98 protein-coding genes and 2 pseudogenes are annotated in these 108,143 nt (G+C 72.3%); 42 read left to right on the forward strand and 58 right to left on the reverse strand.

The genetic code is table 11. From position 1 onward, the window contains the following. The first annotated feature begins 222 nt into the window (after window positions 1–222). On the forward strand, window positions 223–642 hold the full coding sequence (locus tag IG78_RS0123770) for an HNH endonuclease family protein (RefSeq protein WP_030566496.1): 420 nt from the start codon (window positions 223–225) through the stop codon (window positions 640–642). Window positions 643–715: 73 nt separating this feature from the next. Here the strand turns inward: IG78_RS0123770 and IG78_RS42600 are convergent, their stop codons facing one another. Next, a complete protein-coding gene (locus IG78_RS42600) occupies window positions 716–1,297 on the reverse strand; it encodes a DUF6262 family protein (protein ID WP_030566498.1) in 582 nt (193 codons plus the stop codon). Continuing rightward, a complete protein-coding gene (locus IG78_RS0123780) occupies window positions 1,294–1,500 on the reverse strand; it encodes a hypothetical protein (RefSeq protein ID WP_030566500.1) in 207 nt (68 codons plus the stop codon). The genes IG78_RS42600 and IG78_RS0123780 overlap by 4 nt, the downstream gene beginning before the upstream one ends. 1,229 nt (window positions 1,501–2,729) lie before the next feature. On the opposite strand from IG78_RS0123780, the gene IG78_RS50620 reads away from it, so the two are divergent. From IG78_RS50620 to IG78_RS0123805, 4 genes are all read left to right on the forward strand, one after another. After that, the gene (locus IG78_RS50620) at window positions 2,730–2,891 is read left to right on the forward strand and encodes a hypothetical protein (protein WP_159398263.1); all 162 of its coding nucleotides are present in this window, start codon (window positions 2,730–2,732) and stop codon (window positions 2,889–2,891) included. Window positions 2,892–3,331: 440 nt separating this feature from the next. After that, the gene (locus IG78_RS0123790) at window positions 3,332–3,616 is read left to right on the forward strand and encodes a DNA-binding protein (protein WP_157855863.1); all 285 of its coding nucleotides are present in this window, start codon (window positions 3,332–3,334) and stop codon (window positions 3,614–3,616) included. A gap of 88 nt (window positions 3,617–3,704) precedes the next feature. Next, window positions 3,705–3,866, forward strand: coding sequence for a hypothetical protein (locus tag IG78_RS49395; RefSeq protein WP_157855864.1), 162 nt, complete (start codon window positions 3,705–3,707; stop codon window positions 3,864–3,866). Between the two features lie 1,174 nt (window positions 3,867–5,040). After that, window positions 5,041–5,373: an anti-sigma factor antagonist gene (locus tag IG78_RS0123805; RefSeq protein WP_249926135.1), complete on the forward strand. Its 333-nt coding sequence runs from the start codon at window positions 5,041–5,043 to the stop codon at window positions 5,371–5,373. 17 nt (window positions 5,374–5,390) lie between these two features. On the opposite strand, the gene IG78_RS44260 is transcribed toward IG78_RS0123805, so the two are convergent. The 5 genes from IG78_RS44260 to IG78_RS0123830 all read right to left on the reverse strand — a co-directional run bounded on the left by IG78_RS44260 (window position 5,391) and on the right by IG78_RS0123830 (window position 10,611). Further along, window positions 5,391–6,203 carry a hypothetical protein gene (locus IG78_RS44260; RefSeq protein ID WP_051852901.1) on the reverse strand — a complete coding sequence of 271 codons (813 nt, stop codon included), beginning with the start codon at window positions 6,201–6,203 and terminating at the stop codon, window positions 5,391–5,393. A 112-nt stretch (window positions 6,204–6,315) separates the two neighbouring features. Next, window positions 6,316–7,245: a carbohydrate ABC transporter permease gene (locus IG78_RS0123815; protein WP_051852902.1), complete on the reverse strand. Its 930-nt coding sequence runs from the start codon at window positions 7,243–7,245 to the stop codon at window positions 6,316–6,318. Beyond that, on the reverse strand, window positions 7,242–8,156 hold the full coding sequence (locus IG78_RS0123820) for a carbohydrate ABC transporter permease (protein ID WP_030566512.1): 915 nt from the start codon (window positions 8,154–8,156) through the stop codon (window positions 7,242–7,244). Before IG78_RS0123820 ends, IG78_RS0123815 begins: the two co-directional genes overlap by 4 nt. An 18-nt stretch (window positions 8,157–8,174) precedes the next feature. Beyond that, the gene (locus IG78_RS0123825) at window positions 8,175–9,440 is read right to left on the reverse strand and encodes an ABC transporter substrate-binding protein (RefSeq protein ID WP_030566514.1); all 1,266 of its coding nucleotides are present in this window, start codon (window positions 9,438–9,440) and stop codon (window positions 8,175–8,177) included. 199 nt (window positions 9,441–9,639) lie between these two features. Further along, window positions 9,640–10,611 (reverse strand): ROK family protein, encoded by a 972-nt coding sequence (locus tag IG78_RS0123830; RefSeq protein ID WP_030566515.1) that lies wholly within the window; start codon window positions 10,609–10,611, stop codon window positions 9,640–9,642. A 555-nt stretch (window positions 10,612–11,166) separates the two neighbouring features. Here IG78_RS0123830 and IG78_RS0123835 point away from each other — a divergent pair. Then, the gene (locus IG78_RS0123835; RefSeq protein ID WP_225882203.1) at window positions 11,167–12,153 is read left to right on the forward strand and encodes a LacI family DNA-binding transcriptional regulator; all 987 of its coding nucleotides are present in this window, start codon (window positions 11,167–11,169) and stop codon (window positions 12,151–12,153) included. A gap of 90 nt (window positions 12,154–12,243) precedes the next feature. Here the strand turns inward: IG78_RS0123835 and IG78_RS52750 are convergent, their stop codons facing one another. The 3 genes from IG78_RS52750 to IG78_RS0123850 all read right to left on the reverse strand — a co-directional run bounded on the left by IG78_RS52750 (window position 12,244) and on the right by IG78_RS0123850 (window position 17,282). Continuing rightward, a complete protein-coding gene (locus IG78_RS52750; RefSeq protein WP_430739059.1) occupies window positions 12,244–13,854 on the reverse strand; it encodes a GNAT family N-acetyltransferase in 1,611 nt (536 codons plus the stop codon). 111 nt (window positions 13,855–13,965) lie between these two features. Then, window positions 13,966–15,876 carry a serine/threonine-protein kinase gene (locus IG78_RS0123845; RefSeq protein WP_030566522.1) on the reverse strand — a complete coding sequence of 637 codons (1,911 nt, stop codon included), beginning with the start codon at window positions 15,874–15,876 and terminating at the stop codon, window positions 13,966–13,968. A 107-nt stretch (window positions 15,877–15,983) separates the two neighbouring features. Further along, entirely contained in the window at window positions 15,984–17,282 is a 1,299-nt protein-coding gene (locus IG78_RS0123850) for a DUF6986 family protein (protein ID WP_030566524.1), read from the reverse strand. A gap of 285 nt (window positions 17,283–17,567) precedes the next feature. On the opposite strand from IG78_RS0123850, the gene IG78_RS0123855 reads away from it, so the two are divergent. Then, a complete protein-coding gene (locus IG78_RS0123855) occupies window positions 17,568–18,473 on the forward strand; it encodes an endonuclease/exonuclease/phosphatase family protein (protein WP_030566525.1) in 906 nt (301 codons plus the stop codon). 129 nt (window positions 18,474–18,602) lie between these two features. On the opposite strand, the gene IG78_RS0123860 is transcribed toward IG78_RS0123855, so the two are convergent. The 4 genes from IG78_RS0123860 to IG78_RS0123875 all read right to left on the reverse strand — a co-directional run bounded on the left by IG78_RS0123860 (window position 18,603) and on the right by IG78_RS0123875 (window position 21,899). After that, a complete protein-coding gene (locus tag IG78_RS0123860; RefSeq protein WP_030566527.1) occupies window positions 18,603–19,565 on the reverse strand; it encodes an electron transfer flavoprotein subunit alpha/FixB family protein in 963 nt (320 codons plus the stop codon). Window positions 19,566–19,666: 101 nt separating this feature from the next. Continuing rightward, window positions 19,667–20,455, reverse strand: coding sequence for an electron transfer flavoprotein subunit beta/FixA family protein (locus tag IG78_RS0123865; protein ID WP_078965466.1), 789 nt, complete (start codon window positions 20,453–20,455; stop codon window positions 19,667–19,669). Between the two features lie 230 nt (window positions 20,456–20,685). Then, window positions 20,686–21,192 carry a flavin reductase family protein gene (locus IG78_RS0123870; RefSeq protein WP_030566531.1) on the reverse strand — a complete coding sequence of 169 codons (507 nt, stop codon included), beginning with the start codon at window positions 21,190–21,192 and terminating at the stop codon, window positions 20,686–20,688. A gap of 317 nt (window positions 21,193–21,509) precedes the next feature. Continuing rightward, complete coding sequence (locus IG78_RS0123875; protein WP_078965468.1) at window positions 21,510–21,899, reverse strand: TlpA family protein disulfide reductase; 390 nt, start codon at window positions 21,897–21,899, stop codon at window positions 21,510–21,512. A gap of 193 nt (window positions 21,900–22,092) precedes the next feature. On the opposite strand from IG78_RS0123875, the gene IG78_RS0123880 reads away from it, so the two are divergent. Continuing rightward, window positions 22,093–22,821, forward strand: coding sequence for a lysophospholipid acyltransferase family protein (locus IG78_RS0123880; RefSeq protein ID WP_030566535.1), 729 nt, complete (start codon window positions 22,093–22,095; stop codon window positions 22,819–22,821). Window positions 22,822–22,951: 130 nt separating this feature from the next. Here the strand turns inward: IG78_RS0123880 and IG78_RS0123885 are convergent, their stop codons facing one another. The 6 genes from IG78_RS0123885 to IG78_RS0123910 all read right to left on the reverse strand — a co-directional run bounded on the left by IG78_RS0123885 (window position 22,952) and on the right by IG78_RS0123910 (window position 28,906). After that, window positions 22,952–23,641 (reverse strand): B3/B4 domain-containing protein, encoded by a 690-nt coding sequence (locus IG78_RS0123885; RefSeq protein ID WP_030566537.1) that lies wholly within the window; start codon window positions 23,639–23,641, stop codon window positions 22,952–22,954. A gap of 68 nt (window positions 23,642–23,709) precedes the next feature. Further along, a complete protein-coding gene (locus tag IG78_RS0123890) occupies window positions 23,710–24,315 on the reverse strand; it encodes a transglutaminase domain-containing protein (RefSeq protein WP_030566538.1) in 606 nt (201 codons plus the stop codon). 126 nt (window positions 24,316–24,441) lie between these two features. After that, a complete protein-coding gene (locus IG78_RS0123895) occupies window positions 24,442–25,512 on the reverse strand; it encodes a threonine aldolase family protein (RefSeq protein WP_030566540.1) in 1,071 nt (356 codons plus the stop codon). Beyond that, entirely contained in the window at window positions 25,509–26,249 is a 741-nt protein-coding gene (locus tag IG78_RS0123900) for an SDR family NAD(P)-dependent oxidoreductase (protein ID WP_030566542.1), read from the reverse strand. Before IG78_RS0123900 ends, IG78_RS0123895 begins: the two co-directional genes overlap by 4 nt. A gap of 26 nt (window positions 26,250–26,275) precedes the next feature. After that, a complete protein-coding gene (locus tag IG78_RS0123905; RefSeq protein WP_030566544.1) occupies window positions 26,276–27,679 on the reverse strand; it encodes a DUF6421 family protein in 1,404 nt (467 codons plus the stop codon). Window positions 27,680–27,760: 81 nt separating this feature from the next. After that, window positions 27,761–28,906 (reverse strand): alpha/beta hydrolase, encoded by a 1,146-nt coding sequence (locus IG78_RS0123910; RefSeq protein WP_078965470.1) that lies wholly within the window; start codon window positions 28,904–28,906, stop codon window positions 27,761–27,763. 418 nt (window positions 28,907–29,324) lie between these two features. Here IG78_RS0123910 and IG78_RS0123915 point away from each other — a divergent pair, with 418 nt between their 5' ends. From IG78_RS0123915 to IG78_RS0123925, 3 genes are all read left to right on the forward strand, one after another. Then, window positions 29,325–30,089, forward strand: coding sequence for a lysophospholipid acyltransferase family protein (locus IG78_RS0123915; protein WP_051852904.1), 765 nt, complete (start codon window positions 29,325–29,327; stop codon window positions 30,087–30,089). A gap of 134 nt (window positions 30,090–30,223) precedes the next feature. Next, complete coding sequence (locus IG78_RS52210) at window positions 30,224–30,349, forward strand: hypothetical protein (protein ID WP_263972731.1); 126 nt, start codon at window positions 30,224–30,226, stop codon at window positions 30,347–30,349. 76 nt (window positions 30,350–30,425) lie between these two features. Then, on the forward strand, window positions 30,426–31,109 hold the full coding sequence (locus IG78_RS0123925; protein ID WP_030566549.1) for a glycerophosphodiester phosphodiesterase: 684 nt from the start codon (window positions 30,426–30,428) through the stop codon (window positions 31,107–31,109). Window positions 31,110–31,161: 52 nt separating this feature from the next. Here IG78_RS0123925 and IG78_RS0123930 read toward each other — a convergent pair whose 3' ends face one another. Continuing rightward, window positions 31,162–31,716: a GNAT family N-acetyltransferase gene (locus IG78_RS0123930; protein ID WP_030566551.1), complete on the reverse strand. Its 555-nt coding sequence runs from the start codon at window positions 31,714–31,716 to the stop codon at window positions 31,162–31,164. Between the two features lie 233 nt (window positions 31,717–31,949). Between IG78_RS0123930 and IG78_RS0123935 the strand changes: the two genes are divergently transcribed. The 5 genes from IG78_RS0123935 (at window position 31,950) to IG78_RS0123955 (ending at window position 35,836) form a co-directional block, all read left to right on the forward strand. Further along, window positions 31,950–32,336 (forward strand): VOC family protein, encoded by a 387-nt coding sequence (locus IG78_RS0123935; RefSeq protein ID WP_030566553.1) that lies wholly within the window; start codon window positions 31,950–31,952, stop codon window positions 32,334–32,336. Between the two features lie 224 nt (window positions 32,337–32,560). Then, the gene (locus IG78_RS0123940) at window positions 32,561–33,136 is read left to right on the forward strand and encodes a DUF5134 domain-containing protein (protein ID WP_030566555.1); all 576 of its coding nucleotides are present in this window, start codon (window positions 32,561–32,563) and stop codon (window positions 33,134–33,136) included. Between the two features lie 180 nt (window positions 33,137–33,316). After that, the gene (locus IG78_RS0123945) at window positions 33,317–34,252 is read left to right on the forward strand and encodes a M56 family metallopeptidase (RefSeq protein WP_030566557.1); all 936 of its coding nucleotides are present in this window, start codon (window positions 33,317–33,319) and stop codon (window positions 34,250–34,252) included. 62 nt (window positions 34,253–34,314) lie between these two features. Further along, window positions 34,315–35,010 carry a phosphatase PAP2 family protein gene (locus IG78_RS0123950; RefSeq protein WP_051852905.1) on the forward strand — a complete coding sequence of 232 codons (696 nt, stop codon included), beginning with the start codon at window positions 34,315–34,317 and terminating at the stop codon, window positions 35,008–35,010. Between the two features lie 106 nt (window positions 35,011–35,116). Next, window positions 35,117–35,836, forward strand: coding sequence for an HAD family hydrolase (locus IG78_RS0123955; protein WP_030566559.1), 720 nt, complete (start codon window positions 35,117–35,119; stop codon window positions 35,834–35,836). A 183-nt stretch (window positions 35,837–36,019) separates the two neighbouring features. Here IG78_RS0123955 and IG78_RS0123960 read toward each other — a convergent pair whose 3' ends face one another. Further along, window positions 36,020–36,265: a DUF2630 family protein gene (locus IG78_RS0123960; RefSeq protein ID WP_030566560.1), complete on the reverse strand. Its 246-nt coding sequence runs from the start codon at window positions 36,263–36,265 to the stop codon at window positions 36,020–36,022. 209 nt (window positions 36,266–36,474) lie between these two features. Here IG78_RS0123960 and IG78_RS0123965 point away from each other — a divergent pair, with 209 nt between their 5' ends. Then, the gene (locus IG78_RS0123965) at window positions 36,475–37,092 is read left to right on the forward strand and encodes a TetR/AcrR family transcriptional regulator (RefSeq protein WP_030566561.1); all 618 of its coding nucleotides are present in this window, start codon (window positions 36,475–36,477) and stop codon (window positions 37,090–37,092) included. 13 nt (window positions 37,093–37,105) lie between these two features. Continuing rightward, window positions 37,106–37,807, forward strand: coding sequence for a histone deacetylase (locus IG78_RS0123970; protein WP_404827727.1), 702 nt, complete (start codon window positions 37,106–37,108; stop codon window positions 37,805–37,807). Window positions 37,808–37,835: 28 nt separating this feature from the next. Here IG78_RS0123970 and IG78_RS0123975 read toward each other — a convergent pair whose 3' ends face one another. The 3 genes from IG78_RS0123975 to IG78_RS48310 form a co-directional block, all read right to left on the reverse strand. Further along, window positions 37,836–38,804, reverse strand: coding sequence for a threo-3-hydroxy-L-aspartate ammonia-lyase (locus tag IG78_RS0123975; protein WP_030566563.1), 969 nt, complete (start codon window positions 38,802–38,804; stop codon window positions 37,836–37,838). After that, window positions 38,801–39,532, reverse strand: coding sequence for a helix-turn-helix transcriptional regulator (locus IG78_RS0123980; protein WP_030566564.1), 732 nt, complete (start codon window positions 39,530–39,532; stop codon window positions 38,801–38,803). Before IG78_RS0123980 ends, IG78_RS0123975 begins: the two co-directional genes overlap by 4 nt. Before the next feature lie 211 nt (window positions 39,533–39,743). After that, entirely contained in the window at window positions 39,744–40,403 is a 660-nt protein-coding gene (locus IG78_RS48310) for a hypothetical protein (protein WP_107054992.1), read from the reverse strand. Between the two features lie 234 nt (window positions 40,404–40,637). Here IG78_RS48310 and IG78_RS0123990 point away from each other — a divergent pair, with 234 nt between their 5' ends. After that, the gene (locus IG78_RS0123990; protein WP_030566566.1) at window positions 40,638–41,339 is read left to right on the forward strand and encodes a FadR/GntR family transcriptional regulator; all 702 of its coding nucleotides are present in this window, start codon (window positions 40,638–40,640) and stop codon (window positions 41,337–41,339) included. Window positions 41,340–41,398: 59 nt separating this feature from the next. Further along, a complete protein-coding gene (locus IG78_RS0123995; RefSeq protein WP_051852906.1) occupies window positions 41,399–42,682 on the forward strand; it encodes a CynX/NimT family MFS transporter in 1,284 nt (427 codons plus the stop codon). Window positions 42,683–42,773: 91 nt separating this feature from the next. Here IG78_RS0123995 and prcB read toward each other — a convergent pair whose 3' ends face one another. Beyond that, the gene (gene prcB, locus IG78_RS0124000) at window positions 42,774–43,619 is read right to left on the reverse strand and encodes a proteasome subunit beta (protein WP_030566568.1); all 846 of its coding nucleotides are present in this window, start codon (window positions 43,617–43,619) and stop codon (window positions 42,774–42,776) included. Between the two features lie 237 nt (window positions 43,620–43,856). On the opposite strand from prcB, the gene IG78_RS0124005 reads away from it, so the two are divergent. Both IG78_RS0124005 and IG78_RS0124010 read left to right on the forward strand, forming a co-directional pair. After that, window positions 43,857–45,332: an FG-GAP repeat protein gene (locus IG78_RS0124005; RefSeq protein WP_030566569.1), complete on the forward strand. Its 1,476-nt coding sequence runs from the start codon at window positions 43,857–43,859 to the stop codon at window positions 45,330–45,332. A gap of 164 nt (window positions 45,333–45,496) precedes the next feature. Next, on the forward strand, window positions 45,497–46,168 hold the full coding sequence (locus IG78_RS0124010; protein ID WP_030566571.1) for an AIM24 family protein: 672 nt from the start codon (window positions 45,497–45,499) through the stop codon (window positions 46,166–46,168). 59 nt (window positions 46,169–46,227) lie between these two features. Here IG78_RS0124010 and IG78_RS0124015 read toward each other — a convergent pair whose 3' ends face one another. Further along, the gene (locus IG78_RS0124015; RefSeq protein ID WP_030566573.1) at window positions 46,228–47,502 is read right to left on the reverse strand and encodes an MFS transporter; all 1,275 of its coding nucleotides are present in this window, start codon (window positions 47,500–47,502) and stop codon (window positions 46,228–46,230) included. A gap of 208 nt (window positions 47,503–47,710) precedes the next feature. On the opposite strand from IG78_RS0124015, the gene IG78_RS0124020 reads away from it, so the two are divergent. Then, complete coding sequence (locus tag IG78_RS0124020; RefSeq protein ID WP_078965473.1) at window positions 47,711–48,373, forward strand: TetR/AcrR family transcriptional regulator; 663 nt, start codon at window positions 47,711–47,713, stop codon at window positions 48,371–48,373. Between the two features lie 47 nt (window positions 48,374–48,420). Here IG78_RS0124020 and IG78_RS0124025 read toward each other — a convergent pair whose 3' ends face one another. Continuing rightward, entirely contained in the window at window positions 48,421–49,140 is a 720-nt protein-coding gene (locus IG78_RS0124025) for an SDR family NAD(P)-dependent oxidoreductase (RefSeq protein WP_030566577.1), read from the reverse strand. 70 nt (window positions 49,141–49,210) lie between these two features. Between IG78_RS0124025 and IG78_RS0124030 the strand changes: the two genes are divergently transcribed. Continuing rightward, window positions 49,211–49,819, forward strand: a complete 609-nt coding sequence (locus IG78_RS0124030) for a MarR family winged helix-turn-helix transcriptional regulator (protein ID WP_078965474.1) — start codon at window positions 49,211–49,213, stop codon at window positions 49,817–49,819. Window positions 49,820–49,858: 39 nt separating this feature from the next. Here IG78_RS0124030 and IG78_RS0124035 read toward each other — a convergent pair whose 3' ends face one another. Next, entirely contained in the window at window positions 49,859–52,780 is a 2,922-nt protein-coding gene (locus IG78_RS0124035; protein ID WP_030566581.1) for an FAD-binding and (Fe-S)-binding domain-containing protein, read from the reverse strand. 87 nt (window positions 52,781–52,867) lie between these two features. Then, complete coding sequence (locus IG78_RS0124040; RefSeq protein WP_030566583.1) at window positions 52,868–54,034, reverse strand: pyridoxal-phosphate-dependent aminotransferase family protein; 1,167 nt, start codon at window positions 54,032–54,034, stop codon at window positions 52,868–52,870. Window positions 54,035–54,132: 98 nt separating this feature from the next. Here IG78_RS0124040 and IG78_RS0124045 point away from each other — a divergent pair, with 98 nt between their 5' ends. Further along, window positions 54,133–54,909: an IclR family transcriptional regulator gene (locus tag IG78_RS0124045; RefSeq protein ID WP_037686096.1), complete on the forward strand. Its 777-nt coding sequence runs from the start codon at window positions 54,133–54,135 to the stop codon at window positions 54,907–54,909. 398 nt (window positions 54,910–55,307) lie between these two features. Beyond that, window positions 55,308–56,771, forward strand: coding sequence for an SLC13 family permease (locus IG78_RS0124050; protein ID WP_030566588.1), 1,464 nt, complete (start codon window positions 55,308–55,310; stop codon window positions 56,769–56,771). Between the two features lie 36 nt (window positions 56,772–56,807). On the opposite strand, the gene ulaA is transcribed toward IG78_RS0124050, so the two are convergent. From ulaA to IG78_RS0124080, 6 genes are all read right to left on the reverse strand, one after another. Next, the gene (gene ulaA, locus IG78_RS0124055; RefSeq protein ID WP_030566590.1) at window positions 56,808–58,394 is read right to left on the reverse strand and encodes a PTS ascorbate transporter subunit IIC; all 1,587 of its coding nucleotides are present in this window, start codon (window positions 58,392–58,394) and stop codon (window positions 56,808–56,810) included. Between the two features lie 26 nt (window positions 58,395–58,420). Then, on the reverse strand, window positions 58,421–59,254 hold the full coding sequence (locus IG78_RS0124060; RefSeq protein ID WP_030566592.1) for a PTS sugar transporter subunit IIAB: 834 nt from the start codon (window positions 59,252–59,254) through the stop codon (window positions 58,421–58,423). A gap of 36 nt (window positions 59,255–59,290) precedes the next feature. Further along, window positions 59,291–60,268: a hypothetical protein gene (locus IG78_RS0124065; protein ID WP_051852920.1), complete on the reverse strand. Its 978-nt coding sequence runs from the start codon at window positions 60,266–60,268 to the stop codon at window positions 59,291–59,293. 326 nt (window positions 60,269–60,594) lie between these two features. After that, window positions 60,595–61,749: an epoxide hydrolase family protein gene (locus IG78_RS0124070; protein ID WP_030566602.1), complete on the reverse strand. Its 1,155-nt coding sequence runs from the start codon at window positions 61,747–61,749 to the stop codon at window positions 60,595–60,597. A gap of 212 nt (window positions 61,750–61,961) precedes the next feature. Further along, complete coding sequence (locus tag IG78_RS0124075) at window positions 61,962–63,434, reverse strand: carboxylesterase/lipase family protein (protein ID WP_051852921.1); 1,473 nt, start codon at window positions 63,432–63,434, stop codon at window positions 61,962–61,964. A 59-nt stretch (window positions 63,435–63,493) separates the two neighbouring features. After that, window positions 63,494–64,543 carry an MBL fold metallo-hydrolase gene (locus IG78_RS0124080; RefSeq protein WP_078965481.1) on the reverse strand — a complete coding sequence of 350 codons (1,050 nt, stop codon included), beginning with the start codon at window positions 64,541–64,543 and terminating at the stop codon, window positions 63,494–63,496. Between the two features lie 102 nt (window positions 64,544–64,645). On the opposite strand from IG78_RS0124080, the gene IG78_RS0124085 reads away from it, so the two are divergent. From IG78_RS0124085 to IG78_RS0124095, 3 genes are all read left to right on the forward strand, one after another. Continuing rightward, complete coding sequence (locus IG78_RS0124085; RefSeq protein WP_051852907.1) at window positions 64,646–65,590, forward strand: helix-turn-helix transcriptional regulator; 945 nt, start codon at window positions 64,646–64,648, stop codon at window positions 65,588–65,590. A 71-nt stretch (window positions 65,591–65,661) separates the two neighbouring features. Beyond that, on the forward strand, window positions 65,662–66,459 hold the full coding sequence (locus tag IG78_RS0124090) for an arylamine N-acetyltransferase family protein (RefSeq protein ID WP_030566611.1): 798 nt from the start codon (window positions 65,662–65,664) through the stop codon (window positions 66,457–66,459). A 169-nt stretch (window positions 66,460–66,628) separates the two neighbouring features. Beyond that, window positions 66,629–67,768 (forward strand): tyrosine-protein phosphatase, encoded by a 1,140-nt coding sequence (locus IG78_RS0124095; protein WP_107054995.1) that lies wholly within the window; start codon window positions 66,629–66,631, stop codon window positions 67,766–67,768. Between the two features lie 51 nt (window positions 67,769–67,819). Here IG78_RS0124095 and IG78_RS0124100 read toward each other — a convergent pair whose 3' ends face one another. The 4 genes from IG78_RS0124100 to IG78_RS0124115 form a co-directional block, all read right to left on the reverse strand. Beyond that, window positions 67,820–68,569 carry a fused DSP-PTPase phosphatase/NAD kinase-like protein gene (locus IG78_RS0124100; RefSeq protein WP_030566615.1) on the reverse strand — a complete coding sequence of 250 codons (750 nt, stop codon included), beginning with the start codon at window positions 68,567–68,569 and terminating at the stop codon, window positions 67,820–67,822. Window positions 68,570–68,802: 233 nt separating this feature from the next. Next, window positions 68,803–69,750: a hypothetical protein gene (locus tag IG78_RS0124105; RefSeq protein WP_051852909.1), complete on the reverse strand. Its 948-nt coding sequence runs from the start codon at window positions 69,748–69,750 to the stop codon at window positions 68,803–68,805. Next, entirely contained in the window at window positions 69,747–72,044 is a 2,298-nt protein-coding gene (locus IG78_RS0124110; RefSeq protein ID WP_051852910.1) for a PEP/pyruvate-binding domain-containing protein, read from the reverse strand. The genes IG78_RS0124105 and IG78_RS0124110 overlap by 4 nt, the downstream gene beginning before the upstream one ends. 230 nt (window positions 72,045–72,274) lie before the next feature. Then, complete coding sequence (locus IG78_RS0124115) at window positions 72,275–74,503, reverse strand: MMPL family transporter (RefSeq protein ID WP_037686102.1); 2,229 nt, start codon at window positions 74,501–74,503, stop codon at window positions 72,275–72,277. A gap of 642 nt (window positions 74,504–75,145) precedes the next feature. On the opposite strand from IG78_RS0124115, the gene IG78_RS0124120 reads away from it, so the two are divergent. Continuing rightward, on the forward strand, window positions 75,146–75,778 hold the full coding sequence (locus tag IG78_RS0124120) for an RDD family protein (RefSeq protein WP_051852911.1): 633 nt from the start codon (window positions 75,146–75,148) through the stop codon (window positions 75,776–75,778). Between the two features lie 67 nt (window positions 75,779–75,845). Here IG78_RS0124120 and IG78_RS0124125 read toward each other — a convergent pair whose 3' ends face one another. Further along, window positions 75,846–76,733: an NAD(P)-dependent oxidoreductase gene (locus IG78_RS0124125; RefSeq protein WP_030566627.1), complete on the reverse strand. Its 888-nt coding sequence runs from the start codon at window positions 76,731–76,733 to the stop codon at window positions 75,846–75,848. Between the two features lie 210 nt (window positions 76,734–76,943). On the opposite strand from IG78_RS0124125, the gene IG78_RS0124130 reads away from it, so the two are divergent. The 3 genes from IG78_RS0124130 to IG78_RS0124140 all read left to right on the forward strand — a co-directional run bounded on the left by IG78_RS0124130 (window position 76,944) and on the right by IG78_RS0124140 (window position 79,478). Beyond that, complete coding sequence (locus IG78_RS0124130; RefSeq protein ID WP_037686105.1) at window positions 76,944–77,990, forward strand: helix-turn-helix domain-containing protein; 1,047 nt, start codon at window positions 76,944–76,946, stop codon at window positions 77,988–77,990. 256 nt (window positions 77,991–78,246) lie between these two features. Next, the gene (locus IG78_RS0124135; protein ID WP_030566630.1) at window positions 78,247–78,975 is read left to right on the forward strand and encodes a class I SAM-dependent methyltransferase; all 729 of its coding nucleotides are present in this window, start codon (window positions 78,247–78,249) and stop codon (window positions 78,973–78,975) included. 122 nt (window positions 78,976–79,097) lie between these two features. Continuing rightward, the gene (locus IG78_RS0124140) at window positions 79,098–79,478 is read left to right on the forward strand and encodes a tautomerase family protein (RefSeq protein ID WP_030566632.1); all 381 of its coding nucleotides are present in this window, start codon (window positions 79,098–79,100) and stop codon (window positions 79,476–79,478) included. Between the two features lie 14 nt (window positions 79,479–79,492). Here the strand turns inward: IG78_RS0124140 and cpt are convergent, their stop codons facing one another. Next, window positions 79,493–80,026 carry a chloramphenicol phosphotransferase CPT gene (cpt, locus tag IG78_RS0124145; RefSeq protein WP_030566634.1) on the reverse strand — a complete coding sequence of 178 codons (534 nt, stop codon included), beginning with the start codon at window positions 80,024–80,026 and terminating at the stop codon, window positions 79,493–79,495. A gap of 135 nt (window positions 80,027–80,161) precedes the next feature. On the opposite strand from cpt, the gene IG78_RS0124150 reads away from it, so the two are divergent. Further along, window positions 80,162–81,178 (forward strand): DUF5954 family protein, encoded by a 1,017-nt coding sequence (locus tag IG78_RS0124150; protein ID WP_030566636.1) that lies wholly within the window; start codon window positions 80,162–80,164, stop codon window positions 81,176–81,178. 283 nt (window positions 81,179–81,461) lie between these two features. After that, window positions 81,462–82,256, forward strand: coding sequence for a thioesterase II family protein (locus tag IG78_RS0124155; RefSeq protein WP_051852914.1), 795 nt, complete (start codon window positions 81,462–81,464; stop codon window positions 82,254–82,256). A 94-nt stretch (window positions 82,257–82,350) separates the two neighbouring features. Here IG78_RS0124155 and IG78_RS0124160 read toward each other — a convergent pair whose 3' ends face one another. Next, window positions 82,351–83,208 (reverse strand): SMP-30/gluconolactonase/LRE family protein, encoded by an 858-nt coding sequence (locus IG78_RS0124160; protein ID WP_030566639.1) that lies wholly within the window; start codon window positions 83,206–83,208, stop codon window positions 82,351–82,353. Between the two features lie 152 nt (window positions 83,209–83,360). Between IG78_RS0124160 and IG78_RS49400 the strand changes: the two genes are divergently transcribed. Together IG78_RS49400 and IG78_RS0124165 are read left to right on the forward strand one after the other, a co-directional pair. Continuing rightward, complete coding sequence (locus tag IG78_RS49400; RefSeq protein WP_157855865.1) at window positions 83,361–83,603, forward strand: hypothetical protein; 243 nt, start codon at window positions 83,361–83,363, stop codon at window positions 83,601–83,603. A gap of 285 nt (window positions 83,604–83,888) precedes the next feature. After that, window positions 83,889–84,335: a protein-tyrosine phosphatase family protein gene (locus tag IG78_RS0124165; protein WP_030566641.1), complete on the forward strand. Its 447-nt coding sequence runs from the start codon at window positions 83,889–83,891 to the stop codon at window positions 84,333–84,335. A gap of 38 nt (window positions 84,336–84,373) precedes the next feature. On the opposite strand, the gene IG78_RS0124170 is transcribed toward IG78_RS0124165, so the two are convergent. Next, window positions 84,374–84,940 carry a rhodanese-like domain-containing protein gene (locus tag IG78_RS0124170; protein WP_030566643.1) on the reverse strand — a complete coding sequence of 189 codons (567 nt, stop codon included), beginning with the start codon at window positions 84,938–84,940 and terminating at the stop codon, window positions 84,374–84,376. A gap of 88 nt (window positions 84,941–85,028) precedes the next feature. On the opposite strand from IG78_RS0124170, the gene IG78_RS0124175 reads away from it, so the two are divergent. After that, the gene (locus tag IG78_RS0124175) at window positions 85,029–85,310 is read left to right on the forward strand and encodes a metal-sensitive transcriptional regulator (RefSeq protein ID WP_030566645.1); all 282 of its coding nucleotides are present in this window, start codon (window positions 85,029–85,031) and stop codon (window positions 85,308–85,310) included. An 88-nt stretch (window positions 85,311–85,398) separates the two neighbouring features. Here IG78_RS0124175 and IG78_RS0124180 read toward each other — a convergent pair whose 3' ends face one another. The 8 genes and pseudogenes from IG78_RS0124180 to IG78_RS0124215 form a co-directional block, all read right to left on the reverse strand. Continuing rightward, entirely contained in the window at window positions 85,399–86,814 is a 1,416-nt protein-coding gene (locus IG78_RS0124180) for an MBL fold metallo-hydrolase (protein WP_030566654.1), read from the reverse strand. Window positions 86,815–86,989: 175 nt separating this feature from the next. Then, entirely contained in the window at window positions 86,990–89,746 is a 2,757-nt protein-coding gene (gene pulA, locus IG78_RS0124185; protein WP_078965478.1) for a pullulanase-type alpha-1,6-glucosidase, read from the reverse strand. A gap of 8 nt (window positions 89,747–89,754) precedes the next feature. Beyond that, window positions 89,755–91,125, reverse strand: a pseudogene (locus IG78_RS0124190) (alpha-amylase); the annotation flags it as partial. Window positions 91,126–91,226: 101 nt separating this feature from the next. Next, a complete protein-coding gene (locus IG78_RS0124195) occupies window positions 91,227–92,336 on the reverse strand; it encodes a LacI family DNA-binding transcriptional regulator (protein WP_030566660.1) in 1,110 nt (369 codons plus the stop codon). After that, window positions 92,324–93,988 carry a glycoside hydrolase family 13 protein gene (locus tag IG78_RS0124200; RefSeq protein ID WP_030566662.1) on the reverse strand — a complete coding sequence of 555 codons (1,665 nt, stop codon included), beginning with the start codon at window positions 93,986–93,988 and terminating at the stop codon, window positions 92,324–92,326. The genes IG78_RS0124195 and IG78_RS0124200 overlap by 13 nt, the downstream gene beginning before the upstream one ends. Before the next feature lie 59 nt (window positions 93,989–94,047). Further along, window positions 94,048–94,923, reverse strand: a complete 876-nt coding sequence (locus tag IG78_RS0124205) for a sugar ABC transporter permease (protein ID WP_404827728.1) — start codon at window positions 94,921–94,923, stop codon at window positions 94,048–94,050. 5 nt (window positions 94,924–94,928) lie between these two features. Next, the gene (locus IG78_RS0124210) at window positions 94,929–95,948 is read right to left on the reverse strand and encodes a carbohydrate ABC transporter permease (RefSeq protein WP_030566666.1); all 1,020 of its coding nucleotides are present in this window, start codon (window positions 95,946–95,948) and stop codon (window positions 94,929–94,931) included. A 2-nt stretch (window positions 95,949–95,950) separates the two neighbouring features. Next, window positions 95,951–97,219, reverse strand: coding sequence for an extracellular solute-binding protein (locus IG78_RS0124215; RefSeq protein ID WP_030566667.1), 1,269 nt, complete (start codon window positions 97,217–97,219; stop codon window positions 95,951–95,953). 453 nt (window positions 97,220–97,672) lie between these two features. Between IG78_RS0124215 and IG78_RS0124220 the strand changes: the two genes are divergently transcribed. Further along, window positions 97,673–98,179, forward strand: a complete 507-nt coding sequence (locus tag IG78_RS0124220) for a GNAT family N-acetyltransferase (RefSeq protein ID WP_030566669.1) — start codon at window positions 97,673–97,675, stop codon at window positions 98,177–98,179. A gap of 56 nt (window positions 98,180–98,235) precedes the next feature. On the opposite strand, the gene IG78_RS0124225 is transcribed toward IG78_RS0124220, so the two are convergent. Then, window positions 98,236–99,165: an N-acetyltransferase gene (locus IG78_RS0124225; RefSeq protein ID WP_199813296.1), complete on the reverse strand. Its 930-nt coding sequence runs from the start codon at window positions 99,163–99,165 to the stop codon at window positions 98,236–98,238. A gap of 119 nt (window positions 99,166–99,284) precedes the next feature. After that, entirely contained in the window at window positions 99,285–100,004 is a 720-nt protein-coding gene (locus IG78_RS42610; protein ID WP_157855867.1) for a DUF4232 domain-containing protein, read from the reverse strand. 843 nt (window positions 100,005–100,847) lie between these two features. Between IG78_RS42610 and IG78_RS0124240 the strand changes: the two genes are divergently transcribed. Continuing rightward, window positions 100,848–101,876, forward strand: a complete 1,029-nt coding sequence (locus IG78_RS0124240) for a hydroxyacid dehydrogenase (RefSeq protein ID WP_030566676.1) — start codon at window positions 100,848–100,850, stop codon at window positions 101,874–101,876. Between the two features lie 18 nt (window positions 101,877–101,894). Here the strand turns inward: IG78_RS0124240 and IG78_RS0124245 are convergent, their stop codons facing one another. Both IG78_RS0124245 and IG78_RS0124250 read right to left on the reverse strand, forming a co-directional pair. Then, window positions 101,895–102,482, reverse strand: a complete 588-nt coding sequence (locus tag IG78_RS0124245) for a membrane protein (RefSeq protein ID WP_030566684.1) — start codon at window positions 102,480–102,482, stop codon at window positions 101,895–101,897. Window positions 102,483–102,726: 244 nt separating this feature from the next. Next, window positions 102,727–103,380, reverse strand: coding sequence for a DJ-1/PfpI family protein (locus tag IG78_RS0124250; protein WP_030566686.1), 654 nt, complete (start codon window positions 103,378–103,380; stop codon window positions 102,727–102,729). 251 nt (window positions 103,381–103,631) lie between these two features. Here IG78_RS0124250 and IG78_RS0124260 point away from each other — a divergent pair, with 251 nt between their 5' ends. Beyond that, a complete protein-coding gene (locus IG78_RS0124260; protein ID WP_030566688.1) occupies window positions 103,632–104,582 on the forward strand; it encodes a GlxA family transcriptional regulator in 951 nt (316 codons plus the stop codon). A gap of 24 nt (window positions 104,583–104,606) precedes the next feature. On the opposite strand, the gene IG78_RS0124265 is transcribed toward IG78_RS0124260, so the two are convergent. Next, window positions 104,607–105,347, reverse strand: a complete 741-nt coding sequence (locus tag IG78_RS0124265) for a class I SAM-dependent methyltransferase (protein ID WP_030566689.1) — start codon at window positions 105,345–105,347, stop codon at window positions 104,607–104,609. A gap of 94 nt (window positions 105,348–105,441) precedes the next feature. Here IG78_RS0124265 and IG78_RS46220 point away from each other — a divergent pair. Beyond that, window positions 105,442–106,193, forward strand: a pseudogene (locus tag IG78_RS46220) (polysaccharide lyase family 8 super-sandwich domain-containing protein); the annotation flags it as partial. Window positions 106,194–106,220: 27 nt separating this feature from the next. Here the strand turns inward: IG78_RS46220 and IG78_RS0124275 are convergent. Further along, a partial coding sequence (locus IG78_RS0124275; protein ID WP_037686135.1) for an ATP-binding protein occupies window positions 106,221–108,143 on the reverse strand: 1,923 nt, incomplete at its 5' end.

The raw sequence follows: 108,143 nt of genomic DNA on the forward strand, positions 1-108,143 counted from the left end.
CCATCGCGCACCTCACCTATGACGGTCCAGAGCCCGTGATCGACGAACTACTCGCCCTGTCTCGTTGATCCCACGCGAGTATCAGTTCACGACTATGAATGCAGGGGGCGTACCATTCCGTTCCTCTTGTTCCTGAGACACTCACGACGGCAACATAAGATGACGATCAGTGAGACACAGGAAAGTGCAGCCATAAGCAGGGAAGTCATCCTGGAGGAGGCCGTGACCGCTCCGGAGGTGGGTCCCGGATGCTCCCTCGCCGGCGGAAGTTGGTTCTCGTTCTATGACTACGTGACGACGCAGGACTCCGCTGGTCTGGACGTCGACCACATGGTTCCGCTGGCCGAGGCCTGGGACAGCGGGGCCTCGGCCTGGACGGCGGCAGAGCGTCAGGCGTATGCGAACGATCTGGACGACCCGCGAAGCCTGATCGCGGTCACCGCGAGGTCGAACCGGCAGAAGGCGGACAAGGACCCCGCGGACTGGCTGCCCGTCGCGGGCTATGTCTGCGCCTATGTCACCGATTGGGCGACGGTGAAGACCCGCTGGGGCCTGACGTCCGACGCCCGGGAGAAGGGTGTCCTGGCCGAGCCCGTCTCCTCCTGCGCCGACGAGCCGATCACGGTCACGCTCGCCCGCTGATCAGAACGGATCCATCGGCTCTGGGGGTGTTCCCCGATATGGGAACGCCCCCAGAGCAAGAAGGATCAGCAGGTCAGGGGACTGCGCGTATCGCCTTCCGGAGCGCGAGCCGGAGCGAGGCGACGTTCCCCTCCGCCTCCCGGTGTTGCTCGGCGAGCCTGTCGGCCCGGGTTCTCGCTTCGGTGAGGTCGGTGGCGAGGGCCCGGTTGTCGTGTTCCAGATCCCGGATCCGGCTGACCAGATCGGCTCGGGCCGCGTAGTCGATTTCCGCGCCGAGGGCGAGCTGGACCCGGCGCTTGAGCGCGTCACGCTCCCGCTTGAGATCCTGGATCTCCTCGCGGGCAAGCGCGAGGTCGGTGTGGAGACTGGCCGGGGTCGTCCGCTCGGGACGGGGTGCTGACGCCGCTTCCGTTCCGTGATGGGCCTGGTCGTTCATCGCGCGGCGGATCACCGCTTCGACCGCGGGCTTGTTGTAGACGAACCAGGTGGACACGCCCGCTTCCCGGGCGACCCGGGCGAAGGAGACTCGCCGTCCGGTTCGGAGCAGGTCCCGGACAACGGTCTGTGTCCGGGTGGTCTTGGCCGCACTGTCCGCTTGCCGGGCCTGGCGCAATCGGGCCACACGTGCGTCGCGGGACGATGCGGTTGCGCTCATACCCCGCTCCTGATCTTCAGGCTCTCCAGCGAGACGAACGCGGCAACCGACCTGGCCTTGCGCAGTTCCCGGGCCGCTTCCTCGACAGCTGTCCTCTCGTGTTCGGGCAGATGGTCCAGTGTGTTCCGCATCTGGCCCAGTGACTTGTCGTAGCCGGCGATCTGGTCGTCGAAGTTGCGGATGACCCAGTCGGCGGCGCCCATCGCCAGTCTGGGTCGGAGACTGTCGCGGCACGGGCCATCGAGCAGAGCGGCGCCTTGAAACATTCGACGATCGAGTGGGGCAGAGGCGTCATAGGCATGTCGCACACGATGACGACAGTCCAGCCACGATTGACCCGGGCCCGAGTGGCGACCGCCCACCAGGCAAGTAGCAGCGCGCATTGGACAGCGATAGACCTGATTGACTAGTTGATACACGAGTAGATAAGCTTTTCAGGTAAGCCCTGATAGATGAACCAGGGAGCCGCTACTCGCGAGAACTTGACATGCATCGGGAACCGACTCGACATCATCGCCATGACAGAGCGTCAGCAGTGCAACGCCAAGACCATCACGCCAGCCCGCGCGAGACGCAGGATCTCCGGATACCCAAACTGGCGATCCTGCAGATCACGGATACACCACTGCCGCGTTCAGCCAGCAGCCACGACCTGACAGCCGCACACGCTCATAGCCAGACCCGCTGGACCCTGACGCGAAATAATCTGGAGTATCCAATTGCGCAAAGAAACTACCGATTTACCGGAATCGCAGTACAGTGCCGCACGCATCGAGCTACGTGGGGCGGAACGGGGAGCATCACAGACGCATCGAAGGCATTGGGCTTCTCACGGGCGACGGGCTATGCACTGGTTCGGCGGGGCGAGTTCCCGTGCCGGGTACTCAGGGTTGGCCGCTCGACTCGCGTCGTCACCGCGTTCTTGCTACGCGTGCTTGATAGTAGAGAGCCGGAGTACAACCCTGCCCGCACCGAATGCCACACGACGTCGTAGCCGTTGCTCGACGAAGCCTCGCCGCCGCGTACTAACGGGGCCTTCGTTGTCTCGCTCTCTCACTGATCTATGACGGGAGCAAGCCGTGTGTGCCTGACCAGGCGGAAGGCCTCCAGAGCAGTAGGAATCGCGGCTTATCGTAGGCGCTTCAAGAGGCCTGCTGAAATAGGCCAGTCAAGGGGGCGCATGCCGCAAAAAACACCGTCGCAGCGCGGTCACAAGGCAGCGATGGCCCGGCATCACGGGGCGCGCTCCTTGACCCCGATCCGCCAGATGTGGCCCTCGCGGGAAGGGGACGCATCGTGAGCCGTCCGCGGCGCCAGCCTGTCCGCGAGGAGATCCCGCCATACATCCGGACGATGACCCCGGACCGGTACCGGGATGCGGCGGCCAGCTACCTTGAGCGGCACTCAGGCGACTCTTTCTGGGCCGGCCGCTATGGCCGTATGGCGGGCGTTCCTGGTCGAGCGGCAAGCATGGCTGCGGGAGCACGGCGTACCGCGGCGCGTCGACGGCCGCGACCGGTTCGGCACGCCATGGCCGCCGGTGGCGTGGGTGCGATCGACGTTCGGCACGTCCGAGCCGCGGTGGCCGTCGTGAGCCGCCGCCGTCGCCGGTCGGCCGCCTCTCTGCCCGTGCGTCTGGTCCGGATCGACTGGCGGGAGTGGCGTCCGCCGACCCCCGCCAGTCGATCCGGATCCGTCCTTCGTCGAGTGGTACCTCGGCTTGCTCGACTACCAGGGCGCCAAGGATGCGTGGCTGGCGGGCCGCCCGGTACTGCTCCCCCGGAGCGTCCGTTGCCGGACCCGCTTTCGTAGACGGGAGTGCTCCCGCCGATCGACGGGACGGATATCCCCACGGTGACTTGCGGCCGGGCCTATCCGGCCTGCAGCGAACCCTCTTAATGCCATCTGACCTGGTGCTTCCTGATGACCACTAGGAGGTGCCCCCGTCCACGCCCTCCGCACTGCCCTCGGCGCTACCGACGAACGCCTCGCCCCTCGCCCCACCGAGGCCGGCCCCCACGAAGGGACATGATGATGGCCACCAGGGCCTACGACAATTACGGGATCCCCATCGCCCCCTCCGACCCCGACCAGGAGTACATGACGGTCCAGGAGACCGCCTACGTCCTGAAGTGCAGCGTCTCGTGGCTGCGTCGCCTGTTGGTGAAGCAGCCGGACCTGTGCGGTCGGAACGGCTCCCGCGGGCGGATTATCACCGACCGCAAGCAGCGCACCGCGATTCACGCCGTCCGCTCTGCGGGTGACCCGCGCACGGGCAAGTCCCGGCCGTCGTCCCGCCGACGCCCCGCGACGACCTGATCCATCCCTGAGCGGGCCGAGGGGCCGCCCGACTTTGCCCGTCTGGCGACCCCTGGCTTAGGCACCTCACCAATCCGAGAGGTCACCGATGACCCACCACGCTACCGTCCCGCCGCCCGTGGAGCGGCCCCCGACGATCCCGCTACTGCTGGCCGCGGTCTACCGCAGCGCGGCGCGGCTGCTCACGCAGGCCGGCCACCGCCAGACCTTCATGGACACCGCGTGCGCCCGCCCGCGCCGGGGGCGCTGACGATCGTGGACGCCCTGCGCGCCGCCGCGGCCGCCATCCTCGCCGCCGGGCCCCAGCCCCACGAGGACCGGACCATGCCCCAGCTCGGCGACTACGCGATCTACCGGTTCGCCCAGCGCCTGCAGACCCAGGGCAGGACGGTCCGTTCTGGATCGACTCCGCTTCCCTCGAGGAGCACATCACCGCCTGGGGCGACCTGTCGTGCCGGACGGCCGAGTCGGTCGTCGCGCAGCTCGAGGCCGCCACCGACGCCAGTGAGAGGTCAGTATGAGCACCCACACGAGCGAGACCGACAAGGCCCGGGGGCCCGGGAGTTGGCGGCGGCGGCCGAGTACGGGGCGCTGCCGCTGCCCGTGGGCCACCCGCCGCAGCCCAGCACGGAGCAGCCCGTACCGGACCCGTCGACGATGGCCGCGCACCGGCCCGCGGTGGACGCGCTGGTGGACCTGGTTGGCATGTTCGGCCACCTCCCCATCGCTTACGTGGCCATGCACACCCTGGCGGACCGACCACCTGTCGCGCGACACATCCGCGCCATGCGACAGGTCGGCGCGTTACACATGGCGACCAGGGCGGGGGGCATGTCCGCCTCCCCGAATGGAGCCCCCGTCCTGGTTCGCACGGAACAGCCTCCACGTGGAGCATTCAGTGGGGGCTGTCGTCGTCCCATGGGGAACGAATGGGGAATCGATCTTGCCAAGCGAGGCTAACTCAAGCCAATCAAGGCTAAGTCAGGCTAGCCGCACCGATCGCTATCCCCTGATAGCGCCTTGACCTGCATCAACGCGGAGCAGAGCGGTGATCCAGACGATCACGGTTCCCCCTCTTCTGTTGGCCCCCAGTGGCTTGCCCGCAACACACTGCCACGGAAACCAGCCGCTGATGAGAGCGACAATCCGCGCAGCGAACGGCCGATCCCCCTGTCAAGGGCCTACCGTCAACTTCCGCCTATCGAGTGTCATCCTCCCTCGTGAATCGTTCCCGCACTCCGCGCCCCCTCGGCGCCCGATACGGTGATCCGCCAGGCACCCCGGCCCCTGGTGACCTCCTCGTTCCGGTTGCTTCACGGCACCCGCCCCCGGCCGCGCTCGGGCTGGGACTTGCTCTGGGGGGATTAGTGCATCAGGACGAACTGAGCTATTTCACACCCGACACCCCGGAATTCCCACCTCGCGTGTACGAGGTCGGGGACGCCACCGTCATCGAGCTGCGCGGCGAGATCGACCTCGTGGCGTCCCAGCAGACGACGCCGCTCATCGACGCGGTGACCGCGGGACCCACCCGGACCCTCGTGCTCGATCTGTCCCGCACGACGTTCATCGACTGCTCGGGCCTCGCCCTGCTCATGCGGGCCAGGCGCCGCCTCGACGCCAGAGACGCCCGCCTGGGCGTGGTGTGCACGGACCGGATGTCCCTGCGCGTGATGGGCATCACCGGCCTGAAGGCGACGCTGTCACCGGTGGCGTCGGTACGCGAGGCCCTGACCGGCGCGGAACCCGACCCCTGACGCTCCGCCCCGCTGTGTCAGTCGCCGTCACTCTGCCGGTCGCCGTCGTCGTGCCGGGTGGTCGGTTGTTCCGGTGGCTTGTTGTGGTCGTCCGCGGGCGCCGCGCGGTCGTCGACGGTGATGTGTACGGGCCTGCTGTCGGGGTGGAATGTGGTGGTGAGGGAGCGCACGGTGGTGGCGATGCGCTCATGCAAGTGGTGGGCGATGGCCGCGGTGCCGGGGTCGACGGTTGGGGCGTACTGGACGCCGTGGAGGCTGGTGAGGGCGGCGACGAGGCTGCGGCCTGACACGTCGACGGTGACGATGCCGCCGGTTTCCCCGACGGCGCCGGGGATGTGGAAGTGCTTGTCCTGGCCTGCGTGCTCCACCAGGAAGGCCCAGGTGTCCCGGTGGACCCGGAGCGTGGCGGCCGAGATGCCCGCGGCTCTGCGGAGCAGGTCCTGGTGCTCGGTCTCGTCCATCTCGCGGGCGGGCGGCGTGGTGGCGAGTGGCTCCTCCGGCTTCGGCTCCGGCTTGGGTTCGCCGGGCGTGGCCAGCGGGTCCGCGGCGGGCCGGCTGCGGTGCAGGCCGTTGATCGAGGCGCGCAGGCCCACCAGCTCGGTGCTGACGTGGACCAACGGGTCGCGAAGGCTGTCGGCGCTGCGGTTGAGGCCATCGCGGACGACGGAGCGGATCTCGGCGAGGCCGGAGTTGATGGCGGCGTTGGCGTCCTGCCGGGCCTGGTCGACGGCGTACTGCTGGTGGTCGACCTGCTGGCGCAGCTCGCCCAGCTCTTGCAGGATCTGACGGAGCAGGTCCTCATGGCCTGACCCTTTGCTAAAAATCGGCACATAGCCCCCTACGACCGTTAGTGGGGCAAGCGTGACGAGACGGCGACCGCCTCGGCAAGCATGCGATCCGGCCAGGGCCCCCAAGCCTCGCCTGCCACCACCGGCGGGGCCCTCACCCCTTGTTGGACCCCAGGGTCAGCCCCGCGACGAAGTGCCGTTGCAGCAGCAGGAAGACCAGGATCGTGGGCAGGGCCACCAGGACCGAGCCTGCGGCAAGCAAGTTGTAGTCGGTGAGGAATTGACCGCGGAGGTTGTTGAGGGACGAGGTGATGGGAAGTTTGTCGGGGCTGGAGATGAAGATCAGGGCCCAGAGGAAGTCGTTGTAGATCCAGGTGAATTCGAGGGTGGCGAGGGCCGCGATCGCGGGACGGCACAGCGGCAGCGTGATGCGCCAGAACCGGGTCCAGACGCCCGCCCCGTCGACGATCGCCGCCTCCAGGATCTCCTTCGGCAGGGTGCGCATGAAGTTCGCCAGGACGAAGACGCAGAAGCCCACCTGGAAGCCGATGTTGACGAGGATCAACGCCCAGTACGAGTCGTAGAGAGACATCGAGTCGGACATCCACCACGGCAGGTCGACGTTCAGGAACAGGACGTACAGCGGGGTGACGAGGGTCTGCGGCGGCAGGAGGTTGCCCGCGGTGAAGAACACAAGGAGAGCCAAGCCGCCGCGGATGTCGACGCGGGCGACGGCGAACGCGACGAAGGCCGCGAGGAACAGGGTGACGAGCACCGCGGGCACGGCGATGATCAGCGTGTTCGCGAAGTACTTGCCCATATCGGATGCGGTGTAGGCCTCGCGGTAGTAGTCGAACGACAGCTTCTTCGGGAACGAGAAGTAGCCGTGCTCAGCCGTCTCCTCGTACGGGCGCAGGCTGGCGTAGACGGCGAGCAGCAGCGGTGCGAGGAACGCCAGGGACACCGCGGACAGGAAGATGTGCACGCCGTAGCGGCCGCGGCGGGAGGCACGGGCGGAGCCGGATCTCCGTGCCGAGGGGGCGGGTTCGCCGGTGCGGGCGGGGACGCGGATGGCTGCGCTCATTTCCCGCGTGCTCCTCTCAGCTCCTGGACCAGGAACGTCACGACGAAGACCAGGGAGACACCGAGCAGTACGACGGCGATGGCCGAGCCGAACCCGATCCGGCCGGCCTCGCCGACGATGTTGTCGGTGATGAGCACGGAGAGCAGTTCCAGGCCGTTGCGGCCCTTGTTCACCGCGTACACGATGTCGAAGGCCCGCAGCGCCTCGATCACGGTGATGACACCGACGATGACGTTCACGGGCCGCAGGGTGGGAAACGTGACGCGGAAGAACGTCTGGCGTTCGTTGGCGCCGTCGATGGCCGCGGCCTCCTTCAGGGCGGGGTCCACGGCCTTGAGTCCTGCCAGGTAGAGGATCATGACGTAGCCGGTGTGCCGCCAGCTCGCGGCCAGCATCATCATCCACAGGTTGATGTCGGAGTCCCCGAGCCAGTCGACGGGATCGTTCCGGTTGTCCAGGATCGTGTTGACGACGCCCTGGTCGGTGCCGAGGAGCAACTGCGCCATGAAGCCGACGATGGCGAGGGAAAGCACCACCGGCAGGTACAGAACGGACTGGTAGAAGCGGCTGAAGCGGACGCCACGGTCGATGAGGACGGCCAGGAAGAGACCGAACGGCGTGGCGGCCAGGCCGAGGAAGGCGACCCACAGCAGGTTGTGGCGGACGGCAGGCCAGAACGCGGGATAGTCCTCGACCAGGTGCTCGTAGTTGTCGCCGCCCGCCCAGTGGATGTCGCCGATGCCGTCCCAGGACGTGAAGGAGAGCCCGACGGAGGCCAGGGCGGGACCCCAGACGATGACGACGTCCAGCAGGACGGGGATGCCGAGGAGCACGCCGAGCACGACGACGTCGCGGCGGGTGAAGCGCCGCGTCCCCCGCCCTCCGGCGCGCCGGGCGGTTCGCTGCGGCACGGGTGCGGTCCTTCCGGCTCAGCTCGCGGACTCGAAGATGTTCTTCTTCTGGCGTTCGATCCTGTTGACGAGCCCGTCGACGTCGTTCGGGTCGTCGATGAAGTCCTGGAGGGCCTTGATCATGACGGTCTGCGCGAAGTCAGGCCGGGTGTCGCGGTCGAGGAACTGCGAGATCTGCTCGGCACCGGAAACCAGTGCGGCGGACTTCTTCTGGAGCGGGCTGTACGCGGTGGTGTCGGCGCCCTCGTTGACCGCGACGTTGTTCGGGTCGCCCTTGAGGTAGACGTCCTCGGCCCGCGCGGTGCCGAGCCAGGCGAGGAGGTCCTTGGCGCCTTCCACGTTCCTGGACTTCTTGGCGACGAGGAATCCGTCGACAGGGGCTTCGACGGCGTCCTGCCCGAACTCCGGGGCGATTTCCGGGAACGCGAAGAAGTCGATGTCGTCACGCTCGTTCTCGGGGAACTGGCTGCCGGGGTGCGGCATACCGAGCACGGCCATGCCGGTCCTGCGCCGCTGGAGACCCTGCCCGGCTTCTTCCCAGGTCCGGCCGAGGGCGCCCTTCTGGTAGTACGGCATGAGTTCACGCCACAGGTCGAAGACCTTCTTGACCTTCCGGTCGGTCCACGCCTCCTCGCCCGCCATCAGGCTCTGGTGGAAGTCGTATCCGTTGAGGCGCAGATCGATGTAGTCGAAGGTGCCCATCGCGGGCCAGCCGTCCTTGTCGCAGAAGGCGACCGGCGTGCCGTCCTTCTTCATCCTCCTGGCAAGGGCGATGAACTGGTCCCAGGTCCTTGCCGGTTCATACCCCCGCTTCTCGAAGAGGCTCTTCCTGTGGAACACCGCCCACGGATAGTAGTAGTACGGCACGAAGTACTGCTTGCCGTCGTGCGTCGACTGGTCCTTGAGCGCCTTGGAGAATCCCTTGAAATCCCGCCAGACATCGCTGATCTCGGTCAGCAGTCCCTTTTCGGCGAAGTACCGCATGCGATATCCGGCGAACCACATGAAGACGTTGTCCGGCGAGCCCTGGAGATAGCGTGTGATGTTCTGCTGGAATTCGTTGTGCTCGGTGGTGTTGACCTTGACGCGTTTTCCGCTCTGCTTCTCGTACGCGTCGAAGGCCGCCGCGAACGCCTTCTTCGGTACGGCGTCCGACGCGTTGGAGCCCACGGTGACTTCGCCCTTGTCACCGCCGGGCCCGTCGCCGCAGGCGGTGAGCAGCGCGGGGAGGGTGACCGCTCCGGCGCCGAGGGCCGTACCGCGAAGGAGTTCGCGCCGGGACATCGGATGTCCGATGCGCACAGGCGGGGACGCCGGGCCGCCGCACGATGACTGCGCCATGTCCCCCCTCCGTATTCTGCGAGTACGGAGGAGCGTAACGACGCGTCACCTTCGCACCCGTACAACCCGCCGGAGAGTGGTCGGGTCGCTCGCTGCGGCCCTGCTCCGCTGATGGGCTTCAACGCCCGGCGCAGCCGAACCCTCAGCGGTTCACAGCCGGCCGCAGCCGCTCCACCGACGCCTCGGGCCATGCCCGCAGCGCTGCCGCCGCCGCACCCACAAGGCCCGCGTCGGTGCCCGTCAGGGCGGGGGCCACCGTCAGGTCGCGGACGAAGGAGAGCGTCGCGTAGTCCCGCAGGGCGCGGCGCAGTGGTGCGAACAGGGTCTCGCCGGCCCGGGCCACTCCCCCGCCGATCACCGCGATGTCGATCTCTACGAGCGTCGCCGTGGCGGCGATCCCCGCGGCGAGGGCCTGCGCCGCCCGCTCGAAGGAGGCGACGGCGACCGGATCTCCCGCGTGGGCCGCGCGCGCGACGGCGGCCGCGGACGTGTCGCCGTCGGGGCCGGGGCGCCAGCCCGCCTCGACGGCGCGCCGGGCGATGTTCGGGCCGCTCGCGATCCGCTCGACGCAACCCCGCGCCCCGCACGGGCACGGGTCACCGTCGAGGTCCACGCTGATGTGACCGATGTGGCCCGCGTTACCGGTGGGGCCGGGATGCAGCGAGCCGCCGAGGATCAGGCCGCCGCCGACACCGGTGGACACCACCATGCACAGCGCGTTGTCGTGACCGCGTGCGGCACCCTGCCAGTGCTCGGCCGCCGTCATCGCGACCCCGTCGCCGACCAGCTCGACAGGCCGCCCACCGGCCACCGCGCGCACCCGCTCGACCAGCGGATAGCCGCGCCAGCCAGGGACGTTGACGGGACTGACCGTGCCCGCGCCCGCGTCCACAGGACCCGCGCTGCCGATGCCGACGGCGCGGACGTGTCCCCACGGCTCGCCGGCCGTCAGCTCCCCGAGCACCTCTTCCACCGCGCGCATCACGGTGTCGCCGTCCTCACGCGCGGGCGTCGGCCGCTGGGCACGCAGCAGGATCCGGCCCTGGCCGTCCACCAGGGCTCCGGCGATCTTGGTGCCGCCGATGTCGAGTGCGGCGACGAGGTCCGTGGGCATCAGTGTCTGATCTCCTGGTGAAAGGGCAGGCCGGAGAGTGCGGTGCACAGTCTGGCGCACAGGCTCATGCGCACTCCGGTGTGCAGTCTCCCCCAGTCTCTCGCTTCTGACAACGTTGTCCAGACTCTATGCTCGACGACACATGCCCCGCACACGCAAGAACCCCCGTACAGAGGGCGCCGCGTACCGGTCGCCCGCGCGCGCCGCCCGCACAGCGCGCGCAACCGACCCCCGTACGCGGTCGCGCACCGGCTCCGAGCCATAGTGGACATCATCTGTGCGCCGTACACAGTGGAATCCGGAACTTCCTCGCGGGAACCGCACTTCGTTGCGCAGACTGAGACCCGCACGGGACCGGGACCCACCCCCTTCGCTGCGCACCCGGGCACCGGCATCAATGGACGACAGACCAGTGGACGACAGACAGGACAGCGCACCGTGGCAGAGACCGCCCGCACCCCCGTCTCCCGCCTCCGCACCGACGGGAGCCGCACGGACGGGAGCCGCACGGACGGCACCGCGGACTCCAAGAGCCGTTACGGCAACCGGCCGACCATGAAGGACGTCGCCGCCCGCGCGGGTGTGGGGCTCAAGACGGTCTCCCGCGTCGTGAACGGCGAAGCCGGTGTCACGCCCGACACCGAGCGCCGCGTCCAGGAGGCCATCGAGGCCCTCGGCTTCCGGCGGAACGACAGCGCGCGGGTGCTGCGCAAGGGCCGCACGGCGAGCATCGGTCTCGTACTCGAAGACCTGGCCGACCCGTTCTACGGGCCGCTGAGCCGGGCCGTCGAGGAGGTCGCCCGCGCGCACGGGGCGCTGCTCATCAACGGATCGAGCGCCGAGGACCCGGACCGGGAGCAGGAGTTGGTGCTCGCGCTGTGCGCGCGCCGCGTCGACGGGCTCGTGATCATCCCCGCCGCCGACGACCACCGCTATCTGGAGCCGGAGATCGCCGCCGGGGTCGCCACCGTGTTCGTCGACCGGCCGCCGGGGCGTATCGACGCCGATGTGGTCCTCTCCGACAGCTTCGGCGGCGCGAGGGGCGGTGTCGCGCACCTCATCGCGCACGGCCACCGCCGCATCGGCTTCATCGGCGACCAACCGCGCATCCACACCGCGATAGAGCGGCTGCGCGGCTATCGTGCGGCCATGGCGGACGCGGGGATCGAGGTCGACGAGTCCTGGGTGTCGCTCGGACCCACGGACCCCGAGCGGGTCCGGCGTGCCGCCGAGGCGATGCTGACCGGGGTCGCCCCCGTGACCGCTGTCTTCGCGGGCAACAACCGTGTGACGGTGACGGTGGTGCGTGTCATCGCCGCCCGCACCCGCCCCGTTGCCCTCGTCGGCTTCGACGACATCGAGCTTGCCGACCTGCTCAGCCCCGGCGTGACGGTGGTCGCGCAGGACGCGGCGCGACTGGGCCGTACCGCGGCGGAGCGGCTGTTCCGTCAGCTCGACGGCGCCTCGGGCGCCCCGGAGCTGATCGAGCTGCCCACGCGCCTGATCACGCGGGGGTCGGGGGAGCTGCCGCCCGCGGGGTGAGCGCCGACTGGGTCACCGCCCGGGTGTCCGCGGCTGCGTCACCTTCCGGGCGTCCGCGGCTGCGTCACCTCCCGGGCGTCCGCGGCAGCGTCACCTCCCGGGCGTCCGCGGCAGCGTCACCTCCCAGGTGTCCGCGGCAGCGTCACCTCCCGGGCGCAGCGTCACCTCCCAGGTGTCCGCGGCATAGTGCAGACCGAAGCCGTGGGAGGTGTACAGGCCCAGGGCGCCCGTCGCGTTCTCCGTGTCGACGCCGAGGCCGACGGTGTCGCGGCCCCGCGCCGCGTACACCGCGCAGGCGTGCCGCAGCAGATGTCCCGCGATGCCCCTGCCGCGGGCGGGCGCGCGGACGCCGAGGTTGCGGATCCAGGCCATGGTCGCGCGGTCGTCGCGGGTCAGGACGACGGCCACGTCACCCGCCCCCTCCAGTGCGGCGATCCAGACCAGTGACCAGTCCATCCCCGGGCCCAGGTCGTCGAGCCACTGCCGGTAACCGCGCGGCTGGTGGTCGTGGTGGGTGGCGAAGGTCTCCTCGACCAGGGCGTGCGCGCGGCGCCGGTCCGTCTCCGCCTCGCAGCTCCGCAGGGTCAGTCCGGGCGGCGGGACAGGCGCGGGGGCGGTTTCGGGCGCGAGTGGCCTGGTCAGTACGTGGTAGCGGCGGACGGTGTGCCAGCCGCGGGCGGTGAGCCTCGTCCGGTCGAGGGTGGGGCGGCTGTTGAGGGTGAGGTGGACGACGGCGCGGGCGGCACCGTTCTCACCCGCGCGTTCGGCTGCGCGCCTCTCGATGGCGGCGAGCAGCCGCTCCCCCGCGTCCTGGTGGCCGGGCAGGACGTAGTGGTCGGCGTCGATGCGCTCGGCGCCCGAGTCGTCCCACAGCAGCCCGTACGCGACGATCCTGCCGCCGTGGAACGCGAGCCAGGAGTTGCGGGCGAGGTCCGCCTCGGGGTGCACGAGGTCGGCCTGGACACTGCCCAGATCGGTCTCGGCACGCCCTATCTCCACCAGGTCGACGGCGTTGAGCAGGGCACAGATCGCGGCGGCGTCCTCCGGGCACGCGGCCCGCACGGTCAGTTCGTCGGTCGCGCCCGGCTCGCTCATCGCGCCCGGCTCGCTCATCGCGCCCGGCTTGCTCAGCGCGCCCGCGCAGTCCCTCGCGTCGGCGTCGCTCAGCACCTCCGGGGAGTCCCTGGCGACCGCATTGTGCGTCGCGTCGGCGTTGCTCAGCGCGCCCGCGCAGTTCCCCGCATCCGCGTCGCTCAGCGCCTCCCCGGAGTTCGTCGCGACCGCGCAGTTCCTCGCGTCCACGTCGTCCGTCGCATCGGCGTCGCTCAGCGCCTCCGCGTTGTCCGTCGCAGCGGCGTTGCTCGGCACGCCCGCGCAGTTCCTCGCGACCGTGTCGCTCAGCGCCTCCGCGGAGTTCGTCGCGACCGCGCAGTTCCTCGCATCCACGTTACCCAGCGCCCCCGCGAAGTTCCCCACGTCCGCGACGCCCGCCGCATCCGCGTCGCTCAACGCACCCGCGGAGCTCGTCGCAACCGCGACGCCGGTCGCACCCGCGTTGCTCAACGCCCCCGCGAAGTTCCCCACGTCCGCGACGCCCGCCGCATCCGCGTCGCTCAACGCACCCACCTTGCCCACCGCAACCGCGGAGTTCCGCGCGCCCGCCCTGTCCACCGCGGCCGCGGGATTCGTCGCGTCGTCCATCGCGTCAGGGTCCGCGCCCGGCGGTGGCCGTCGCAAGTGGATTTCGGCGGTGCGGGGGGGGGCGCGGCGTGCCGTGGCGTTGGGGCGCCGCGTGCGTGGAGACGGTGGTTCTCAGCAGACCGGCAGGCCCGGTAGCGGTTTGTCGTTGTCGCCGCCCTGGATGTAGACGTCGCTCACGAACACGTTCGTGTTGCCGCTGTCGTCGTCCGTCTTGGCCCACCAGACGTTCGTCCACTGGCCGTGGGTCTCGCGGCGGCCGAGATTCTGTTGGCAGTAGAAGTAGTTGGTGCCCGCCTGGAGGGTGCCCGCCTCCGTGCCCGATGCCGTGTACGACTTCGCGGTCTGCCACACCGAGCAGTTGTACTTGCCGCCGCCCGCCGGATGGCAGACGGGCTCCTGGCTGTCGCCCCCGGAACCGCCCTTGGCGGGGTCCCGGTCCTTGGGGCGGGTGGCGGGCTTGTCGGAGGAGTCCTTGCCGGACCCGTCGCGGCCGTCCGTCGATCCGTCGCCGCCGTCCTTCCCGCCCTTGCCCCGCTCGTCGTCCTTGCCGCCCTCGCCGCCCTTGTCCGGACGCGCGGAGTCCTTGGCGTCCTTGCCTGGCTTCGGCTTCTTGTCACCCAGGCCGGAGGGCTTGGAGTCGTCCGCCGGGCCCATCGCACCCCGGCTCGCGTCGGAGCCGGGCTCGGCCGGGCTCCCGGCCTCCTGTGCGTCCTGCGCCCGGTCCTTCTTGTCGTCCCCACCGGACAGTGCCGCCACCGTCACGCCCGTCGCGGCCAGGACCACGGCCACGGCCGCCGCGGCGAGCAGCGCCTTGCCCCTGCGCGGCCGGGCCGTACGCGCGGCACGCCGCCCCGAGGGTTCCGGAGCGGGCACCGGTATGGCCCCGCCGGGCGGCGGCCCGAACCCGGGCGGCGGCGCGGACGGCACATGCCGCACCGTGGGCTCGCGCTCCCCGGCCCGGACCCCGTCAGCCCCGTCAGCCCCGTCAGCCCCGTCAGCCCCGTCAGTCCCGTCAGTCCCGTCAGTCCCGTCCGCTCCGGCATCCACCGCCGCCGCTGCCACCGCAGAAACCGGCACCACCGCAAAATCCGGTGCCAGGACAGAATCCGGCGGCACCGCCGAAACCGCCCCCACCGCGGAAACCACCGCCTCCGCGGAACCCCCCACCCCCGAAGCCACCTGCTCAAGGAGCCGCCGCGCCCCCGCCGCGTCCGGCCGGGACAGCGGGTCCTTGTCCATGAGCATGCGAAGGACGGGCATGAGCGGCCCCGCGCGGAGCGGTACGGGCAGCGGCTCGACCACGATCGCGGTGAGCGTGGACCACGTCGACGTGCGGCGGAACGGCGAGGCGCCCTCCACGGCCGCGTACAGCGTCGCGCCGAGCGCCCAGACGTCCGAGGCGGGCCCGGGCTCCTGGCCCTGGGCGCGCTCGGGCGCCAGGTAGTCCAGGGAGCCGACGAGTTCACCGCTGCGCGTGAGGTGCGTGGCCGAGCCGTCGCCGGGGTCCTCCATGGTGGCGATGCCGAAGTCGGTGAGGACGACTCGGCCACCGGTCTCCAGGAGGATGTTGCCGGGCTTCACGTCACGGTGCAGGACACCGACGCGGTGGGCTGCGGCAAGGGCCTCCATGACCTGGGCGCCGACGGCCGCGGCCGCGCACGGGTCCAGTGTGCCGCGTTCGCGCAGCACGTCGTCCAGGGACGGCCCTTCGACCAGCTCCATCACGATCAGCGGCCGTCCTTCGACCTCCGCCACGTCGTGCACGGCGACGACTCCGGGGTGGCGCACGCGGGCCGCCGCACGGGCCTCGCGCCGCATCCGCAGGCGCAGATCGGCCAGCTCGGGACCTTCGGCGTCCGTGTAGGTGCGCAGTTCCTTGACCGCGACCTCACGGTGCAGCACCTCGTCGACGGCGCGCCACACCACGCCCATGCCGCCGCGCCCTAGTTGCGCGACGACGCGATAGCGCCCGGCGAGGAGCCGGCCGACCCCGTCCCTGTGTTCCTGTTCCCCCGAAGACACCGCTGCCCCGTCCCTGTGATGCCGTCACTCTCGTGTTGTGGCGTACAGGGTACGGGGCAGCCGTGACAGCGGAAGCCCGAGGTGCGGGCGCCCTGGTTACGGCCGGGTCACTTCCCGCCGGGGGTCAGGTCGCCCCGGCGCGGGCCCGCGTACACCTGGAGACCGGCGAGGGTGAGACCGGTCAGGCGGGTGACCTCGGCGGTGTCGAGGGCGCCGCAGTCCAGGCCGCGCAGCAGATACCCGGCGAGGGCCTTAGCGGTGGCGGGCTCGTCCGCGATGTCGCCGCCGGTCCGGTTGGCGTAGGCGGCGAGACGGGCCGCGGCCTGGGCGAAGCCCTCGCGGTAGAAGGCGAAGACGGCGGCGTAGCGGGTCGGGATGTGCCCGGGGTGCATGTCCCAGCCCTGGTAGTAGGCGCGGGCGAGGGCGCGTCGGGTCAGGCCGTAGTGCAGCCGCCAGGCGTCGTGGACCTTCGCGGTGGGCCCGACGGGCAGCACGTTCGTGGAGCCGTCGGACACGCGCACGCCGGTGCCCGCGGCGGCGACCTGCATGACCGCCTTGGCGTGGTCGGCGGCGGGGTGGTCGCTGGCCTGGTACGCGGCGGAGACGCCGAGGCAGGCGCTGTAGTCGAAGGTGCCGTAGTGCAGGCCGGTCGCGCGGCCCTCGGCGGCGTCGATCATGCGGGCCACGGCCGCGGTGCCGTCGGCGGCGAGGATGGCCTGACTGGTCTCGATCTGGATCTCGAAGCCGATCCGCCCCGCGGTGAGCCCGCGCGCCTTCTCGAACTCCTCCAGGAGCCGGGCCATGGCGGTGACCTGCTCGGCGTACGTCACCTTGGGGAGCGTGAGGACGAGCCCGTCGGGCAGGCCGCCCGCGTCCATCAGGCCGGACAGGAAGACGTCGAGGGTGCGGATGCCTCGGTCGCGTACCGCCGCCTCCATGCACTTCATGCGGATGCCCATGTACGGGGCGGCCGTGCCGTTCGCGTACGCCGCGGAGATCAGGCGCGCCGCGCGGGCGGCGTGGGCGTCCTCGTCGGCGTCGGTGCGCCCGCCGTAGCCGTCCTCGAAGTCGACGCGCAGGTCCTCCACGGGCTCGCGCTCCAGCTTGGCGCGCACGCGCGCGTACACGGGCTCGGCGAGTTCGTCGGCGAGGCCGAGCACGGCGGCGAAGGACGCGGCGTCCGGGGCGTGCTCGTCGAGCGCGGCGAGCGCCTGGTCGCCCCAGTCGCGGAGGGTGTCGGCGGCGAACTGCTCGCCGGGCACGTACACGGTGTGCACGGGCTGGCGGGTGCCGGGGTCTCCGGGGTAGCGGCGTTCGAGCTGCGCGTCGACCGGTGCGAGCGAGGCGCTGATGCCTTCGCTGACCGCACCCACGAGGCTCGTGGACACCTTCTCCTGCTGACCCATCCGTGCACCCTCCACCGTCGTTTCCGCTTTCCGGAATCATGAATCCGTATGGTGAAGTTATCCGTGCGCCTTCCCACTGGTCAACACCTTCTCGCGTGCCGGACCCCGCGTGTTCACGCGTGTCTCAGCTACCGCCTCCACACTCCGGTGGGCACACTCCACAGCGAGCGGGGTCCCACCGGGCCACGGACCGGATCCCGCACGGACCCCGCCCGGCTCCGCCCGAGAGACGATCCTGGCCACACCGCGATCCTGGCCACACCGCGACCGACCGAAGGAGACCGCGTGCCGACCGACACCCGAGTGACCCGCCGCTCCGGCCTGCAGACCGCGGCGGCCGCGGCGGCCGCCGTCACGGTCCCGCTGCTCGCCACCGCCCTCGCGGCCACGCCCGCCCACGCGTCCCAGCGTCCTGGCCGTCGCCTCGAGGTGATGTCCTTCAACCTCCGCTACGCCGGCGCGACGCCGCCCAACACCTGGGCCGACCGCAGGCCCGTGACGCGGGAACTCCTTCGGCGGGCACGGCCGCACGTGGTGGGCTCCCAGGAGGGCCTGTACGGGCAGGTCCTCGACATCGCCGAGGACCTGGGCAAGGACTACGACTGGGTCGGCACGGGCCGCGCGGGCGGCAGCCGCGACGAGTTCATGACGGTGTTCTACGACCGGCGCAGGCTGACGCCCGTCGCCTACGACCACTTCTGGCTCTCGGACACGCCGGACGTGATCGGCTCCAACACCTGGGGCGGCGGCTCGATCCGCATGGTGACCTGGGTCCGCTTCCTCGACCGGCGCACGGACGACGAGTTCTACTTCCTCAACACCCATCTGGACAACCACAGCCAGTACGCACGCACGCGTGCCGCGCATCTGATCGCCGACCGCGTCACGGTCCTCGACCGGTCCCTTCCGCTGATCGTCACGGGGGACTTCAACGTCGCGGCCCACCGGAATCCGGTGTACGACACGATGCTGGGCGCCGGCCTCGTCGACACCTGGGACGCCGCGGACGAGCGCAGCAAGCAGTACGCGACGTTCCACGGCTACAAACCGCTGGTGCCCGACGGCGACCGCATCGACTGGATCCTCGTGACCCCCGAGGCACGGGTGCACGCCGCGGCGATCAACACGTTCTCGCTCGGCGGCCAGTTCCCGAGCGACCATCTGCCGGTGCAGGCCAGCCTCACGCTGTGAACGTACAGCCGCACGCTGTGAACGCACCGGGCCCCCGCCTCCGCACACGGCGGGAACGGGGGCCTTGACCGGCCGGGGCCGCGGGCGCCGGGAGAGCCGGAGAACCGGCACTGCCGCAGCCCGACGGGCTCAGCCCTTACGGGTCTTGACCTCTTCGGTGAGCTGCGGGACGACCTCGAAGAGGTCGCCGACCACGCCGTAGTCGACCAGGTCGAAGATCGGGGCCTCGGCGTCCTTGTTGACGGCCACGATGGTCTTCGAGGTCTGCATGCCGGCGCGGTGCTGGATCGCGCCGGAGATGCCGGAGGCGATGTAGAGCTGCGGCGACACGGACTTACCGGTCTGGCCGACCTGGTTGGAGTGCGGGTACCAGCCCGCGTCGACGGCGGCGCGGGAGGCGCCGACGGCGGCACCGAGCGAGTCGGCGAGGGCCTCGATGATCGCGAAGTTCTCGGCGCCGTTGACACCGCGGCCGCCGGAGACCACGATCGCGGCCTCGGTCAGCTCGGGGCGCCCGGTCGACTCGCGCGGGGTGCGCGAGGTGACCTTGGTGCCGGTGGCCTGCGCCGAGAAGGACACGGACAGGGCCTCGACCGCACCCGCGGCCGGGGCGGCCTCGACCGGGGCCGAGTTGGGCTTCACGGTGATGACCGGGGTGCCCTTGCTGATCCGGGACTTGGTGGTGAACGCGGCCGCGAACACGGACTGCGTCGCCACCGGGCCCTCGGCACCGGCCTCCAGGTCGATGGCGTCGGTGATGATGCCGGACTCGATGCGGACCGCGAGGCGCGCCGCGATCTCCTTGCCCTCGGCGGACGACGGCACGAGCACCGCGGCCGGGGACACGGCGGCGTGCGCGGCCTGCAGCGCGTCCACCTTCGGTACGACCAGGTAGTCGGCGAACTCGGGGGCGTCGGCGGTGAGGACCTTGACCGCGCCGTGCTCGGCGAGCGTGGCGGCGGTGGCCTCGGCACCGGCGCCGAGGGCGACGGCTACGGGCTCGCCGATACGGCGGGCCAGCGTGAGCAGCTCCAGGGTGGGCTTGCGGACGGCGCCGTCGACGTGGTCGACGTAGACGAGAACTTCAGCCATGGGACTTCAATCTCCTGCGGGTACGAAAGATCGCCAATGAAGGACGTGCGGTGGGCGGGGTGCTCGAAGCCCGGAAGGGCTTCTGGCCCGCGCGGCAGCGGCTAGATGAACTTCTGCTCCGCGAGGTAGGCCGCGAGCTGCTTGCCGCCCTCGCCCTCGTCCTTGACGATCGTGCCCGCGGTGCGCGCGGGACGCTCGGATGCGGACTCGACCTTGGTCCAGGCGCCTTCGAGGCCGACGGTCTCTGCGTCGATGTCCAGGTCGTCCAGGTCGAGCGACTTCACCGGCTTCTTCTTGGCGGCCATGATGCCCTTGAAGGACGGGTAACGGGCCTCGCCCGACTGGTCCGTCACGGACACGACGGCGGGCAGGGACGCCTCCAACTGCTCCGACGCGCTGTCGCCGTCGCGGCGGCCCTTGACGACACCGCCGGCCACGGAGACCTCGGAGAGCAGCGTGACCTGCGGAACGCCCAGGCGCTCGGCGAGGATCGCGGGCAGCACGCCCATGACGCCGTCCGTCGAGGCCATACCGGCGATGACCAGGTCGTACCCGGTCTCCTCGACGGCCTTGGCGAGAACCAGCGAGGTGCCCATGACGTCCGTGCCGTGCAGGTCGTCGTCCTCGACGTGGACGGCCTTGTCGGCGCCCATCGAAAGGGCCTTGCGCAGCGCGTCCTTGGCGTCCTCGGGGCCGACGGTGAGGACCGTGATCTCGGCGTCGTCGTCCGCCGCTTCCTTGATCTGCAGGGCCTGCTCGACCGCGTACTCGTCGAGCTCCGAGAGCAGACCGTCCACGTCGTCGCGGTCGACGGTCAGGTCCTCGGCGAAGTGCCGGTCGCCGGTGGCGTCGGGCACGTACTTCACACAGACAACGATCCTCAAGCTCACGCCGGCTCTCCTACTGCATCGTCATTACTGGGCTGCTGCCTTGGCAACGGCTACTGCCTTCCTGCAGGCAGCATATGCGCCTCAAGCGGCGGATCCCGGTCGGGGCGACCGCCGCTCCCACCGGAATATTACTCATGAGTACACCCAGTACTTTCCCGCTGAGCAAGCGCTTTGAACTGTGACCTTCGCAACGCTCCGTAACCGTGCGCACCCGCCGTCACCGACGTGGTTCAGTCGCGCAGCGCGTTGAAACGCCCCTGGTGGTAGAGGAGCGGGCGGCCCGCCCCCGCGGGGTCACCGACGACGGCCTCGGCGAGCACCACCCGGTGGTCACCGGCGGGCACCCGCGCCACGGTCCGGCACACCAGCCACGCGAGCACACCGTGCAGCACGGGCACTCCGTGCGGTCCTTCGAACCAGCGCGTGGGGGCGCCGAAGCGGTCGGCGCCGCTGCGCGCGAAGGTGGCGGCGAGGCCCTCCTGGTGTTCGCCGAGGATGTGCACGCCGACGTGTTCCGCGCGGGAGACCACGGGCCAGCTCGAGGCGCCGGTGCCGATGCCGAACGAGATCATCGGCGGCTCCGCGGAGACCGACGCGAGCGAGGTGGCGGTGAAGCCGACGGGGTCCTGGCCCCGGGCGGTGATCACGGCGACTCCGGCCGCGTGCTGCCGGAAGACGGAGCGCAGCAGGTCCGGTCCTGCGAGCTGAGGGGTGGAGAGATCGGGCGTGGCCGTCATGGAGTTGTGTCCTTCTGCGGGAGGTACGAGCGGGTACGTGGCTGCTCAGCGCCGACAACAGCGCGCGCTGGCATGGCGCGCGAGGTCCACGTGGACACGCTCGTGGAGAAGGAGCTCCGGGGGCATGTCAGCAGGCTGACGACAGGTGCCATGTGCAGTCAAGTGCGTACCGGGATGTGAAAGATCCATCACGCACGCGGGGGCGCCGTGCGGCATCGCTGCGCCGTACGGCATCGAGGCGCGGTTCGGCACCGGGGCGCGGGGCGCCGCGGAGGCGAAAGTGAGCACACGGGCACGTGTCACCGCCGGTACGCGGTTCAAACCGCCGCCCCCAGTGCCGCGATCACATCGGCCTTGCGGGGCTGTCCCGCCGCGCGCCGCACGACACGCCCGGCGGCGTCGAGCACGAGGACCGTCGGCGTGCTGTCGACGCGCAGCGCGCGGACGAGGTCGAGGGCGCCCTCCGCGTCGATCTCCACGTGCGCTACGCCGGGGACCATGGCGGCGACGTCCGCGAGGACCCGCCGCGTGGCCCGGCAGGGCTGACAGAACGCGCTGGAGAACTGCACGAGGGTGGCCTTCGCGCCAAGCTCCGCCCCGAGTTCACTCGCTCCGAGCCGTTCCCCGCTCACTCCTGACACGCCCCTCCCACCTTTCACCGCTCCCCGCGGGAGCGTCGAGCCGCCCCTGGCCCCGGGGCACCGCATACGTCTTTACTTGGAGCACCCGCACCGGCGGAAAGATTCCGACGTGACGAGAATCTCCTGAGATACGGGCACCACCGCTGGTTCGCCGCTCGTTCTTGGGGCACGATCTGGCGAAGCCGTAGACCTTACGGCTCCGTAACTTAGCTTTGTGCCAGGCCGCTCCTCTGGCAGAGACGAAGGGCCCTCCCCACCCATGGCAGAACTCGTCTACCGTCCGGTCATCGGCGCCGCCAAGACCCTCTTCAAGGCTCTGGACCTGAAGATCGACTGCAAGGGTTCCGAGAACATTCCGCGTTCGGGCGGGGCAGTCCTGGTCAGTAATCACATCAGCTACCTGGACTTCGTCTTCGACGGCCTCGCGGCACTGCCCCAGAAGCGCCTGGTGCGTTTCATGGCCAAGGAGTCGGTGTTCCGCCACAAGATCTCGGGCCCCCTGATGCGGGGCATGAAGCACATCCCGGTGGACCGCGAGCAGGGCGAGAAGGCCTACGCCCACGCCCTTGAGTCGCTGCGCTCCGGCGAGATCATCGGCGTCTTCCCCGAAGCGACGATCTCGCAGTCGTTCACGCTGAAGTCCTTCAAGTCGGGCGCCGCGCGCCTCGCCCAGGAAGCCGGTGTCCCGCTGATCCCGATGGCGCTGTGGGGCACCCAGCGGCTGTGGACCAAGGGACACCCGCGCAACTTCAGGCGGCAGCACATCCCGGTCACGATCCGCGTCGGCGAGGGCATCGAGGCGCCGAAGGACCAGTACGCGGGCGCGATCACCCGCCGGCTGCGCGAGCGCTGCCAGGAGCTCCTGGAGGCCGCCCAGCGCGCCTACCCCGTACGCCCCAAGGGCACGGAGGACACCTGGTGGATGCCCGCGCACCTCGGCGGCACGGCACCGACTCCGGCCGAGGTCCGCGCGATCGAGGCGGGCTGAGCCGCCCGGCCCTGACCGGCTCGGCGGGCCGGGGCTCGGGTCCGGGCCAGGTTCGGCCCGCCCGGGGCCCGGGCCGCGCTCGACCATCCGCGGCTCGGCCCCCGCTCGACCACCCGCGGCTCGGACCGGCTCACCCGACGGGCGGGTGCACGGTGATCCGCGCCCCGGGGCTGACCTTCGCGAGCAGTTCGGCGAGTTCGGCGCCCGCCGCTTCCAGGCCCGCCTCCGGGCCCATGCCCTCCAGGAGGAAGATCGCGTTCACGCTCTCCTCGGTGAGCCGGGTGCGGGGCCCCTGCCGCCAGTTCCAGCGGCGGCACGTCACGCCCTGCTCGTCGCACCAGACGACCTCACCGGGCTCGGGGTGCTCGACGGTCCGCTCCCCGGCCGCGGCGGTCACGAAGTCCTCGTCGCCGCTCGCGCGCACGAGCCGCATGCCGCCCTCGACGAGGTCCAGGTCCTCGCCGCCGACGGGTACGAGGCGGGCCACGCTGATCGCGTTGTAGACATCGACGAGCGCGTTGATCCGCGGCAGGCCCCCGTCCGTGAGCGCCCGCCTGGCCAGCGCCTCCGCGGAGTTGCGCGTGCGCGAGGGCTTGGCGCCGAAGGCCGTGTACGCGGCGCGCCAGGCGACCATGTGCGGGTCCTCGTGCGGGGCGCGCCCGTCGAGGCGGGCGGCGAGGCGGCGGGCTGCGTCGTCGAGCAGCGCCGAGGTGCCGTCCGTGCTGGGGCCGTTGACGAGGTCGTACGCCTCGATCGCGACATGGGAGAAGCCGGGCGCGAGCGTACGCACCTCGTCGGACACGGTGAGGGTGAGCGTCATGGCCTGCCTTGGTTCGCGGAATTCGACGGAAGTGCAGTATAGAGGACTAGTCAGTGCACTTCACTGAACTATACGGACGTGGGCAGGTCCTCGGGCAGTGTCTTCCACAGGTACGACCGGTCCGGGGCGCGCATGAGCGCGTCGAGGACCGCGGGGTGCGGTGCGGCGAACAGCGTCGCGTGGTCGGCCTCTCCGGCCGCGGTGTCCACGGGGAACGCGAGCCGCTCACCGGCCAGGGAGAACCGCGCGTCCACACCCGCCCTGTTGCCGCGGCAGTCCTGCCGGTGCCAGGCGCCGTCGAGACGCACGGCGACCAGGCCGTGCAGGACGAAGCCGCTGCCGTCGTCGTGCGTCAGGCGCTGATAGCACAGCGCCGTGGGGATGCCCTCGGCGCGAAGCAGCGCGGCGAGCGCGTGCGCCTTGGCGTGACAGATGCCGGTGCGCTGCGCGAGGACATCGGAGGCGCGCCAGGTGACCCGCATGTCACCGGCGTCCGCGGAGTGCGGGATGGTGTCGCGCACGAACTCGAAGGCGGCACGGGCGTATACGTATGTGTCGGCGGAGTCCGCGGCCAGTTGGGCCGCCGTGTCCCGTACCAGGGGATGTGTGTGGTCGATGACGTCGTCCGTGGCGAGATACGCCGAGAGGTCCGGGGTGTTCTGGATCAGCTCCATGGACGGCGAGCATAGGAATGCGGCCGATCGCCAGTCAATGACTTTTCGATCGGCCGCATACTCATGCAGCATGCCGGATACCGCGGTGCGGACGGTGGGGCGGCGCGGACGGTTCGGGCGGCGCGGCTAGCGCGCCATCTCTTCCTTCAGCGCCACCACGAAGGCGTCCACGTCGTCCTCGGTGGTGTCGAACGAGCACATCCAGCGGACGTCCCCGGCCGCCTCGTCCCAGAAGTAGAACCGGAAGCGCTTCTGCAGCCGCTCGCTGACGTCGTGCGGCAGGCGTGCGAAGACGGCGTTGGCCTGAACCGGGTAGAGGATCTCCACGCCGTGCACCGCGCGCACGCCCTCGGCGAGGCGCTGGGCCATCTCGTTGGCGTGCCGGGCGTTGCGCAGCCACAGGTCCTTGGCGAGCAGCGCCTCGAACTGCACGGAGACGAAGCGCATCTTGGAGGCGAGCTGCATGGACAGCTTGCGCAGGTGCTTCATGTGGCGCACCGCGTCGTGGTTCAGGACGATCACGGCCTCGCCGAACAGCGCGCCGTTCTTCGTCCCGCCGAGCGAGAGGATGTCGACGCCGACCGCGTTCGTGAACGTCCGCATGGGAACGTCCAGGGACGCGGCGGCGTTGGCTATCCGCGCGCCGTCGAGGTGCACCAGCATGCCGAGGCCGTGGGCGTGCTCGACGATGGCGCGAATCTCGTCCGGGGTGTAGAGCGTGCCGAGTTCGGTGTTCTGGGCGAGCGAGACGACCTGCGGCATCGCGCGGTGCTCGTCCTCCCAGCCGAACGCCTGCCGGTCGATCAGCTCGGGGGTGAGCTTGCCGTCGGGCGTCGGTACGGTGAGCAGCTTGATGCCCGCGACCTTCTCGGGTGCGCCGCCCTCGTCGACGTTGATGTGCGCGCTCTCCGCACAGATCACCGCGCCCCAGCGGTCGGTGACCGACTGCAGGGCGACGATGTTGGCGCCGGTGCCGTTGAAGACCGGGAAGGCCTCCGCGCCCGCGCCGAAGTGCCCGCGGATCACCTGCTGGAGGTGTGCGGTGTAGTCGTCCTCGCCGTAGGCGATCTGGTGGCCGCCGTTGGCGACGGCGAGCGCGGCGAGGACCTCCGGGTGCGCGCCGGCGTAGTTGTCGCTCGCGAAGCCGCGGGTCTGCGGGTCGTGGTGCCTGCGCGCGTCGGTCTTGGGCGGGTTCACGGCTTCTCGGTCAGCCACAGACGGTTTCCGTTCACTTCCTTGGCGGGCCGCTCCCAGACTCCGGCGATGGCCTCGGCCAGCTCCTTGACGTCGGTGAAGCCCGCGAACTTCGCGCTCGGCCGCTCCGCCCGCATCGCGTCGTGCACCAGCGCCTTCACCACCAGGATGGCAGCCGCAGCGCGCGGCCCCTCCTCGCCCCCGGCCTTGCGGAAGGCGTCGCCGAGCGCGAGCGTCCAGGCCTCCGCTGCCGCCTTGGCCGCCGCGTACGCCGCGTTGCCCGCGGTCGGCTTCGACGCGCCCGCGGCGCTGATCAGCAGGTACCGGCCGCGGTCGCTGCGCTGGAGGCCGTCCTGGAAGGCGAGCGAGGTGTGCTGGACGGTGCGGATCAGCAGGTTTTCCAGGACGTCCCAGTCGCCGAGGTCGGTCTTGGCGAAGGACGCGCTGCCGCGCCAGCCGCCCACGAGGTGCACCAGGCCGTCGATCCGGCCGAACTCCTTCTCCGTGCGGTCGGCCCAGGCGCGGGCCGCGTCCAGGTCGAGCAGGTCGACGGTGTCACCGGTGACGGTGGCGCCGCCGTGCGCGTACCGGGCGGCGTCCACGGCCTCCGCGAGGCGGGCGGCGTCGGCGTCGGACGCCACGACGGTCGCACCGGCCTCCGCCAGCCTGAGCAGCGTCGCACGGCCCGCGGGACCTGCGGCGCCGGCGACCGCGACTACGGCTCCGTCGAGTGCGGACATGGTCCTCGCCTCCTTGGTGCGGCCGCTCACGCGGCGACCTTCTCGGCTCCCGAGCCCGCGGTGATCCCCTTGGTGGAGGCGATCACGGCCTTCAGCTTCTTGGAGAGCGCCTCATAGAACATGCTGAGCGGAAACTCGTCAGGAAGCACCTCGTCGACCAGTTTCCTCGGCGGCAGCGAGGTGTCCAGGGCGTCGGGGCCCTTGGCCCAGCGGGAACCCGGGTGCGGGGAGAGGTAGGTCGAGACCAGCTCGTACCCGGCGAGCCAGTGGACCAGCTTCGGGCGGTCGATGCCGTCGCGGTAGAGCTTCTCTATCTCGGCGCAGAGCTGGTTGGTGACCTGGGGCGCACGCTCCCAGTCGATCTTCAGCTTGTTGTCGGTCCAGCGGACGACGTCGTGCTTGTGCAGGTAGGCGAAGAGCAACTGGCCGCCGAGACCGTCGTAGTTGCGTACGCGTTCACCGGTGACGGGGAAGCGGAACATCCGGTCGAAGAGCACCGCGTACTGCACGTCGCGGGCTTGGGACACACCGTCGGCCTCCAGCTTCACGGCCTCCTTGAACGCCGTGAGGTCACAGCGCAGCTCTTCGAGGCCGTACATCCAGAACGGCTGCCGCTGCTTGATCATGAAGGGGTCGAAGGGCAGGTCGCCGTGGCTGTGGGTGCGGTCGTGGACCATGTCCCACAGGACGAAGGCCTCCTGGCAGCGGTCCTGGTCGTCGAGCAGCGCGCGGACGTCGTCGGGCAGCGTGATGCCCAGGATGTCCACGGCGGCCTCGGTGACACGGCGGAAGCGGGCCGCCTCGCGGTCGCAGAAGATGCCGCCCCAGGTGAAGCGCTCGGGGGCCTCGCGCACCGCGATCGTCTCGGGGAAGAGGACGGCCGAGTTCGTGTCGTACCCGGCGGTGAAGTCCTCGAAGGTGATGCCGCAGAACAGCGGGTTGTCGTAGCGCGTGCGCTCCAGCTCTGCGAGCCACTCGGGCCACACCATGCGCAGCACGACCGCCTCGAAGTTGCGGTCGGGGTTGCCGTTCTGCGTGTACATCGGGAAGAGCACGAGGTGCTGCAGGCCGTCCTCGCGGCGGGCCGCGGGCTGGAAGGCGAGCAGCGAGTCAAGGAAGTCCGGCACCTGGAAGCCTTCGTCCGCCCAGCGGCGCAGGTCGGCCGTCAGGGCCTTGTGGTACGCCTCGTCGTGCGGGAGCAGCGGGGCGAGCAGCTCCACGGCGGAGATGGCACGGCCGACCGCGCGCTCGGCCGCGGTGCGCGACGGGGCGCCCTCGCGCTCGAAGTCGATCGACCCGTCCTTGGACTGCCAGGGCCTGATTTCTTCCACGGCACTCTTGAGTTCCGGCCAGGCCGGGTGGTCCACCACTCGTCCGTCGGCGTGGACACCCACGCCCTCTGTCACCGTCTGCACAAGAATTTCCGTCATTACCCACCCTCCACAGGAGAACCTCGCGTATGGACACCGTATGGGTGCGAGCTTCTCGGCCACAAGAGGGGATCCGGGAAATTATCCTGCCTCACCCCCTGCCCCGCCGCTGTTTTTCCTTTCCCCTACGGTCGCAGCGATCGCTTCCGCCACTGTTTCCTGGGCGGTACGGGCGTCCGCGAGGAGCTCGGGGAAGGCGAAGAACCCATGGAACATGGCCGGGAAGTGGCTCTCCAACACGGGGACTCCGGCGTTCTTCAGCCGCACCGCGTAGGCCCTGCCCTCCGTGCGCAGCGGGTCGTGCCCCGCGGTGACGACATGGGCGGGCGGCAGTCCGGCGAGGTCCGCGAGGAGCGGCGAGACGCGCGGGTCCTCCGGGTCTCCCCCGGCGCGCAGATGGGCGCCCAGGTACTGGTCGCGGAACCAGCGGCAGTGGGCCTGGGTGAGGAACGAGGACTCGACGGCCCGGTCTCCGCCCTCGCGCCCGCCCCCGCCGACGTCCCTGACGGTGCGCTCACGTGCGTCGAGCGCGGCGTAGAGGAGCACCTGGAGGGCGATGGCCGGGCCTGCGCGGTCGCGCGCCCACAGGGCGGACACGGCCGCGAGGTTGCCGCCCGAACTGTCGCCCGCGACCACCAGCGGCCCGTGCTCGCCGCCCAGCTCACCGCGGTGCGCGGCGGCCCATTCGACGGCGGCGCACGCGTCTTCGACGGCCGCGGGGAAGGGGTGCTCCGGGGCCAGGCGGTAGTCGACGGAGACGACGGCGGCCCGCGCCCCGCGGCACAGCCCCCGCGCGGTCGCGTCATGGGTGTCCAGGTCGCAGATCGTCCAGCCGCCGCCATGGAAGAAGACGACGGTGGGCCGGGGCTCCGGTTCGGCCGAAGCCTCCGGGAGATAGATCCGCACGGGCAGTTCCGGCGCCCCCTCGGGCCCCGGAACGGTCCGGTCCGCCGCCGAGCCGACCCGGGGCGCCGGGAACGGCCTCGCGGGTGCGGCGGCAAGGACCCGGCGCGCCTCGGCGGCATCGGTGACGGCTCCCCCGAGATCGGGGAAGAACGCGGCGAGCGCGGCCAGGAGGGGACGGGCTTCGGGGGCGAGGTCCACCACATCGGCTCGATCGCCGTGCGCGGGCTCTGCCCCCTGCGGGGAGCCGGGGTCGACGGGGAACCGCACGTTTCCTCCAGGGAGTCGGGTTTCCAGGGCGTGCCAGTCGTTGCGGTCAGTCATACGGCCGGTCACCGGAACTCGAAAGGGAATCGCCACCTCAGATTTTCGACACCCTGACGGATTACGCCGTAAGCCGACTCCTGCGTATACGAATTCGACGGGGCGGGCCCGGAAACCAGCCCCCGCAAAAGGAGTTCATCACCCCGCGACGCCCGCCGAACACCTCGCCCACCGTCGGCGTCCCGGCAGCTCAGCACGGTCGCGCCGATCCCGACCCGCACCCGCCGAAGAACGCTCCGCGTTCCAACATTTCACCGGCGCGATGGTTGGCGAGGCCACAACTCCGCCGCATTCCGGCCCCTTCGCGGCAGGTGCCGGGACTGGCCGATTACGCGTTCTCCCTGCCTCCCCACAAGGCCACTAGCGTTCCCCGACACGGGGGCAGTCACGGGGGCAGTCATGGAGGGGGCTCACAGGCATGTTCTACCGCTTGTTCAAGTGCGTGGTCCTGGTCCCGCTGTTGCGGTGGCTCTTCCGGCCGCGGATCGAGGGCCTCGAAAACGTGCCCCGCGGCGGCGCGGCGATCATCGCGGGCAACCACCAGTCGTTCTGCGACCAGTTCCTGCTGGGCGTGACGCTGCGGCGGCGCATCAGCTTCCTCGCGAAGATGGAGTACTTCACGGGTAAGGGGCTCAGGGGCCGCCTTTCCGCGGCGTTCTTCCGGGGCATCGGGGCGATCCCCGTGGACCGTTCGGGTAACGGGGCCGGGCAGGCGGCGGTCGAGTCGGGCCTCGGGGTCCTGCTGGACGGCGGACTTCTGGGGATCTTCCCGGAGGGGACGCGCTCGCACGACGGCCGTCTGTACAAGGGCAGGGTGGGGGTGGCGGCCATGGCCCTCCGCTCGGGTGCGCCGGTGGTCCCGTGCGCGGTGATCGGCACGTTCGAGGCGCAGCCCGCGGGCCGCAGGGTGCCGCGCGTCGTGCCGATCACGCTCCGCTTCGGCACGCCCCTCGACTTCTCCCGGTACGCGAACCTGCCGGACCGGCACGCCGCGCTGCGGGCGGCCACGGACGAGATCATGTACGCGATCCTGGTCCTTTCCGGCCAGGAGTACGTCGACCGGTACGCGACGGACGCGAAGGCGGAAGCGCAGGCCGATGCGACGGCGCGGGCGCGGGCGGGAGCGCTGACGCAGCCGCCGGTCGCCGAGCGGGCGGCGACCCCGCAGGCCCCGGCCGCCTGAAACCGGCCCGCGGGAGGGCCCGGGTCAACTCCGTGACGACGCGCCCACCCACGGGTGAGGCCGCTCGCGATCACAGGGGCCACGGCGGTAGGACGGGCCGGGCAAGCCCGCTCCGTCCGAGAGGCCGCGAACCCTTGAGCACCCGTGCCGTCCTTGTCGCCGCACTCATCACCGGGCTCGTCCTCGGCATCGTCGGCACCAGACCGGACGACTCCACTCCGTCGCGCGGGTACGGTCCCGTCGCCGAGGCGGGCGATTAGGCTGCGGGCTTGCCGCGTGGTCGTGAGCCGCCGCACCACGGGCATCCGAGCCGCCGTCGACGGAAGCGAGTGAACCTTGAACTTCGTCACCATCGGTCATCGCGGTGTCATGGGTGTCGAACCCGAGAACACCCTGCGTTCGTTCGTCGCCGCGCAAGCCGCGGGTCTCGACATCATCGAACTCGACCTGCATCTGAGCAAGGACGGCGCCCTCGTCGTCATGCACGACGCCGATGTGGGGCGCACCACCGACGGCGAAGGCGCCATCGCCGACAAGACGCTGGCCGAGCTGCGCGATCTCGATGCCGGCGACGGCGAGCGCGTCCCCGTCTTCGAAGAGGTACTCGACGCCGTCACGGCGCCGTTGCAGGCCGAGATCAAGGATGTGGCGGCCGCCCGCGCGCTCGCCGGGATCATGAACGGGCGCGATCTGACCGGCCGGGTCGAGGTGCTCTCCTTCCACGACGAGGCGCTCGCCGAGATCACCCGGCTCGTCCCCGGCGTACGGACCGCGCTCGTCGCCAGTCGGTACGGCACGGACGTCGTGGAGCGCGCCACGGCGGTCGGCGCAGGCGCGCTCGTACTGAACATCCGGCGCCTGACCCTTGAGATCGTGGAGCGTGCGCGCCAGGCCGAGCTGCGGATCATCGGCTGGGTCGTGAACACCCAGGACGATCTGCGGCTCGTGCGCGCCCTCCAGTTGGACGGCGCGACGACCGACTACCCGGAGATCAAGCGCACGGGCCGCTTCACCGCCTGAGAACCGGGTGCGGCCTCGGACCGGCGTGCGGCCGGGGATCCGTGTGCGGCGGTCAGCCGATCTCCTTGACCAGGAGCTCGAACTGGAGGTCGTCGCGCTGCGGGATGCCGAAGCGCTCGTCGCCGTACGGGAAGGGGGTCATCTTTCCCGTACGGCGGTAGCCGCGCCGCTCGTACCAGGCGATGAGTTCCTCGCGTACGGAGATCACGGTCATGTGCATCTCGCGCACGCCCCACGCCTCGTGCGCCGTCCGCTCCGCCTCCGCCATGATGACCTTGCCGAGACCCGCGCCCTGGAGCGCCGGGCTGACGGCGAACATCCCGAAGTAGGCGTGCTCACCTCGGTGTTCCAACTGGCAGCAGGCGACTATGTGGCCCGCCCGCTGTACGGCGAGCAGCTTGCTGTCCGGTGCCGCGATGACGGCGGCGACGCCCTCGGGGTCGGTGCGCCGGCCCTCCAGGATGTCCGCCTCGGTCGTCCATCCGGTCCGGCTGTCGTCCCCGCGGTACGCCGACTCGACGAGCGCGACGAGGGCGTCGACGTCGGCCTCGGTGGCGTCCCGGAAGCTCAGGTCGCCGTGGGTGCTCGGGCGCGGGGCGGTGTGCATGGCGGCGTGTCTCCGATCTCCGGTGCCGCGGCGGCTGCCGGGGCCCGGCTGCGGCGGGTGTCCGTGCGGTGGGCGGTGCCCGTGTGGTGGGCGGTTCCCGTGTGGTGGGCGGTGCCCTGCGGTGGGCGGTGGCGGTGGGCGGGTGCCCGTGCGGCGGCCGCGCGACTCGCGCACCACCGCGCGCGCTCCGCCACGCGCATGCTGAGGGTAACGCGGCGCTAGGGTGCGGCCGCATGGTGCACGTACTCAGCAGCAGGGTCCTGCTCCGCCCCACCAACCCCGAGCGGTCCCGCGTGTTCTACGGCGGTGATCTGGGCCTGGCCGTGTACCGCGAGTTCGGCACGGGCCCCGAACGCGGCACGGTCTACTTCCTCGGCGGCGGCTTCCTGGAGGTCTCCGGCCGCGCCGAGGAGCCCGCGTCGCCCGCGGTGCGCCTATGGCTCCAGGTGGCCGACGTGACGGCCACGCACGAGGAACTGGCGACGCGGGGCGTGCGTATCCTGCGCCCGCCGGTCAGGGAGCCGTGGGGCCTGATCGAGATGTGGATCGCGGACCCGGACGGCACCCGGATCGCGGTGGTGGAGATCCCGGAGGACCATCCACTGCGGTACCGGCCCTGATCCCGGGCCCGGGAGACCGGGACCAGCAGGGCGGGTCCCGAGGCTGACCCCGGCGGACCGGGACCAGCGGACCGGAACCGGAGTGAGCCCGGGGTCGGGGCCCCGGTGGAGCGTCGAGTGGTGCCCTTTCGCGCTCCCGCCGTACCTCCGTGCGCTCCCGTACGCCGCCCCGCGGCCGGGCATCGACCCTCACGACGGCATGCCCGCGATCGGGGAGGTGCTCCATGCACGGACCGGGGTCGGCGAGCTGGCTGCTCGTGGTGCTCTGCGCGGGGAGCGGTGCCTACTGCCTGCTGCGCATGCGCAGCGGTGTCGAGGAGCAGCGGCGCACCGCGGGGGGCGAGGCGCTGATGGGGTTCGGCATGGCGGTGATGGCGGTGCCCGCGGCCGTGCTCGACCCGCCGCGGGAGGTGTGGCTCGGGTACGCGGCGGTGTTCGCGGCGGCCGGGCTGCGCATGGCGTGGCCGCCCGGACGCGGGCCGCGCCACCTGCACCACGCCGTGGGCGCGCTCGCGATGGTGTACATGTCGGCGGCCATGGTCACGGCCCCGGCCGGGCACGCGGCCGGGCACGGCGGCGCGGGGGTACCCGCGGTGACAGGTGCGCTGCTGGTGTACTTCGCCGGGCACGTACTCCTCTCCGGCGCGCGGCTCGCGCCGGTGGGCGGGGCCGTGACCGCGGGCGAGCGGGGCCACCCACCGCTGGAGGCGGTCGTCGGCTGGGCCGACCGGCCGGAGCTCGTCCTGGTGTGCCGCCTGGCGATGAGCATGGGGATGCTGGCGATGCTCCTGGCGCTCTGAGAGGTGCCAGGGGGTTCAAGAGGGCTCAAGGGGTGCGAGGGGTTCAAGAGGGCTCAAGGGGTGCGAGGGGTTCAAGGGGGGAGCGACGGGGTGTACAGCGGGGCCGGGGCCGTCGTGGCGTACGTCACTTGCGGTGGCTGACCGTACCGCCGCGTGCCGCGCCCCTCATAGGGTTGACCCATGATGGTCCCCGTCGCGCTGATGCTGCTTGGCGCGCTGACCGCCGTCCTCGCCCCCAGATTGCTCGCGCGGGCGGAGTGGGTCGAGCGCGAACCCGTGGTCGCGCTGTGGGTGTGGCAGTGCGTGGTGGCCGCCGTCCTGCTGTGCTGCGCCCTGTCGATGACGTTCAGCGCGGCCGCCGCCTGGCAGGCGGTCCGCGGCCATCTCTTCGCCCCCGCGCCCAGCGGTGTGGTCGAGGCGTACGCGCTCGGACCGACCCCGTGGGCGACGGTGACGGCCGTGGTGCTCGCCTGCGGCGGCGTGTGGACCGGCGCGATGCTCACCCGCGAGATCGCCCGCGCGAAGGCCCGCCGCGCCCGGCGCCGCGCCGAACTCGTGGTGCGGGCCCCGCTGTTGCCAGGCGAGGAGCCCGGCGCCGACCGGCTCGTGGTCCTGGAGGGCAAACGGCCCGACGCCTGGTGGCTGCCCGGCGCCGCGCCCCAACTGGTCATCACCACCGCCGCGTTGCGCCGCCTGAAGGGCCGTCAGCTCGATGCGGTGCTCGCCCACGAGCAGGGGCACGCGCAGGCCAGGCACGACTGGCTCCTGCACTGCTCGGGCGCGCTCGCGGTGGGCTTCCCGCAGGTCCCGGTGTTCGCCGCGTTCCGGGACGAGATGCACCGCCTGGTCGAACTGGCCGCCGACGACGTGGCTTCGCGCCGCTTCGGCCGCCTCACCATCGCTCTCGCCCTCGTGGAGCTGAACGAGCACCGGGGTGTGTTCGGGCCCTGCCCGAGCACCCACCACGCCCATGTGCCGCAGCGCGTCCACCGCCTGCTCTCGGCCCGTCCGCGGCTCACGGCGGGACGGCGCCTCCGGCTGACGGCGGCCGCGGCGCTCGTGCCCGTGGTTCCGCTCCTCGTGGCCTTCGTCCCCGCGCTTCGCGCACTCGGCTGAGTTTCGCGCCCTCCATCGGCCCCGGACAGGTTTCACCGCCCACCATCGGCAAGGATCACGGCATGCGTTCCGCACTCTCGCCGACGACCGCGCGCGCCTCCGCCGCCCCCCGCGCCGCCCTGTTCCTCGCCGTACCGACCGTGCTGCTACTCGTCCTGGTGGCCGCCGAGTGGGGGCCGCTGCTCGGCCTCGACGGCGACATCGCCCGGACCACGCACCGCTGGGCGGTGGCGCACGACGGGTCGACCAGGACGGCCCGCATCCTGACGGACTGGGTGTGGGACCCGTGGACGATGCGCGCGCTGTGCGCGGCCGTCGTGCTCTGGCTGGTCGCGCGGCACCGTGCGTGGCTGCTCGCGGGCTGGCTCGCGGCCACCTGTCTGCTCGGCACGCTGGTGCAGCAGGGCCTGAAGGCGGCCGTCGGGCGGGACCGGCCGACGTGGCCGGACCCGGTGGACTCCGCGCACTTCGCGGCGTTCCCCTCGGGGCACGCGATGACGGCGACCGTGGTGTGCGGGCTGCTGCTGTGGCTGATGCGGCTGTACGGGGCGGGGGCCCTGGTGTGGCGTGCGGGACTCGCCGTGGCGGCGCTTTCCGTGGTCGGCGTGGGACTCACCCGGGTGTGGCTCGGGGTGCACTGGATGTCGGACGTCGTCGAGGGCTGGCTGCTCGGGGCGCTGACGGTGGCGCTCGCCGTGGCGGCGTACGAGCGCCATGTGCCCGAGGCGCAGCGCCCGGGACGCGGCGGACCCGCCTGACGCCCCGGCGGACCCGCCTGACACCCCCGCGGCGACGGGTGCCCCCGCTACTCGGCCCGCGCGGTGTCCTTGACCCCTGTGCGGCCGGTCCCGGAGGATCTTCGGCATGGCGTTCAAGGGCGTGCTCTTCGACTTCTCGGGGACTTTGTTCCGCATCGAGTCCGCCGCGTCCTGGCTGCGCGGCACGCTCGCCGGGCGCGGCCTGACGCTGCCGGAGGCCGAGGTGGCGCGGCTCGCGGTGGCGCTCGACCGCGCGGGCGCGCTGCCCGGGGGCTCGCCGACGGTCGGCGCAGTCGGCGTACCTGACCACCTCGTGGAGCTGTGGGGGCGGCGGGACGAGAGCGCTGAGCTGCACCGGGCGGCGTACACGGGCCTCGCCCGGACGGTGGCACTGCCGGATCCCGCGCTGGTCGACGCCCTGTACGAGCGCCATCGGACACCGGAGGCCTGGCGTCCCTACGCCGACGCGCGCGAGGTCCTGCGCGGACTGCGGGCTCGCGGCGTGCGCGTGGGCGTCGTCAGCAATATCGGGTGGGATCTTCGGCCCGTCTTCGAGGCCCATGGCCTGGCGCCGTACGTCGACGCGTACGCCCTTTCGTACGAGCACGCCGTGCAGAAGCCGGACACGCGGCTGTTCGCCTTCGCCTGCGACGGCCTCGGTGTCGCGCCGCAGGACACGCTGATGGTGGGCGACGACCGGGGTGCGGACGGCGGCGCGGCCGCGCTGGGCTGTGCGGTGCACTTCGTGGACCATCTGCCGGTGGAACAGCGGCCGGACGCGCTGCGGGCCGTGCTCGGGCTCGCCGGAGGCACGGGGGCGCCCTGAGCACACCTCCCTGAGCGTCGGGCGCCCTGAACCCGGGGGTGGGCACGGAGGTGCCCCGCGCACGGCGGGTGCCCTGCCCACGGCGGGTGCCCTGCCCACGGCGGGTGCCTCGCGCACGGCGGGTTGCTGTACACCGCACGCCTGCACCGTACCGCCGCACCGGCGTGCGGTGCCCGGCGCCGCCTACGACTGATAGTTCTCGACCTGTGCCGCCGGCCGCGCCCGCACGGCGCCCGGGTCGCCGCCGAACTCGGCCGCGGCCCGCCGCCTGCGCAGCAGGTCCCAGCACTGGTCGAGATCGCGTTCCAGGGCGCCGAGGCGGGCCCGTTCCGTCGCCTCGTCGATCGCTCCGGACGCGAGCGACTCCCGCAGGGTCTTCTCGGCGTCGACCATCTCCGCGATCCGCGCCAGAATCTGCTGTTGATCCATGTCCAAGCGCCTCCTCGGCCTCCTGAGCAACTCTAAGGAGGCCGAGACGGATCCGCGAGGAGAGCACGACGGCTCCCGTCCACGCCGACCCGAGGGCAGGCAACACTCCCCCGCGGTGTTGCCTGCCCCAGGCGGCACCGGCCCATGACGGCGGGGCCGGGGCTCCCTGAGTATATTGGCTCTGAGCCAGTCAACGCAGGAGTTACAGGATGTCCCCGCGTAGCCCATCGGTCAATGAAGAGTTGCGCCGACGTTCCAGAGAGCGGCTCCTGCAGGCGACGGTCGAGCTGGTCGGCGAGCGGGGTTACGAGGCCACGACCCTCGCGGACATCGCCGACAGGGCGGGTTCGGCCCGCGGCCTGGTGTCGTACTACTTCCCGGGAAAACGGCAGCTCCTGCAGTCGGCCGTACACCGCCTCATGCATCTGACGCTGCAGGCCGCCCTGGAGCGGGAGCCCCGCACGGAGAACGGGGACGAACTGCTCGCCCGCGCCATCGACGCGATCCTCGGTCTCGCCAGGGACCGGCCGGTGCTGATGCGCACCCACATGGCGGGCATCCTTCAGGCCGAGGGCTTCGTGCAGTGCCCGGAGCAGCAGCGGCTCGCCTTCCTGCTGCGCGAGGCGGTGTCCCGGCACGGCTCCGCGGAGTCGGAGACGGACTACCGCATGCTGCGGGCGCTGCTGATGGGTGCCGTCTTCGCCCTGCTCATCCCCGGCGCGCCGATGCCCTTCGACGTCCTGCGCGCCGAACTCTTCCAGCGGTACGACCTGGAGTGGCAGTGTGGCGCCCCGCCGAGCGCGGTGCCGCCCGAGGGCCGGTTCTAGGCAGGGGGTACGGATGAACCGCGTACGGACGATCCAGGAACGACGGCAGGGGACGCCGTCGGAGGCCGAGGCGCCTGAGGTGCCTGAAGCTCCCGAGGTGCCCGAGCTCGTCTGGTACGCGGCCTACGGCTCCAACACGCGCCTGGGTCGTCTCATGCACTACCTGGTGGGCGGGCGGCCCGCCGGGACGGCCCTCGACTGCCCCGGCTGCCGGGACCCGCGCCCGCCGCGGAGGTCCGTGCCCGTGGAGCTCCGGGGGGCGGTGTATTTCGCGACGGAGTCGGCGCTCTGGTCGGGCGGCAGGGCCTTCTACGACCCGGGCGCGCGGGGACGGGTGTACGCGCGCGCCCATCTGCTGACGGCGGAGCAGTTCCGTGACATCGCCGCCCAGGAGATGTACCGGGCGCCCGGCACAGGACCCGATCTGGCGCAGGCGCTGCGGCACGGCCGGGCACGGCTCGGTCCCGGCAGGTACGAGACGCTGGTGTGCCCCGGGACCCTGGACGGTTTCCCGGTGCTCACCTTCACCGCGCCGTGGTCGTCGGGGGACGTCCCCCTCAACGCCCCGGCGGGCGGCTACCTCCGCCAGTTGGCCGAGGGCCTCCTTGAGGCCGCCGCGTGGGACCGGGACGCGGTGACCGCGTACCTCGCGGGGTGCCCGGGAGCCGCGGGCCGGTGGACGCCCCGGCAGGTGGCGGAACTGCTGCCGGGCTGAGCGGCCGGGGCGCACGGCGGCCCGGGCGTCAGCCGCCGCAGAGTTCGGCGAAGCGCCGGGCGTCGATGTTGCCGCCGGACAGGATGATGCCGATGCGGGGCGGGACTTCGTCGAGCCGTCCGGCGAGGGCTGCGGCCAGGGCGGTGGCGCCGCTGGGCTCGACGACGGTCTTCAGGCGTTCGAAGGCGAACCGCATCGCCTTGCGGATGTCGTCCTCCGAGACCAGGGCGATGTCGTCGACGAGTCGCCGGTTGACGGAGAAGGTCAGTTCGCCCGGGATCTCGGCGGCCTGGCCGTCGGCGATGGTGCGCGGAACGGGGATCGTGACCCGGTGCCCGGCCGCGAGCGAGCGCTTGGTGTCGTCGCCCGCCTCCGGTTCGACGCCGACCACACGGATGCCCTCGCTCAGGCCCTTCACCGCGGTGGCGCTGCCCGCGATGAGCCCGCCGCCGCCCACCGGCGCGAGCAGCAGGTCCAACTCGCCCACTTCCTCCATGAGTTCGAGGGCCGCGGTGCCCTGGCCCGCGATGACGTGCGGGTGCTCGTACGGCGGGATCAGGGCGAGGCCGCGCTCGGCGGCCAGGGCCTGACCGATGGCGACACGGTCGCCGGTGTAGCGGTCGTACGTGACGATCTCGGCGCCGTAGCCCTCGGCGGCCTCGCGCTTGGAGCGCGGGGTGTCCTCGGGCATGACGATCACGGCGCTGCTGCCGAGTTCGCGGGCGGCGAGGGCGACTGCCTGGGCGTGGTTGCCGGAGGAGAACGACGCGATGCCCTTGGCCAGTTGCTCCGGCGCGAGACGGGAGACGGCGTTGTAGGCGCCGCGGAACTTGAAGGCACCGACGCGCTGGAGGTTCTCGCACTTGAGGAAGACCTCCGCGCCGACGCGGGCGTCCAGGGTGCGGGAGCGGAGTACGGGCGTGCGGTGGGCGACGCCCTTGAGCCGGGCCGCGGCGTCGCGGACGTCGTCGAGGGTGACCGGAGGTGTACTCGTCATGCGGATGCTCCCTGGGAGGTGGCGGGCCCGGCCGCTTCGGGGCCCTGGGCGCGGGCTTTGGCGAGGTAGCTGTACGCGGACGCGCGGGAGATGCCGAGGCGGGCGGCGACCTGGGGGACCGCCCGCCGGACGGTGAAGACACCGCGCTCGTCGAGCCCGCGGAACAGGGCGACGCGCGCGGCGCGGTCGAGCTCGCTCCACGGGCGGCTGTGTTCGAGCTGGTGGGCGTCGACGACGGAACTCACCACGGCGTCGACGACATCGGCGGCGGCGCCGAAGGTGGTGGTCGGCACCTCGGCCGGGACCGACACGCCCGCGAGTTCCCCGATCAGGGTGCCGACCTGCTGGACGGCGGTGATGTCGAGGTTCACGCACACCGCGCCGAACACCGCGCCCGCGCTGTCGCGGAGCAGCATCGTGGACGACTTGACCAGCTTGCCGGTCTGGGTGCGGGTCAGATAGTTCAGCTCGTCGTCGGCGGCGTCGCCGCGCGCGAGCATCCCCATCCCGATCTCGCTCATCGCGCCGCCGACGTCGCGCCCGGTGACCGATCCCGCGACAGCCACGACGGACTGCTCAGGACGCCGGTAGTCGTGCACGACCACCTCGCACAGGGAGCCGAAGGTGGCGGCGATGCCGTCGGCCACGGGGGTCACGGCGGCGAGGATCGCGTCCCGCTCGGCGTCCCCCGCCCTCGGGTCGGCACTCGTACTGCCCTCGTCGCTCATCCCGGCCCCCGCGCTCCCTCTCGCACCCACACGACGCGCACGTACATACGTACAGCCGTCTTGGACACAATGTACACACGCTGGACGAAATATCCAGACCAGTGTCCAGACCCTTATGCGTCCGGGCATGCGGCGGGCCCCCGGGCCGCCGCCCGCGGAGTCGTTCCGTGGGCGGGGGCCCGGGGGCCCGGGTTCGCGAGGGGGCGCGGGGTCAGCGCACGGTCACCGTGAAGACCGGGGACAGGGTCGTCCCGCTCTTCATCCGCAGTTCTTCCTTGCCCTTGAGGCCGAGCTTCGCGCGCAGCGAGTACGTGCCGGACTTGTTGACGGTGGTCGTCACGGGCAGCGTCTTCCAGGCGCCGTGCTGCTTCTGCTGGAGGGACACCTTGCTGCCGGCCTTGACGCCGGTGGCCTTGCCGGAGATGCGGACCTCCTGCCAGGCGCGCACGGAGGTCGCCGACGGCTTGGCGGTCAGCGCGGCCTTCGGGGCGGTGGGGCTGGTCTTCTGCGTGCCGAGGCTCCTGCCGGTCCTGACGTCCCAGATCGAGTACGGCGTGCCGCCGCCCTGCGTCTTGGAGTACAGGCGCTTGCCGTCGGGGCTGAGGTGCAGGTAGATGCCGTCCTTGACGGTCTGGCCGGGCTTCAGCGCCTTGCCGTTGTAGTACGGCTTGCCGCCCTTGACGGGGATGGTGACACCGGCACCGATGTCGATCTTGACGGGCTTGGGGGCGGCGGTCTGCACGGCGGCGGCGCGCTGCGGGGCCGGGGTGCTCGCGAGGGCGGCCGCGGCCGGGGCCAGCAGCGCCGCACCCGCGGCAAGGGAGATGGTGGCGGTACGCAGGGCGCTGCGGCGGTGATTGGTGTGGCGCATGGTGGCGATTTTCCCCTTCACGGTACGGAACTCGCGGTATGCCCTCTGCCTTCCGGCGAGTGCTGTATGAACCTATTGGTCCGGCATTACGGATTTCCCGAGATCATGTAACGGTGCCCCATAGATCACTTCACTGGCGGGGCACGACACGGCTTCGCCCCCGGTTTCCGCCGATTGACAGCATGAAACATGGGATGTTCCCATGTCTGCATCCCAGAGGAAGGCAGCACACCGATGCCGCTGCGCAGCACCGCACGCACCAACCTGGTCGACCTCGTCATCGCCCAGATGGAGAGCCTGATCTCCGACGGCGAGTGGGAGGTCGGCACGAAGATCCCCGCGGAGCCGCTGCTCGTGGAGCAGCTCGCCGTGGGCCGCAACACCGTGCGGGAGGCGGTCCGCGCCCTGGTGCACACCGGCATGCTGGAGCCGCGTCAGGGCGACGGCACCTATGTGCGGGCCGACAGCGACTTCGGCGCGGCCGTGCAGCGGCGGCTGCGCCGGGCGAGCGTCCTGGACGCGTACGAGGTGCGCGCCTCCCTGGAGCGCGACGCGGCCCGGTACGCCGCAGAGCGCCGCACACCGGAGGACCTGGCCGCCCTGCGCACCGCGCTCGCCGAACGCCGCACGGCCTGGGAGAGCGGTGACACGGACGCCTTCATCGACGCCGACATGACCTTCCACCGCACCGTCGCGGCGGCGGCCCACAACCCCGTACTCGCCGAGCTGTACGGGCACCTGAGCGACGCCATGCGCGCCACCCTGCAGTCCGTGATCGGCGCGGCCGTGCCCGACTCCGTGCGGCACCAGATCGACGCCCACGACGCGATCGTGGACGCCATCGAGGCGCGGGACGCCGGGGCCGCCGAGGCCGCGGTGCTCGCCCATCTCGCCGAGGGCATGGCCGCGCTGCGCGAGCAGTCCCCGGCCGACTGAAACCCCATCGGCCCAGGCCTCGGCCCCCGTACCACCCACGCGATTCCCAGGAGAACGACATGCGCAGCCAAGGGCCCGCCACCACGCCCACCGCGGCGGCGGCGGACACCGGCCCCACGGCGACCGACCGCCCGCCGGTGGCCCCGCCGGGCGTCACCGGCCGGGGCGCCCTGTGGCTCGGGCTCGGGGTCGTCCTGCTCGCCCTCAATCTGCGTCCCGCCCTGGTCGCGGTCTCACCGCTCGCGGACACCATCCGCGACGAGAGCGGCATGTCGGCCGCGGCCATCAGCCTCCTCACCGCGCTGCCGCTGCTCTGCTTCGGTCTGCTCGCGCCCGTCGCGCCGCGCCTCGGCCGGCGCTTCGGCACCGAGCGCGCACTGCTCGCCACCATGGTGCTCATCGGCGCGGGCACGGCGTTGCGCATGCTGGACTCGGTCGTCGCGCTGTTCGCGGGCACCGTCGTCATCGGCGCGGGTATCGCCGTGGCCAATGTGCTGCTTCCGGGGCTGATCAAGCGGGACTTTCCCGCGCGGGCCGGGCTGATGACGGGTCTCTACTCGATGTCGCTGTTCGGCGGCGCCGCGCTCGCGGCCGGTGTCACGCTGCCGGTGCAGCAGGCGTCCGGCATGAACTGGCGGACGACGCTGGCCTGTTGGGGCGCGCTCGCCCTGGTGGCCCTGGTGGTGTGGCTGCCGCAGCTCCGTACGAGGACGCGGGTCGCGGCGGCCGTGGTCCGGCAGGCGGCACACCCGGTCCGCGGCCTGTGGCGCTCGCCGCTCGCCTGGCAGGTGACCGCGTACATGGGCCTGCAGTCGCTCAACTACTACGCGGCGGCGGCCTGGTTGCCGACGCTGCTCCAGGACGCCGGGATGAGCGCGGGCGACGCGGGCTGGATGCTGTCCTTCTCGTCGCTGCTCGGCATCGTCGGCTCGTTCGTGGCGCCCGTCATCGTCGGCAGGCGGTTGGGGGCCGGGACCCTCGCGGCCGTCGGCGCGCTGCTGTGCGCGGTCGCGTACGCCGGGCTCCTGATCGCCCCGGTCGGCGGCGCCTATCCGTGGATGAGTCTGCTCGGGCTCGGCCAGGGCGCGGCGATCAGCCTCGCGCTGCTCTTCATCGTGCAGCGGGCGCCGGACGCGCGGCACGTCGCCCAGTTGTCCAGCATGGCGCAGTGCTTCGGCTACATCCTCGCCGCCACCGGCCCCACCGTCCTCGGCGCCGTGCACGACGCCTCCCACAACTGGACGGTGCCGGTCGTGGTCCTGCTCGTCCTGCTCGTACCGCAGATCGTGGTCGGCTTCGGAGCCGCGCGCGACCGGCAGGTGGCGGGCAGCCCGCAGGCCTGAGTCATCACGCCGGCACCGGCGCGCGAGGCCGGGGCGGTCCGCCGGTCACTGACCCTGCGGGCCCGGCGCTGGGGCAACGGGCCACGCGGTCCTACAACACCGGCGCCCGCGGCCCGTCCGGCGCCTCCAGGCGGCTCTCCACCACCGAGCGGGCCACCTCGGCGACCTCGTCCTGCGGGAGCTGTCGGTAGCCCTCCTCCGTGACCAGGGACACCCGTGGGAAGAGGCGGCGGGTCAGGTCGGGTCCGCCGGTGGCCGAGTCGTCGTCCGCGGCGTCGTACAGCGCCTGGACGGCGGCGAGGACGACGTCCTGCTCCGACATGCCCCGGTGGTAGAGCTTCTTCAGGCAGCCGCGGGCGTAGACCGAGCCGGAGCCGGTGGCGGCGATGCCGCGCTCCTCGCTGCGGCCGCCCGTGACGTCGTACGAGAAGACCCGCCCCACGCCCTTGTCCAGGTCGTACCCGGCGAACAGCGGGACGACGGCCAGGCCCCGCATCGCCATGGCGAGGTTGCCGCGGACCATGGTGGTGAGGCGGTTCGCCTTGCCGACCAGGGACAGGGCGGTGCCCTCGATCTTCTCGTGGTGCGCCAACTCCAGTTGGAAGAGCTTGACCAGTTCCACGGCGAGACCGGCGGTGCCCGCGATGGCTATCGCGGAGTGCCCGTCGGCGGGGAACACCTTGTCGTACTCGCGGTGGGCGATGACGTTGCCCAACGTGACCCGGCGGTCGCCTGCCACCAGGACGCCGTCCGCGTACGTCGCCGCGACGATGGTGGTGCCGTGCGGCGCGTCGAAGCCGTCGTGCGCGACCGGCAGGGACCGCCGGGCGGGCAGCAGGTCGGGCGCCTGCGCGGCGAGGAAGTCGAGGAAGGACGAGGACTCGGGTGCCGTGAACGCGGGCGGAAGGCCGCCCGCTGCACGCGGTTCGGTGTTCATGCGCCCCTCCCGGGCATGCCGCCGGATCTTGAGGCGCACCCTACCCCGGGCCCTCAAGTCCTGAACCTCCGCCGGAAGTCGCGCACGCGACGTCGCGTACGCGGCGGAGAGCCGGTGGGAAAGTCCCGTACAACCCTTCCGCACGAGCCGCGGTCGAACTGGGCACCGGACGAGGAACGGGCCCTCTCCGGACTCACCCCCGCGCTGCCCGGTCACCTTCCTGCACAGGAGTCGCTCGTGCGCAAGAACCATTCGGCCGCCGTCGCCGCGGCCTCATTCCTTCTGATCGCGGGAGCGGGCATCGTCACCGCACCGGCCGCCTCCGCCGGCACCCCCGGAGGTACGCGCGCCGACGACCGCAACAGCGACTTCAACGGCGACGGCCACGAGGACGTCCTGGTCGGCGCGCCCGGTGCGACGGTGAGCGGCAAGAAGGGCGCGGGCCTCGTCACCGTGCAGTACGGCTCGAACAGAGGCATCGGTACGAGCGACGTGGCCCGGTTCAGCCAGTCCACGGCCGGGGTTTCGGGCGCCGCCGAGACCGGTGACGGCTTCGGCACGGCCGTCGCCACCGGTGACCTGGACGCCGACGGTTACGACGACGCGATCGTCGGCATCCCCGGCGAGGACCTCGGCGACACTGCGGACGCAGGCGGTGTCGCGATCCTCTGGGGTTCCGAGCAGGGCCTGAAGGGCACCGCGAGTGACTGGCTCCAGACCCAGGAGCCCGTCCGGGGCGAGAAGTTCGGCTCCGCGGTGACCGCCGCCCGCCTCACCAGTGAGACCCCCGGCGACGTGCTCGCCGTCCTCAACTCGGGCGGCCTCGAACTCTTCGTGTACGACGCGGCGCCGCAGGCGCGCGCCGCCACCCCGCTGAAGCGACTGGCCGTCAAGGGGCCGACCGCACGGGCCGATCAGCGGCACATCGAGCCGAAGTCCCTGACCACCGGCGACTACGACGACGACGGCTTCGCCGACCTGGTGGTCTCCGGGGTGACCGCCGACGAAGAGTCGGGGCACGGCTGGTCGTCGTACTACAAGGGCGGTGAGGCCCTCATGTACGTACACGACCTGCGCGGCGGTCCCGCCGCCGCGTCGGGCGACATCAACGGCGACGGCTTCGACGACCTGGTCACGGGTGAGCCGCACTCCCCCGACGACGGCGGCGAGACGCTCACCGGCGGCCTGGTGGGCGTGCGCTACGGCTCCGCCGATGGCATCTCGCAGGACGTGAAGTGGTGGACCCAGGACTCCGCGGGCGTGCCCGGCACCGCCGAGCGCGGGGACAACTGGGGCGCCGACCTCTCGGTGGCCGACACGAACAAGGACGGCTACGCGGACGTGGCGGTCGGGGCGCCGGGCGAGGACATCGGCACGGTCGCCGACGCGGGCGCGGTGTGGGTGCTGCGCGGTTCGGCCGCCGGTGTGACCGCGACCGGCGCCAAGTCCTGGGACCAGAACTCGGCCGACGTCCCCGGTACCGCGGAGAAGGGCGACAAGTGGGGCGCCCAGGTACGCCTGACCGACCCCGACCGCGACGGGCGCTTCGGGCTGCTCGCCTCGGCACCCGGCGAGAACGCGGGTGACGGTGTGGTGTGGGTGCTCCCGGCCGGGTCCGGCGGGGTCACGGCCGCGGGATCGTGGACGTACGGGGCCGGTTCGCTGGGCGCGCCCGCGCGGGGCGCGGCGTTCGGGGCGGCCGTCGACGAGTGACGGGTCCTGGGCCTTGGGCCTTGGGCTGTGAGCCGCCCCCTGCCGAAGTCGCGGCCGCCATGGCCGAAGGTCGCTCCCCGCCGCTCGTGGGCGCGACCTCGGTCCGGTGGCCGTACACCGCCGAAGACTTGGCGAGCCGCCCCCCTGCGGTGCACGATGCCCGCATGAAGAGCGACCTTTTCTCCACGGAGTACGTGGCGCAGCCCGCGGCGGCCCCCGGCATGAGCCTGCACAACTCCAAGTCCATCCGTTACGCCGTGAACGGCGAGATGCTGGCACGGCAGGGCGCGATGGTCGCCTACCGCGGGAACCTGCAGTTCGAGCGCAAGGGCCAGGGCGTCGGCGGGATGCTCAAGCGTGCCGTCACCGGCGAGGGTCTCGCGCTGATGGCGGTGCGCGGCCAGGGTGAGGCGTGGTTCGCGCACGAGGCGCAGAGCTGCTTCGTCGTCGACATCGAGCCGGGCGACTCCCTCACCGTCAACGGCCGCAACGTGCTGTGCTTCGACGCCACCCTCGCGTACGAGATCAAGACGGTGAAGGGTTCGGGCATCACCGGTGGCGGGCTCTTCAACAGCGTCTTCACCGGCAGCGGCAGGCTGGGGCTGATCTGTGAGGGGGAGCCGCTGGTGATCCCCGTGTCGCCGCAGGCCCCGGTGTTCGTGGACACCGACGCGATCGTCGGCTGGACCACCAGTCTCCAGACCTCGCTGCACCGCTCCCAGTCCATCGGCTCGATGATCCGCGGCGGTTCCGGGGAGGCGGTGCAGTTGAAGCTGGAGGGTGAGGGCATGGTGGTGGTCCGACCGACGGAGGCGACGCCGCACAAGCCCCAGTAGCGCCAGCCGTCACCCGGCGGTCGTCACCCGCCACGCGGTGCCCGGTGCCCGTCGGCAGATCAGCAGCCGACGGGCGCCGTCGTCTCCTCCCCCGGCGCGGCGGCGCCCGCCCGGGGCGCGTGCTCGGCGCCCGTCGCTTGCTCGGACGACGTCAGCCGGGTCCGCAGCATCGGCAGGGCGCACAGCACGATCAGCAGGGCGACGGCTCCGGCGACCAGGGCCACCGAGACCCCCGCGGTGGCGCCGAACCGGTCGTAGAGGACCCCGGAGACGGCCGCCCCGATCGCGATGCCGCTCTGCAGACCGGCGATCATCCACGTCATCGCCTCGGTGAGCTGGTGCTCCGGCGTCACACGCTCCACGATCCCCATGATCACGACCATGGTGGGGGCGAAGAAGACACCGGCGAGGAACACCACCGCGACCATCCCGGCGACGCCGTCGACGAACAGGAACGGCAGCGTGGTCAGCGCGGTGCCGCCGACACCGAAGAGCAGCAGCCGGGGCAGCGGCACGTCCGGCTGCCTGGCACCGAAGAGCAGCCCGGAGAGACCCGAGCCGATGGCGTAGACCGCGAACACCAGTCCCGCGAGGGACTTGTCGCCCTGCTCCTCGGCGAAGGCGAGACCCATGGTGTCGACCATGCCGGGCACGGCCCCGCCGCAGAGCAGCACGAGCGCGAGCAGCAGCACGGGCGCCGAACGGATCGCGGAGGCACCGCCCGCGTTGTCGGCCCGTGCCTTCACGGGCGGTTCGGTGCGCTTCTGCGGTACGAACAGAGCGACGCCCACGAGCAGCAGCAGACCCGCGAACAGGGGCGCGGCCTGCGGGAACAGTGCCGTGGAGAGCACCACGGCGAGCGCGGGACCGATGACATAGGTCAACTCGTCGACCACCGACTCCATGGAGTATGCGGTGGTCAGCCGCGGTGTGCCCCGGTAGATCTCCGTCCAGCGCGCGCGGACCATGGCGCTCATGCTCGGCATGAGCCCGGACACCAGGGCGCAGAGGAACAGGGTCCAGCTCGGCGCGCCGGTGGTGGCGCAGATCAGCAGGGCGCCGAGCCCGAGCACGCTGACACCGGTGGCGAGCGGCAGGACGCGGCTCTGTCCACGCCGGTCCACGGCCTTGGACACCTGGGGGCCGAGGAAGGCCATGGAGAAGGTGAAGGCGCCTGCGACCAGGCCCGACAGGGCGTACTCACCGGTCGTCTCGGACAGCATCGTCAGGATGCCCATATGGGTCAGGGGCAGCGGAAGCCGGGCCAGGAGGCCCGCGGAACTGAACGCTTTGGCGCCGGGAGCGGCGAATATCTCGCGGTACGCGTTGGTCATCGGTCGTCCTGTCGCTGGGAGCGGAGTCGGCCCGGCCCGGGGCCGTGCGGATGCGGGCGGGCGCGGATGCGGGCAGGCGCGTCCGGCCGGTCCGGATACCCGCACGGGCAACTATCGGGACTATCGTTCCACTTTCTATCACGTCCGACCCCGGGCCGGACGGGCGAGCGACTGTGTGCCCACCCGGTAACGTCGGCGGAAACAGGTCATGACCACGGCCGACGGGCATCGAGCAGCAGGGGGAGTCGCCCTGAACGAGGCGAGCAGCGACACGAAGAACGCGCCCGCCGTCACCGACGGCAGGCGCGTCAAGGGCGAACGGCGGCGCCGGGCACTGATCGAGGCGACGGTGCGTGTCATCGCGCGGGACGGCGCCGCGGGCGTCACGCATCGCACGGTGGCCCGCGAGGCGGAGTTGCCGACGACCGCGACGACGTACTACTTCAGCAGCATCGACGCCCTCCTGACGGCGGCGCTGACCCAGTGCATGGAGGAGGACTCCGCGCGCGTCGAGGCGCTGGCCGCCGGGCCGGGCGACGCCACCGGCAAGCGCCGGGCCCTCGCGCTGCTGATGGCGGAGATCCTGACCTCGCCCGGGCACCTCCTCGCGGAGTTCGAGCTGTACCTGCTGGCGGCGCGCCGTCCGGAACAGCGCGCCGCGACCCGCCGCTGGAAGGAGGCACTGGCCGCCTTCGCCCGTGAGCTCACCGACGACCCGGTGCGCGTCAAGCTCTTCACGCGGGCCTACGACGGGCTGCTCCTCCAGGCCCTCCTTGACGACGAGCCGCCGACCGCCGACGAGTTCGAGGACCTTCTGAGAGAGCTGCTGCCGGACGCGGAGGCGGACGCGGACGGGAAGAGTCCGGGCTAGGGCCTGTCCGGCAATTCCCGTCGCCGCCCGGAGGGCGGCCGCCGCTCTCACCGTGTGGCGCGCGCACCGCCGTTGACGTGCAGCACCTGGCCGGTGACGTGGCGGGCCGCCGGGGAGGCGAGGAAGACGACGGTGCCCGCGATGTCGGAGGGTGTCCCCGCGCGGCCGGTCGCCGTGGCCGCCACCAGTTGCTCCCGGCGTTCGCCGGACAGCTTGTCCCGGAAGAACTCGGTGTCGGCGATATAGCCGGGCGCGACGACGTTGGCAGTGATGCCGCGGCTGCCGAGCCGGCCCGCGAGGTCGATGTTCCAGTTGGCGAGGCCCGCCTTCGCGGCGCCGTAGGAACCGGCCGCCTGTTCCGCGGCGATCGAGCCGATGTGGACGACGGCACCGCCGGGGGCGAGCCGGTCCTCCAGGGCCTTGGTGGTGAGCGCGGCGCTGACCAGGTTGGCGTCGAGGTTGGCGCGGAAGTCCCGGGCATAGGCGGCCAGGTCCTGCTCGCCGTCGGCGTCCAGGTCCGTGTTGCCGCCCGCGTTGTTGACCAGGACGTCGATCCGCTCGGGCAACTGCGCGCGGAGGCGGGTGAGCGCGGCGGGGTCGGTGTGGTCGCAGACCGCGGTGCCGACTCCGGCCTCCGCGGCCAGCTCCGCCAGCGGTTCAGGACGGCGTCCGGTGACGACGACGCTGTCCCCCGCCGCGGCGAAGTGCCGTGCGATCGCACGGCCGATGCCCGTGCCGCCACCGGTGACCAGGATCGTGCGTGCCATATGCTGAGCTCCGAATCATTTTCGTTTAGGCCTATATTTAGAGCTCAACGTAACACTTGGGAGGCATGCGATGGCAGGGGGCGCCGACGTCGGGCCGGAGAGCGGCGGAGGGGGCGGTGGGGGCGGTGGGGGCCCGTACCCGCGTGCGGCCGAGGCGCACTCCGCGCAGGGGATCGCCGCCGCCTGGGAGCGCGAGCGGCCCGGAACGCCGGTCTCCTCGATCGGGATCATGACCCCGGTGTGGCAGTTGGCCAAGCTGTTCGGCGACGACAGGCGGCGGGTCCTGGCCCGCGCGGGGGTGGACGCCGCCACCCTCGACCTGCTCAGCGTGCTGCGCCGGAGCGGCCCGCCGTACGCGCTCAGCACCCGCGAGATCGGCCACCGTTCGCTGGTCACGGCGGGCGCCGTCTCGCAGCGCGTGGCGCGGGCCGAGCAGGAGGGCCTGGTGACCCGGGAACCGGCCCGCGGCCGCCCCCGCACGGTCCTTGTGACCCTGACTCCCACCGGCCACGACCTGGTCGAAGCCACCGTCGACCAGGTCCTGCACCGCGACGCCGACCTGCTCGCGGGCCTGACCCCCGATCAGCAGGCCACCCTCACCGAACTGCTCCAGACCCTGCTCGCGGACGTACAGCACCGCCTCGGCGACGACTGGATCGGGCACGTCGGTCAGGAGTGAGGCGGCGCTCCCCAAAGGGACGGCAGGGGCCCGCGTCGCTCAGAGCGCTTCGCGCAGCAACTGCGCCGGATGCCAGGCGGTGCGTTCCGTGCCGTGGAAGATCTGCTGGCGGCAGGAGGAGCCGGTGGCGACGACGACGGTGTCTTCGGGCGCGGCACGTACCGCGGGGAACAGGCGGTCCTCGCCCACGGTCATCGACATGTCGTAGTGCTCGGACTCGAAGCCGAAGGAACCCGCCATGCCGCAGCAGCCCGCGTCGAGTTCGCTCACCTCGACGCCGGGGATGCGCCGCAGCAGCGCCACCGTCGCGGCGGTGCCGACCTCGGCCTTCTGATGGCAGTGGCCGTGGAGGAGCAGGGTGCGGCCGTTGAGCCAGGAGTCCGTGCGCAGGGTGAGGGCGCCGTCGTCGATGGCCTCGGTGAGCAGTTCCTCCAGTTGGCGTACGCGTTCGGTGACGGCCTCGCGCGCGGAGTCGCGGGGCAGCAGCGCGCGGTGCTCGTCGCGCAGCGTCATCAGGCAGGAGGGTTCGCAGCCGGTGACGGGTGCCTCGGCGGGGGTGCTCTCCGTGAGGTGGTGGACCAGTTGGAAGGCCTTGTCGCCCGCGTCGTCGAGCAGGCCCTTGGAGAGGGAGGAACGTCCACAGCAGCCCCCGCTCTCCAACCGCACGTCCCAGCCCGCGCGTTCCAGCAACTCGACGGCTGCCCGGCCTATCTCCGGTTCGGTGTACGTGGTGAAGGAGTCGGCCAACAGGACCACCGGGCCCCGGGGGGCCGGGGACCGCGCGCCGGGACGGCGGGCGAACCAGCGCACCAGGTTGCGGCGGGTGTAGCGCGGCAGCGGGCGGTGCGGGGTGATGCCCACCGTACGGTCCAGGAGGCGGCGGACGAGCGGGATGCGGCCGGGCAGGTTGGACAGCGGGGCGGTCGCCGAGCCGAGGCGGTTGAGGGTGCGGACGGCCCCGAAGATCCGGGAGCGCAGCGGGGTGCCGTGCTCGTCGTGGTGGTGGGCGAGGGCTTCGGCCTTCAGGGACGCCATGTCGACGCCGAGCGGGCACTCGCTCTTGCACGCCTTGCACATCAGACACAGGTCGAGGACCTCGTGCAGCCGCTCGTCACCGAGCGCCGTGTGCGGGTCGGGCGCGGAGAGCGCCTTGACCAGGGCGCCCGCGCGCCCACGCGTCGAGTCCTGTTCGTCGCGCGTGGCCATGTAGGAGGGGCACATCGCACCGACGTCGCTCTTGCGGCACAGGCCGATGTTCATACAGCGGTCCGCCGCGGCCCGCATACCGCCCGCGACCTCGAAGTCGAGCCGGGTGCGCAGGCCGGGGGCGGGCGGCAGCGCCGGGTCGCGCAGGTGGTCCGTCATCGCGGGGGCGTCGACGATCTTGCCGGGGTTCAGCCGGTTCTCCGGGTCGAAGAGCCCCTTCACGCGCCGCATGGCCTCGTACAGCTCGTCCCCGAAGATCTCCCGGTTGAACTCGCTGCGCGCGAGACCGTCGCCGTGCTCGCTGGAGTTGACCCCGCCGTACTCGGTGACCAGGTCCTTGATCTCCTCGGCGACCGCACGCATGGTGTCCCGCTGCGCCGGGTCGGTCACGTCGAGGAACGGACGGATGTGCAGACAGCCCACCGAGCAGTGGCCGTAGAAGCCCGCCGTGAGGTCGTGCCGGTCGAGTACCTGCTTCAACCTGGCCGTGTACGCGGGCAGATGGACCGGGTCCACGGCGGTGTCCTCGATGAACGCCAGCGGCCTGCGGGTGCCCTCGCTCGCCGCCATCAGGAGGCCGAGGCTTGCCTTGCGCACCTTGAGCAGGGCGGCCCGGTCCGCCGGGGTGGTCGCGGCGAGGGTGTGGTAGCCGTGGCCGTGGCGCCGCCACAGGGACGTCAGGCGTTCGACGCCGCCGCTGAGTTCGCGTTCGTCGTCGCCGGTGAAGGACACGAAGAGCAGCGCGTCCGGGTCGCCTTCCAGGACGGTGGACAGGGACGCGTACTCGATCTTCTGGCGGGACAGGTCGAGGATCGTGCGGTCCATCAGCTCGACGGCGGCCGGGTCGCAGGCGAGGGCGTCCTGGGTGGCCTCGATGGCCCCGGCCACCGAGGTGAAATGGCCGACGGCGAACACGGTGTGCGCGGGCTTGGGGACGAGGTCCACCAGGGCGCGGGTGGTGAGGGCGAGCGTGCCCTCCGAGCCGACCACGAACTTGGCCAGGTCGAAGGGGGTGTCCTCGCGGGCGAGCCGGTCGAGCCGGTAGCCGCCCGCACGACGCCAGTGCCCCGGGAACCCGGTGGCTATGGCATCCCTGTGCGCGGCGACGAGCGCGGGCAGTTCGCGGTGGACGCGGCCGTCCAGGGTGGCGGCCCCGGCCCGGCCCGCGTGCTCCCCCGCGGTGAGGGGCGCGAAGTGGGCGGTGGTCGCGTCGGCGAGGACCACGTCGAGGGCGCGGACGTGGTCGATGGTCATGCCGTACCGCAGGGAGCCGCTGCCCGCCGAGTTGTTGCCGATCATGCCGCCGATGGTGGCGCGGTTGCTGGTGGAGGTGTCGGGGCCGAACATCAGGCCGTGCGGGGCCGCGGCACGGTTCAACTGGTCCTGGACCACGCCCGGTTCGACGAGCGCGGTGCGGCCCTCCGGTTCGAGGGCGACGATGCGCCGCATGTGGCGGGACAGGTCGAGGACGATGCCCGGGCCCGTGGTCTGGCCCGCGAGGCTGGTCCCGGCGCCACGCGGCACCACGGAGACCCCGTGCTCGGCCGCCGCGGCCACCGCCGCCCGCACGTCGTCGGCGTGCCGCGGGAAGACGACGCCGAGGGGCGTGATGGCGTACATGCTGGCGTCGCGGGCGAAGAGGTGGCGGCTGTAGTCGTCGAAGCGGACCTCGCCGTCGAGGTCGGCGCGCAACCGCCGGGCGAGGTCGCCGCTGTCGTCCCTGCCGACTTCCGTGGACTCGGTGCTCATGGTCATACGACACGCTCCCTTGGTCTCACCGGCACGTCTCCGGCCACGCCCACGCAGGGGGAACGGGACGGGCCGGTCGGGGGTACGGAGGGGTCAGTTCGTGCGGAGGTGGTCCAGGGCCTGGGCCAGGCCTTCCGGGCCCACCGGTATCCCCGCCAGCTCCAGACCCATCTGCACGCCTGCCAGGGTCCCGGCGAGGGTGAGGTCGTTGAAGTGCCCGAGGTGCCCGATGCGGAACACCTTGCCGGTGAGGCGGCCGAGCCCGGTGCCCAGGGACATGTCGTACCGCTCCAGGACGATCTTCCGTACGGCGTCGGCGTCGCGGCCGTCCGGCAGCAGCACGGCGGTGAGCGAACCGGAGTGCTCGCGCTCGTCCGCGCACAGCACCTCAAGGCCCCAGCCGCGCACGGCGGCACGGGTGGCGGCGGCGTGCCGCGCGTGCCGTCGCCAGACCTGTTCGAGCCCTTCCTCGGCGAGCATGCGCAGGGCCTCTTCGAGTCCGTACAGCAGGTTGGTGGCCGGGGTGTAGGGGAAGAAACCGGCTTCGTTGGCCTCGATGACCGGTGTCCAGTCCCAGAAGGACTTGGGCAGCCGTGAGGTGTGGGCGGCAGCCAGCGCCTTGTCGCTGACGGCGTTGAAGCCGAGGCCCGGCGGCAGCATCAGGCCCTTCTGGGATCCGGTGACGGTCACGTCGACGCCCCAGTCGTCGTGCCGGTACTCGATGGAGCCGAGCGAGGACACCGTGTCGACCAGGAGCAGGGCGGGGTGCCCCGCGGCGTCGATGGCCGCGCGGATCTCGGGGACGCGGCTGGTGACGCCGGTGGACGTCTCGTTGTGCACCACACAGACGGCCTTGATCCGGTGGGCGGGGTCGGCGTCGAGCACCTGGGCCGCCGCCTCGGGGGAGGCACCGTGGCGCCAGTCGCCGGGCACGCACTCCACTTCGAGGCCGAGGGAGCGGGCCATGTCCCGCCACAGCGAGGCGAAGTGCCCGGTCTCGAAGCACAGCACGCGATCGCCCGGGCTGAGCGTGTTCACCAGGGCGGCCTCCCAGGCGCCGGTGCCCGACGACGGATAGACGACGACCGGGCCCGATGTGGCGAACACCGGCTTCAGCCCACCGAGCACGCGCCGGGTGAGGCTCGCGAACTCGGGCCCGCGGTGGTCGAGGGTCGGGGCGGACATGGCGCGAAGTACCCGGTCGGGAACGTTGGTCGGCCCGGGGATCTGGAGGAAGTGGCGTCCGGTCCTGGCAGTCATCGCGCGGATCTCCTCTCCACGCTTGTGCCGTGAGACGGCACAGCGTATCGTGATGCGGCACGGCGGAGCATAGGCTCCCTCACCGGAAGGGGTCAACGGTGCAGAACGTCCTCAACACCCTGCGGGCGCTCGAAGAGGTGGCGACGCGTCAGCCCGTCGGCGTCGCCGACCTGGCGCGGGCCATGGAGCTTCCGAAGAGCACCGTCCAGCGCGCGCTCGGCACCCTGCACACGGCCGGCTGGATCAAGCAGTCCGGCGCCACGCCCACCCGCTGGTCCCTCACCACGAAGGCACTCCTGGTGGGACGGCAGGCCACGGGCGAGCTCGACCTGCGGGACGTCGCCGTGCCGGTGATGGACGAACTGCGCCGCAGCGTGGACGAGACCGTGCACCTCGCGATGCCGGAGGGCGACCGGGTGGTGCTCGTCGAGCGCCTGGAGACGACCCAGCCGGTACGGATCGTGCTGCCGCTCGGCCAGCACCTGTCGGGGCACGCGTCCGCCAACGGCAAGGCGATCCTCGCCGCCCGCTCCCCCGGGGACGTCGAGCGGTATCTCGCCGCGGGCCTGACCCGCTACACGGACCTGACCATCCACGATCCGGCCGCGCTGCGCGCCGAGCTCGACGCGGTCCGCGGCCGCGGCTACGCCGTCAACCTGGGCGAATGGCGGGAGGACGTGTCCGCGGTAGCGGCACCCGTGCTCGGCCCCGACGGCACCCCGGTCGGCAGCGTGAGCATCAACATGCCCACCAGCCGGTGCGACCGCGAGCGGCTCGACACGCTGGGCGGGCATGTACGCGCGGCGGCACGGAAGATCAGCGCGAGCCTCGGCCACGAGGCGCCTGGCGCGGCGGGCGCGGCGGGCGCGAGCTGACCCCGACGCCGGTCACGCCCACGCCGCCCCCGCCCGGACACCGGCCGCCCCCGCACCGCCCGGCCCGGACGCCAGTCGCCCACGCGCCGCCCTGATCCGGACACCGGCCACCCCGGCGCACCCCACAACACGGCGGTACACGCACCCCCTTGACGGGGCGTGACCGTCGTCACATACTCGCCACCATTGCGCAGGAGTTCCACATGACGGAACTCCATGTCCACCCTGCGGACAGCCCGGGTCGGCGCGGCTGCCCGCTCATGGCAGGGTGCGACGGGCCCCGCCTCGGGGGCTCCGCTGTGCCCCTCTGCCCCCGGACGCCGCCACGGGTCCCTCCCGCATGCCCGCACTCGGCCACCGTCCGCGATGTGGCCGAAGTCCCAAGGCGAGGACGTGTCATGGCAGACCATCTCATCGCGATCGGCGCACTGGTACTCGTATTCACCCTGTCCACCTTCACCTCGGTCCACATGGGCGCCCTCGCCCTCGTCGCGGCCTTCGCCGTCGGCTCCACCGTCGCGGGCGAGAACGCCGACGACGTGTTCGGCGGCTTCCCCGGCGACCTCTTCGTCGTCCTCGTGGGCGTCACCTTCCTCTTCGCCATCGCGAAGAACAACGGCACCATCGAATGGCTCGTGCACGCCGCGACGCGTGCCGTGGGCGGCCGCATCGCCCTCATTCCCTGGGTCATGTTCCTCATCACCGCGGTGCTCACCGCGGTCGGCGCGGTGGTGCCCGCGGCGGTCGGCGTCATCGCCCCCATAGGCATGAGCTTCTGCGTCCGCTACCGCATCGACCCGCTCCTGATGGGCCTGCTCGTCATCAACGGAGCGAGCGCGGGCGGCTTCTCGCCCGCCAGCGTCTTCGGCAGCATCACCAACGGCGTCGTCGAACGCAACGACCTGCCGGGCGACCCGGGTCTGCTGTTCGTCGCGTCCTTCCTCTTCAACGCGGCGCTCAGCGTGGTCGCGTACTTCCTGTTCGGCGGCCGGCACCTGCTCGGCAGGCGCGCCGAGGACATCACCCCGGCGCAGCACACCCCCGGCGCACCGGGAACACTCGGCGGCACGGAGAGCACTGGCGGCGGTACCAAAGACGTCGGCGGCACACACGGCGCCGACGACACTAAGGGCACCGGCGGCACGAGGGGCACCGGCGACACCTGGGACACCGGCGGTACGAGGGGCACTGGCGGTACGAGGGGAATCGGTGGTGCCGCCACCGCGACCCTCGCGCCCGCCCACACGGAGACCTCCGCACTCCGGCTCGACCGGCCCCGCGTCCTCACCCTCCTCGGGCTGCTCGGCATGGTCGCCGGCGCGCTGTTCCTCGACTACAACGTCGGCCTGATGGCCCTGACGGTCGTCGTCGTCCTCACCCTCGCCGACCCCGAATCGGCCAAGGGCGCCGTGGAACGCTGCGCCTGGTCCACCGTGCTCCTCGTCTGCGGTGTGGTCACCTTCGTGGGTGTGATGGAGCGCATGGGCACCATCGACTGGCTCGGCGACAGCGTCGCGAAGATCGACTCACCGCTCCTCGGCGCCCTGTTGATCTGTCTGATCGGTGCCGTGGTCTCCGCGTTCGCGTCCACCACCGGCATCCTGGGCGCCCTGATCCCGCTCGCCGTACCCTTCCTGATGGCCGGTCAGGTCAGCACCGTCGGCCTGATCATCGCCCTCGCCGTCTCCTCGTCGGTCGTGGACTCCTCGCCGCTGTCCACCAGCGGCGCGCTGGTCACCGCGAACGCCCCCGAGGAAGTGCGCCCGCAGGTGTTCGGCGCCCTCATGAAGTGGGGCCTGTCGATGGCCCTGTTGGTGCCGCTCACCACCTGGGCGCTGTTCGTGGTGCCGGGTCAGGGATAGAGCCAGGGACAGCGTCAGGGATGGAGCTGCGCGGCGTCAGCCGGTCTCCCCGGGCGGCGGCGGGGGCTTCGGAGCACCCGGCGGCGGCGCGATCTTCGCGTACGCCGGGCGCCCCGGAGCCCCGGCCTCACCGGTCGGCGCCGGTGTTTCGGCGGCCGTACCGCCAGCGCGGCCGAGGAGCGCGTCACGCCGTGCGCCCGGGTCCCAGCCGGTCTCCACGACCCGCTTCTGCACGACGATCGCGGCGGCCAGGATCACCGCGCCGACCAGGAGCATCAGGACCGCGCCCGCCACGGTCCCGGCCTTCGCCGCGTTCCCCACGAGTGCGCCGAACCAGCCGAAGTCCGCGTCGCCGAAGGTGGTGTTCTCCTTGCCGAAGGCGCCGAGGACCTTCAGGAGCAGCGCGGGCAGGAAGGTGATGAGGACACCGTTGAGGAACGCGCCCACGACGGCGCCGCGCCTGCCGCCCGTCGCGTTGCCGTAGACCCCGGCCGCGCCGCCCGTGAAGAAGTGCGGCACGAGTCCGGGCAGGACCAGTGCGAGCCCGAAGGCCGGTTCGAAGATCCAGGTGAGCAGGCCGAGGCTGACGAGGCCGCCGATGAAGCTGGAGATGAACCCGATGAGGACGGCGTTCTGCGCGTACGGGAAGACGATCGGCGCGTCCAGGGACGGCACCGCACCAGGGACGACGCGGTTGGCGATGCCCTGGAAGGCGGGCACCAGCTCACCGAGGATCGTCCGGACGCCGAACAGGATGACCGCGACGGCGATGCCGAACTGCAGTCCCTGCATGACCGACTGCATGACGTACGCGCCCACGTCGGCGGCTGCCTCGCCGCCGTCGGTCGCGAACGCCTTGAAGGCGCTCTCCTTGCCGACCTTGGCGAGGAGGACGAGCGACATGATCAGGTAGATGAGGACCATGGACAGGGCCGTGGCCACCATCGAGTCACGCAGGAAGCGCAGGCCGTCGGGCAGTTTCATGTCCTCCGTGGACCGGCTGCGCCGCCCGACGAGTTGCCCGGTCGCTCCGGCGACGACGTACCCGGCCGTCCCGAAGTGCCCGATCGCCACGGTGTTGTTGCCGGTGACGCGCTTGGTCCAGGGGTGTGCGAAGGCGGGCATCGCGACCAGCATGATGCCGAGCAGCACACCGCCGACGGCGACCACGACCCAGGACCGCTGCCCGGCCGTCGCGAGCACCATCGTCAGCAGCGTGGCCATGAACAGCATGTGGTGGCCGGTCAGGAAGACATAGCGCAGCGGCGTGCAGCGGGCGAGGACCAGGCTCACGGCGAAGCCGAGGATCATCAGCCAGGCGACCCGGGAACCGTACTCGGCCTGGGCGATGCCGACGATGGCCTCGTTCGTCGGGATCACTCCGTGCGCGCCCGTCGCGCCCTGGATCATCTCACCGAGCGGGGCGAGCGCGGCCACCACGAGTCCGGCGCCCGCGCCGATGAGCAGAAAGCCGAGCGTCGCCTTGATCGCGCCGCCGACGACCTGGCCCGCCGATCTGCGCAGCGCGAGGAGGCCCGCGGCGGTGATGAGCCCGATCAGGTAGGCGGGCTGGCTGAGGATTTCGTTGACCAGGAACTTCGCGACGGATACCAGCCAGTCCACGGCTCGCCCCTCTTTCTGGCTTCTTCCTAGACGTCGTACGTGTCCCGCAGGACACGGTCGGCCTCGGTGGTGGAGGTGAAGTCGTCGACGACCTTGACGGGGACGCCGATGTCGCCGAGCGCCTTGGCGATCTCCCGGGACGTGAGCACGGCCACTGCCTCGGCGGCCTTGCCCTTGGCGGAGATGGTGTCGGTGGCCTCGACGGTGACGTGGCGGCCCCAGCCCCAGCGGTCGAGGACCTGCTCCAGAGTGTTCTTGAGGAACAGACTGGTACCGAGGCCGTTGCCGCACACCGTGAGGATCTTGTGCACGGCGGGCCCGGCGGCGACAGGGGCCTCGGGCGCGGCGGGCGCGGGCTCAGGCCCGGCGGCGGGCCCCGGCTCGGCGGCGGGCCCGGGCCCGGCAGCCGTGCGCCCGCCGGACAGCAGAGCGTGCACCGCGGCGGGCGTGGCGGCGTCCCGCAGGGCCCGTCCCGTGTCCGGGTCCGCGAGCAGTCGGGCGAGGGAGGCCATCGCCTCGGTGTGCGCGGAGGCGTCCGCTGCGGCGAGCGCCACGACGAGGTCGACGGGGTCGTTCGTCTCGTGCCCGAACTCCACGGGGCGCGCGAGCCGCACCCAGGACATGCCGGTGTGCAGCACCGCGGGCGAGGGCCGCGCGTGCGCGAACGCGAAGCCGGGGGCCACGACGATGTACGGCCCGGCGTCCACCACGGTACTGATCATCTCCGTGGTGTACGCGTCCGTGCTGCTGCCCGTCGCCACGAGCAGCTCACCCGCGGCACCGATCGCCGCGCGCCAGTCATCGGCCGCGACGTCGAGCCGGATCGCCTCGACGGGCAGGAGATCGCTCACAGACACCATGCGAGTGATCGTTCCACAACACACGGGGCCGCGCGGTCAGTGCGTGGCCGAAGCCTTCCGCAGGGCCGTGATGCAGGTGTGGATGGCCTGCTGGAGCTCTTCGAGGCGTTGCACCATGTCGTCCTCGTAGATGTCGTCGAAGTCGGCGGCGTCGTCGAGCGTCAGCTCCTCGAAGACCTTGGTGGCCTTCTGCAGGCTGCTGTAGAACTTCGTGCGCCGCTCCTGGACGCGGAGTTCGGGGTCGGACTCGACGGTCTCGGCGACGAGGTTCTTCACCGTGTCGTACGCCTCCGTCGCCCACTCGCCGGCCTCTTCGGAGTCGTCGAGCTCGTCGAGCAGCGTCAGGTGGCGCTCGGCCTCGGCGCGCAGCTCGGCCGGTGCGTCGAGGGTCTGTCCGGCGGGGGTGCGGATCTGGCCCTCCTCGGCGACCTTGCGGACGTACTCGATGCGGTCCGCGGCCCTTGCCTCACCGGCCACGGCCTTCTTCAGCTCGTCGGTGCGGGCGATGTCGCGCGCCAGCTCCGTCTGGAGCGCCGGGTCCTCCTTGAGGCGGTCGAGAAGCGCGTGCCGGGCGGCCTGGGCGGTGCCGGGGTCGGCCAGGATGGCTGCGCGCAGCGCGGTGGGGTTCTCGGCGACCTCCAGGGCCTTGGTCGGGCGGATGCCCTCCGCCTCGGCGGCGGCGGTGATGGCGGTGCCACGCGCGGAGGTGGCGCTGGAGCGCGGCACGTAGTACGCCAGCCACACGTCGGCGTCGGGGAGTTCGACGTCCTGGCCGGGGGCGAGGGCCTCGAAGTGCGGCACGAGACCGTCGTCGGCCGCCTTGTCCCACGCCTTGTAGAAGCGCATGACGCGGTCGGCGGAGCAGCCCGCGAGCTCGGCGAACTCCTTCGCGGACAGCTTCGGTGTGCCCTCGGCGTGCTGTCCGCCGGGCCGGACGCTGCGGGCCACCTTCAGGCCGAAGGTCCAGCCGCCGGTGCGCGCGTAGGCGCCGAACTCGCGGGCGTCGCGCTCCACGAGCGCCGCGGCGGCCTCGCCTTCGGCGGTGTGCGCGGCCTCCCCCTCGGCCGTGTACGCGGCCTCGCCCTCGGCCGTGTACGCGGCCTCGGGCGCGGCGGCAGGCGGCGGTACCTCGGCGTCGGCCGGTTCGGCGGCTTCGGGCGCGGCGGTCGCTACGGTCACTGAGTACTCTCCGGGTGGCTCACAAGCTGACGAGAAGCAGAACGTACAGCCTATATCGCCGTGTTGCTCCTGCTTTCCACCCCCTCACGCCGGGCGGCGCCGCTCCTGGCGGCGCCGCCCGTCTGACGTCCGCCTGACGTCCGCCCGGCCGCGCCGGACCGCTACTCCGTGTGCCGCAGCGGGCGGAAGAACGCGCGCAGTTCGGCGGCCACCTGGTCCGGCTCCTCGTGTGCCATGAAGTGGCCGCCGCGGCGGGGTGTGCTCCAGTGGCGCAGATCGGTGAGGACGCGCTCGGCCAGGCTCCTCGGGTAGTCCGCGTACGCCGGTTCATGGCTGAGGGTGACGGCTGCGGGCACGGTGACGGGCGGCACCGGCTTGTTGTGGTGGTAGTCGTAGTACTGCCGGAAGGAGGAGCCGATGCTGCCGGTCGCCCAGTAGAGCGTGGCCACCGTGAGCAGCGTGTCCCGGTCCCAGCGGCGGCCGATGTCGCCGTCGCAGTCGCTCCAGTCCCGGTACTTGTCGACGATCCACGCGAGCAGCCCGGCGGGCGAGTCCATCAGGGCGGCGGCGACCGTGTCGGGGCGGGTGCACATGATCTCGCTGTAGCCCTGGTCCCCGATGTCGTACGCGGCGAGGGCGTCCAGGTACGTCTGCTCCGCGGGCGTCGGCGGCTCCTTCTCGAAGTCCGCGCTCACGACGGCGGACGTGATGTGCACCCCGGCGACCCGGTCCGGGTACAGCGCCCCGAGCCACTGCGTCACCCCGCCGCCGATGTCACCGCCGAACGCTCCGTAGCGCTCGTACCCGAGGGTCCGGGTCATCAGGGAGTGCCAGATCCCGGCCACTCCGCGGCGGGTGAACGGGCCCCGCGGCAGGCCGGAGTAGAGGAATCCGGGCAGGGACGGCACGACCACGTCGAAGGCGTCGGCGGGGTCCCCGCCGTGAGCGGCCGGGTCGGCGAGACGGCGGGCCGCGCGCAGCATCTCGACGAAGCTGCTCGGCCAGCCGTGGGTGAGCACCAGCGGCAGTGGCGCGGGGGCGCCCTCCGGGCGGCGGCCACGCAGATGCACGAAGTGCACCCGGGTGCCCGCCACGTCGGCGACGTGGTGCGGAAAGAGGTTGAGTCCGGCTTCGGCGGCGCGCCAGTCGAAGCCGTCGGCCCAGTACGCGACGAGGTCACGCAGGTGGTCCGGGTCGGTGCCCGCGGCCCAGTGGGCGGAGTCGGAGGCGCTGGTGAAGCGGGTGCGGGTCAGTCGTTCCCGGAGGTCGGTGAGGACATCGTCGGACACGGCGACGCGGAAAGGCGAAACGGTCATGGTTCCTTCGCTCAGGAGTACTTCGGTGCTCGGACGAGCGGGCGCTCCTGCGCGGCGGCCGTGCGGTTCAGACGCGAGCGGCGGCGGGGAGGGCCCGGACGATGCGGTCGGTCGTGTGCGTACGCAACGGGCTCACCTCCTCTTCAAGGGCGCGCGGACGTGGGGCCGCGCGACGTACGGCGATCATACCCGGCCCCGCCACCGGCTCACGTTCAGGCCGTGTCGATGCGCTGGATCGTCCCGCCCTCACCGTCGTAGGCCGCCCAGCCGGGGTCGCCGGTCGCGGCGAACCGGACCCAGGCCGCGCGCATCCACGACGACAGCTCCGCCAGAGCGGCCAGGGCGGCAGGCCCCGGGTCCGGGCCGAGCACACCCGCGTCACCGTACAGGCCGGGCAGGTCCGTCCGGCCGAAGACGAAGGGCAGCTCGACGGTGTGGGCGGCGCCGAGCAGCCCGCCGACCGCGGGCGAGCGCCAGGCGAATTCGTAACGGTGGGTACGGGACGGGGACCTGGCCGCGTGGGCGGCGGCCAGCGCCCTGCTGCCCGCCCCGAACAGCGCCTCGGACAGGACGGCGGACCGCAGCTCGGCCGAGGTCGCGCCAGGGTGGGCCGCGCGCACGGCGGCGAGGAGTTCCGCGGGGCGCGGATGCGCTCGGGCGGCGGTCGCCTCGACGTCGGCCGCGGTCGACGCCGCGTACGCGCTCTGGGGCACGAGGTAGAGATTGCCCTCCTGCGCGGTGGTGCCGATGAGGAGGTCCACGTCGAGCGGTGCGGTGCGGGCGGCGAGCGTGTGCGCGGGCTGCTCGGTGAGCACGAGGCCGAGCGGACTGAGGCCGGCGAGCGGGTCGGGGTGGGTGGCCGTGCGCAGGTCGATGCCCGCGAGGTCGGGGAGGACCCCGACGAGGCGTTCGTCGGGAAGGGCGGCGAAGGCGTCGGCGCGCGGTGCGACCCCGAGCGCCCGCGCCGCGGCCCGCGTGACCCGGGCGGCCTGTTCCGGAAGGAACGCGCCGAGGCCGCTGCCGCTCTGCACCACGGCCCGCCGGAAGAGCCCATCGGCCGCGGGGTCCGCGAGCAGGGCGGCGACGAGCGTGGCGCCCGCGGACTGCCCGAACACGGTCACGGCGCCCGGGTCGCCGCCGAACGCGGCGATCTCGTCCCGTACCCAGCGCAGCGCGGCGAGCACGTCGAGGAGGCCGCGGTTCGCGGGCGCCCCCGGCAGGTCCAGGAACCCCTGGACGCCCAGACGGTAGTTGAGGGTCACAAGGACCGCCCCGTCCCGGGCGAGCGCCGAGCCGTCGTACAGCGGCGCCCGGCTGGATCCGGCGACGAAGCCGCCGCCGTGGACGAAGACGAGGACCGGCAGCGGTCGTGCGCCCGGCGCCGCCGGGGTGCGCACGTCGACGGTGAGGTAGTCGTCCCCGCGCACCCAGCCGGGACCGAAGTAGTGCGACATGTCGACTGCGCCGAGGCGGCGTTCGCTCTGCGGGGCGGTGGGCCCCGGCACGGTCGCGTCCCTGGTGCCGCGCCACGCCTCGGGCGGCGCCGGCGCGGCGAAGCGAGCGGCTCCGCGCGGGGGCGCGGCGTAGGGAATGCCGAGGAAGCCGGCCACGCCGTCCCGTACGAAGCCGCGTACCCGGCCCTTGCTGGTGTCCACCGTGTCGGCCACGACTGTGGTGTCCGCCATGTCGGCCACGTCCGTGCTGTCCGCCATGTCGGCCACGTCGGCCGTGGGCTGCGTCGTCATCACCGTCCCTCCCCCGTCATGTCCTGGTGGGTGGCGCGGCTCAAGGGGGCCCAGCCCTTGACGGCGAACGCGCTCGCCGTGCGGGTGACTTCGAGGGCGCCCGGCCCGCCGAAGTGCGCGGGGAAGAGCAGGGCGCGGTGGTCGGCGGCCCAGCCGAGGAGCCGCCTGCGAGTGGCGCGGGCGGCCGCAGGGTCCTCGCAGAAGCAACTGTTGCAGTCCGGCATGAGCACCTGCGCCGGGCTGTGCATCAGGTCGCCCACGAACACCGCCCGGTCCGTGCCCGACTCCAGGGTCACGACGGAGGAGCCCGGGGTGTGGCCGGGGGCGAGGTCGAGCCGCAGGTGGGCGTCGATGCGGTGGCTGCCCTCCCACAGCAGTGCCTGGCCCGCCCGGTGGACGGGGGCGACGCTGTCCTCGAAGACGTTCTGGTTGCCGCGGCCGAGCACGCTCCGGCGTTCGTTGGCCGGGTTCCAGAAGTCGAAGTCGTCCCTGGCCATCAGGTAGACGGCGTTCGGGAACGTCGGGACCCAGTCGCGGCCCTCCAGGCGGGTGTTCCAGCCCACGTGGTCCACGTGGAGGTGGGTGTTGACGACGACGTCCACGTCCTGCGGGGTGACGCCCGCGGCGGCGAGACGGTCCAGGTAGCCGGTGTTCCGCCGGCTCCACACCGGGCTGTAGGGCCGCTCCTTGTGGTTGCCGACACCGGTGTCGATCAGGATGGTCCTGCCCTCGCTGCGCAGCAGCCAGGTCTGGACGGCGGACCGGACGACGCCGGTGGCGCCGTCCAGGAAGTCCGGGCGCAGCCAGGACGCCTCCTCCCCCTGCCAGGTGTGGGCGGGAATGCCGGGGAAGAAGTCCGCGGGCGTCAGGTCGGCGGGTCCGTAGTACTCCAGGACGCGGGTCACGGAGACGTCGCCCACTTGGAGGTGATCGACGGTCCGCGCCGGCTCCCGCGAGGCGGCCGCCGACCCGCTCGCTTCGGGTGCCGCGTCCGGCGGCCCGCTCGTTCCGGGTGCCGCCGCCGTCAGTCGGTTCGCTGTTCGAGTCATGGGCCAAGGCTGTGCGCGGCCCGGCAGGCGCAGCCACACCCGCCGCTGCCTACCCCTCGCAGGGTCAGGCTCCCCGGCCGCCCCCGGCGGATACTGGACCGCGTGGACGGACAGAGCCAACTGGGCGCCTTCCTGCAAGCCCGCAGGTCACGGCTGCGCCCCGACGACATCGGCCTGAAGACCTACGGCGACCGGCGCCGCGTACCCGGCCTGCGCCGGGAGGAGCTCGCCCTGCTCGCGGGCGTCAGCGCCTCGTACTACACCCGGCTCGAACAGGGGCAGTCCCACAACGCCTCACCCGCGGTCCTGGACGCCCTCGCCCGCGCGCTCGGCCTGGACGAGTCGGAGCGCAGGCACCTGCACGACCTGGGCATCGGGGCCGCTTCGGGGCGGAAGGGCCTGCGCCGCCCGCCCCCGGAACACCTCGGGACCGCCACCCGCCACCTCCTCGACGCCCTCGCCGGTGTCCCCGCGGTCGTCCTCGGCCGCCGCACCGACGTCCTTGCCTGGAACGCCCTGGGCCACGCCCTCTTCGCCGCCCACCTCCCGGCCGACGGGCCCGACCAGGTGTCGACACGGCCCAACATGGCCGCGCTCGTCTTCCTCGACCCCGACATGCGGGCGCTGTACGCGGACTGGGAGTCGAAGGCGCGGTCCGTGGTCGCCAACCTGCGCGAGGTGGCAGGGCGCCATCCCGAGGACGCCCGGCTCGCCTCCCTCATCGGTGAACTATCGATGAAGAGCCCCGAGTTCAGCGCGATGTGGGCGGCCCACCAGGTGCGGGCCTGCGACGCGGCTCCGCACACCATGCACCACCCGCTGATCGGCGCCCTCACGGTCACGCAGCAGGCCCTGCGCACCGGGGACGACCAGAGCGTGGTGGTCGCGCACACCGCCCCGGGGTCCCCCTCCCGGGCGGCCCTCGCGCTGCTCGCCGACCGCGGTGCCCCCGTGTCCCCGCGTCCCCCGCAAGATCAGCGGACCGGGCCCGAAGATCAGCGGACGGGGCCCGGCAGGTCGGCGGCAGGCCTGTACGACGGGTCCTAGGACCGCCGAAGGGCAGGGAGCCCGTCCGAGGTCGCTGGCCCCTCGCGGCGCCGGCCGGGAGACTTGGTCCCATGGATACCGTACGGACAGCCGCCTACCTGCGGCGCATCGGCGTCGAGCGACCGGCCGCCCCCACCGCGCAGGCCCTGCGCGCACTGCACCTCGCGCATCTGCGCAGCGTCCCCTTCGAGAACCTCTCCATCCATCTGGGCGAGGAGGTCGACCTCACGGAGAAGGACCTCCTTGCGAAGGTCGTCGACGGGCACAGGGGCGGCTTCTGCTATGAACTCAACGGCGCCTTCGCCACGCTCCTCGCCGCCCTCGGGTTCGAGGTCACGCTCCTCCAGGCCCGGGTGTACGGCGACGACGGCCGGCCGGGCATCCCCTACGACCACCTCACCCTGCGGGTCCGCACCGATGACGGCGGCGACTGGCTCGCCGACGTCGGCTTCGGCACCCACACCCACCTCCCGCTGGACTTCACCGGACGCGGCGAGCAGTCCGACCCCGGCGGCACGTTCCGCATCGCCCCGGCCCCGGGCGGCGACCTGGACGTCATCAAGGACGGCAAGCCGCAGTACGTCATCGACCAGCGGCCGCGCGCACTCGCGGACTTCGGCGTGGGCGCCTGGTACCACCGCACGTCACCGAAGTCACACTTCACGCGGTCCCTGGTGTGCTCCCTGGTCACCCCGGCGGGCCGCGTCACCCTGAGCGGCAACAGGCTCACCGTCACCACCGGCGGCGAGCGCGAGGTCACGGAGCTGGCCACGGACGCCGAGGTCCTCGCGGCGTACGAGAAGCACTTCGGCGTCGTGCTCGACCGGGTGCCGAAGGTGGCCGAGCCGGTGCGGATCGGCGGGCGGTAGCGCCGTCTCCGCCCGTCCCCCGACCCTCCGTTCCGTCCTTGCGACATGACACGCGCGGAGCACGGAGTGCCCCGCTCTGTCCAGTCCTTTTGCCGCAAAGCGCACGCGCGCGGGGGCGGTGATGTTCATCGCGGCGGGCACCCGCTCCGCGGACGTAGGCTGCCGCACTGTGAAGACACACATATCATTCGAGCGGCTGCACAACTTCCGTGACGTGGGCGGCCATGTCACCGAGGACGGCCGTACGGTGCGCTGGGGGCAGGTGTACCGGTCCGGCGCGTTGAGCAGACTGCGGGACGCCGACTGGGACCGCTTCCTCGCCCTGGGTGTCCGCACCGTCATCGATCTGCGCCACGGCCGGGAGATCGACGCGCAGGGCCGCGTCCCCGAGCATCCGTCGTTCGCCTACCACCACCTGGGCGTCGAGCGCCGCCCCGACGAGGACGGCGTGCGGGAGCTGCGCCGTGCGCTCGAACTGATCGCCGCCGAGGAGTCGGGCCCTGTGGTGTTCCACTGCACCACCGGGGAGAACCGCACGGAGCTCCTCGCCGCGCTCGTGCTGGCCCTCATCGGCGTCGCCGAGGCCGACATCGCCAGGGCCGAGATCGCCGAGGACTTCGCCATCGCCGGGACGGCCGAGCGGTACGGGTCGCTGCGCGCGTACGCCACCCACGTGCTCGGCGCCGACGACGCGCTGGTCGCCGCGCTGCGCCGCAGACTGCTCGAACCCGTCGCGGGGGCGGAGCTGACGTTCCGGCGCGGTGTCGAAGCCGACATTCCGGTGCTCGTCCGACTGCGGGACGAGGCGGCGCGCTGGCAGATCGCGCACGGCATCGCCCAGTGGAAGCCGGGCGAGCTAGGCGTGGAGCACTTCAGGGCGCGGCTCGCGGACAGCGAGCTCTGGATCGCCACGCTCGGCCCGGACGGTCCCGTCGCGGGCGCCTGGGAGCTGTGGTGGGACGACCCGGCGGCCTGGGGCCCGCAACCGCCCGTCGCCGGGTACGTCCACCGCCTGATGACGGACCGCGCCACCGCCCCCGCGGGTACCGGGCGCCGCATGCTCGCCCACGCCGAACGCCGCGTCCGCGCCGCGGGGCGCGGCCTGTGCCGCCTCGACTGCCGTGCCAACAACCCGCGGTTGCGCGCGTACTACGCGTCCGCCGGGTACGAGGTCGTCGGCGAACAGCCGTCGAAGGACGGGGGTGTGGGCGGACGCTTCGCCGCCACCCTGCTGCAGAAGCCCGTACGCGACGACGCGGAAGCCCCGCGGTGCGGTGTCGGCGAGCGGCGGCTCAGGGCGAGGCTGTGAGCCCGGGGGGCCGACGCGCCGTCGGGAGACGCGCCGTCGGGAGACGCGCCGTCAAAGAGAGGCCTTGATGCGGCGCGGTGCGTCGGCCAGGCGGCTGATCAGCGTGACGACGTCCGGTGGCTGTCGGCTCGCGTGGCGGTCGGCGCTGAGCACGTAGTAGATCTGCTCCAGGGACGGCGGGCCCACGGCCACCGTGCGCAGCGCCGCCTGGCCCGGCGTCGCCTGACCGGTGCGTACCAGGTAGGCGGCGCTCATCGCCCCGGTGCGGCCGACGCCCGCGCCGCAGTGCACGAAGACCGGGCCGCCCGCGTCGGCGACGACGCGCAGGAAGTTCTCGACCTGGCGGCCGTCGGGGGTCTGTCCGTCGCGGATCGGCATGCGGACGACGTGCAGCCCGGCGTGCCGGGGCTGGGCGAGTGCGGTGGCGCTCAGCTTCTCCGCGCGCAGGTCCACGACGGTGTGGATGCCGTGCGCGGCCAGGGCGCGATAGCCCTTCTCGGAGGGCGCGGAGCCGCGCCACAGCCGGTCGTCGACCTGCTGGAAGTGGCGGACGCCCGCCAGTTCGCGGTCGCCGGGGGCGTGTTCACCGGCCCACACCGACACGGCGAGGACACCGAGCGCCGAGGTGAGCCAGAACACCGTGTAGCCGAGGACGCACAGGCCCAGGGTCCTCAGGACCCGGCGCGGCAGCGGACGCCGGGGCTTCAGGCGGCCGCGGGCCCGGGTGCCGAGGGCACGCGTGGAGGCGGGCGGGGCGGCGCACGCGGCGACCGCCCGAGCGGGTGTGGCAGCGGACGGCAAGCGGTCACCACCTGAGGGCGCGCGTACGGGAGCACGCCGGGACGGGGAGGGGGCGGAGCCGCACCATGGCGCGGCGCGGAGACGGCGACGGCGCGGCAACGCGTACACACAGACGCGCGGCCACAGACGCGCGGACGCCTTCCAGAGTACCGGCGCCGGAGGGTCCCTGCGACCGGGTACGAGCGCCTCACCAGGCACTTCCGCCTCGCCAACACGGCCTGGAACAAGGGTGGTTACCCAGCCTGGCGCGGCGCGTGCCGTTCCTGGCCCCGGCCGCCCCGGCCGCCCTCGCCGCCCCCGCCGAGAACCTTCGCGCGGGTGCGGTGTGCCGTCGTGTCGACAAGACAGCCGCGGAGCCGCATCACGTCGTGGCCGGAGAGCGCGGGACGTATCACTCCGGCCCAGACGTCCGCGCCCAGTTGGGTCAGCGGGGCGCGGACGTTGAGGGCGGCCGTGGACCGGCGGCACCGCTCCCACAGCTCGCGTGCCGCGAGTGCGCGGGCGCCCGCGTCGGCGGTGCCGTGCACCTCGACCTGGTAGACGACGGTGGTCGCCGCGGCGGCGGACCGCTCCCCCGGCCGGGTCTGGGTGGCGTCGGACAGGGTATCCACGAGGAGGGCGAGCAGCAGCCCGCAGGCCGCGACCACGGCGGTCACGGCGAGCGCCCGCAGGGTGTGGGGCGGCGGCACCGGCGGGGTGTCCTCCAGCTCCGGCACCCGTCCCCGGAGGTCGTGCGGCGGGGCGGTGAGCCGGGTGAGCCGTCCGGCGAGCCTGCGCTCGGCGCCGGGCCGCGCGGTGGCCGCCGAGATCTTCTGCACGACCCATGCGACGCCGGAGAGGAGCACTCCGGCCGCCATCAGGACCGGTACGAACACATACGTGCGGTGGGCCCCGTCCGGGCCGCGCGACTCCAGCCAGCGGAACCGTACGCCCTGCTCCGCGCGCGACTCCGCGAGCCGCCGCCGGACCTCCTCGGTGCGCTCGTCGGCGTCCGCGATCCGGCGCTCCAGGCGGCCGATGCGGTTCAGGAGCACCGCGCACACCAGCAGACCCTCGACCACCAGGAGCAGCACCCCGCAGATGAGGGCGCGCTGCCACTCCCAGCGGGTGAGGTAGACCACGCCGTACCCGGCGGCCGCGGCGGCGGTGAGGCCGCCCAGGAGATAGCTGACGTACTTCATGAGGCCATCCCCTCCCGGCAGTCGGGGCGGTCGGGCGGCAGGGCGGCTTCGCGACGTTCGCCGGGCGACACGGCCGGGGCGTCCGGGAGTTCCGGGACTTCCGGGACTTCCAGGACTTCCGGGACTTCCGGGGTGTCCGGGGTGTCCGACCCGCGGTCCTCGCCGTCCGCCGGCTCCGCGACGGCGCTCACCCGTTCCACGACAGCGGTCACCCGCACCTCCTCCACCGCCCCCGTGCCCCCGTCCACGGACAACCGGGTGCCTTCGGGGAAGCGGTCGAGGGCATCGGGTACGCCCACAACCGTGGGTACTTGGTACTCGCGGGCGAGCACGGCCAGATGGGAGAGCACGCTGCCGGTCTCGGCGACCAGGCCGGTGAGGCCGGGCAACCGCGGCGCGAGGGCGGGGTCGAGGGTGCGGACGACCAGGACCGCGTACCGGGGCCGGCCGCCCGCGCCGTGCCAGGCGGTGCCCGAGCCGAAGCCGCCACCCGCGCCCTGCCCGGTGCCCGTCGTGCCGCGCCGGTCCGGCTCGGGGACCGGGCGGCCCGCGGCGAGGCGGAACGCGGCGGGCAGTGCGGGGCGCTGTGGCCGGGGCAGCCGTTCGGGCAGGTCGGCGGGCAGGGGCGCGCCGTCGCTCGCCGCCGTCAGCTCGTGCCAGCGCAGGCGGGCGACGCGGGCCGGATCGTCGACGAGCCCGGCCGCCGTGAGCCGGGCCGCGATCTCGTGGACCATGCCCGCCTGCATCTCCTGCACCCAGCGGACCCGCAGCCGCAGCCCCTCGCGGGCCGGGAGCGCCCCCGTGCCGCGCGGCACCCCGGCCCAGGCCGTGCGGCACGGGGGCAGCGGTGCGCGCGGGCCGAGCGTCGGTGGCAGCAGGGAGAGGAGTACCGGGTGCCGGGCGATCAGGTGCGCGTCGTCCGGCGTGCCGGCGCGCGTCTCGCACAGCACGGCAAGGGCCTCACCGACGGCGGTGGCCCCGGAGTCCTGGGGCAGCAGGGCCCCTGCCAGTGACTCCTGTGCGTGCAGGGCGCCGAGGACCGTACGCCCCCAGGAGAGTGCGGCGAACAGCCTGCCGCTCAGCATCTCCTCGGGGCGCGGCAGTTCGCCCAGGTACCGGTCCACGTCGGCCATCAGGTCGACGGCGAGCAGGGGCAGGGCCGAACGCAGTCTGCCGGTGCGCCAGGCGGCCGCGGCGCGACGCCCGCCCGGGGCCGGGTTGAGGGCGGCGAGCAGGGCGCGGGCCCGCCGTGGCGGCGGTGCGGCGCCGAGGAGCCGCAGGTCGGCGGCCGCGCGCCCGTCGACGGTCGTGACGACGGGCAGCCGCCGCAGGGCGGCGCGCGAGGCCGAGCCCGTGATGTCGAGGGCGACCGTCAGACCGTACGCCATGGGGGCGAGCCACAAGTCCTCCTCCAGCGGCTGCAGGACGCCGGGGAAGGTCTCGGCGACCGGGCCCGGGCCGAGCAGGCGGGCGCGGCGGGGCGGTGCGACGGGCATGGCGGTGATGGGGCGGGTCTGGAACAGCCACAGTCGGTCGTCGGCGTCGAAGCCGAACTCGATGTCCTGCGGGCCGCCGAACTCCCGCTCCGCCAGGCGCGCGAGGCGCGCGAGGCCCCGTAACCGCCGGTGGTCGAGGAGGCGGGCGGTGCGCGGCTCGGCGGGTTCGGTGTGCAGGAGGCGGGCCTGCCGCGTGAGCTGGTAGCGGACGCCCTGGACGCTGCCGTCGACGAGTTGGTCGGGGCCGCCGGGGACGGCGCTGACGAGGAGCCGGTCGCGGCGTCCCGCGAGCGGGTCCGCGCCGAACACCACCCCGCCCGCGGTGGCGTGCACCATGGGCTGCACGAGGACGGCCATGTCCCCGGGCACGGCCGGGGTGTCCGCGTCCGGCTGCTTCGGTGGGCCCGGCACCTGCCGTACGGTGGCGCGGCGCGCGGAGTGCAACACCCGCTGCACGGCGTCGGTGAACGCGTTCCAGCCGCGCACGTCGAGCACCGTCTCGAAGAGACCCGCGAGCGACGACTCCGCGCCGTCCTCGTGCACGGAGGAGGACCGCACGACGACCGGCCGTGCGCCCTGGCCGCTCAGCTCGCTCCAGGCGTGCCGCAGCGCGTCCTCTCCGCGGGGTGCTCCGGTTGCCGTCTCGGCGGCCACGACGACGAAACCGGGCAGGACGGGCAGCCCCGCGACCGCTGCCCGTGCCAGGTGGGCGGCCTTCGCGCCGGCGATCCGTACGTCCCTGGCCTGCCGGGTTTCCAGGGCGACCACCGCGAGCCGGTCCGCGTCGACGTCGGCCATGGCAACCTCCTCCGCGAGGGCTTGCGGCCGGGACCTGAGAACCGTCCAGCCCTTAGCACTGACGCCCGACGTCACGGCGAAGTTGACTGCACGAACGTGCGAATTGAGCCGGAATCAGGAGGGTCGGCCGCGAAGTCCCCCGCCGCCGCACGGCACGACGGCCCGGTGACCGAGGGGGTCACCGGGCCGTCGTCATGGCTGCGGATCAGCGGGGGCCGTCCGCCGCGGGGTCAGCGCGTGCGCTGCAGTTCCCGCTCCGGGTCGGAGTACGGCGCCGCTCCGCCGTTCACGTCACCGAGCTGCTTGTGCAGCTTCTCGCCCTCCACGTCCACGTTGGGAAGCAGCGCGTTGAGCCAGCGCGGCAGCCACCAGGCGGACTTGCCGAGGAGCGCGAGCACCGCGGGCACGATCGCCATGCGGACGACGAAGGCGTCGAAGAGGACGGCGGCCGCGAGACCGAAGCCCATCATCTTGATCATGTCGTCGTCCTCCATGATGAAGCCGGAGAAGACGCTGATCATGATGACCGCGGCGGCGGCGACCACGCGTCCGCCGTGGGTGAAGCCGGTGACGATGGCCTCGCCCGGGCGCTCGCCGTGGACGTACGCCTCACGCATACGCGTCACGAGGAACACCTCGTAGTCCATGGCGAGACCGAAGACCACACCGATCATGAAGATCGGCATCATGCTCATGATCGGGCCGGGCTGGTCGACGCCGAACAGATCGGCGAGGTGGCCCTGCTGGAAGACCGCCACCACTGCGCCGAGCGCCGCGAGCACCGACAGCAGGAAGCCGAGGGCCGCCTTCAGCGGGACGAGGATGGAGCGGAACACCAGCATCAGGAGCAGGAAGGCCAGGCCGACGACGAGAGCCAGGTACGGGACGAGGGCGTCGTCGAGCGTCTGCGAGAAGTCGATGGTCATGGCCGTCTGGCCGGTGATCAGGACCTCGGATCCGGTCTTGCTCTCGACATCGCCGAGACCCGAGCGGATCTTCTTGACCAGCTTCTCCGTCTCGGCGGCGCTCGGTCCCGTCGACGGCACGGCCGTCATGATCGCCGCGTTGTCGGCCTTGTTCGGGGCGGCCGGGGCGACATTGACGATGCCGTCGAAGTCCTTGAGCGTCTTGGAGACGTCCTTCGCGGCGGCGGCCGCGCCCTTGTCCTTGTCGACGACGATCGTCAGCGGACCGTTGAAGCCCTTGCCGAAGGAGTCCGACAGCATGTCGTACGCCTTGCGCTGCGTGGTGTCCACCGCGTACGTGCCCTCGTCGGGCAGGCCGAGCTCCAGCTTGGCGGCCGGGGCGGCCATGACGCCGAGGCCGACGACGGCGAAGACCAGGACGATCAGCGGACGGCGAAGGACGAAGCGGGCCCAGCGGGTGCCGAGCTTGGGCTTGGCGTGGGGGTCGTGGAAGGGGACGCCGACGGGCTTCTTGCGGTCCTTGCGGCGCAGCGTCCTGCGGGGCGCGAAGCCGAGCAGGGCGGGGATGAGGGTCAGCGCGATGAAGACGGCGATCACGACCGTGCCGGCCGCGGCGAGACCCATCTTGGTGAGGATCGGGATGTTCACGACGGCGAGGCCGGAGAGGGCGACGACGACGGTGAGTCCGGCGAAGACCACGGCGGAGCCCGCGGTACCGACGGCGCGGCCCGCCGCGTCCTCCGGTGTGCGTCCGTCCGCTCGTTCGGCGCGGTAGCGCGAGACGATGAACAGCGCGTAGTCGATGCCGACCGCGAGGCCGATCATCATGGCGAGCGTCGAGGTGGTGCTGGACAGCTCCAGGGTGCTGCCGAGCGCGGTGATGCTGGAGATGCCGATGCCGACGCCGATGAGCGCGGTCAGGATCGGCATGCCCGCGGCGATCAGCGAGGCGAAGGTGATGATCAGGACCACCGCGGAGACCGCGATGCCGATCATCTCGGCGCTGCCGCCCATCTGCTGCTCGGTGGGAACGGCGTCACCACCGGCCTCGACGGTGAGACCCTGCTTGCGGGTGTCATCGAGGGTCTCGGTGAGCGCGTCCTTGTTCTTGTCGCTCAGCTCGGTGCCGGTGACCTTGTAGGACACGGTCGCGTAGGCGGTGGTGCCGTCCTTGCTGACCGTGCCCGCCTTGAACGGGTCGTCGACCTTGGAGACCTTCTCGGCCTTGCCGAGGCGGTCGACCAGCTTCTCGACCTTCGCCTTGTTCTTGGCGGAGCTGATCTTCTGGCCCTCGGGGGCACGGACCACCACGCGGGCGGTGGCGCCGTCGGCACTGGTCTCGGGGAACCGCTCGTCGAGCAGGTCGAAGGCCTTCTGGGACTCCGTGCCGGGCATGGAGAAGGTGTCGGCGGGCGGCTTGGGAGCCGTTGACGCGGCAACGCCCGCGCCGATGAAGAGGGCCACCCATATGAGCGCCATCCACCAGCGCCGTCTGAAGGCGAGACGGCCCAGTTTGTAGAGGAACGTAGCCACGGCGAAGGAGACTCCCGTCGGGATGGGGCAGGACTGTTTGAAAACGCGTGAAACGTGAAAGCGGTATACGGGATACGGACGCCCTGCCGGAGTCCCCGTGTGCGGGGCGCCGGTACAGGTCGTCAGGATCCTCTCCATCGTGACGGCAGCTTCTGGCGTGTAAGTCAGACTGCGGGCCGGACTATCGGCCCACGACCGGTGTAGTCCCACGGGGGCGGACTCATCCTCGGGTAGGAGACGCGAGGAATGGGTGTAGATCTCATGTACCAGCGGCCCATGACGGATGTGACCTCCGTCTCGCGGGATCAACTTCCCCGCAAAACGCCCCAACTCTGGACAGACACCGCGATTCCGACCGCCGAACCGGGATGATGCGGACACCTTCCGCGCCCCGTACCTCCGCCCCGGTCCCCCGCGGAGGAGGATGAGACAACCCGTAGGGGCTCGCCCGCGCACGGCAAGTCTGCGGTGACGCGCCGTCGTCGTCGAGTCACGGAAATCGGCGGTGGCCGAAAGCAGCCATCCCAACTGAAGTCGGCGATGGCCGGAAGGAGCTGTCTCAGGAGAGGGCGTGTGGCCGCGCGTCGAGGTTGCTACCGTGCTGCTGTCGGACCGGGGGGAAGCAGTCATGGGGGAACATCTGTGCCGAAGTTACGCCGAGCCGGCGCCTGGCTCATCGACTTCGGGTTGGTGGTCGTGGCGGGCTGGCTCCTCGCCGTCCTGACCTTCAACCGCATCGCGGCGCTCATCACGGACGTACCTGAGCTGGTGACGAAGGGCAGTTGGCACTTCGTCACCTCCAGAGGCGACGCCCAGGGCGCGGCCGACGAGCTCGTCGACTCGCTGTGGCAGGACGCCGTCGGCTATGTCCAGCAGGGCTTCCTCGCCCTGGTGGTCCTCACCTTCCTGTACCAGTGGCTCACGCTGCACTTCGCGGGCCGGACCCTGGGCAAGGCCCTGATGGGGCTGCGCGTCACGCCCCGGTCGGGGCCGCGCGCCGCGCTGCGGGCGGCCGTCACCACGACCGCCGACGTCGGCGTCTACGCGCTGGCGTGCTGCATGCTGGTGCAGGGCTGGGTCTTCCTGTCCGTCGTGTGCTGGCTCGCGGCGGTCGCCCTGTTCGCCTTCAACGCCCTTCCGGTGCTGTCCACTTCCGCCCGTTCTCTCGCGGACCGGACGGCGGGCACGTCGGTGGCCGCCTCGGTCCTCGCCGGGTTGCCGACGGCGCCACCGGAGCCCGCGCTTCCGCCCCGGCCCGACCTCACGAGCTGGTGATCCGTCCGGCCGCCGACCGGCGGCGGGCCGGGCGGACCCCGGCACGCCGCCGGACCCGGCGGGCCGCTCAGGCTCCCGCGCTCCCCCGCATGACCTCGATCACGCTCGCGTAGCTGTCCCCACCGTGTCCCGCGGCCTTCGTCCGCTCCATGGTGGCCTTCAGGAGCTCCGGAAGCGCGTTGTCGACGCCCCGGTCGGCCGCCGCGTGGATGAGGTGGTCGATGGTGGCGATCTGCACGTCGACGGTCGCGTCGTCGCCGGGGTAGTGGCCCTCGTCCACCTGCCCCGCGTACCGCGTGAGGAAGTCGCGCACCGCGCCGCCGAGCCAGCGGTTCGCGATGGCCGTGAAGTCGGTGGCCGCCACCTTGTCGGCGCCCACGAGCGCGGTGCCGTGCAGCCAGCCGGTGAACGTGGACCACATCAGGCCGAGCAGCGCCGCGTCGTACAGCGAGGCCGCGCCCGGGTCCGCGCCGAGGTGGAGCGGGTCGCCCAGCACCTCCAAGGCTTCCCCGTACGTCTGGAAGGCCTGCTCCGAGCCGCTGTACAGGAACATCATGTCCGGGTTGCCGACCCCGGGCGGCGTCGTCATGACGGCGGCGTCGAGATAGGCGACGGAGTGGGCGTCCGCCCAGTCCTTGAACTCCCGTGCCTGCTCCGGCGATCCGGAGGTGGCGTTCACCAGGGTGCGCCCCGCGAGGTGCCCGGCGACCGGGTCGAGGACGGTATGCAGCGCGTCGTGGTCGAGCACGCAGGCGATCACCAACTCGGCCGCGGTCACGGCCTCTTCCGGCGTCGCGGCCGGCTTCGCGCCGCGCTCGGCGAGCGCCTTCGCCTTCTCGGGCGAGCGGTTCCACACCGTGGTCGGGTGGCCGCGTTCCAGGAAGGCGGCGGCCAGGGCCGTGCCCATGTTGCCGAGTCCGATGACGGTCACGGGCACACGTCGTCCGGCGTTCACTGCGTCGATCTCGTTGCTTGCGCTCACGGCGTTCACTGCGTCCTTGCTCCTCGGTGGGCCTGCGACGACGACTGATCGCGTCGATCGCGTGAGGACCACCTTGGCAACGTGCCGACGGCCCGGACAGTGACACTGGCGACGGCGGCCACCAAATTCCTGCCATGCTCGCGGGCACCGTATTCTCGCCGCATGAGCGCTGGTTCCGTCGCGGTGGTCGTGACCGAGGAGATCGGGGTCCCCTCCTGGGACCTGTACGAACTGAGCATTCCGTGCACGGTGTTCGGCAAGCCGCAGCCCGATCTGGCGGACCCCTGGTACGAGTTGCGGCTGTGCGGCACCGGATCGACGGGAGCGGGCGGTACGGGCGGCACTGACGGCACTGACGAGCCGTTCGGCCTCTCGGTGCGCACCCCGTACGGCCTCGGTGACCTGGCGGGCGCGGACACCGTCATCGTGCCCTCGGTGCCCGACGCCTGCGTCGAGGAGGGCGCGCCGCTGCCGCCAGGCCTTGTCGAGGCGCTGCGGGAGGCCCACGCGGCGGGCGCGCGCATGGTGTCCCTGTGTAACGGCGCGTTCGCGCTCGCCGCGGCGGGGCTGCTCGACGGGCGCCGGGCCACCGCGCACTGGCAGCACACCGCCCAGCTCGCCGCCCGCCACCCGCTCGTACGGGTCGACGACTCGGTCCTGTACGTGGACGACGGCGACGTGCTGACCAGCGCGGGCCTGACGGCGGGCCTCGACCTGTGCCTGCACCTCGTCCGCCGTGACCTCGGCGCGCACGTCGCCAACCAGCTCGCCCGCCGCATGGTGGTGCCCGCGCACCGGCCGGGCGGACAGGCCCAGTTCATCGACCTGTCGGAGCCCGCCACGGACGACGCGGGCCTCAGCCCCGTCCTGGAGTGGGCGCGCGAGCGCCTCGACCAGCCCCTGACGGTGGCCGATCTGGCACGCCGTGCGGTGCTGAGCCCGCGCACCTTCCACCGCCGAGTCCAGGCCGCCACCGGCACGACCCCGCTCCAGTGGCTCCTCAACCAGCGCCTGGCCCGCGCCCAGAGCCTCCTGGAGTCCACGGACCTGCCGGTCGAGAAGGTCGGCGAACTGAGCGGCCTCGGTACGGCGAACAACCTCCGGCACCACTTCCTCAAGCAGGTCGGCGTGTCCCCGAGCGACTACCGCAAGGCCTTCCCGCGGTCAGCTCCGCCCCGGCCCGGCGCCCCGACCGTACTGCCGGGCCCGTCGTCGGCACAGCCCGTCTGATCCCCGGCCGCGATAGACCCGCCCGCGAAAACACGCGGGGAAACCCGCGGGGAAACCCGCTCCTGCGGCCCCCGCAATGCCCCCGTGACGGCGTCCGGCGGGGGCCCGCGCGGCCGGAGAGCAGGGGGTCGAGCGCCTTCCCGCCGACGGCTCCCGGCACCCCGCACACGCCCGCCTGCACCCGCGCCGCACCCCGTCTGGCCTGGGGTTTTGCCGGTCACGACGCTAACGTCGGCCTCTCAGGAAAGGGGTTTTGATGAACCGGAACATACGCACCGTCGACGATGTGCTGAAGCTGCTCGACGGCCTGTTCGCGCCGGGCGCCGACCGGTGGACGGCGGACGCGGCCAACTGGTGGGACGGGTTCTACGCCGACCGCTCCAAGCCGGTGCCGTTCTTCGTGGCGAAGCCCGACGAGAGCCTCGCCTCCTACCTCACGCGCGGCCTCGTCGAGCCGGGGCGCGCCCTCGACCTCGGATGCGGCCCCGGCCGCAACGCCCTGCACCTCGCCGCGCACGGCTTCGCGGTGGACGCCGTCGACGTGTCACCGGGCGCGCTCTCCTGGGCCGGGGAACGCGCCCGCGACGCCGGGGCGGACATCCGCTTCCACCTGGGCGACGCGTTCGCCCTCGGCCCCGACGTGCTCGACGGGCCCTACGACCTGGTGTACGACTCGGGCTGCTTCCACCACCTGCCACCGCACCGCCGCATCAGCTACCTCGCGCTCCTGGAACGGGTCCTGGCACCCGGCGGCCACTTCGCCCTCACCTGCTTCGCGGCGGGCAGCATGGGTTCGGAGCTGCCGGACGCGGACTTCTACCGGGCGTCCGGGCTCCAGGGCGGCCTCGCCTACACCCCGGAATCCCTGCGCGCGATCTTCGCCGACCTGACCGAGGTCGAACTGCGCCGCATGCACGACGAGCCGTCCGGCTCCGCGCACTTCGGCGAGCCGTTCCTGTGGACGGCACTGTTCACCAGCGAATAGCGGTCCCGCGTCACCAGCGGATAGCGGTCCCGCGCCACGCCTCGTACTGTACCTACTAGTATGTACAGTACGAGGCGCGCCGGCGCCGAGCCGCGCGCACCGAGCACGAGAGGATCGCCGCCATGCCGTTTGTCCGCATCGACGCCTGGGAGGCCGACGGTTGTCGCCTCGACGCGCTGGGCCGTGCCGTCCACGACGCCCTCGTGGAGACGATCGGCATCCCCGCCGACGACCGGTTCCAGGTGCTGACCGGCCACGACGGCAGCCGCAGCACCCTGCGCTACGACGACTATCTCGGCGTGCACCGGGACAGCGGCATCGTGTACGTGGCGATCACGATGCGCGCGGGCCGTACGCCCGCCCAGAAGCAGGCGCTCTACTGGCGCATCGCCGAACTCGCCGAGGAGTACGCGGGCACCGAGCCGCGGAACGTGTTCGTCACCGTGACCGAGAACGAGTCGATCGACTGGTCACTGGGCAATGGGGCGGCGCAGTACGCCTGAGCGGGGCCGAGGGCTCACTCGATGTGTGCCGCGATCGTCCTGGCGCACGCGATCGCCTCGTGGTGTGCGGTGTCGACCTCCAGGTCGTACCGCACACCATGGTGGACGAGGTCCGCCTGGATCGCGGCCATGCCCGCGATCCGGTCCCCGCGGGCGGTCTCGCGTCCGGCGGCGACCGGCGCCGCGCACCGGACGCCGACCCACAGCACGGGGACGCCGTCCAGGGCGCGTTGCCAGCGCCGCTGCGACTGCGCGCCGCCGAGGAACACCTCGTCGACGATTACCCGCGCACCCGCCCGCGCCATCGCGGCGACGCCCTCGATCCAGGCCGCCTCAAGGCTGCGGAAGTCCTCGCCGACGGTCACGGCGCCGTCGTCCGCGAACCCGATGCCCGCGTCCGACGCCCGCATCGCCGCGGGCAGCGCGTCGACGAAGGTGTCGACGCCGAAGCTGAGCCAGGGCTCGGGCAGCTCGGCCTGCAGGCACCGGGCGATGCCCGACTTTCCCGAGCTCGACCCGCCGTTCAGAACGATCACTTGTGTGTGCACGCCGCCACAGTAGGGGCACGGGTCCGCCGGCCCTATAGGGCACATCCGCGCCGCCCGTCCCGTATTCGACGACTTCGTCATGCTCTTGCGTGACGCGGCCCCTGCCGAAGGTTCCCAACTGGCGACAATGCGCACATGCCTGATGACTGGAAGCGGCAGATCGACGCGCTGCACAGCGAACTCGTCCGCCGTGACGACCCGGCGGCGTGGGTCAGCGAGGCCGACGCGGTGGACGCCTCGTACCGGTACCCACAACTCGCCGTGCGGGGGCCCGTCTTCGGGCTCGCCTGCCGGAAGGCCGGGGGCGAGGAGCCCTGGCGGCTGCTCGGCGACGTCATGGAGGGCACACCGCAGCAGGCCCGTGACGGCCTCAACTCGCTGCTGTGGTTCATGGCGAAGGACTCGGTCGACGACCGGGAGCAGCGCGGCGCCCTCCTCGACGCCGTGGCCCGCCTGGAGCGTGAGCCTGTCGACGAGATCGCCGTGCTCGGCACGCGCTACCGCGTCATCCGCGGCGACGAGTTCGCGCGGGCGGGTGCGGACGGCCTGGAGCCGCCGCGCCCGACCGATCCGGAACCGGCCCACGCGTCCTGGGACGACCGCCCTTCCCCGTCCTCGCACGACGAGGGTTTCGCGCTCGACCCGGCCCGTGCCGGGGGTCTGATGGCGGGCGCGCTGCGGATCGCGCTGCGCGGGTTCACGTACACCGGCGGCCACTTCCCCGCGGCGTTCCGGGAGGACTCCCAGCGGGCCGTGCGGGACTATCCGGAGGTGGTGCTCCTGCCGGTCACGTTCGGTGTGGCGGAGCGCAAGGGCGAGCGGTGGCGGCCACGCGGCGCGCTGATGCCGACCCCGCACGACGCGCGGCGGCTCCTTGTGCACGGCATGACGGAGATCTGGCCCATGGTGCACGAGTACGACGACGTCGAACGTGCCGACTTCGTCCGCGCCGCCGCCGAGTTCAAGGCGGCGGGGCGCGCGAACGAGGTCATGGTGCGCGACCGGTGCTTCCGCGTCTGCCGGGTGGAGCGCATGGTCAGGATCGGCGCCGACGGCCCCGAGGCGGCCCGTCCCTCGGACGTCGAGACGACGGAGCCGATGAAGCTGCACCCGACGATGGATGAGGATGGCGTCATCCACTACGACGACTGAAGGCTCCGGAAAACGACTGAAGGCTCCGGAAAGCTACTGAAGGCTCCGGAAAGTTACCGAAAAGTCCATGAAGCGGTGCATGTCGGATGCTCCGTGGTGGTCGTTCCGCGTCCGGGCGACCGGACATCATGCGTACGTGGCACGGGTGCGGGGTAGCGGACAACGATGTGGTGCGCGGCTCGAACCGCCCTGCCAGGTTGCGGCACTTGCCCGGTTTCTGGTTGCGTCGCGCTGGCGACCCCACGAACGCGGCCCGGCCGCCCACCTGCTCGACGGAGTGCTGATGACCACCGAACCGAAGACGACGTCCCCGCACGCCGGGGCCGGACCGGCCTCGTCCCCCGACCGCTGGCTGCGCCGCCCCAAGCCGCGCCCCGAGGCGCGGACCACGCTGGTGTGCTTCCCGCACGCGGGCGGCACCGCTTCCTTCTTCGCCCCGTGGGCGCGGTTGGTGCCGCTGGACGTGGAGCTGATCGCGGTGCAGTACCCGGGGCGTCAGGACCGGTTCGCGGAACGGCCCATCGGGACGATGACGGAGCTGGCCGACGCCGTCACCGCCGTGCTCAGGGCCGGTCTGCGCCCCGGTCGTGAGCTGATCTTCTTCGGGCACAGCATGGGGGCCGCGCTCGCGTGGGAGACCGCTCTGCGCCTGGAGGCGGGGCCGGGGCCCGCGCCGCGGCGCGTCTTCGCCTCCGGCAGGCAGGGGCCGCGCCGCCAGCACCCCGGGACGATCCATCTGTTGCCGGAGGATCTGTTCGTCGACGAGATCACGGAGATGGGCGGCACCGACCCGCAGCTCCTCGACGACCCCGACATGCGCGAGATCGTGCTGCCTCCGATACGCGCCGACTACCGCCTCATCGAGACCTACCGCCCGGACCTCACGGCACGCCTGCGCTGCCCCATCGGTGTCTTCACGGGTGACGAGGACCCCGAGATGGGTCCGGAGGACGTGGAGGCGTGGCGCGAGGCGACCACCGGCGGCTTCTCCGCGCAGGTCCTGCCCGGCGACCACTTCTACCTGGTCGACCAGGCGGAGCCGATCGTCTCGGCGATGTTCGGCACGCGGACCGGCTGAACGGCCGCAGCACCCGGACCGCACCGCCGGGGCGGCAACTGCGGGGCTGCGCCAACGGGACGGCGGCGCAACGGCGGGACGGCTTCAGCAGGCCTCAGCCCGCGAACGCCGTGCCCGGCAGCCCCCGTCCGGCGTCCCTGACCACGAGGACCGAGCCCGCCATCGGGTGCGGGTGCTCCAGGCCGACGCGGGCCGTCGTGATGTACAGGTCGCACAGGTCCTCGCCGCCGAACGCGCACGCGGTGGGGCGCCGCACGGGCAGCCGCAGCACGCGGTCGAGGGTGCCGTCCGGGGTGTAGCGCCGTACCTGTCCGCCGTCCCAGAGCGCCACCCACACACCGCCGTCCGCGTCCACGGTCAGGCCGTCGGGGAACCCCGCGGACTCCTCGACGACGGCGAACTCCCGCCGCCCGGCGAGGGTCTGTCCGTCCACGCGGCAGACGTCGACGCGCCGCGTGGGGCTGTCGACGTAGTACATGAGGGTGCCGTCCGGGCTCCAGGCGATGCCGTTGCTGACGGCCACGTCGGCGAACACCTCGGTCGTGGTGCCGTCCGGCGCGACGCGCGTCAGGGTGCCGCCGCCCGCCGCCTCGTCGTAGCGCATGGTGCCCGCCCACAGCGCGCCGTCCGGTGCGACGGCCGCGTCGTTGCCACGCCGCCCGGCGACCGGGTCGCGCAGCAGCCAGGAGAACGCCCCGTCCGGGCCGTAGAGGCCGATGCCGTCGCGGAGGTTGACGGCGAGGCCGCCTGCCGCTCGCGGCTTCGCCGCTCCGACGTGCTGCTCGGCGGTGAGAACCGTGCGCCGGCCGCTCCTCGGTTCGTACGTGTGGACACGGGAGTTGAGAATGTCCACCCAGATCAGGCGACCGGTGCGCGGATCCCAGGTCGGGCCCTCACCCAGCTCGGCCTGTTCGTGCACCGCGACCTCGACGACCGGCTCCCGTTCCGTCACGGCCCGGCCTCCGCTCCGTTCGAAACTCCGGTCCGCGGCCGGAGTCGCGAACACAGGCTGGGCACAGGCCTTTCGAGGCGCAACGACGCCGCACGCACGGGATGCGCGCGCATCGTCGGCCCCGACCGGACGCCGGTCATCGCGAGGCGGTCATGAGCGAACCCGTCCTCCTCGCTGCGGTCGGCGTCGACGTGCTGAACACGGGGCTGACGGGGCGGCGCGCCCACGTCGCAGAGGCGGTGGCCGCGCGGCACGGCTCGAAGCGCGCCATCGTGGTGCCGACCACCCCCGGACAGATGCATTCCACCCGGCCGCAGTACGGGCAGACAGGAACCATGGTTGTCATGTCTGTCAATATGCCCTGTCGAAGTCAAGATTCCGTTAGAACCTGGTGATTATCGGCTAGGAGTCGATGGCCATTGTTCTGCGCGCGGATGAAGTCTTCGTTGCTCCGCTGGCTGTTGAGGCCTTCTGTGACCCAAAGGACGTGGCAGCGTTCGGCGTCTTACGGGCAGTTGCAGCCACCGGTGTCCAGCCGAAGCCCGCACCGGCGTACGTAAGCTGCTCTCGTCGGCGTACGACGTGCCGTCTCCTCGGCGTACGACGGCCACCTCGGACGCAGTGGGTACGCCCATGGCGCAATGCCTTCGCGCCGCCGGGCCCCGCCGTAGGGTGATCGCATGGCCGATACCTGGAGTGAGGACGCCGAGGGCGTCATACGGCTGCCCTCCGGCCGCCTCGTGCGGGGCCGGGGGCTGCGCCGACCGCTGCCGCCGGGGCCCGAGCCCCTGTTCGCCGTGTATCTGCAGGGCAGGCCGCCGCCTTCGGTCGCGTGGCAGGCGCGGTGGCTGCGCTGGCCCGACTTCTGGCTGCCCACGGACCGGCGGGAGGCGCGCAGTCTCCTCGGCGAGGCCTGGGAGCGGGCCGCCGCGGAGCGCGTCGAGATCGCCTGCGGAGGCGGCTACGGACGGACGGGTACGGCGCTTGCCTGCCTCGCCGTCCTCGACGGCGTGCCCGCCGGGGAAGCCGTCGGCTATGTCCGTGCGCACTACCACCGCCGCGCCGTGGAGACTCCGTGGCAGCGCCGCTACGTCCGCGGCTTCTCCACCGGCGCGCCCGTCGGCTGAGGGGGACGCACACCGCCGCGCGGGCGCTACGGCGGGCGTCAGTCCGACAGGGTGGCGAGGGTGGTGCGCAGGTCGGCGTCCCGGGGCCGGTTGTGCGGGAGCCGTCCCAGGACGCGCGCCATGCCGCAGGTGTCGGTGAGCGCGGAGAAGACCAGGCCGCCTGCGATCGCGGCGGAGAGCCACAGGGCGTAGGGCCACAGCAGGCCGAGCACCAGGCCGACGAGGACCAGGGAGCCCGCGGCGAAGCGGACCTGGCGCTCCATCGCCCACACCGCCCGGCCGCCCGCGGGCCGTTCGACGTCGTAGCCGCGCCCGGTCCAGCCCGAGGTCCCGCCGGCCAGCGTGACCGCGGGCACACCGTGCCCGGCCAGGGTCGCGCAGGCCTGGGCGGAGCGGGTGCCGGACGCGCACACCATCAGCAGGTCGCCGCGGATCGCGGCGGCCTTCAGAGTGGGCAGGGCTTCGGCGAGGCGGTCCAGGGGGATGTTGTGGGCGCCGGGCAGGTGGCCGGAGGCGAACTCACCGGGCGTGCGGACGTCGACGACATACAGCTCGGCCAGGCGTGCGCGGGCTTGGTCGGCGGTCAGCGCGGTGGGGGACGGCACGGGCGCTTCCTCCTTCGATTGATAGGTGCACCACTGCCTTTACGATACCCGCAGGGGTATCCGGACGGAGCGACCAACGGAGCGAGCTGTGGAACTGACGATGGCGGCCGAAGAGCTCAGAACGGCGGTCAACCGGCTGCGCCGGGCCCAGGGCCAGATCAATGGAGTGATCAAGATGATCGAGGAGGGCCGGGACTGCGAGGACGTCATCACCCAACTGGCCGCCGCCTCCCGGGCCTTGGACAAGGCCGGCTTCGCGATCATCGCCACGGGCCTCCAGCACTGCCTGAGCGACACGGAACTCGCCGAGAGCGGCGACCGCGAGCGAATGCGGGCCCGCTTGGAGAAGCTGTTCCTGTCGTTGGCGTGAGGGGGGCTTGGGACGGACTTGGGCCGTGGCCGGCGCATGCGCGCGAGGCCGACCACGCCCCCGGCGACCAGGGCGAGGACGAAGTGGCTCACGCCGGGGCGTGGGGGCGGCCGTCGCTGTCGATGACGGGAAGCCCGGCGCGTGCCGTCGTCTCCGGGTCGAAGACGTCGTCGATCAGGACGACGTCACGGCTCGCGGCGGCGAGCAGCGACGCCGCGATGGCCGCGCGCAGGCCGCTTCCGCAGTGCACCCACACAACACCGCCCGGCACCTCTGCCTGCCGCCCGTGCAGGGCGTGCAGGGGCAGATGCGTGGATCCCCCGATGTGCGCGGAGGCACGCTCGGTGGCGCGGCGCACGTCGAGGACCACCACGTCGTCCCGTTCCTTGCGGGCAGCGGCGAGGCCGGTGAACGTACCGCGCGGGAAAGCGGCGAGCCGCTCGCCCGCACGCACCCAGGACGCGGGCCCGCCGGTGGCGCCCGCCGCCGGGCGGTCGATGCCGACCCGCACCAGTTCCCGTTGCGCGGCGGCGAGTTCGCGGGGCGTGGCGGCGAGCAGCGTGAGCGGTCTGCCCCAGGGGATCAGCCACGCCAGGTAGGTGGCGAGCTTGCCGTCGCCCTCGAAGTTCAGGCTGCCCGCCACGTGTCCGGCGGCGAACGCCCCCCGGTCGCGCAGGTCCACCACCCACTCCCCGGCGGCGAGCCGCGCCGCGATCTCCTCGGCGTCGGCGGGCCGCGGCGGGGTCAGGTCGACGGGCGCGGGACCTGCGGCATTGGCCGGGCCCATGTGGGCGTAGTAGGCGGGCACGTCGTCCAGGCCGGAGAGGAGGCGGGCCACGAAGGCGTCCACGTCCTGGGTGAGCGCGGCGTTGGCCGCCCGTTCGGCGCCGATGGTGGTCGACTCGCCCTCGGACCGCGTAGCGGAGCAGAAGCTGCCGAAGCCGTGCGTGGGCAGCACGGGCACGGCGTCGTCGAGTTCCCGCGCGAGCCGGTGCGCGGAGGCGTGCTGGGCGCGGGCCAGCGACTCGGTGAGCCGGGGCTCGACCAGGTCGGGCCGCCCCACCGTACCGATGAGCAGCGAACCGCCGGTGAACGCGGCGACGGCGATGCCGCCGTCCGTCAGGACGTACGAGGTGTGGTGCGGGGTGTGGCCCGGAGTGGCGAGTGCCCGCAGTTCCACGCCCCAGTCGCCCCCGTCCCCGCCCCCGTCCACGCGCACCGTGTCGCCGTCGGCGACGGGCGTGTGCGGGAACGACACGGCGGCGCCCGCGGGCACGAGGCAGTGGGCGCCGGTGACGCGGGCGAGGTCGAGGGCGCCGCTCACGTAGTCGTTGTGGACGTGGGTCTCCGCGACGTACCCGATCCGCACCCCGCGCCGGTTCGCCGCGGCCAGGACCCGGTCGATGTCACGCGGCGGGTCGACGGCCACGGCGGTGTCCGGACCTCCGGCGAGGTAGCTGCGGTTGCCGAGGCCGGTGGTCTCCAGGGTGTCGACGAAGAACACGGCTTCGCTCCTCTCCCAAGGGCCGCACCTCGGTTTGTGGTGCGCCCCCGGGGGTGTCGCGTACCCCCGGGGGCCGGGGCCCCGCACCCTTCCCCATACCCATGGGGGTATTTCCGACACCGGTCGCCGGCACACATTGGCCGGAACCGTGCGGAACTCCCCCCGGGTGTCGACGTCAGCCGCGCTTGAACACCGCCACCGTCCGCGCCGGTACCTCGAAGGTCCCCGAGCCCCGCTCGTACGCGGCCGCCCGCACAACGGGATCGGATCCCCGTGCCTGCACCGGATGCAGCGCGTACGCGGTGCCCGCGAGGTCCCGTACCCGCTGCGTCTGCTGCCGGGGTGTCGCGTTGAGGACGACCACGAGCGGGCCGAGACGCATCGTGATCACGCCGGGTGTCTCGCCGGAGGTGCCGGAGAGCGGGAAGGACAGTTCCTTCCGCACCCGGTCCGCGGTCGCCAGTGCGAACGCGGGCTCCGTGGACCGTATCCGCAGCAGGTCCCGGTAGGCGGTGGCGGCGCCGTCGATCTGCGCGCAGCCCGGGGCGAGCGCCCGGTCGGCGAGGAGTGGTTTGCCGTAGGGCCACTTGGGCTTGTTGTCGGCGGCGGGCGGCAGTCCGCGGCCGAATCCGTTGCCGTCGCGGCAGTCCCAGTGGATCGCGTTGAACCAGTCGCCGCTGTCGTAGGAGTTGCGGTCGAGGGACTTGGACCGCAGCAGGTCGCTGCCCGCCTGGTAGAGGGCGGGGCCCTGCGAGAGCGTCGCGGTCGCCGACGCGAGGACCTGCATGCGGGCCCGGTCGGCCGCCGCCGTGCCGCGCGGGAGCTTGAAGGCGAGCGCGTCGTACAGCGTTTCGTTGTCATGGGCGTCGGCGTACGCGAGGGCGTCGCCGGGTGCGTCCGCGTACCCGGCGGGGGCGCCGTTGTAGTCGACGTCGGCGCCCGTGACCTTACGGCCCGCGGAGTCGGTGAAGGCGTACCGGGCCAGGTTGCCGGAGAGGCCGACCTTGATCAGGTCCTGGTAGTGCAGGAGCCGGGCCTTCTGTTCGGCGGGGGTGCCGTTGGCCTTCGACGCGTTGGGGTCGGTGAAGAGGCCGCTGGCGAAGCCCTGCACGCCGGGGCCGTCGTCGAAGGGGCCGCCGCCGCGGACGGCGTCACGGGCACGGTCGGAGAAGGTCGCGATCCCGGTGCCGGCCATGTTGCGCTGCGTGGCCTGCTCGAACCGTGCGTCGTCGGCGATCTCCCCGAAGCTCCAGCCCTCTCCGTAGAGCACGATCCGCTTGCCGTCGACCCCGTCCTTCGTGAGCGTCAGGGCGTCGAGTGCCTTGCGGGCGGCGAGGATGTTGGCCTTCGGGTGGTGCCCCATGAGGTCGAAGCGGAAGCCGTCGACCTTGTACTGCTTGGCCCAGGTGACGAGGGAGTCGACGACGAGCCTGCCCATCATGGCGTTCTCGGGTGCGGTGTTCGCGCAGCAGGTGGACGTGGCCACGCTGCCGTCGGCGAGCAGCCGCTGGTAGTAGCCGGGCACGATCCTGTCGAGGACGGACTTGTCGGCCTGGCCGCTCGCGACGGTGTGGTTGTAGACGACGTCCATGACCGTGCGCAGTCCGGCGCCGTTGAGTGCTTGCACCATCCTGCGGAACTCGACGGTGCGCCGGGGGCCTTCGGGGTCGCTCGCGTAGGAGCCCTCCGGGACGGTGTAGTGCAGTGGGTCGTAGCCCCAGTTGTAGGCGTCCTTGGCCGCGGTCCTGCCCGTGCACGCCTGCTGTTCCCCGGAGTCGGGCGCGAAGGAGGGCAGGTCGCAGTCGGGGCGCTGCTGTTGTGAACGCCGCTCGGGGACGGTGCCGATGTCGAAGGCGGGCAGCAGGTGGACGTACGACGTCCCGGCCCCGGTCAGGGCGCGCAGGTGCCGCATGCCGTTCGAGTTGCGGTCCGTGAACGCCAGGTACTGGCCAGGGTGGTCGGACGTGCGGTCCGCGACGGAGAAGTCCCGGATGTGCAGTTCCTGGATCTGGGCGGCGCGCAGCGGTGTCGCGGGTGGCTTCCGCAGGGTTCGCCAGCCCTTGGGGGCGAGCTCCGGGTCGTCGAGGTCGACGAGCAGGCTCCGGGCCGAGTCGGTGGTGAGGGCCGTCGCGTAGGGGTCGGTGACCTTGTTGGTGACGACCTTCCGGACGCTGGGCGCCCAGACCTTGACGACGTAGCGGTACGGCTCGCCGGTCCAGCTCTTCGGCCCCGCGGCCGACCAGACGCCCGAGGCCGCGTCCCGCCGCATCGGCACGGTACGCCCGCCGATGTCGACCCTGACGTCCTGGGCGGTGGGCGCCCACACCGCGAGGGAGGGCCTGCCGCGGGAGAAGCCCGGGCCGAGCGGCTTCTTGGTGGCGGCGATGGCGTAGAGGTCGTCGAGGACGCCCTGGGTCTGTACGCCGGTGGCGGCGCGCAGGTCCCCTCCGGCGGCCCGGCGCACCGCGACGAGCTGCCCTGTGAGGGCCGTGCGGACGCGGTCGCGGTCACGCGGGTCGACCCGGAAGGCGGCGTAGGCCCGCAGGTGCGGGAACTTCGCCCGCTGGGCGTCGGTGAGGCCGCCGGGCACCGGGGCGAGGCGGATACGGTGCGCCGCGCCGGTGCGGCCACCGCCCTCGACGGTGATCCCGCCGCGCCGCGCGTACACCAACTCCGTGACGGCGGGCGCGCGTTCGCCGCCCGCGTTCCAGGCGAGGGTGTCACGGTCGATCCACTGCGCCTCGGCCTTGCTGAGGTCGGAGGCGGCGGGGGTGGTCGCTCCGGCTGCCGCCACCGCGCCCGTCAGGGGCAGGGCGGTGGCGACCAGAACCAGGGCCACTGCGGCGGCGGTACGGCGTACGAGGCGCCGTGAAGGGGCGCGGGGAACTGCGCGACCAGCCACAGCGAGCCCGCGGGCGGAAGGCAGCCTCATCCGGCACATCCGGCGGAGCGCCGAGCACCGGTGTGCAGCGCCAGGGCGGTACCGGGCGCGACGGAAGCCGTGAAGCGGCCGTCACCCCCGACGGTGACGTCCCGCCCGCTCTGCACATCGCGGTAGACGCCCCCCGGCAGCGAGGTCCGGAACGTACGGTCGAGGGCCGAGCCCTCGTGATTGATGACGACGTAAGCCTTGTCACCACGGCCGAACGCGATGGCGTCGTTGCCGTTGTCCCACCAGTTCGTCACGGCCGTGCCGTGCGCGGTGTTGCGCAGCTTCACCATGCTCTTGACCTCGGGCCAGGCGTGCTGGCACTTCCAGCCGTCGCGGTGACAGGCGTTCACCCGGCCGCCGTTCGGCGGTCCCGCGTCGCGGTCGGTGAACTCGTAGCCGGAGTGCACGTCCGGGGCGCCGTAGGGCCAGGCCAGCATGAACACATGGGCGAGGGTGTGGCTCGCGCCGTCCTTGTAGGTGAGGGTGTCGCCGCCGCGCTCCGTGTCGTGGTTGGCGACGAACACAGCGGACTTGCCCGCGGGCATATAGGCCCAGCCCTCGCCGTAGTTCTTCAGGTACGCGAGCTTCTCGGTGCTGAAGACGCGCTTGAGGTCACGGGCGTAGCGGAACTCCTGGACGTCGCCGGTGCCGAGGTACTCGTCGGGCGACACCGCCTCGCCCGCGCCGAAGATGGCCTCCTGCTTCCAGTAGGCGTTCGGGTTCTTCAGCCGCGACTTGATGCTCTTCAGGTCGGCCGCGGCCATGTGCTTGGCGGCGTCCACACGGAATCCGTCGGCGCCGAGGGAGAGCAGGTCGTTCATGTAGGCGGCGATGCGGCCGCGTACGTGGTCCTCGCCGGTGTCGAGGTCGGCGAGGCCCACGAGTTCGCACTCCTGGACGTCGTGGCGGTCCTGGTAGTTGCCTGTCGGGGCGGTGCAGTTGTCCAGGTCGGGCCGCGAGTAGATCCCGGGGTAGTCGTACTTCGTGTACGAAGTGCCACCGGTACCGGTGCCGCCGCCCGCCGCCATGTGGTTGATCACCGTGTCGACGACGACCTTGACGCCCGCCGCGTGGCAGGTGTCGACCATGTCCTTGAAGGCGCCGCGGTCACCGAGACGCCCGGCGATCCTGTAGCTCACCGGCTGGTACGAGGTCCACCACTGGGAGCCCTGGATGTGTTCCTGGGGCGGTGACACCTGGACGTACCCGTAACCGTCGGGGCCGAGCCGGTCCTTGCACTCCTGGGCCACCGAGCTGAACTTCCACTCGAAGAGCACGGCCGTGACGTCCTTGGCGCCGGGCGGGGCGGCGGCGGCCCGCGGGGCCGCCCCGACCACGCTGCCGACGGTTCCGGCGAGGAGAGCGAGGGTCGCGGCCATGAGCTGCGCACGACGCGAAGGGCTTCTCCGGGATGTCACGGGGGCCTCCTGAAGGAAATTGCAGCAAGTTTGCAACAGAGATTTCGGAGACCGTACGACCGTCAACCACCGGGGTCAACCCTTCGGACACACCTGGGGCGTCGAGTCCCGCAGCGCCTGGGCCGTCGAACCCGTACGACCAGTTCCGGCTGGAAGACGAACTCCGTGCGCTGCACGGGATTCCCGTTGATTTCCTCCAGGAGCGCACCGACGGCGGCCGACGCCATCGCCTGTACGGGCTGGCGCACGGTGGTCAGCGGCGGGTCCGTGAACGCGATCAGCGGTGAGTCGTCGAAGCCCACGACGGAGACGTCACCGGGGACGGCGAGGCCGCGCTCCCGGGCGGCCCTGACGGCTCCGAGCGCCATCATGTCGCTGCCGCACACCACGGCGGTGCAGCCCCGGTCGAGCAGTGCGCTCGCGGCGGCGTGCCCGCCCTCGACGGTGAACAGCGTGCGCTGCACGAGCCGTTCGGCCTCCACCTGCGGCAGGCCGACATGGTCGCGCAGCGCCGCCGTGAAGCCCTCCGCCTTGCGCCGCGAGGGGACGTAGCGGGTCGGGCCGATGGCGAGGCCGATCCGTTCGTGGCCCAGGTCGGCGAGGTGCCGTACCGCCATGCGCGCGGCTGCCCGGTCGTCGGGGGAGACGAAGGAGACGGGGATGTGTGCGTTGTAGCCGTTGATGAGGACGAACGGCACGCCGCGGCCCGCGAGCGCGAGATAGCGCGCGGGGTCGGCCGTCGCGTCGGCGTGCAGCCCGGAAAGGAACACGATGCCGCTGACCCCGCGCTCCTCCAACTGCTCCACCAGCTCGTCCTCGGTGGCGCCGCCCGGCATCTGCGTACAGAGCATGGGCGTGTAGCCGTGCCCGGCGAGCACCTGCTCCACGACCTGCGCGAACGCCGGGAAGATCGGGTTGGTCAGCTCGGGGATCACCAGGCCGACCAGGCCCGCGCTGCGCCGTTTCAGGCGCAGCGGGCGTTCGTAGCCGAGCACGTCGAGCGCGGCGAGCACGCGCCGCCGGGTGGCCGCGGCGACGCCTGCCTTGCCGTTCAGGACGCGGCTCGCCGTGGCCTCGCTGACCTCCGCCTGGGCGGCGATGTCCGCGAGCCGCGGTGCGCCCCGCGCCGCGCCCTCGGAGGCCTGCGGCACGGACGTCGTCACACCGCCCACCAGACGGTGGTGTCGGCGGGCAGCTCCACCTCGCCGCCCGCCACCTCGACGGGGCCGCTGGCGAGCAGCATGCGGCCTGGCGCCGCGAGGCGCACCGCGGCGCCGGTGGTGTTCGCGGTGCAGACGAAGGACTCGCGGCGAAAGGCGAGGACGCCATCGGGCGCTGCGGTCCACTCCAGCGCGTCGCCCGCGCCGAGGCCCGACTGCTCGCGGCGCACCCGCAGGGCCGCGCGGTAGAGCTCCAGGGTGGAGGCGGGGTCGCCGGTCTGCGCCTGGACGCTCAGCTCGCCCCAGCCCGCGGGCTGCGGCAGCCAACTGCCGCCCGTCCCGAAGCCGTACGAAGGGCCTTCCACGGTCCACGGGATCGGCACCCGGCAGCCGTCACGGAACCCGTCCTGGCCCTCGGCCCGGTGGAACGAGGGGTCCTGACGGGCCTCGTCGGGCAGGTCGGTGACGTCGGGAAGGCCCAGCTCCTCGCCCTGGTAGAGGTACGCGGAGCCGGGCAGCGCCAGCATCAGCAGGCTCGCGGCGCGGGCGCGGCGCAGGCCGAGCGCGCGGTCGCCGGGCGTGCGCAACTGGGTGCCGAGTCCCGGCGGGTTGGCGAAGCGCGTGGTGTGCCGGGTCACGTCGTGGTTGGAGAGCACCCAGGTGGCGGGCGCGCCCACGGGCCGCATGGCGGCCAGCGAACCGTCGATGACCTCGCGCAGCTCGGCGGCGTCCCAGTGCGTGCCCAGGTACTGGAAGTTGAAGGCCTGGTGCATCTCGTCGGGGCGCACATAGTGGGCGGTGCGCTCGACGGTGGGCGTCCAGGCCTCGGCGACCAGGACGCGGTCCCCGGCGTACTCGGCGAGGACCTTGCGCCAGCTTCGGTAGATGTCGTGCACGCCGTCCTGGTCGAAGAACGGCATGGTGTCGTTGCCGAGCAGCTTGAGCTGGTCGTGGTGGCCGATGTCGGGCAGGCCCGCGGCCTTGACCAGGCCGTGCGCCACGTCCACGCGGAAGCCGTCGACGCCCATGTCCAGCCAGAACCGCAGGATGGAGCGGAACTCGTCGCGTACGGCGGGGTGTTCCCAGTTGAAGTCGGGCTGCTCGGGGGCGAACAGGTGCAGGTACCAGTCGCCGGGGGTGCCGTCGGGGTCGGTGGTGCGGGTCCAGGCGGGGCCGCCGAAGATGGACTCCCAGTCGTTGGGCGGCAGTTCGCCGTCCGTGCCCTTGCCGGGACGGAAGTGGTAGCGGTCGCGCAGCGGCGATCCCGGGCCGTCGTCGAGGGCACGCCGGAACCAGTCGTGCCGGTCGGACGAGTGGTTGGGCACCAGGTCCACGATGACGCGAAGGCCCAGGTCGTGCGCCTCCCTGAGCACCGCGTCGGCGTCAAGGAGCGTGCCGAACATCGGGTCGACGGCGCGGTAGTCGGCGACGTCGTAGCCCGCGTCGGCCTGCGGTGAGGCGTAGAACGGGCTGAGCCAGACGGCGTCGACGCCGAGGTCCCTCAGGTGCGGCAGGCGGGCCCGGATGCCTTGGAGGTCGCCCATGCCGTCGCCGTTGCCGTCGGCGAAGCTGCGCGGGTAGACCTGGTAGATCACCGCGTCGCGCCACCAGTCCGTACGCGTGGCGGAGTCGGGGGCGGCAGGGGCAGCGAGATGCTGGGTCATGGGTTCCCTGTGAGGTCGTGTCTGTGGGCGGGTCGGCGGGCCGGGCGGGTGCGGGGGCGTCAGGACTTCGTCGCGCCGGCCGTGAGTCCGGAGACCAGATGGCGTTGGACGAAGCCGAAGATCACCGCGGCGGGCACCGCCACGATCACGGCGGCGGCCGTCAGCGAACCCCAGTCGCTGGTGTACTGGTTGACGAAGGTCTGGAGGCCGCCCGCGAGGGTGAGGTTCTCCTCGCCCGTCATGAACGCGGAGGCGTAGGCGACCTCGGCCCAGCCGGTGATGAAGCTGTAGAAGCCGGTGACGGCGAGGCCGGGCTTGGCCAGCGGGACGATGAGCCGCCAGAACGTGCCGAACGGATTGAGGCCGTCGACGCGGCCCGCCTCGTCGATCTCCACCGGGATGGTGTCGAAGTACCCCTTCATCATCCACGCGGAGAACGGCACGGCGATGGTGAGGTAGGTGAGGACAAGGCCCATGGGCTGGTTCAGGAGGCCGAGGCCCGCGAGCAGGTTGTACAGCGGCACGATGAGCACGGCGACGGGGAACATCTGCGTGATCAGGAGCAGCCACATCAGGGGCCGCATACCGGGGAACCGGAAGCGGCTGACGGCGTAGCCGGTCGTCGCCGAGATGAAGACCCCGATCACGGTGGTCAGGCCCACCACGAACAGAGAGTTGCCGACCCAGCTCAGGAACTCGGTGTCGTTCACCACGTGGTCGTAGTTGCCGAAGGTGAAGTCCTTCACGATCGCCGTGGAGAACGCCTCGCTCTTCGGTTTGAACGAGGTGACGAGCAGCCACAGCGGGGGAAGGACCGCGACGGCACTGGCGATCAGCAGGGTGGTGTGCAGGGCGACGGAGGCGAGCGGCTCGCGTTCGCCGCGCGGCCGCACCCGGGGACCGCCCGGGGCCGGGCGCTTCGTCGTGGGGGTCACGGTGGTCACCACACCTCTCCTTGCTTGCGGAGCGCGCGGCGGTAGACCACCGCGAAGAGCGAGAGGAGCAGCAGGATGAGCACGCCCCAGGCCGCGGATCCCGCGAAGTCGCGGGGACTGACGACGAACGAGAGCCGGTAGGCGTACGTCACCAGGATCTCGGTGGCGTCGCCGGGGCCGCCCCGGGTGAGCAGGAAGATCACCGGGAACATGTTGAACGTCCAGATGGCGCTGATCAGGACCACGGTGCTGCTCACCGTGCGCAGGCCGGGCAGGGTGATGTGCCGGAAGCGCTGCCAGGCGCTCGCGCCGTCCATCTCCGCGGCCTCGTACAGTTCGCCCGGGATGGACTGCAGGCCGCCGAGCATGGCGACCAGCATGAACGGTACGCCCAGCCAGACGTTGACGGTGATCACGGAGATCTTCGCCCACGTGGGGTCGTTCAGCCACGGGATCGCGTCGATGCCGCCCCCGGCGAGGATCGCGTTGAGGACGCCCTTCTTCTCGTTGAACAGCAGCCGCCAGGTGAAGACGGAGACGAAGGCGGGCACCGCCCAGGGCAGGATGAGCGCCATCCGGTAGCAGGAGCGCCCCTTCAGCTTGCGGTTGAGCATGTTCGCCAGGACGAGGCCGAGGACGAACGAAAGCCCGACGCAGGAGACCGTCCAGACGACGGTCCAGGCCAGCCGGTCCCAGAAGACGCCGTCGTCGAGGATGGCCCGGTAGTTGTCCAGGCCCACCGACTCGTAGGTCGCCGGGATGTGGTTGACGCCGATGGTGCGCTCGACGTTCGCCTCGTTGGCGTCCGTCGTCGACAGATACACACCGCGCAGCAGCGGATAGCCGACGATCACGCCGATGACGGCGACCACCGGGGCGACCATCGCCCAGGCGTACCAGTGGGTGCTGAGTGCCCTGCGCAGGCGACCGGGGTTCTTGGGGGCTTTGCCGGTCCGCCGGTCCCGGCCGTGGACGCGCTCGGCGTCCACGGCCTTCACCACGGAGTGGCCGCTGTCGACTGCCATACCTACTTGTAGTCCTTCAGGAGCTTGCCGTAGGCGTCACCGATGCTGTCGGCGCCGTCCTTGGGGGACGTGCGGCCGCTGAGCACCTTCCCCATCTGGAGCCGGATCGGCTCGAAGAGGGAGTTGGCCTCGGGGATCCACGGGCGCTGCACCGACTTGTCGACGGCGGGCTTGAAGAACTGGACCATCTGGTTGCCCTTGACGGACTTGACGTCGTAGACGGAGGCGCGGGTGGGCAGCAGGCTGAGCTTCTCGGTGGTCTGCTGCTGCACCTTCGCCGAGCTCATGTACTTGATGAACTCGTAGGAGGCGTCGAGGTTCTTGGAGCCCGCGTACGCGGCGAGGTTCCAGCCGCCCTGCGGCGACGCCTGGCGGGCGCTGCCCCCGGGGACCGGCGCGACGCCGAGGTTGGCCTTGCCTGCCGCGCGCTTGCCCTGGAGGGCGCCCTCGATGGACCAGGGGCCGTCGATGACCATCGCGACGTCGCCGTCCTTGAAAGCGTTGAGCTGGTTGTTGTAACCGTCGCTCGCGTCGGTGACGGCCGCCTTGGAGTCGAGCAGGCCCTTCATCACCTCGAAGGCGGCGACACCCTCGGCGTCGTCGACGGTGATCTCCTTCTTCTTGGTGTCGAGGAGGTCACCGCCCTCTCCGTAGAGGTAGGGGAGGTAGAAGTACGGGTCGTCGCCGCGCAGGTAGAGACCGGTTTTGCCGGACTTCGACTTGACCTTCTTGGCGGCGGACTCGACCTCGTCGAAGGTCTTGGGGACCGCGACGCCCGCGTCCTTGAGCATCTTCTTGTTGTAGAAGAGCCCGAGCGTGTCGATGGTCTGCGGCACCGCGTACGTCTTGCCCTTGAACTTGGTGCTCGCGGCGGCCTGCGGCAGGAAGTCGTCCGGCTTGTCGAGCGCGGCCGTCCCCTCAAGCGGCGCGAGGTAACCGAGGTTCGCGAAGTCGGCGACCCAGGCGACCTCGGTGCGCATCACGTCTGGGGCACCGGAGTTGCCGCCCGCGGCGTTCTTGAACTTGGCGTTGGCCTCGCCGAACGGCACGCTGACGTACTTGACCTCGACGCCCGGGTGGAGCTTCTCGAAGCCCTTGGCCAGCTTCTCGTACGTGTCCTTCTCGGCGTCGTTCGAGGTGTCCCAGAAGGTGACGGTCCCGGAGAGCTTGCCGCCGCTCTTCTTGCCGCCGTCACCGTCGTCGCCGCCGCACGCTGCCGCTGTCATCGCCAGGGCTGCGACCAGTGCGGTGGCCGCTATGCCACGCCGCATCGTGAACTCCTTCAACTGGTCCCGGAATGACCCGGAATGACGAGAGACGAAGAGGTGCCTCCTGCCGGCCGCACTCGAGGCGGCTCCGGGTTGGCAGGAACGTAACAGGCTTGAAAACGTCTCGAAAGACCTTGCGGGAAATTTCTGCAAGAGGTGCCGCAAGGGACGCTGATCGTTACCGTCGCGTGTCCTGGGAATGGCGGATGGCCAGGGCCGCGAGGGGGGGTAGGAGCTTGCTGCAAGCTTGCGCAACAGGAGGTGGGCGGCGGCTGCGCCTGCCTGTACCGTCCCGTGCGGGACCGCACGGCTCGTCGATATCGCGGCGCAGGCGGGCAGTGCTCCGCCACGAACGGCCCGTCCTGCTGTGCCGCGGCGCGAGCGCGGGCCTCCCCGGCAGGTCCCCCGGCATAAACGGCATGCGCCAGGGCTCGCCCGCGTGATACGCCACCCGTCATGGAGAACCTTGTGACCGCACGCCTGCTGCTCCGCCCCATGACGCAGGAGACCGCCACACGTGTCGTCGGGCGCGCCCCCGCCGCCGACGACCGGTGGGCGCCCGGCTATCCCACCGACGGCGACGTCGAATCGGCGACCGACTACCTCGGCCACTGCGCGCGCACGGGCGATCCGCAGCCCTTCGGCGACTACGAGGTGGTCCGCCGTGCCGACGGCCTGGTCATCGGCAGCCTCGGCTTCAACCGCCCGCCGGACGAGGACGGCACAGTCACCGTCGGCTACGGCCTGGTGGAGGCGGCGCGCGGCCACGGTTATGCCGCCGAGGCCCTGCGTGCCCTCCTCGACCTCGCCCGGCAGCGCGGAGTCACCTGCGTGCGCGGGGACGCGGACCACGGCAACGTCGCCTCGCAGCACGTCATGACGGCGGCAGGGATGCGGTTCACCGGGGAGGACGCCCGTGTGAAGTACTACGAGACGACCTGGGCCGGTGCTTTGCGGAGCTGACCCCTGGCGTCTTGCGCCGGGGCACCTGCTGGGGCGCGGCGGCCACCGGGGCCGCGCTATGCCTCGTGCTCCCACCCCCGGTCCGTCCGCACCAGTTCCCTGAACCCGAGCGCCGTGAGGCGTGTGAGCGCCTCGATGTCGTCGGACGTCTCATAGGCGAGCACCCGGTCCGCCCCGGCGAGGCGCAGCCACTCGGCGGCCTCACCGAGGAGCCAGGCCTCCAGGCCGTCGACGCCGTGGCCCGGCTCGGTGTGGAAGTTGCCGACGTCGGCCAACGTGCCGTTGCGGGCCTGCCGTTCGGGACGGCCGAGAGCGGTGTCCACCTCGATGAAGCCCAGGTCGCGGCCGTCGAGGTGGGCGGTCAGACGCGTGCCGCACTCGCCGAGGGTGCGGCGCACGGCGAGCCCGGGCAGCGGCGGGCTGCTCGGACGCAGGGCGGAGACGGCGGCGATGAGGATCACCTCGGTGTGGCCGGTGTGCCGGAACCCGGCGCGTTCGTAGATGGCGCGGACGTGCGGCCACGAACGCGGCAGCCCGTAGACGGCAGGGGCGGGCAGCGCTCCGTCGGCGGCGCGGGCGCGCACGCCCCAGCGGGAGAGCTGGGCGAGGCAGGCGCCCATGAGCAGGTCCGCTGCCTCGTCGGCGTCCGGCCAGAAGGACGCCTGCGGATGGCAGACGAACCAGTCGAGCATGCCGAGGTCGCGGAAGCCGGGGCCGACGTCGGCGTCCGGGCGGTAGCGCAGCAGATGCGCGGCGGCCACGACGAACGCGCGCTGCTCGGCGACGAGCGTGACGCGCTCGGCCACCCAGGGGTCGACGATGAACTCGTCGGGTCGGCGTGACAGGCCGTTGAGGACGGTGTTGACGGAGACGGAGACGCCGGGTACGACGGCGGCGACATGGCTGTTCACCAACTCGGTGAGCTGCTCGCGGTCGTCGCGGTGGAACGGGCGCACCTTGAGCGCGGGCACCTTGAGCGCGGACATGAGGGGACCTCCGGTCGGGACTTGGATGCTGCGGGAGGCCGCCATGCGATGCGGTACGGGGTGATGATACGCCCCGCTCGGCGTCAGGGGTGCTTTCGGCGTCAGGGGTGCTTTCGGCGTCAGGGGTGCTTGCCGGGAGCCACCGCGCTCACGTCGAAGGTGTCACCGCACACCTCGAAGGACCTGGCCGGCGCGCGCAACGCCGCCTTCGACCCCGGCGGATAGACGTTCACGCGCTGCGCCCTCGGCCAGCACGGCTTGTCCGTGAGTCCCGGCGCGATGGTGTGCAGGGCCGCGTACGCGTGCTTGCCCGGGGCGAGTTTCACCGCCGGCAGCATGCTCCCCGAGCGCTTCGCGGGGTGGCCGACGCGGTCGCCCGACGCGTCGAGCAGGGAGACCCCTGGATAGCCGCGCAGCGCGCACGTCGTGGTGCCGGTGTTGGTGAAGACGAGCGGGGCGTACCGGTTGCCTGCTCCCGCGTCGATGCGGCCGAGGGAGAGGGCGAGGTGGTCGGTGGTGCAGCGGGGCGTGGCGGCGGGCCGCTGCGCCGGGGGCCGGGCGGGGGCCGATGTCGGGGGCGCGGTCCGGCCGGTGGGCGGAGCCGTGCTCTTCGCCGGGGGCGTGTCGGCGGGTTCCGGGGTGCCGGGTGCGGACGCGGGGTCGGTGCCCGGGTCGCTCGCCGTGCTCGCCGCGTCCGCCGGCGCGGGGGTCGGCGGGGACTTGCCCTCGTCGTCGCCGTCACCGCCGCACGCGCCGAGCACCAGGGTGCCCGTGGCGACCAGGGCGGCGAGAAGGGAACGCGGGCGGGTGCCGCGCGGAATCCGGGACCGTTCGGTCATCATGTGCCCCTCTCGTCCGTGGAGGCGCTGTCGGTCGAAGCGATCGTCACCGTACTCAGCCGCGTGCCCCTGCCCACCGCGTCCACACCTCCCCGGAGCCTCAAGTTCCAGAGAATCGCGCCCCATTGGTACGTGACACGTGCGAAGACCGCGCGGCCGGTGCGGGCACGTGCGTAAGCGGTCCCGCGGGGTCGGGTCACGCACGACAGCCGCCCCGCCGCCGAGGGACACGTACGCACGCCGCCCCACTCGTGCGGGGCATGTACGACGCCCGACCCACCGCGGCGAGTCACGCACGACGGCCGCCCCGCCGCCGAGCGTCACGCACGCACGCCGCCCCACTCGTGCGGGTCACGTACGACGCCCGACCCACCGCTGCGAGTCACGCACGACGGCCGCCCCGCCGCCGAGCGTCACGCACGCACGCCGCCCCGCTCGTGCGGGTCACGTACGACGCCCGACCCACCGCTGCGAGTCACGCACGACGGCCGCCCCGCCGCCGAGGGTCACGTAGGCACGCCGCCCCGCCGCCGAGCGTCACGCACGCAAGCCACCCCGCTCGTGCGGGGCACGTACGACGCCCGCCCCACCGCTGCAAGTCACGCACGACAGCCGCCCCACCGCCGACGGTCACGTACGCACGCCGCCCCGCTCGTGCGGGGCACGTACGACGCCCGCCCCACCGCGGCGAGTCACGTAGGACGGCCGCCCCACCGCGGCGAGTCACGTACGCAAGCCGCCGCACCGGTGCGGGTCGCGTGCGAAAGCCGTCCGAGCGGGTGAGACTCGTACGGGTCCGGTGTCGCCGGGCGTCCCGGCAGAAGTGAGGAGTTCCTGTCCCGCATGCGTAATCCACCGCCCCCGGGCCGTCGGCCGAACACCGCCCTCGCCATGTCGCCGGGCGCCGCGGCGGCCCTGCTCGGCCCCGATGTGCTCACCGCGCTCGCGGAGGTGTGCGAGCTTCAGGGCCCACCCGTCCTCGACGACTTCACCGGTGCCCGGGCCCGTGCCGTGCTCGGCCGGGCCGAGGTGCTTGTCACGGGCTGGGGCTGCCCGCCGCTCGACGAGGCCGCGCTGGCCGCGGCCCCGAGGCTGCGGGCCGTCGTGCACACCGCGGGCTCCGTACGCGGCCATGTCACGCGGGCGTGCTGGGAGCGGGGCATCGAGGTGTCGTCCGCGGCCGCGGCGAACGCGCTGCCCGTCGCCGAGTACACCGTCGCGATGATCCTCCTCACCGGCAAGCAGGTCCTGGAACGGGCGCGCGCCTTCAAGGCCGCCCGCCACCGCGACGACCCGCTGGACACCCCGCGCTCGATCGGCAACCACGGCCGCACCGTGGGCCTCCTGTCGGCCTCGCACATCGGGCGGCGGGTGGTGGAACTGCTGCGTCCGTACGACTTCCGGGTGCTGCTGCACGATCCGTACGTGACCGAGGAGGAGGCCGCGGCCCTCGGCGTACGGGCGGTGGGCCTCCGGGAGCTGTTCGAGCACAGTGATGTCGTGAGCGTCCACACTCCCCTGCTGCCCGCCACCCGCGGGCTCGTCGACCGGGCGCTGCTGGCCGCGATGCCCCGCGGCGCCGTGCTCGTCAACACCGCCCGCGGAGCCCTGGTCGACCAGGACGCGCTGACCGAAGCGGTGGCGGCGGGACGGATCCGGGCGGTGCTCGACGTCACGGAGCCCGAAGTCCTGCCGCCGGACCACCCGTTGTGGGACTGCCCGGGCGCCCTGCTCACCCCGCACCTCGCGGGCTCCCAGGGCAACGAGTGGGAGCGCCTCACCGACGTCGCGGTGAGCGAGCTGGCACGGTGGGCCGCGGGCGCCGGATTCGCCCATCCCGTACGGGCCGACCGGCAGGAGCTCCTGGCGTGAGCGGGACGGGCCCGGAGGTCAGGCGCCGGTCGTCGAGCCTGGCCTGACGATCATCAGAATGGTGACGGTGGCCCACAGGAGGTTGAAGATGCCGGTGTACATGGCAAGTTGAGCACTCGCGCGGGCGTCGAGAGTCACGGTGCCCGCGCCCGAGGTCCCGTGCGCCCCGCCGGACTCACCGGAGCTCCCTTGCGCCCCGCCCGACTCGCCGGAGGCTGCGTGCGCCCCGCCCGGCCCGCCCGCACCGGTGGGAGCGGCCTCCGCCCCGCCCACCGCGTCGAGCGCCTGCTCCTGCCGGGGCAGCACAAGGACGATCAGGACCACCGCCGCGACGAACGTGAGCACGATGGAGGTGATCAGCCAGGGGCTGCCGAGCACGCCGAGGCTGCTCGCCGTGGCGAAGCCGAAGACCACCACGGCGATGCCGGCCCCCGCGTACACGCGGCAGATGCGGTGCAGCGTACGCAGCGTGGTGACAGGGGCGGCGGCGCCCGGGGCGGCGAGTGCCGCACGCAGCACCCGCGGAAAGATGCTGGCGGCGACGGCGACCGGGCCGACGGCCAGGATGGCCGCGAGGACGTGCAGGATCAGAAACAGCTTCGACATGGGAGGGCTCTCGGTTCGACTTCGGGGGCGGGTCTTCGGCGGGGCCCGGCTTCGGCGGGGCGCGGCTTCGGCGGGGCGCGGCTTCGGCGGGGCGCGGCTTCGGCGGGCCCAGCTTCGGCGGGGCTCGGCTTCGGCGGGCCCAGCTTCGGCGGGGCCCGGCTTCGGCGGGGCCCGGCTTCGGCGGGGCCCGGCTTCGGCGGGGCCCGGCTTCGGCGGGGCCCGGCTTCGGCGGGGCGCGGCTTCGTCAGATCGGGGCGGGCTCGGCCCCCGCGGCGCTCCACACCACCCCGCGCCGCTCGTGCGCGAACAGCTCCTCGACGGCGTGCGCGACCCTCGGCCCGAACTCGCGTTCCAGAAGGTACAGGCCGAGGTCGAGGCCCGAGGTCACCCCCGCCCCGGTGACCAGGTCGCCGTCGTCGACGACGCGGGCCCGTACGGGGACCGCCCCGAGTGCCCGCAGGGCGTCGAGCGACCCGTGGTGACCGGTGAGGTGCCGCCCCTTGGCGAGGCCGGACATCGCCAGGATCAGGGAGCCGCCGCACACCGTCGTCATGAGCAGCCCGGGGCGGGCCATGGCGGCCGCGAGGAGAGCGGGCAGCGCGGTGCTCCGGGTGCGGGCGAGGCGGGACGGAATGCTGTCGTCCGCGGGGTCGCGCTGCTCCGTGGCCCCGGCGGCGCCCGGCAGCAGGATCAGCCCCTCGCGTTCCGGGTCGAGCTTCGCCGTGGCCTTGAGGGTGACGAGTTCCAGGCCGCTGGGCACGTCGCGCGGCCCCTCCGCCGAGACCAGTTCGACGGTGATCGCACCGGCCGTCGCCATGCCCCCGGCGTGCAGGACCTCCAGCGGGCCGAGGACGTCAAGGGGGTCGAATCCGTCGAAGAGGACTGCCTGTACGTGCATGCGCGTTCCGTTCCGTTCCAAGAGGGTGTTCGAAGCGGGGGTCGAGGGGGGCGAGGGGTGCCGGGTGTCCGGCGTGGGGCCGGGCTTCACCGAAGCTAGCGAGCACGCGACGCCCTCCGACAGTGGCAGGAATGACAGGCTTCAACGGGATCTCGCCACCCTGCCCGGGTGAGCCGAATCGCCTGGTGTGCGGGTGTCCGGGGCGGCGGCCAAGGCTTGGCGGAACGTCGGCGGTGTCGTACGTTTCCGCCATGCACACGGTCGCGGTTCTCGCCCTGGACGACGTCATTCCCTCCGACCTGGCCATGCCCATCGACGTCTTCGCCCGCACCCAGTTGCCCGGCGGCCGGGAGGGCTACCGGATACGGGTCTGCGCCCCCGAGCCCGAGGTCGACGCGCGCACCTTCACACTGCGGGCCCCGTACGACCTGAGCGGGCTCACGGACGCGGACACGGTGATCGTGCCGGGCGTCCACGACCCCTCGGCGCCGGTGCGCGACGACGTCATCGACGCGCTGCGGGCGGCGGCCGACGCGGGCACCCGGATCGCCTCGATCTGCGTCGGCACCTTCGTCCTCGCCAGGGCCGGGCTGCTCAAGGGTTTGCGGGCCACCACGCACTGGTACGCGGCGGGACTGCTCGCCGAGGTCTGTCCGGAGGTGACCGTCGACCCGGACGTCCTGTACGTGGACAACGGCCAGATCCTCACGTCCGCCGGCGCCGCCGCCGGACTCGACCTGTGCCTGCACATGATCCGACGCGACTACGGCTCGCTGGTCGCCGCCGAGGCAGCGCGCGCGTCCGTCGTACCGCTGGAACGCGAGGGCGGCCAGGCCCAGTTCATCGGCAACCTGCCCCCGGCCGTCCCGCGCGGCGCCGAGTTCGAACCCCTCCTCGCCTGGCTGGACGAGAACGCGGCCCGCGATCTCACCCTCGACGACATCGCCGGGCACGCGGGGCTCAGCACCCGCACGCTGTTGCGCCGCTTCCGCGAGCAGACCGGTACGACACCGCTCCAGTGGCTCCACCGGGCCCGGGTCCGCCGGGCCCAGCACCTCCTGGAGACCACCGGGCACCCGGTGGAACGCATCGCCGCGCAGGTCGGCTTCGGCTCGCCGACGGCGTTCCGCGACCGCTTCAAGCGGGTCGCCGGGGTCAGCCCGCAGGCGTACCGGAGGGCGTTCGGCACCGCACGGACCTGAGCGCGGGCCCGAGCGCGGGTCGTGTCACGCCTTGCGGGCCACCACCATGCGCCAGCGCGGGCTGCCGTCGTCACGGCGGCCGAACTCCTCCAGGGGCAGCAGTTCCACGGCGAACCCGGCGCGCTCCAGGTCGGCCCGCACCCCGGCGAGCGGAAACGTGCGGTAGTACATGACGAACGGCGGCCGCCACAGCAGGTTGCGGGCCCTCATCGTCAGGTCGAAGCCGAGCATGGCCCAGTACCAGGGCGACGTCAGCGACTGCGGAGCGCCGATGGGAAAGGCGAACAGACCGCCGGGGCGCAGCGCCTCGTACACCTCGGCGAACAGACCCGGCCGCTCGGCGGGCAGGAAGTGCCCGAAAGCCCCGAAGCTGACGGCCACGTCGAAGCCCGCCCGGAACGGCAGCGCACGGGCGTCCGCCCGCACCCAGTGCAGCGCCGGGCCCCGCGCCCCCTCCCCCGCGGCCGGTGCGAGCGCCGTCCGCGCCGCGGCCAGCATCCCGGTGCTGAAGTCGACGCCCGTCACCTGCTCGCGGCACATCCGCCGCAGGAGCGCCACGCCCGCTCCGGTGCCGCAGCACACGTCGAGCCCCGCCGTGAACGGGCCGAGGGGGCGCAGGGCCGCGGCGCACGCGTCGAGGATGCGCTCGGGCGTACGGAACGGCGTGTGGTCGAACTTGGGTGCCAGCAGGTCGTAGCCGTGCTCGGTGGAGGACAGCGCCTGCACGGTCAGTTCGCGGAGCGAGGGGCCCTGGGAGGTGAACACCGGCACAGCCTAGTGAGTGCCTTCCGTTCCGGCCGGTCCAGCCGTTCCGTGCGTTCCCGTCGGTCCGGCCGTTCCGCGCGTTGAGGCTGGGCCCAGCGACGCCTTCTGGCCCACCGTCGACCCGTACCGGCTGCCGGGCATCACGGCGTCCCGCGAGAAGCTCGCCGACGCGGCGGGCGGCGACTGGGGCGCGGCGCGGCCCGAGGTGAGCTGGGTGGGCGGCACCACCGACGGCCGTCGGGCGGTCGTCGGGCAGCATCTGCGCGGACTGGCTATGTCTTCCCCGGCGGCGCGACGGTCCGGGCCCTGCGCGAGCAGCGCACCGGCAGGTGGAGCGACATCAACAAGGGCGGCGCCACCACGCCGCTGACCCGCACCTACCTCACGCTGTACGTCGACCATGGCATCGACCCCACCGACGCCGGGTACGCCTGTCTGCTGCTGCCGGGCGCGAGCGCGGCCCGTACCGCACAGCGCGCGGCGGCCACCGGATGGCTGCGGATACTCGCCAACTCCGGTACGCGGCAGGGCGTCAGCGTGCCCTCGCTCGGCTTCACCGGGGTGACCTTCTGGTCCGGTGGCACCGCCGGGGCGCTCACCGCGAGCGCCGCCTGCGCCGTGCTGGCCGCCGAGCGGTACGACGGGACGGCGGTGGTGTGCGTCAGCGACCCGACCCGCGCGGCGCGCGCGGGCCTCACGGTGACCTGGGACCGCCCGGTCGCCGCGGTCACCACGAAGCCCGCCACCGTCACGTCCGCCACCACGGGCACGTCCTTGACGCTCACGTTCGCCGACCTCGCCCCCACGAAGGGCGCCACCCAGAAGGTCGTCCTACGGCTCGGCTGAGGGCGGCGCCGCCACGCCCCGAGGGGGTCAGACCGTGGTGACCGTCGGCACGTCAGGGCTGATCTGGGGGCGCTCGGGGACCCGGCGCAGCGCGAGGACCATGGTCAGGCCGCCGCCGGGGGTGTCCTCCGCGGTGAGCGTGCCGCCGATGGACTCGGTGAAGCCGCGGGCGACCGCGAGGCCGAGGCCCACCCCGGCTCCGCGCGGGGCGTCGCCGAGGCGCTGGAAGGGTTCGAAGATGCGTTCCTTGGCGTCGTCGGGGACCCCGGGGCCGCGGTCCACGACCCGTAGTTGCACCTGGTCGGCCATGGTGCTCGCGGCGACGAGGACGGGTCGGTCGGCGGGGCTGTACTTCAGGGCGTTCTCTATGACGTTGGCGACGGCGCGCTCCAGGAGCCCCTTGTCGGCGGCGACCATCGGCAGGTCCTCGGGGATGTCGAGGACGACGTTGTCCGACGGTCCCGTGATGCCTTCGAGGGCGAGCGGCACGACCTCGTCGAGGTCGATCTCGCGGACGAGGGGTGTGACGGTGTCCGTCTGCAGGCGGGACATGTCGAGGAGGTTGCCGACGAGATGGTCGAGGCGGTCGGCGCCGGCCTCGATGGCGGCGAGCAGCTCGGCCCGGTCCTCCTCGGACCATTCGACGTCGTCGGAGCGCAGGCTGGAGACGGACGCCTTGATGCCGGCGAGGGGGGTGCGCAGGTCGTGGCTGACGGCGGCGAGCAGGGCGGTGCGGATGCGGTTGCCCTCGGCGAGCGCCCGCGCCTGGCCCGCCTCGGACTGCAGGCGCCCGCGGTCCACGACGACGGCGGCCTGCGCGGCGAACGCCCCGAGGACGCGCCGGTCCTCCGCGGGCAGGACGCGCCCGGTGAGCGCGAGCGCCATGTGGTCGCCGATGGGCATGTCGACGTCGGCCTCCTCGGGGCGGCCGACGTGCGGTCGGGTGCCCGCGCTGCCCACGCAGGCCCACGGGGCGAGGTCCCCGTCGCGTTCGAGGAGGGCCACGGACTCCATGGCGAAGGTCTCCCGCACGGACTCCAGGAGCGACTCCAGGCTGTTCTCGCCGCGCAGCACACTGCCCGCCAGATGGGACAGGATCTCCGACTCGGCCCGCAGCCGGGCCGCCTGGTGGGTGCGGCGCGCCGCCAGGTCCACCACGGACGCCACGGACACGGCGACCCCGACGAAGATCACCAGGGCGAGGATGTGCCGCGGGTTGGAGATGAGGACCTTGTGGACGGGCTGGGTGAAGTAGTAGTTGATGAGCAGGGAGCCGAACGCCGCCGACGCGAGCGCGGGGAAGAGACCGCCGAGCAGCGCCGCCGCCACGGTGAGCGACAGGAAGAGCAGCATGTCGTTGGCGAGCCCTAGCTCGGGCGCCACCCCCCGCAGGAGCAGGGCGAGCAGCACGGGTCCGACCATGCCGACGAGCCAGCCCCAGATGATCCGGCTGCGCCCGAGCCGGGCGGCGCGCGGCGGATGTCCGAGGCCGCGGCCCTTGCCCGCCTCCTCGTGGGTGACCAGGTGGACGTCGAGGTCGGGTCCCGACTCGCGGGCGACGGTGGCGCTGACGCCGGGGCCGAAGACGTACTGCCAGTTCCGGCGCCGGGAGACGCCGAGGACTATCTGCGTGGCGTTGACACCGCGGGCGAACGCGAGCAGCGCCGCCGTGACGTCCTCACCGACCACCTGGTGGAAGGAGCCGCCGAGGTCCTCCACCAGGGTGCGCTGGACGGCGAGTTCCTTCGGCGATGCCGCGGTGAGGCCGTCGCTGCGGGCGACGTACACGGCGAGCACCTCACCGCCCGCGCCCTTCTCGGCGAGCCTGGCGGCTCGGCGCAGCAGGGCCCTGCCCTCGGGTCCGCCGGTGAGGCCGACGACGATGCGTTCGCGGGCCTGCCAGGTGGAGCGGATGTCGTGCTCGCCCCGGTACTGCTGCAAGTACTCGTC

It is taken from the genome of Streptomyces aureocirculatus (genome assembly GCF_000720475.1).
In the GTDB taxonomy this organism is placed as follows: Bacteria; Actinomycetota; Actinomycetes; order Streptomycetales; family Streptomycetaceae; genus Streptomyces; species Streptomyces aureocirculatus.

Excerpts from the sequence above, each read along its gene's own strand:
- IG78_RS50620 (WP_159398263.1), top strand. The coding sequence starts at position 2,730 with ATGGCCGTATGGCGGGCGTTCCTGGTCGAGCGGCAAGCATGGCTGCGG.
- pulA (WP_078965478.1), bottom strand. The coding sequence starts at position 89,746 with ATGAGGCTGCCTTCCGCCCGCGGGCTCGCTGTGGCTGGTCGCGCAGTT.
- IG78_RS0124070 (WP_030566602.1), bottom strand. The coding sequence starts at position 61,749 with ATGACCGTTTCGCCTTTCCGCGTCGCCGTGTCCGACGATGTCCTCACC.
- IG78_RS0123990 (WP_030566566.1), top strand. The coding sequence starts at position 40,638 with ATGCCGCTGCGCAGCACCGCACGCACCAACCTGGTCGACCTCGTCATC.
- IG78_RS0123960 (WP_030566560.1), bottom strand. The coding sequence starts at position 36,265 with ATGGATCAACAGCAGATTCTGGCGCGGATCGCGGAGATGGTCGACGCC.
- IG78_RS0123975 (WP_030566563.1), bottom strand. The coding sequence starts at position 38,804 with ATGACGAGTACACCTCCGGTCACCCTCGACGACGTCCGCGACGCCGCG.
- prcB (WP_030566568.1), bottom strand. The coding sequence starts at position 43,619 with ATGAACACCGAACCGCGTGCAGCGGGCGGCCTTCCGCCCGCGTTCACG.
- IG78_RS42610 (WP_157855867.1), bottom strand. The coding sequence starts at position 100,004 with ATGACCGAACGGTCCCGGATTCCGCGCGGCACCCGCCCGCGTTCCCTT.
- IG78_RS0123970 (WP_404827727.1), top strand. The coding sequence starts at position 37,106 with ATGAACCGCGTACGGACGATCCAGGAACGACGGCAGGGGACGCCGTCG.
- IG78_RS0123910 (WP_078965470.1), bottom strand. The coding sequence starts at position 28,906 with ATGACTGACCGCAACGACTGGCACGCCCTGGAAACCCGACTCCCTGGA.
- IG78_RS0124155 (WP_051852914.1), top strand. The coding sequence starts at position 81,462 with ATGACCACCGAACCGAAGACGACGTCCCCGCACGCCGGGGCCGGACCG.
- IG78_RS0124135 (WP_030566630.1), top strand. The coding sequence starts at position 78,247 with ATGAACCGGAACATACGCACCGTCGACGATGTGCTGAAGCTGCTCGAC.
- IG78_RS0123900 (WP_030566542.1), bottom strand. The coding sequence starts at position 26,249 with ATGTCCGCACTCGACGGAGCCGTAGTCGCGGTCGCCGGCGCCGCAGGT.
- IG78_RS0124025 (WP_030566577.1), bottom strand. The coding sequence starts at position 49,140 with ATGGCACGCACGATCCTGGTCACCGGTGGCGGCACGGGCATCGGCCGT.
- IG78_RS0123995 (WP_051852906.1), top strand. The coding sequence starts at position 41,399 with ATGCGCAGCCAAGGGCCCGCCACCACGCCCACCGCGGCGGCGGCGGAC.
- IG78_RS0123830 (WP_030566515.1), bottom strand. The coding sequence starts at position 10,611 with ATGCCCACGGACCTCGTCGCCGCACTCGACATCGGCGGCACCAAGATC.
- IG78_RS0123850 (WP_030566524.1), bottom strand. The coding sequence starts at position 17,282 with ATGGGTCAGCAGGAGAAGGTGTCCACGAGCCTCGTGGGTGCGGTCAGC.
- IG78_RS0124020 (WP_078965473.1), top strand. The coding sequence starts at position 47,711 with ATGACCACGGCCGACGGGCATCGAGCAGCAGGGGGAGTCGCCCTGAAC.
- IG78_RS0124060 (WP_030566592.1), bottom strand. The coding sequence starts at position 59,254 with ATGGTGTCTGTGAGCGATCTCCTGCCCGTCGAGGCGATCCGGCTCGAC.
- IG78_RS0124150 (WP_030566636.1), top strand. The coding sequence starts at position 80,162 with ATGCCTGATGACTGGAAGCGGCAGATCGACGCGCTGCACAGCGAACTC.
- IG78_RS0124040 (WP_030566583.1), bottom strand. The coding sequence starts at position 54,034 with ATGACTGCCAGGACCGGACGCCACTTCCTCCAGATCCCCGGGCCGACC.
- IG78_RS0124165 (WP_030566641.1), top strand. The coding sequence starts at position 83,889 with ATGGCCGATACCTGGAGTGAGGACGCCGAGGGCGTCATACGGCTGCCC.
- IG78_RS0124050 (WP_030566588.1), top strand. The coding sequence starts at position 55,308 with ATGGCAGACCATCTCATCGCGATCGGCGCACTGGTACTCGTATTCACC.
- IG78_RS0123915 (WP_051852904.1), top strand. The coding sequence starts at position 29,325 with ATGTTCTACCGCTTGTTCAAGTGCGTGGTCCTGGTCCCGCTGTTGCGG.
- IG78_RS0123825 (WP_030566514.1), bottom strand. The coding sequence starts at position 9,440 with ATGTCCCGGCGCGAACTCCTTCGCGGTACGGCCCTCGGCGCCGGAGCG.
- IG78_RS0123835 (WP_225882203.1), top strand. The coding sequence starts at position 11,167 with ATGAAGGACGTCGCCGCCCGCGCGGGTGTGGGGCTCAAGACGGTCTCC.
- IG78_RS0124210 (WP_030566666.1), bottom strand. The coding sequence starts at position 95,948 with ATGGCAGTCGACAGCGGCCACTCCGTGGTGAAGGCCGTGGACGCCGAG.
- IG78_RS42600 (WP_030566498.1), bottom strand. The coding sequence starts at position 1,297 with ATGAGCGCAACCGCATCGTCCCGCGACGCACGTGTGGCCCGATTGCGC.
- IG78_RS0123880 (WP_030566535.1), top strand. The coding sequence starts at position 22,093 with ATGGCAGAACTCGTCTACCGTCCGGTCATCGGCGCCGCCAAGACCCTC.
- IG78_RS0123950 (WP_051852905.1), top strand. The coding sequence starts at position 34,315 with ATGCGTTCCGCACTCTCGCCGACGACCGCGCGCGCCTCCGCCGCCCCC.
- IG78_RS0124240 (WP_030566676.1), top strand. The coding sequence starts at position 100,848 with ATGCGTAATCCACCGCCCCCGGGCCGTCGGCCGAACACCGCCCTCGCC.
- IG78_RS0124245 (WP_030566684.1), bottom strand. The coding sequence starts at position 102,482 with ATGTCGAAGCTGTTTCTGATCCTGCACGTCCTCGCGGCCATCCTGGCC.
- IG78_RS0123980 (WP_030566564.1), bottom strand. The coding sequence starts at position 39,532 with ATGAGCGACGAGGGCAGTACGAGTGCCGACCCGAGGGCGGGGGACGCC.
- IG78_RS0123885 (WP_030566537.1), bottom strand. The coding sequence starts at position 23,641 with ATGACGCTCACCCTCACCGTGTCCGACGAGGTGCGTACGCTCGCGCCC.
- IG78_RS0124260 (WP_030566688.1), top strand. The coding sequence starts at position 103,632 with ATGCACACGGTCGCGGTTCTCGCCCTGGACGACGTCATTCCCTCCGAC.
- IG78_RS0123790 (WP_157855863.1), top strand. The coding sequence starts at position 3,332 with ATGGCCACCAGGGCCTACGACAATTACGGGATCCCCATCGCCCCCTCC.
- IG78_RS0124030 (WP_078965474.1), top strand. The coding sequence starts at position 49,211 with ATGGCAGGGGGCGCCGACGTCGGGCCGGAGAGCGGCGGAGGGGGCGGT.
- IG78_RS48310 (WP_107054992.1), bottom strand. The coding sequence starts at position 40,403 with ATGCGCCACACCAATCACCGCCGCAGCGCCCTGCGTACCGCCACCATC.
- IG78_RS0123905 (WP_030566544.1), bottom strand. The coding sequence starts at position 27,679 with ATGACGGAAATTCTTGTGCAGACGGTGACAGAGGGCGTGGGTGTCCAC.
- IG78_RS0123940 (WP_030566555.1), top strand. The coding sequence starts at position 32,561 with ATGCACGGACCGGGGTCGGCGAGCTGGCTGCTCGTGGTGCTCTGCGCG.
- IG78_RS0123945 (WP_030566557.1), top strand. The coding sequence starts at position 33,317 with ATGATGGTCCCCGTCGCGCTGATGCTGCTTGGCGCGCTGACCGCCGTC.
- IG78_RS0123935 (WP_030566553.1), top strand. The coding sequence starts at position 31,950 with ATGGTGCACGTACTCAGCAGCAGGGTCCTGCTCCGCCCCACCAACCCC.
- IG78_RS0124090 (WP_030566611.1), top strand. The coding sequence starts at position 65,662 with ATGGATACCGTACGGACAGCCGCCTACCTGCGGCGCATCGGCGTCGAG.
- IG78_RS0123815 (WP_051852902.1), bottom strand. The coding sequence starts at position 7,245 with ATGAGCGCAGCCATCCGCGTCCCCGCCCGCACCGGCGAACCCGCCCCC.
- IG78_RS0124105 (WP_051852909.1), bottom strand. The coding sequence starts at position 69,750 with ATGAAGTACGTCAGCTATCTCCTGGGCGGCCTCACCGCCGCCGCGGCC.
- IG78_RS0124220 (WP_030566669.1), top strand. The coding sequence starts at position 97,673 with ATGGAGAACCTTGTGACCGCACGCCTGCTGCTCCGCCCCATGACGCAG.
- IG78_RS0123875 (WP_078965468.1), bottom strand. The coding sequence starts at position 21,899 with ATGCGGTGCCCCGGGGCCAGGGGCGGCTCGACGCTCCCGCGGGGAGCG.
- IG78_RS49395 (WP_157855864.1), top strand. The coding sequence starts at position 3,705 with ATGACCCACCACGCTACCGTCCCGCCGCCCGTGGAGCGGCCCCCGACG.
- IG78_RS0124080 (WP_078965481.1), bottom strand. The coding sequence starts at position 64,543 with ATGACTCGAACAGCGAACCGACTGACGGCGGCGGCACCCGGAACGAGC.
- IG78_RS0123930 (WP_030566551.1), bottom strand. The coding sequence starts at position 31,716 with ATGCACACCGCCCCGCGCCCGAGCACCCACGGCGACCTGAGCTTCCGG.
- IG78_RS0123780 (WP_030566500.1), bottom strand. The coding sequence starts at position 1,500 with ATGGGCGCCGCCGACTGGGTCATCCGCAACTTCGACGACCAGATCGCC.
- IG78_RS0123955 (WP_030566559.1), top strand. The coding sequence starts at position 35,117 with ATGGCGTTCAAGGGCGTGCTCTTCGACTTCTCGGGGACTTTGTTCCGC.
- IG78_RS0123965 (WP_030566561.1), top strand. The coding sequence starts at position 36,475 with ATGTCCCCGCGTAGCCCATCGGTCAATGAAGAGTTGCGCCGACGTTCC.
- IG78_RS49400 (WP_157855865.1), top strand. The coding sequence starts at position 83,361 with ATGAGCGAACCCGTCCTCCTCGCTGCGGTCGGCGTCGACGTGCTGAAC.
- IG78_RS0124225 (WP_199813296.1), bottom strand. The coding sequence starts at position 99,165 with ATGTCCGCGCTCAAGGTGCCCGCGCTCAAGGTGCGCCCGTTCCACCGC.
- IG78_RS0124110 (WP_051852910.1), bottom strand. The coding sequence starts at position 72,044 with ATGGCCGACGTCGACGCGGACCGGCTCGCGGTGGTCGCCCTGGAAACC.
- IG78_RS0124075 (WP_051852921.1), bottom strand. The coding sequence starts at position 63,434 with ATGGCGGACACCACAGTCGTGGCCGACACGGTGGACACCAGCAAGGGC.
- IG78_RS0124035 (WP_030566581.1), bottom strand. The coding sequence starts at position 52,780 with ATGACCATGAGCACCGAGTCCACGGAAGTCGGCAGGGACGACAGCGGC.
- IG78_RS0124200 (WP_030566662.1), bottom strand. The coding sequence starts at position 93,988 with ATGACCCAGCATCTCGCTGCCCCTGCCGCCCCCGACTCCGCCACGCGT.
- IG78_RS52750 (WP_430739059.1), bottom strand. The coding sequence starts at position 13,854 with ATGGACGACGCGACGAATCCCGCGGCCGCGGTGGACAGGGCGGGCGCG.
- IG78_RS0124250 (WP_030566686.1), bottom strand. The coding sequence starts at position 103,380 with ATGCACGTACAGGCAGTCCTCTTCGACGGATTCGACCCCCTTGACGTC.
- IG78_RS0124215 (WP_030566667.1), bottom strand. The coding sequence starts at position 97,219 with ATGCGGCGTGGCATAGCGGCCACCGCACTGGTCGCAGCCCTGGCGATG.
- IG78_RS0123890 (WP_030566538.1), bottom strand. The coding sequence starts at position 24,315 with ATGGAGCTGATCCAGAACACCCCGGACCTCTCGGCGTATCTCGCCACG.
- IG78_RS0124015 (WP_030566573.1), bottom strand. The coding sequence starts at position 47,502 with ATGACCAACGCGTACCGCGAGATATTCGCCGCTCCCGGCGCCAAAGCG.
- IG78_RS0123870 (WP_030566531.1), bottom strand. The coding sequence starts at position 21,192 with ATGACGGCCACGCCCGATCTCTCCACCCCTCAGCTCGCAGGACCGGAC.
- IG78_RS0124010 (WP_030566571.1), top strand. The coding sequence starts at position 45,497 with ATGAAGAGCGACCTTTTCTCCACGGAGTACGTGGCGCAGCCCGCGGCG.
- IG78_RS0124140 (WP_030566632.1), top strand. The coding sequence starts at position 79,098 with ATGCCGTTTGTCCGCATCGACGCCTGGGAGGCCGACGGTTGTCGCCTC.
- IG78_RS0123860 (WP_030566527.1), bottom strand. The coding sequence starts at position 19,565 with ATGGCTGAAGTTCTCGTCTACGTCGACCACGTCGACGGCGCCGTCCGC.